At 61.7% G+C, this 110392-nt stretch carries 117 protein-coding genes and 2 pseudogenes (1 of these 119 running past the window's edge); 49 read left to right on the top strand and 70 right to left on the bottom strand.

Going from position 1 to position 110392, the window contains the following annotated elements; translation table 11 throughout:
• The 3 genes in view from DM450_RS23515 to DM450_RS23505 are tightly spaced (at most 40 nt apart) and all read left to right on the top strand, a layout consistent with a single transcriptional unit that may run on beyond the window.
• Window positions 1–374 carry the 3' portion of an alpha/beta fold hydrolase gene (locus DM450_RS23515; protein ID WP_011607989.1) on the top strand. It extends 466 nt beyond the left edge of the window, so the window shows 374 of its 840 coding nt (coding positions 467–840); its start codon lies beyond the left edge, outside the window; the stop codon is at window positions 372–374.
• A gap of 1 nt (window position 375) precedes the next feature.
• Entirely contained in the window at window positions 376–1173 is a 798-nt protein-coding gene (locus tag DM450_RS23510) for an SDR family oxidoreductase (RefSeq protein ID WP_176705070.1), read from the top strand.
• Window positions 1174–1213: 40 nt separating this feature from the next.
• Window positions 1214–1987: an SDR family oxidoreductase gene (locus DM450_RS23505; RefSeq protein WP_011607987.1), complete on the top strand. Its 774-nt coding sequence runs from the start codon at window positions 1214–1216 to the stop codon at window positions 1985–1987.
• A gap of 61 nt (window positions 1988–2048) precedes the next feature.
• Here DM450_RS23505 and dmpG read toward each other — a convergent pair whose 3' ends face one another.
• From dmpG to DM450_RS23490, 3 genes are read right to left on the bottom strand one after another with little or no spacing between them, the layout of a single operon-like run.
• Complete coding sequence (gene dmpG / locus DM450_RS23500) at window positions 2049–3077, bottom strand: 4-hydroxy-2-oxovalerate aldolase (protein ID WP_011607986.1); 1029 nt, start codon at window positions 3075–3077, stop codon at window positions 2049–2051.
• The gene (locus DM450_RS23495; protein ID WP_142639744.1) at window positions 3077–4012 is read right to left on the bottom strand and encodes an acetaldehyde dehydrogenase (acetylating); all 936 of its coding nucleotides are present in this window, start codon (window positions 4010–4012) and stop codon (window positions 3077–3079) included. Before DM450_RS23495 ends, dmpG begins: the two co-directional genes overlap by 1 nt.
• Window positions 4012–4806, bottom strand: a complete 795-nt coding sequence (locus DM450_RS23490; protein WP_011607984.1) for a 2-keto-4-pentenoate hydratase — start codon at window positions 4804–4806, stop codon at window positions 4012–4014. The genes DM450_RS23495 and DM450_RS23490 overlap by 1 nt, the downstream gene beginning before the upstream one ends.
• An 80-nt stretch (window positions 4807–4886) precedes the next feature.
• Between DM450_RS23490 and DM450_RS23485 the strand changes: the two genes are divergently transcribed.
• Window positions 4887–5663, top strand: a complete 777-nt coding sequence (locus DM450_RS23485) for an IclR family transcriptional regulator (RefSeq protein WP_011607983.1) — start codon at window positions 4887–4889, stop codon at window positions 5661–5663.
• A gap of 175 nt (window positions 5664–5838) precedes the next feature.
• On the opposite strand, the gene DM450_RS23480 is transcribed toward DM450_RS23485, so the two are convergent.
• The 5 genes from DM450_RS23480 to DM450_RS23460 form a co-directional block, all read right to left on the bottom strand.
• Window positions 5839–7062: an NAD(P)/FAD-dependent oxidoreductase gene (locus tag DM450_RS23480; RefSeq protein ID WP_011607982.1), complete on the bottom strand. Its 1224-nt coding sequence runs from the start codon at window positions 7060–7062 to the stop codon at window positions 5839–5841.
• Between the two features lie 76 nt (window positions 7063–7138).
• On the bottom strand, window positions 7139–7456 hold the full coding sequence (locus DM450_RS23475) for a 2Fe-2S iron-sulfur cluster-binding protein (protein ID WP_011607981.1): 318 nt from the start codon (window positions 7454–7456) through the stop codon (window positions 7139–7141).
• 194 nt (window positions 7457–7650) lie between these two features.
• Window positions 7651–8256, bottom strand: coding sequence for a TonB-dependent receptor domain-containing protein (locus DM450_RS23470; protein ID WP_185928858.1), 606 nt, complete (start codon window positions 8254–8256; stop codon window positions 7651–7653).
• Window positions 8257–8276: 20 nt separating this feature from the next.
• A protein-coding gene (locus DM450_RS23465) for an IS3 family transposase (RefSeq protein WP_142639738.1) occupies window positions 8277–9448 on the bottom strand; the annotation gives its coding sequence in 2 pieces (ribosomal slippage) (window positions 8277–9184 and window positions 9184–9448; 1173 coding nt in all).
• Between the two features lie 390 nt (window positions 9449–9838).
• Window positions 9839–10723, bottom strand: a complete 885-nt coding sequence (locus DM450_RS23460; RefSeq protein ID WP_142639736.1) for a LysR family transcriptional regulator — start codon at window positions 10721–10723, stop codon at window positions 9839–9841.
• 97 nt (window positions 10724–10820) lie between these two features.
• On the opposite strand from DM450_RS23460, the gene DM450_RS23455 reads away from it, so the two are divergent.
• The 3 genes from DM450_RS23455 to fghA are packed head-to-tail and all read left to right on the top strand — an operon-like array spanning window position 10821 to window position 13237.
• A complete protein-coding gene (locus DM450_RS23455) occupies window positions 10821–11933 on the top strand; it encodes an S-(hydroxymethyl)glutathione dehydrogenase/class III alcohol dehydrogenase (protein WP_142639734.1) in 1113 nt (370 codons plus the stop codon).
• A gap of 33 nt (window positions 11934–11966) precedes the next feature.
• Window positions 11967–12374 (top strand): VOC family protein, encoded by a 408-nt coding sequence (locus tag DM450_RS23450; RefSeq protein WP_185928872.1) that lies wholly within the window; start codon window positions 11967–11969, stop codon window positions 12372–12374.
• Window positions 12375–12382: 8 nt separating this feature from the next.
• Window positions 12383–13237 (top strand): S-formylglutathione hydrolase, encoded by an 855-nt coding sequence (gene fghA / locus DM450_RS23445; RefSeq protein ID WP_142639835.1) that lies wholly within the window; start codon window positions 12383–12385, stop codon window positions 13235–13237.
• A gap of 71 nt (window positions 13238–13308) precedes the next feature.
• On the opposite strand, the gene DM450_RS23440 is transcribed toward fghA, so the two are convergent.
• Complete coding sequence (locus tag DM450_RS23440; protein ID WP_142639730.1) at window positions 13309–13569, bottom strand: hypothetical protein; 261 nt, start codon at window positions 13567–13569, stop codon at window positions 13309–13311.
• Between the two features lie 360 nt (window positions 13570–13929).
• Between DM450_RS23440 and DM450_RS23435 the strand changes: the two genes are divergently transcribed.
• Together DM450_RS23435 and DM450_RS23430 are read left to right on the top strand one after the other, a co-directional pair.
• Complete coding sequence (locus DM450_RS23435) at window positions 13930–14157, top strand: hypothetical protein (protein WP_142639728.1); 228 nt, start codon at window positions 13930–13932, stop codon at window positions 14155–14157.
• A 99-nt stretch (window positions 14158–14256) separates the two neighbouring features.
• A complete protein-coding gene (locus tag DM450_RS23430) occupies window positions 14257–15159 on the top strand; it encodes a lytic transglycosylase domain-containing protein (RefSeq protein ID WP_260610673.1) in 903 nt (300 codons plus the stop codon).
• Between the two features lie 6 nt (window positions 15160–15165).
• On the opposite strand, the gene DM450_RS23425 is transcribed toward DM450_RS23430, so the two are convergent.
• Both DM450_RS23425 and DM450_RS23420 read right to left on the bottom strand, forming a co-directional pair.
• Window positions 15166–15681 carry a helix-turn-helix domain-containing protein gene (locus DM450_RS23425; RefSeq protein ID WP_142639726.1) on the bottom strand — a complete coding sequence of 172 codons (516 nt, stop codon included), beginning with the start codon at window positions 15679–15681 and terminating at the stop codon, window positions 15166–15168.
• A 136-nt stretch (window positions 15682–15817) separates the two neighbouring features.
• Window positions 15818–16240, bottom strand: coding sequence for a hypothetical protein (locus DM450_RS23420; RefSeq protein ID WP_142639724.1), 423 nt, complete (start codon window positions 16238–16240; stop codon window positions 15818–15820).
• A 326-nt stretch (window positions 16241–16566) separates the two neighbouring features.
• Between DM450_RS23420 and DM450_RS23415 the strand changes: the two genes are divergently transcribed.
• The 19 genes from DM450_RS23415 (at window position 16567) to DM450_RS23325 (ending at window position 35239) form a co-directional block, all read left to right on the top strand.
• Complete coding sequence (locus DM450_RS23415; RefSeq protein ID WP_142639722.1) at window positions 16567–16881, top strand: TrbC/VirB2 family protein; 315 nt, start codon at window positions 16567–16569, stop codon at window positions 16879–16881.
• Window positions 16882–16944: 63 nt separating this feature from the next.
• Window positions 16945–17235 (top strand): type IV conjugative transfer system protein TraL, encoded by a 291-nt coding sequence (traL, locus tag DM450_RS23410; protein WP_142639720.1) that lies wholly within the window; start codon window positions 16945–16947, stop codon window positions 17233–17235.
• 1 nt (window position 17236) lies between these two features.
• Window positions 17237–17803 (top strand): type IV conjugative transfer system protein TraE, encoded by a 567-nt coding sequence (locus tag DM450_RS23405; protein ID WP_142639718.1) that lies wholly within the window; start codon window positions 17237–17239, stop codon window positions 17801–17803.
• Window positions 17803–18606 carry a type-F conjugative transfer system secretin TraK gene (locus tag DM450_RS23400; RefSeq protein ID WP_142639716.1) on the top strand — a complete coding sequence of 268 codons (804 nt, stop codon included), beginning with the start codon at window positions 17803–17805 and terminating at the stop codon, window positions 18604–18606. The genes DM450_RS23405 and DM450_RS23400 overlap by 1 nt, the downstream gene beginning before the upstream one ends.
• Window positions 18603–19904: a TrbI/VirB10 family protein gene (locus tag DM450_RS23395; RefSeq protein ID WP_142639714.1), complete on the top strand. Its 1302-nt coding sequence runs from the start codon at window positions 18603–18605 to the stop codon at window positions 19902–19904. Before DM450_RS23400 ends, DM450_RS23395 begins: the two co-directional genes overlap by 4 nt.
• A complete protein-coding gene (locus DM450_RS23390) occupies window positions 19891–20760 on the top strand; it encodes a DsbC family protein (RefSeq protein WP_185928857.1) in 870 nt (289 codons plus the stop codon). Before DM450_RS23395 ends, DM450_RS23390 begins: the two co-directional genes overlap by 14 nt.
• Window positions 20761–20792: 32 nt before the next feature.
• Window positions 20793–21503, top strand: a complete 711-nt coding sequence (locus DM450_RS23385) for a TraV family lipoprotein (protein WP_185928856.1) — start codon at window positions 20793–20795, stop codon at window positions 21501–21503.
• Window positions 21503–24088 (top strand): type IV secretion system protein TraC, encoded by a 2586-nt coding sequence (gene traC, locus DM450_RS23380; RefSeq protein WP_185928855.1) that lies wholly within the window; start codon window positions 21503–21505, stop codon window positions 24086–24088. The genes DM450_RS23385 and traC overlap by 1 nt, the downstream gene beginning before the upstream one ends.
• Before the next feature lie 2 nt (window positions 24089–24090).
• On the top strand, window positions 24091–24450 hold the full coding sequence (locus tag DM450_RS23375) for a hypothetical protein (protein ID WP_142639710.1): 360 nt from the start codon (window positions 24091–24093) through the stop codon (window positions 24448–24450).
• Window positions 24447–25016, top strand: coding sequence for a TrbI F-type domain-containing protein (locus tag DM450_RS23370; RefSeq protein ID WP_142639708.1), 570 nt, complete (start codon window positions 24447–24449; stop codon window positions 25014–25016). The genes DM450_RS23375 and DM450_RS23370 overlap by 4 nt, the downstream gene beginning before the upstream one ends.
• Window positions 25000–25521: a S26 family signal peptidase gene (locus tag DM450_RS23365; protein ID WP_142639706.1), complete on the top strand. Its 522-nt coding sequence runs from the start codon at window positions 25000–25002 to the stop codon at window positions 25519–25521. Before DM450_RS23370 ends, DM450_RS23365 begins: the two co-directional genes overlap by 17 nt.
• 17 nt (window positions 25522–25538) lie before the next feature.
• A complete protein-coding gene (gene traW / locus DM450_RS23360) occupies window positions 25539–26165 on the top strand; it encodes a type-F conjugative transfer system protein TraW (RefSeq protein WP_142639704.1) in 627 nt (208 codons plus the stop codon).
• Window positions 26165–26440 (top strand): hypothetical protein, encoded by a 276-nt coding sequence (locus DM450_RS23355; RefSeq protein WP_142639702.1) that lies wholly within the window; start codon window positions 26165–26167, stop codon window positions 26438–26440. Before traW ends, DM450_RS23355 begins: the two co-directional genes overlap by 1 nt.
• On the top strand, window positions 26437–27450 hold the full coding sequence (traU, locus tag DM450_RS23350) for a conjugal transfer pilus assembly protein TraU (protein WP_142639700.1): 1014 nt from the start codon (window positions 26437–26439) through the stop codon (window positions 27448–27450). The genes DM450_RS23355 and traU overlap by 4 nt, the downstream gene beginning before the upstream one ends.
• Before the next feature lie 10 nt (window positions 27451–27460).
• Window positions 27461–28207: a type-F conjugative transfer system pilin assembly protein TrbC gene (gene trbC / locus DM450_RS23345; RefSeq protein WP_142639698.1), complete on the top strand. Its 747-nt coding sequence runs from the start codon at window positions 27461–27463 to the stop codon at window positions 28205–28207.
• A gap of 29 nt (window positions 28208–28236) precedes the next feature.
• Entirely contained in the window at window positions 28237–30078 is a 1842-nt protein-coding gene (locus DM450_RS23340; RefSeq protein WP_142639827.1) for a conjugal transfer protein TraN, read from the top strand.
• The gene (locus DM450_RS23335; protein WP_260610671.1) at window positions 30050–30967 is read left to right on the top strand and encodes a conjugal transfer protein TraF; all 918 of its coding nucleotides are present in this window, start codon (window positions 30050–30052) and stop codon (window positions 30965–30967) included. The genes DM450_RS23340 and DM450_RS23335 overlap by 29 nt, the downstream gene beginning before the upstream one ends.
• Entirely contained in the window at window positions 30967–32418 is a 1452-nt protein-coding gene (locus tag DM450_RS23330; RefSeq protein WP_185928854.1) for a conjugal transfer protein TraH, read from the top strand. The genes DM450_RS23335 and DM450_RS23330 overlap by 1 nt, the downstream gene beginning before the upstream one ends.
• A 19-nt stretch (window positions 32419–32437) precedes the next feature.
• Window positions 32438–35239 (top strand): conjugal transfer protein TraG N-terminal domain-containing protein, encoded by a 2802-nt coding sequence (locus DM450_RS23325; protein ID WP_142639696.1) that lies wholly within the window; start codon window positions 32438–32440, stop codon window positions 35237–35239.
• Window positions 35240–35248: 9 nt separating this feature from the next.
• On the opposite strand, the gene DM450_RS23320 is transcribed toward DM450_RS23325, so the two are convergent.
• Window positions 35249–35461, bottom strand: a complete 213-nt coding sequence (locus DM450_RS23320; RefSeq protein WP_142639694.1) for a hypothetical protein — start codon at window positions 35459–35461, stop codon at window positions 35249–35251.
• Between the two features lie 427 nt (window positions 35462–35888).
• Window positions 35889–36122: a helix-turn-helix domain-containing protein gene (locus DM450_RS23310; RefSeq protein ID WP_142639691.1), complete on the bottom strand. Its 234-nt coding sequence runs from the start codon at window positions 36120–36122 to the stop codon at window positions 35889–35891.
• Window positions 36123–36229: 107 nt separating this feature from the next.
• Here DM450_RS23310 and DM450_RS23305 point away from each other — a divergent pair, with 107 nt between their 5' ends.
• Both DM450_RS23305 and DM450_RS23300 read left to right on the top strand, forming a co-directional pair.
• Window positions 36230–37147, top strand: a complete 918-nt coding sequence (locus DM450_RS23305) for a GGDEF domain-containing protein (RefSeq protein ID WP_142639688.1) — start codon at window positions 36230–36232, stop codon at window positions 37145–37147.
• A gap of 163 nt (window positions 37148–37310) precedes the next feature.
• Complete coding sequence (locus DM450_RS23300; protein WP_142639686.1) at window positions 37311–37733, top strand: hypothetical protein; 423 nt, start codon at window positions 37311–37313, stop codon at window positions 37731–37733.
• An 87-nt stretch (window positions 37734–37820) separates the two neighbouring features.
• On the opposite strand, the gene DM450_RS23295 is transcribed toward DM450_RS23300, so the two are convergent.
• Entirely contained in the window at window positions 37821–39020 is a 1200-nt protein-coding gene (locus DM450_RS23295) for a tyrosine-type recombinase/integrase (protein WP_142639684.1), read from the bottom strand.
• 462 nt (window positions 39021–39482) lie between these two features.
• Here DM450_RS23295 and DM450_RS23290 point away from each other — a divergent pair, with 462 nt between their 5' ends.
• On the top strand, window positions 39483–39944 hold the full coding sequence (locus DM450_RS23290; protein ID WP_142639682.1) for a DUF1810 domain-containing protein: 462 nt from the start codon (window positions 39483–39485) through the stop codon (window positions 39942–39944).
• Window positions 39945–39999: 55 nt separating this feature from the next.
• Here DM450_RS23290 and DM450_RS23285 read toward each other — a convergent pair whose 3' ends face one another.
• The 3 genes from DM450_RS23285 to DM450_RS23275 form a co-directional block, all read right to left on the bottom strand.
• Entirely contained in the window at window positions 40000–40935 is a 936-nt protein-coding gene (locus DM450_RS23285; RefSeq protein ID WP_142639680.1) for a nucleotidyl transferase AbiEii/AbiGii toxin family protein, read from the bottom strand.
• 15 nt (window positions 40936–40950) lie between these two features.
• Window positions 40951–41529: a hypothetical protein gene (locus tag DM450_RS23280; RefSeq protein ID WP_142639678.1), complete on the bottom strand. Its 579-nt coding sequence runs from the start codon at window positions 41527–41529 to the stop codon at window positions 40951–40953.
• A gap of 89 nt (window positions 41530–41618) precedes the next feature.
• Window positions 41619–42221, bottom strand: a complete 603-nt coding sequence (locus tag DM450_RS23275) for a hypothetical protein (RefSeq protein ID WP_142639676.1) — start codon at window positions 42219–42221, stop codon at window positions 41619–41621.
• A gap of 271 nt (window positions 42222–42492) precedes the next feature.
• On the opposite strand from DM450_RS23275, the gene DM450_RS23270 reads away from it, so the two are divergent.
• Window positions 42493–43044 (top strand): MucR family transcriptional regulator, encoded by a 552-nt coding sequence (locus DM450_RS23270; protein ID WP_142639673.1) that lies wholly within the window; start codon window positions 42493–42495, stop codon window positions 43042–43044.
• A 32-nt stretch (window positions 43045–43076) separates the two neighbouring features.
• On the opposite strand, the gene DM450_RS23265 is transcribed toward DM450_RS23270, so the two are convergent.
• On the bottom strand, window positions 43077–43268 hold the full coding sequence (locus DM450_RS23265; RefSeq protein ID WP_006952594.1) for a hypothetical protein: 192 nt from the start codon (window positions 43266–43268) through the stop codon (window positions 43077–43079).
• A gap of 153 nt (window positions 43269–43421) precedes the next feature.
• Between DM450_RS23265 and DM450_RS23260 the strand changes: the two genes are divergently transcribed.
• Window positions 43422–43892, top strand: a complete 471-nt coding sequence (locus tag DM450_RS23260; RefSeq protein WP_142639671.1) for a hypothetical protein — start codon at window positions 43422–43424, stop codon at window positions 43890–43892.
• 570 nt (window positions 43893–44462) lie between these two features.
• On the opposite strand, the gene mobF is transcribed toward DM450_RS23260, so the two are convergent.
• The 3 genes from mobF to DM450_RS23240 are packed head-to-tail and all read right to left on the bottom strand — an operon-like array spanning window position 44463 to window position 50157.
• A complete protein-coding gene (mobF, locus tag DM450_RS23250) occupies window positions 44463–47561 on the bottom strand; it encodes a MobF family relaxase (RefSeq protein WP_142639669.1) in 3099 nt (1032 codons plus the stop codon).
• Window positions 47562–47564: 3 nt separating this feature from the next.
• Complete coding sequence (locus DM450_RS23245; RefSeq protein ID WP_142639668.1) at window positions 47565–49877, bottom strand: type IV secretion system DNA-binding domain-containing protein; 2313 nt, start codon at window positions 49875–49877, stop codon at window positions 47565–47567.
• A complete protein-coding gene (locus DM450_RS23240; protein ID WP_142639666.1) occupies window positions 49864–50157 on the bottom strand; it encodes a CopG family transcriptional regulator in 294 nt (97 codons plus the stop codon). Before DM450_RS23240 ends, DM450_RS23245 begins: the two co-directional genes overlap by 14 nt.
• A 450-nt stretch (window positions 50158–50607) precedes the next feature.
• Here DM450_RS23240 and DM450_RS23235 point away from each other — a divergent pair, with 450 nt between their 5' ends.
• The gene (locus DM450_RS23235) at window positions 50608–50895 is read left to right on the top strand and encodes a DUF6437 family protein (RefSeq protein WP_142639664.1); all 288 of its coding nucleotides are present in this window, start codon (window positions 50608–50610) and stop codon (window positions 50893–50895) included.
• Between the two features lie 255 nt (window positions 50896–51150).
• On the opposite strand, the gene DM450_RS23230 is transcribed toward DM450_RS23235, so the two are convergent.
• The 10 genes from DM450_RS23230 to DM450_RS23190 form a co-directional block, all read right to left on the bottom strand.
• On the bottom strand, window positions 51151–51564 hold the full coding sequence (locus DM450_RS23230; RefSeq protein ID WP_142639662.1) for a single-stranded DNA-binding protein: 414 nt from the start codon (window positions 51562–51564) through the stop codon (window positions 51151–51153).
• A 51-nt stretch (window positions 51565–51615) separates the two neighbouring features.
• Window positions 51616–51762 carry a hypothetical protein gene (locus DM450_RS25980; RefSeq protein WP_185928871.1) on the bottom strand — a complete coding sequence of 49 codons (147 nt, stop codon included), beginning with the start codon at window positions 51760–51762 and terminating at the stop codon, window positions 51616–51618.
• 111 nt (window positions 51763–51873) lie between these two features.
• Entirely contained in the window at window positions 51874–52908 is a 1035-nt protein-coding gene (locus DM450_RS23225) for a DUF2493 domain-containing protein (RefSeq protein WP_142639660.1), read from the bottom strand.
• Window positions 52909–52980: 72 nt separating this feature from the next.
• On the bottom strand, window positions 52981–53484 hold the full coding sequence (locus DM450_RS23220) for a DUF736 domain-containing protein (RefSeq protein ID WP_142639658.1): 504 nt from the start codon (window positions 53482–53484) through the stop codon (window positions 52981–52983).
• 971 nt (window positions 53485–54455) lie between these two features.
• Window positions 54456–55661, bottom strand: coding sequence for a hypothetical protein (locus DM450_RS23215; RefSeq protein WP_142639656.1), 1206 nt, complete (start codon window positions 55659–55661; stop codon window positions 54456–54458).
• Window positions 55662–55997: 336 nt separating this feature from the next.
• Complete coding sequence (locus DM450_RS23210) at window positions 55998–56327, bottom strand: hypothetical protein (protein ID WP_260610703.1); 330 nt, start codon at window positions 56325–56327, stop codon at window positions 55998–56000.
• A 154-nt stretch (window positions 56328–56481) separates the two neighbouring features.
• Complete coding sequence (locus tag DM450_RS23205; protein ID WP_142639654.1) at window positions 56482–57015, bottom strand: 5' nucleotidase, NT5C type; 534 nt, start codon at window positions 57013–57015, stop codon at window positions 56482–56484.
• Between the two features lie 72 nt (window positions 57016–57087).
• Entirely contained in the window at window positions 57088–57234 is a 147-nt protein-coding gene (locus DM450_RS25975) for a hypothetical protein (RefSeq protein ID WP_185928870.1), read from the bottom strand.
• Between the two features lie 473 nt (window positions 57235–57707).
• The gene (locus DM450_RS23195; RefSeq protein WP_142639651.1) at window positions 57708–58013 is read right to left on the bottom strand and encodes a hypothetical protein; all 306 of its coding nucleotides are present in this window, start codon (window positions 58011–58013) and stop codon (window positions 57708–57710) included.
• Window positions 58010–58486 carry a hypothetical protein gene (locus DM450_RS23190; protein ID WP_142639649.1) on the bottom strand — a complete coding sequence of 159 codons (477 nt, stop codon included), beginning with the start codon at window positions 58484–58486 and terminating at the stop codon, window positions 58010–58012. Before DM450_RS23190 ends, DM450_RS23195 begins: the two co-directional genes overlap by 4 nt.
• 296 nt (window positions 58487–58782) lie before the next feature.
• Between DM450_RS23190 and DM450_RS23185 the strand changes: the two genes are divergently transcribed.
• Window positions 58783–59355, top strand: coding sequence for a hypothetical protein (locus tag DM450_RS23185; protein ID WP_142639647.1), 573 nt, complete (start codon window positions 58783–58785; stop codon window positions 59353–59355).
• Between the two features lie 27 nt (window positions 59356–59382).
• Here the strand turns inward: DM450_RS23185 and DM450_RS23180 are convergent, their stop codons facing one another.
• The 14 genes from DM450_RS23180 to DM450_RS23115 form a co-directional block, all read right to left on the bottom strand.
• Window positions 59383–59874 (bottom strand): hypothetical protein, encoded by a 492-nt coding sequence (locus DM450_RS23180; protein ID WP_142639645.1) that lies wholly within the window; start codon window positions 59872–59874, stop codon window positions 59383–59385.
• A 3-nt stretch (window positions 59875–59877) separates the two neighbouring features.
• Window positions 59878–60987, bottom strand: coding sequence for a hypothetical protein (locus tag DM450_RS23175; protein WP_260610701.1), 1110 nt, complete (start codon window positions 60985–60987; stop codon window positions 59878–59880).
• Between the two features lie 83 nt (window positions 60988–61070).
• Window positions 61071–61421: a hypothetical protein gene (locus DM450_RS23170; RefSeq protein ID WP_142639643.1), complete on the bottom strand. Its 351-nt coding sequence runs from the start codon at window positions 61419–61421 to the stop codon at window positions 61071–61073.
• The gene (locus tag DM450_RS23165) at window positions 61345–62097 is read right to left on the bottom strand and encodes a hypothetical protein (RefSeq protein WP_260610700.1); all 753 of its coding nucleotides are present in this window, start codon (window positions 62095–62097) and stop codon (window positions 61345–61347) included. The genes DM450_RS23170 and DM450_RS23165 overlap by 77 nt, the downstream gene beginning before the upstream one ends.
• Window positions 62098–62422: 325 nt before the next feature.
• On the bottom strand, window positions 62423–63685 hold the full coding sequence (locus DM450_RS23160) for a hypothetical protein (protein ID WP_142639641.1): 1263 nt from the start codon (window positions 63683–63685) through the stop codon (window positions 62423–62425).
• The gene (locus DM450_RS23155) at window positions 63640–64299 is read right to left on the bottom strand and encodes a DUF6915 family protein (RefSeq protein ID WP_142639639.1); all 660 of its coding nucleotides are present in this window, start codon (window positions 64297–64299) and stop codon (window positions 63640–63642) included. The genes DM450_RS23160 and DM450_RS23155 overlap by 46 nt, the downstream gene beginning before the upstream one ends.
• Window positions 64286–66097 (bottom strand): PcfJ domain-containing protein, encoded by a 1812-nt coding sequence (locus DM450_RS23150; RefSeq protein WP_142639637.1) that lies wholly within the window; start codon window positions 66095–66097, stop codon window positions 64286–64288. The genes DM450_RS23155 and DM450_RS23150 overlap by 14 nt, the downstream gene beginning before the upstream one ends.
• Window positions 66094–66579 (bottom strand): hypothetical protein, encoded by a 486-nt coding sequence (locus DM450_RS23145; protein WP_142639635.1) that lies wholly within the window; start codon window positions 66577–66579, stop codon window positions 66094–66096. Before DM450_RS23145 ends, DM450_RS23150 begins: the two co-directional genes overlap by 4 nt.
• Window positions 66580–66757: 178 nt before the next feature.
• On the bottom strand, window positions 66758–67423 hold the full coding sequence (locus tag DM450_RS23140; protein WP_260610699.1) for a hypothetical protein: 666 nt from the start codon (window positions 67421–67423) through the stop codon (window positions 66758–66760).
• A gap of 96 nt (window positions 67424–67519) precedes the next feature.
• Window positions 67520–67846: a hypothetical protein gene (locus DM450_RS23135; RefSeq protein ID WP_142639632.1), complete on the bottom strand. Its 327-nt coding sequence runs from the start codon at window positions 67844–67846 to the stop codon at window positions 67520–67522.
• A gap of 43 nt (window positions 67847–67889) precedes the next feature.
• On the bottom strand, window positions 67890–68129 hold the full coding sequence (locus DM450_RS23130; protein ID WP_142639630.1) for a hypothetical protein: 240 nt from the start codon (window positions 68127–68129) through the stop codon (window positions 67890–67892).
• Window positions 68126–68596, bottom strand: a complete 471-nt coding sequence (locus tag DM450_RS23125; RefSeq protein WP_142639628.1) for a hypothetical protein — start codon at window positions 68594–68596, stop codon at window positions 68126–68128. The genes DM450_RS23130 and DM450_RS23125 overlap by 4 nt, the downstream gene beginning before the upstream one ends.
• A 119-nt stretch (window positions 68597–68715) precedes the next feature.
• Window positions 68716–69549: an N-6 DNA methylase gene (locus DM450_RS23120; protein WP_142639626.1), complete on the bottom strand. Its 834-nt coding sequence runs from the start codon at window positions 69547–69549 to the stop codon at window positions 68716–68718.
• Between the two features lie 106 nt (window positions 69550–69655).
• Window positions 69656–70021 (bottom strand): DUF3768 domain-containing protein, encoded by a 366-nt coding sequence (locus DM450_RS23115; RefSeq protein WP_142639624.1) that lies wholly within the window; start codon window positions 70019–70021, stop codon window positions 69656–69658.
• Between the two features lie 297 nt (window positions 70022–70318).
• Here DM450_RS23115 and DM450_RS23110 point away from each other — a divergent pair, with 297 nt between their 5' ends.
• Window positions 70319–70576: a hypothetical protein gene (locus tag DM450_RS23110; RefSeq protein ID WP_006954054.1), complete on the top strand. Its 258-nt coding sequence runs from the start codon at window positions 70319–70321 to the stop codon at window positions 70574–70576.
• A gap of 48 nt (window positions 70577–70624) precedes the next feature.
• Here the strand turns inward: DM450_RS23110 and DM450_RS23105 are convergent, their stop codons facing one another.
• From DM450_RS23105 to DM450_RS23090, 4 genes are all read right to left on the bottom strand, one after another.
• Entirely contained in the window at window positions 70625–75775 is a 5151-nt protein-coding gene (locus DM450_RS23105) for a helicase-related protein (RefSeq protein ID WP_142639622.1), read from the bottom strand.
• A 111-nt stretch (window positions 75776–75886) separates the two neighbouring features.
• Window positions 75887–76363 carry a hypothetical protein gene (locus DM450_RS23100; protein WP_142639620.1) on the bottom strand — a complete coding sequence of 159 codons (477 nt, stop codon included), beginning with the start codon at window positions 76361–76363 and terminating at the stop codon, window positions 75887–75889.
• Window positions 76364–76547: 184 nt separating this feature from the next.
• Window positions 76548–77141: a DUF1419 domain-containing protein gene (locus DM450_RS23095; protein ID WP_142639618.1), complete on the bottom strand. Its 594-nt coding sequence runs from the start codon at window positions 77139–77141 to the stop codon at window positions 76548–76550.
• Between the two features lie 221 nt (window positions 77142–77362).
• On the bottom strand, window positions 77363–77689 hold the full coding sequence (locus tag DM450_RS23090) for a hypothetical protein (RefSeq protein ID WP_260610697.1): 327 nt from the start codon (window positions 77687–77689) through the stop codon (window positions 77363–77365).
• Here DM450_RS23090 and DM450_RS23085 point away from each other — a divergent pair.
• Window positions 77658–78590 carry an IS5 family transposase gene (locus DM450_RS23085; protein ID WP_142637381.1) on the top strand — a complete coding sequence of 311 codons (933 nt, stop codon included), beginning with the start codon at window positions 77658–77660 and terminating at the stop codon, window positions 78588–78590. The genes DM450_RS23090 and DM450_RS23085 overlap by 32 nt on opposite strands.
• On the opposite strand, the gene DM450_RS23080 is transcribed toward DM450_RS23085, so the two are convergent.
• From DM450_RS23080 to DM450_RS23020, 12 genes are all read right to left on the bottom strand, one after another.
• Window positions 78506–79657 carry a hypothetical protein gene (locus tag DM450_RS23080; protein ID WP_185928869.1) on the bottom strand — a complete coding sequence of 384 codons (1152 nt, stop codon included), beginning with the start codon at window positions 79655–79657 and terminating at the stop codon, window positions 78506–78508. The genes DM450_RS23085 and DM450_RS23080 overlap by 85 nt on opposite strands.
• Before the next feature lie 24 nt (window positions 79658–79681).
• Complete coding sequence (locus DM450_RS23075) at window positions 79682–80554, bottom strand: hypothetical protein (RefSeq protein ID WP_142639616.1); 873 nt, start codon at window positions 80552–80554, stop codon at window positions 79682–79684.
• Window positions 80555–80695: 141 nt separating this feature from the next.
• A complete protein-coding gene (locus DM450_RS25970) occupies window positions 80696–81085 on the bottom strand; it encodes a hypothetical protein (RefSeq protein ID WP_185928868.1) in 390 nt (129 codons plus the stop codon).
• A complete protein-coding gene (locus tag DM450_RS23065) occupies window positions 81069–81392 on the bottom strand; it encodes a type II toxin-antitoxin system prevent-host-death family antitoxin (protein ID WP_142639614.1) in 324 nt (107 codons plus the stop codon). Before DM450_RS23065 ends, DM450_RS25970 begins: the two co-directional genes overlap by 17 nt.
• Before the next feature lie 92 nt (window positions 81393–81484).
• A complete protein-coding gene (locus tag DM450_RS23060) occupies window positions 81485–82243 on the bottom strand; it encodes a PRTRC system ThiF family protein (RefSeq protein ID WP_142639612.1) in 759 nt (252 codons plus the stop codon).
• Window positions 82233–82886, bottom strand: a complete 654-nt coding sequence (locus DM450_RS23055) for a PRTRC system protein A (RefSeq protein WP_142639610.1) — start codon at window positions 82884–82886, stop codon at window positions 82233–82235. Before DM450_RS23055 ends, DM450_RS23060 begins: the two co-directional genes overlap by 11 nt.
• 2 nt (window positions 82887–82888) lie before the next feature.
• Window positions 82889–83716 carry a PRTRC system protein B gene (locus DM450_RS23050; RefSeq protein ID WP_142639608.1) on the bottom strand — a complete coding sequence of 276 codons (828 nt, stop codon included), beginning with the start codon at window positions 83714–83716 and terminating at the stop codon, window positions 82889–82891.
• Window positions 83717–83723: 7 nt separating this feature from the next.
• A complete protein-coding gene (locus DM450_RS23045; protein WP_260610695.1) occupies window positions 83724–84587 on the bottom strand; it encodes a hypothetical protein in 864 nt (287 codons plus the stop codon).
• A 303-nt stretch (window positions 84588–84890) separates the two neighbouring features.
• Complete coding sequence (locus DM450_RS23035; protein WP_006954024.1) at window positions 84891–85097, bottom strand: PRTRC system protein C; 207 nt, start codon at window positions 85095–85097, stop codon at window positions 84891–84893.
• Between the two features lie 47 nt (window positions 85098–85144).
• Window positions 85145–85573 (bottom strand): PRTRC system protein E, encoded by a 429-nt coding sequence (locus DM450_RS23030; protein ID WP_142639604.1) that lies wholly within the window; start codon window positions 85571–85573, stop codon window positions 85145–85147.
• A gap of 37 nt (window positions 85574–85610) precedes the next feature.
• Window positions 85611–87251 (bottom strand): PRTRC system ParB family protein, encoded by a 1641-nt coding sequence (locus DM450_RS23025; RefSeq protein WP_142639602.1) that lies wholly within the window; start codon window positions 87249–87251, stop codon window positions 85611–85613.
• A 169-nt stretch (window positions 87252–87420) separates the two neighbouring features.
• Window positions 87421–88704, bottom strand: a complete 1284-nt coding sequence (locus DM450_RS23020; RefSeq protein WP_142639600.1) for a hypothetical protein — start codon at window positions 88702–88704, stop codon at window positions 87421–87423.
• A gap of 190 nt (window positions 88705–88894) precedes the next feature.
• On the opposite strand from DM450_RS23020, the gene DM450_RS23015 reads away from it, so the two are divergent.
• Window positions 88895–89368 carry a hypothetical protein gene (locus DM450_RS23015; protein ID WP_142639598.1) on the top strand — a complete coding sequence of 158 codons (474 nt, stop codon included), beginning with the start codon at window positions 88895–88897 and terminating at the stop codon, window positions 89366–89368.
• A gap of 32 nt (window positions 89369–89400) precedes the next feature.
• On the opposite strand, the gene DM450_RS23010 is transcribed toward DM450_RS23015, so the two are convergent.
• Window positions 89401–89595, bottom strand: coding sequence for a hypothetical protein (locus tag DM450_RS23010; protein WP_142639596.1), 195 nt, complete (start codon window positions 89593–89595; stop codon window positions 89401–89403).
• Between the two features lie 1078 nt (window positions 89596–90673).
• Between DM450_RS23010 and DM450_RS23005 the strand changes: the two genes are divergently transcribed.
• Window positions 90674–91792: a replication initiation protein gene (locus tag DM450_RS23005; RefSeq protein WP_142639594.1), complete on the top strand. Its 1119-nt coding sequence runs from the start codon at window positions 90674–90676 to the stop codon at window positions 91790–91792.
• Between the two features lie 43 nt (window positions 91793–91835).
• Here DM450_RS23005 and DM450_RS23000 read toward each other — a convergent pair whose 3' ends face one another.
• From DM450_RS23000 to DM450_RS22990, 3 genes are all read right to left on the bottom strand, one after another.
• A complete protein-coding gene (locus DM450_RS23000) occupies window positions 91836–92240 on the bottom strand; it encodes a hypothetical protein (protein ID WP_142639592.1) in 405 nt (134 codons plus the stop codon).
• On the bottom strand, window positions 92233–92919 hold the full coding sequence (locus tag DM450_RS22995; RefSeq protein WP_006954007.1) for a ParA family protein: 687 nt from the start codon (window positions 92917–92919) through the stop codon (window positions 92233–92235). Before DM450_RS22995 ends, DM450_RS23000 begins: the two co-directional genes overlap by 8 nt.
• 395 nt (window positions 92920–93314) lie before the next feature.
• Window positions 93315–94328 (bottom strand): hypothetical protein, encoded by a 1014-nt coding sequence (locus DM450_RS22990; protein WP_185928866.1) that lies wholly within the window; start codon window positions 94326–94328, stop codon window positions 93315–93317.
• 116 nt (window positions 94329–94444) lie between these two features.
• Between DM450_RS22990 and DM450_RS22985 the strand changes: the two genes are divergently transcribed.
• Window positions 94445–95575, top strand: coding sequence for an integrase (locus tag DM450_RS22985; RefSeq protein ID WP_043146076.1), 1131 nt, complete (start codon window positions 94445–94447; stop codon window positions 95573–95575).
• A 71-nt stretch (window positions 95576–95646) separates the two neighbouring features.
• On the opposite strand, the gene DM450_RS22980 is transcribed toward DM450_RS22985, so the two are convergent.
• Window positions 95647–96018: a hypothetical protein gene (locus DM450_RS22980; RefSeq protein WP_260610694.1), complete on the bottom strand. Its 372-nt coding sequence runs from the start codon at window positions 96016–96018 to the stop codon at window positions 95647–95649.
• A gap of 134 nt (window positions 96019–96152) precedes the next feature.
• Between DM450_RS22980 and DM450_RS22975 the strand changes: the two genes are divergently transcribed.
• On the top strand, window positions 96153–97184 hold the full coding sequence (locus tag DM450_RS22975; protein WP_008828482.1) for a site-specific integrase: 1032 nt from the start codon (window positions 96153–96155) through the stop codon (window positions 97182–97184).
• A gap of 347 nt (window positions 97185–97531) precedes the next feature.
• On the opposite strand, the gene DM450_RS22970 is transcribed toward DM450_RS22975, so the two are convergent.
• The 4 genes and pseudogenes from DM450_RS22970 to DM450_RS22955 all read right to left on the bottom strand — a co-directional run.
• Window positions 97532–98560 (bottom strand): IS110 family transposase, encoded by a 1029-nt coding sequence (locus DM450_RS22970; protein ID WP_142639590.1) that lies wholly within the window; start codon window positions 98558–98560, stop codon window positions 97532–97534.
• Window positions 98561–98595: 35 nt separating this feature from the next.
• A pseudogene (locus DM450_RS22965) lies at window positions 98596–99096 on the bottom strand (IS3 family transposase); the annotation flags it as partial.
• 67 nt (window positions 99097–99163) lie between these two features.
• Window positions 99164–100678: a group II intron reverse transcriptase/maturase gene (ltrA, locus tag DM450_RS22960; protein WP_037517834.1), complete on the bottom strand. Its 1515-nt coding sequence runs from the start codon at window positions 100676–100678 to the stop codon at window positions 99164–99166.
• Window positions 100679–101309: 631 nt separating this feature from the next.
• Window positions 101310–102004: pseudogene (locus DM450_RS22955) on the bottom strand (IS3 family transposase); the annotation flags it as partial.
• A gap of 330 nt (window positions 102005–102334) precedes the next feature.
• Here DM450_RS22955 and DM450_RS22950 point away from each other — a divergent pair.
• The 8 genes from DM450_RS22950 to DM450_RS22915 all read left to right on the top strand — a co-directional run bounded on the left by DM450_RS22950 (window position 102335) and on the right by DM450_RS22915 (window position 109873).
• The gene (locus DM450_RS22950; protein WP_142639588.1) at window positions 102335–104701 is read left to right on the top strand and encodes a TonB-dependent receptor; all 2367 of its coding nucleotides are present in this window, start codon (window positions 102335–102337) and stop codon (window positions 104699–104701) included.
• 23 nt (window positions 104702–104724) lie between these two features.
• Window positions 104725–105945 (top strand): aromatic ring-hydroxylating oxygenase subunit alpha, encoded by a 1221-nt coding sequence (locus tag DM450_RS22945; RefSeq protein WP_008827657.1) that lies wholly within the window; start codon window positions 104725–104727, stop codon window positions 105943–105945.
• Window positions 105938–106291 (top strand): hypothetical protein, encoded by a 354-nt coding sequence (locus tag DM450_RS22940; RefSeq protein WP_008827656.1) that lies wholly within the window; start codon window positions 105938–105940, stop codon window positions 106289–106291. Before DM450_RS22945 ends, DM450_RS22940 begins: the two co-directional genes overlap by 8 nt.
• 25 nt (window positions 106292–106316) lie before the next feature.
• Window positions 106317–106694: a hypothetical protein gene (locus tag DM450_RS22935; RefSeq protein WP_008827655.1), complete on the top strand. Its 378-nt coding sequence runs from the start codon at window positions 106317–106319 to the stop codon at window positions 106692–106694.
• A gap of 11 nt (window positions 106695–106705) precedes the next feature.
• Entirely contained in the window at window positions 106706–107227 is a 522-nt protein-coding gene (locus DM450_RS22930) for a nuclear transport factor 2 family protein (RefSeq protein WP_008827654.1), read from the top strand.
• 36 nt (window positions 107228–107263) lie between these two features.
• Window positions 107264–108484 carry an SRPBCC family protein gene (locus DM450_RS22925; protein WP_142639586.1) on the top strand — a complete coding sequence of 407 codons (1221 nt, stop codon included), beginning with the start codon at window positions 107264–107266 and terminating at the stop codon, window positions 108482–108484.
• A 163-nt stretch (window positions 108485–108647) separates the two neighbouring features.
• Entirely contained in the window at window positions 108648–109133 is a 486-nt protein-coding gene (gene cynS, locus DM450_RS22920; RefSeq protein ID WP_008827652.1) for a cyanase, read from the top strand.
• A 401-nt stretch (window positions 109134–109534) separates the two neighbouring features.
• Window positions 109535–109873, top strand: a complete 339-nt coding sequence (locus DM450_RS22915; protein ID WP_008827651.1) for a non-heme iron oxygenase ferredoxin subunit — start codon at window positions 109535–109537, stop codon at window positions 109871–109873.
• The last annotated feature ends 519 nt before the right edge of the window (window positions 109874–110392 follow it).

Raw genomic sequence — 110392 nt, 5'->3', positions numbered from 1 at the left:
GCTTCGGTCCGCTGGGACTCGCCGATCGGCGCGCGCATCGTCTCGTGACAGAGAACGCCGCTCCGGAGGCCCGCGCACTTATCCATCGCGTGATGTCCGAGGTAACGATCGAGGGTTATACGCAGGCCTCGCGCATGCTCGCCCATGCGGATCTTGGCGAAATGGTGTCGCGTCTCGCAGTGCCGACGCTGGTTCTGTGGGGGGAATCCGATGTGATCACGCCTCCGGCGGGATGCGCGGCTATCGCCGCAGCTGCGCCGCGCGCCGCATCTCGCGCTTTCCCCGATCTGGGGCATGGCTTTGCGACCGAAGCGCCCGCGCTCTTCAATCAAGCGCTCACCACCTTTCTGGCTCAGATCGAACGACAGGGGTAAACTGATGGATCTGCGACTTAGAGACAAGGTAGTACTGGTGACCGGGGGATCTTCAGGGATAGGCTTGGAGACGGTTCGTCAGTTCCTGCGCGAAGGGGCGAGGGTGGTGTCGTGCGCGCGGGGGCAGGAAGGGCTCGATCGTTCGGCTTCGGCGTTGGCGTCCGAAGGGGCTGGGCCTGATCGCTTCATCACACAGGTGGCAGACGTTCTCGATCAATCGGCGATCGACCGTCTCGCAGAAACGGTCAAGACACGGTTCGGTCGCCTCGACATACTGATCGCCAATGCTGGCCAGGCGCGCATCTCGACCTTCGCATCGACGCTCGACGCGGATTGGGAAGCCGAGCTGAACCTGAAATTCTTCAGCGTCATTCGCCCGATCCGCGCATTCGCGCCCATGCTGAAGGAAAGCAGCGAAGGGGCGATCGTCGTCGTGAACTCGCTGCTGGCGCGCCAGCCCGAGCCGCATATGGTCTGCACCTCCGCGGCGCGCGCCGGCGTCCAGAATCTCGTCAAGTCGCTGAGCGTTGAGCTGGCTCCCGCCGTCCGCGTCAATTCGATCCTGCTGGGAACGGTCAACAGCGGGCAATGGGAAAGACGGTTCAGTGAGCGAGCGCGGCCGGGGCAAACGATGGACGACTGGCTTGCCGAGCTTGCGGCCGAGAAACAGATTCCCCTCGGGCGCTTCGGTCGTCCCGAAGAGCCCGCGGCGGCGCTGGTCTTTCTTGCCTCGCCGGTGTCCGGCTTCACGACGGGAGCCGCGCTGGAAGTGGCAGGCGGCGTGTCCCGCTTCGCCTGACGCCGGCTTGAGGATAGTATGAACATATCAGGGGACAGCTATGACAATCAAAGGGGCGATTGACCTCGTTGGCCGGACAATCCTCGTCAGCGGTGGTGCTCGCGGCCTCGGTGCCGCCTTCGCCGAAGCTTGCGGGAAAGCAGGCGCGCGCGTGCTGATCGCCGATATCCGCGCCGACCTTGGCGCCGAAACGGCGACCCGCCTGCGCGCTGACGGCATCGACATTGACCATTATGAAGTCGATCTCGCCGACCCGTCGTCGATCGTGCGTCTCGCAGGGAGGATCGCCGAAGATGTCGGCGTGCTCGACGGCCTCCTGAACAACGCCGCGCTGGCGACCGGCATCGGCGGCAAGGGCTTTGACGAAATCGACATCGAGACGTGGGATCGGGTGATGGCGATCAACGTCCGGGGCACCTGGCTCATGACCAGGGCCTTCGCTCCCATGCTCAAGGCCTCCGCCCACGGCGGCCGGGTCGTCAACCTGGCCTCGGACACGGCGCTGTGGGGCGCGCCGAACTTGCTCCACTATGTTAGCAGCAAAGGCGCGGTGATCAGCATGACGCGGTCGCTCGCAAGGGAATTGGGCGCGGCGGGCGTTTCGGTCAACGCCATTGCGCCTGGTCTCGTCCGCGTCGAAGCGACCGACTATGTCCCTGAACAGCGAAAGCAACTCTATGTGCAGGGTGCCGCGATCCAGCGGCCGCAAGTCCCGGAGGATACGGTCGGCACGGCCGTCTTCCTGCTGAGCGATGCTGCGGCTTTCGTCTCGGGGCAGGTGATACCCGTCAACGGCGGCTTCGTCTCCGCCTGACCCCGTCCACCAAGGCGCCCGCCGATCGGGGCGACGGATCGTTTCCGCCGCCCCGATGCCTTCAATTGCGGCTTGCCGCCATGTCGAGCGCGACGTCCACGATCATATCCTCCTGGCCGCCGACCATGCGCCGGCGCCCCAGTTCCACCAGGATCTCACGCGTATCGACGCCATAGTCGCGGCTCGCCTTCTCTGCATGGCGAAGGAAGCTCGAATAGACGCCGGCGAAACCGAGGCTCAATGTCTCGCGATCGACGCGCACCGGGCGATCCTGAAGGGGACGCACCAGCTCCTCGGCCGCATCCATCAGCTTGTAGAGATCGCAGCCATGGTGCCAGCCTTTCCGCTCGGCCGCGGCGATGAACACCTCGAGCGGCGCGTTGCCGGCGCCGGCACCCATCCCGGCAAGACTCGCGTCGATCCGGATCGCGCCATGCTGCGCGCCGACGATCGAATTGGCGACGCCGAGCGACAGATTGTGATGGGCATGGATGCCGCGCTCGGTCTCGGGGTCGAGCACGCGATCATAGGCCAGCAGCCGCTCCCGGTAGCCGTCCATGTCGAGCGCGCCGCCCGAGTCCGTCACATAGACACAGGTCGCGCCATAGCTTTCCATCAGCTTCGCCTGTTGGGCCAATTGGTCGGGTTCGATCATATGGCTCATCATCAGGAAGCCGACCGTATCCATTCCGAGATCGCGCGCGGCCTGGATGTGTTGTTTGGAGATGTCTGCTTCGGTGCAGTGGGTCGCGATCCGAACCGAGCGCACGCCCAGGGCGTAAGCGTGCTTCAGTTCCTCGATCGTCCCGATGCCTGGCAGCAACAAAGTGGTGAGCTTCGCATGCTTGACGACGTCGGCAACCGCCTCGATCCATTCCCAGTCGGTGTGCGCCCCAAAACCATAGTTGAAGGACGAGCCGTTGAGGCCATCACCATGCGCGACTTCGATCGCGTCGACTTTTGCTTCGTCGAGCGCTTTCGCGATCTGCCGGACATGCTCGATGCCATATTGATGGCGGATCGCGTGCATTCCGTCGCGCAGTGTCACGTCCTGGATGTAGAGTTTCGTGGTCGTGGGATCGAACGTCATTATGCCGCCTCCAGCATGCGTCGCGACGCGATTTTCTCGGCGGTCTTCAGGCCCGCCGAAGTCATGATGTCGAGATTGCCGGCATAGGCCGGCAGATAGTGTGCGGCGCCCTCGACTTCGAGAAACACACTCGTCTTGATCCCCTCGAAAGTGCCAAGGCCAGGAATCCGGACGGGTTCGTTCGAGCCGAAGCGCTCGAATTGCACTTTCTGCTTCAGGCGATAGCCCGGGACATAGGCATTGACCTTGTCGACCATCGCGGCGATCGCAGCCTCGATCGTGGCTTCGTCCGCGCCGCTCGAGAGCGTGAAGACGGTGTCGCGCATGATCATCGGCGGTTCGGCCGGATTGAGGATGATGATCGCCTTGCCCTTCGCCGCGCCGCCGACCTGTTCGATGCCCTTGGACGTGGTCTCGGTGAATTCGTCGATGTTCGCGCGGGTGCCAGGGCCCGCGGACCTGGACGAGATCGAGGCCACGATCTCGGCATAATGCACGGTGGCAACCGAAGAAACCGCAGCCACGATCGGGATCGTCGCCTGGCCGCCGCACGTCACCATGTTGACGTTCGGGGCGTCGAGATGGGCATCGCCGTTCACGACCGGGATCACATAGGGGCCGATCGCCGCCGGTGTGAGATCGATCATCACCTTGCCGGCCGAGGTGACGACCTCGTTGTGCCGGGCATGCGCGCCCGCCGACGTCGCATCGAAGACAAGGCCGATATCCGGCCAGCACGGGAGGCGGACGAGGCCCTCTATCCCATCGGACGTGATCGCGACCCCAAGGCGCTCCGCGCGCTTCAGTCCTTCGGATTCAGGATCGATGCCGACGAAAGCGGCCATCTCGAGGATGTCCGACGTGCGCATGATCTTGATCATGAGATCGGTGCCGATATTGCCCGATCCGATAATTGCGACTTTGACCTTCGCCATCACGCGTCCCCGTCATAATGAAATTGAACCTCGCCCAGCCCGCCGATGATCGCGCGAACATGTTGCCCCGGTGCGAGCGCCACCATGGGCCCAAGCGCGCCGGTCAGGATGATATCGCCGGCCCGCAATGGCTCGCCGCGTTCGGCAAGCGTCCGGGCGAGCCAGGCGGCCGCCTTGAGGGGGTGGCCGAGGCACGCCGCGCCGGCACCGATCGAGACGGGCTGGCCATTGACCTCAAGCACCATTCCGCACGTGTAGAGATCGAGGCCCGGCAGCGCCTTGCGCTCGCTGCCCAGCACGAACCGCGCCGACGACCCATTGTCCGCGACAGTATCGGCGAACGTGATCTTCCAATCGGCAATACGGCTGTCGACGATCTCTATCGCCGCAACGGCATAATCCGTTGCCGCCGCGATCTCATCCTCGCTCGGTGCGTTCCCGGTGAGATCTCGGCCCAGGACGAGCGCGACCTCCGCTTCCGCCTTGGGTTGGAGAAGGCCGGCACCGACGCGGCCGCCATCGGCAACACGCATGTCCTCGAAGAGAACGCCAAAATCCGGTTGATCGACGCCGAGCTGCGCCTGCACGGCCTTGGCGGTGAGTCCGATCTTGCGTCCGACGATGCGGCGACCCTCGGCTTCCCAGGCACGCGTGTTCCGTTCCTGGATAGCATAAGCGTCATCGATGCCCACGGGATCGAGCAGATCACGCAGCGGGGCAACAGCGGGACCGGTATAAGCATTTTTGAGCCGGTCGGCCGCGATTCGAATATGGTCTTTCGTTGGAATGTCCATGCAACGTCCTCTCTTCGAGAAGCGAGATATCATCACCGCAGCCTTGCAGCCACGGCACTTAACCCTCTATATCTCACCTAGTGAGAAGAAGAGAAACTCCCCGTGGCTCGCTGGAGCGATCGCTGATGATCCTTTCCCGGATTGTCAGCGACCAGGCGGAGCACAATGTCACCGCGCTGGCCGGCGAGCTCGGGTTGCCCGTTCCCACCGTCCACCGCATCGTTGCGGGCCTCGCCCATAGCGGCTTTCTAAGCAGGGTCGCGCGAGGGCGCTATGGCGTCGGGTTTGCACTAAGGGCGCTGGCGACGGAGGCCTGTTCGACCTCATCCCTTGCCGTGCTCGTTCGCCCTGAACTGGACGATCTGGCGCGCCGAACACGGCGGATCGCGCATTTCGGCATCTTCGAAGGCGACATGGTCACTTACCTGGTGAAGGCGGGTTCGAACGGGGACAGGCTGTTCACACGCGAAGGAATGCAACTCGAAGCCTATTGCTCAGGTATAGGAAAGATTCTTCTTGCCGATCTCGATGCGGCCGATCTTGATCGCTACCTTTCCGCAGGTCCATTTATCGCGCTGACCGATACCACACAGACCGACCCAGGCGTCTTGCGCGACGAACTCGAACGCGTTCGCCAGGATGGCTTCGCAATGGACGACCGTAGTGTCGCGCCCGATCTCACCTGCTTTGCCGTTCCGGTCCGCTGGCCGGACGGCAGGGCGCGGGGCGCCATTTCCGTGTCGACCCTCGCGCCGGACACGATTCCGCATGTCGACGGCCTTATTGCGCGTATGCGAAAGAGTGCGCTCGCCATCGAGCATCGCGTGTTCGGTCAGGCTGGACCGAGGCGACCGTAAGAGGCAGTTCCTGTTCGAGGAGGTCGACGAAGCGGCGCACCCTGGGCGGGAACGCACGTCGTGGCGCCGCCAGCGCCCAGATCGGCTCGTCGCTGCCCTGCAGGTCTTCAGGACTGAGACCAGGCGACACGCGAAGTTGGGCAGAGGGACCCGAATACCAGGATAGCCGGACTGATTACACAAATGCTTTCAGTGGCAGCGCTGGGTCAGATAGCGCCTCAGGACTTGCTGCGACACGAGTTGCGACCAGCGCCTTGCCCTGGACATAGTCTTTGACGGCATTCACGCAATCGAGCGCGATAACCCGGCCCTGGTTGAGATAAACGATGGAAAAACTGCGGTCCACCGGGTTGCCACGCGTTATTGCCGCGTCATGTCCGGCCGACAGTCCTACCGTCTGAAGGCGCAGATCATATTGGTTGGACCAGAACCACGGCACCGAGACGTAAGGTTCTGGATCGCCGGTCAGTGTTCGGGCAACGGTCGTCGCGAGATCGTTGGCGTTTTGGACCGATTCAAGCCGGATAGGAAGATTGTCGGCAAAGGCATTGATATGCAGCGCGCAGTCGCCGATCGCGAAAATGTCAGGCAACGAGGTCCGGCCATGCTCGTCCACTTGGACCCCATTCATGCCAAGCGCTCCCGCAGCCAACAAGGGTTCGACCGCCGGAACGATACCGATGCCCACAATCACCATGTCCGCGGCAACCAGCGTTCCATCGGCGAGGCGAACGCCAACGGCCCGGCCGTCGCGTCCCTCGATGCAATCGACAGCTGCACCTAATCGCACGTCGACCCCGTGCGCCCGATGCTCCGCTTCGAAGAAGCGGGACAAGGCTTCCCCGGCGACACGCGCGAGGACACGGTCCTGCGCCTCCAATACGGTCACATGCTTCCCCATTTCGGCAAGGACCGCTGCCGCTTCCAGGCCGATATAGCCGCCACCGATCACTGCTACTCGAGCCGTTTCAGGAAGCTCCACGATCATCTGGTCTACATCGGCGCGGGTGCGCACCTGATGGACTCCAGCGAGATCATGGCCGGTGCATGTCAAGCGGCGGGGGCGTCCACCCGCTGCCCAGATCAGTCGGCCGTAACCAAAACTCTCTCCATCGTCGGTCGAGACGGTATGTGCGGCAGGATTGACCGCGGCGACGCGTCTGCCGGTCAACATCCTCACACCGCGTTCCTCCCAAAAGGTGGCCGGGCGGATGAGTATGCGCTCGAACGCTTTCTTCCCCGAGAGATAGTCCTTACTGAGAGGCGGCCGCTCATAGGGCAGATCAGGCTCCTCGCCGATCACCGCGATCGATCCCTCGAAGTGACGCTGGCGTAACGCTATCGCCGCCTGGGCGCCACCGTGGCCGGCGCCCACGATGACAACATCATATGTGATCATGATCCATTATTCCCTGGGCCGGCTTCGAGCGGGCACGCGATCGATGGAAGGGTGGCTCGTTCGCTGTCAAGACTGTTCAATCTTCCGGAGCAATCGTTATTCTGAGCCCGTCCAGATCGTCGCCGAAGGGCAACTGGCAGGAGAGCCGTGATCGGTCGATGCGATGGTCCGAACTGTCCAGAAGATCGTTCTCGTCCTCTTCCATAGGTGGAAGGCGGTCGATGAAATCGGCATCGACATAGACATGGCAAGTCGCGCATGAGCAGCAACCGCCGCACAAGGCGAGCAATTCGTCGACCCCCCCGTCGCGAAGTGCTTCCATGACGGAGAGGCCGGACTGGGCTTCAATGCGGCTTTCGGAGCCGTCGCGTTGGGTAACTAAAATACTTGGCATGGGAATCCTTAGCCCAGCGGGCGCATTTGATGCATCGACTTAGATGATCGGCCATAATTTCTATAATAATCCCGCGGTGGCTGAGGCCGCCGAGATCGACGTTCTGATATATAAATCATCTTTCCCGATCCAGCAGCTTTATGCCTCGGCGTCCAATCTCAACCTTGGGACACAATGCGACTATCGATCCACCCTCAGAACTTCTGGTTCAAAGTGATTGCCCAGTTGCGTGGCATCCCGTAGGCAACCTCGGTATTGGCGCTAATCGTGGTGAGATCGAAGCCCACCGATTCATACCGCTTGTTGAAGACGTTGTTCACTAGGAAATTGATTGAGAGTCCGGAGGTATTCCGCCATCCAATCCGCCCGTTAACCAAGACGTAGTCGCCAATGCGATTGGACGAGAAGTTCCGAATGTTGTGGTAGAAGTGTCCCGTATAGGTGAGATCGCCACCGAACTCGACTTCGCCGCCGGCAACCGACCAAGGCGTGATCCATTGAGCCTGTGCCGCTACCTGCTTTTCTGGTGCGAAGGCTGGCTTCACGTCGGCAATTATCGCCGTTGCCGTTGCCGTTGCGGGTGCGATCGTGACATCTCTCACCCTCGCGTTGAGGATCGAGCCGGAGAGCGAGGCCGTCAGCGATCTTGTAATGCGGGCAGAAAGTGCCAATTCTGCGCCGTAGGTCCGAGCCTTGCGATTGGACACGAAGCCTGAAGCATTGCTGAACAGATAAGCCTGGTAATCCTTATAGTCATAATAGTAAAATGACGTTGCAATTGATAATTGATCTGCCCCCACCGAGTGGACCGATTGGAGTGTTAGTGGATTAAGCTGATCGCCGCCATATCCGGACGGAGGTGGAGCGAAGCGGAACCGGAGGCCGGATATGGCGGTGTCGCCGTTTCCGGTGCCGGTGGTCGGTATCCCAGGCTGCTATGAGGGCGGACGGTGTTGTAATGCCGCCGCCAGGCTTCGATCAGCACCCTAGCCTCAGCGAGGCTGTAGAAGATCTCGCCATTGAGCAGTTCGTCGCGAAGCGACCCGTTGAAGCTTTCGTTATAGCCATTCTCCCATGGTGATCCCGGAGTGATGTAGAGCGTCTTCACGCCGATCTGACCCAGCCATTTCTGGACAGCGGTCGCGATAAATTCGCTGCCATTATCGGATCGTATATGGGCCGGGGGGCCGCGCGAGATGAACAGATCGGCCAAGGCCGCCAGAACATCCTCGTGCCTGAGCTGCCGTGCCACGATGAGCGCCAGGCACTCCCTGCTGGCCTCGTCGATGATGGTCAGGATTCGGAACTTGCGGCCGTCATGCGTGCGCCCTTCGACAAAGTCATAGGCCCATACATGCCCTGGATATTCGGGCCGCAGGCGGATGCATGAACCATCATTGAGCCATAAACGCCCACGCTTTGGCTGGCGCAACGGAACCTTCAGCCCCTCACGACGCCATATCCGCTCAACCCGCTTATGGTTCACTGTCCATCCCGCATGACACAGCAACGCCGTCACCCGGCGGTAGCCATAGCGACCATATTGCTTCGCCAATGCGATGATGTCCTCGGTCAGCGCCTGTTCGTCATCCGCCCCGCGCGGCATCTTGCGCTGCGTCGATCGATGCTGACCCAGCACCCGGCATATCCGTCGCTCGGATACCGGAAACTCTCGTCGCACATGATCAATGCAGCGTCGCCGCCGCGCGGGGCTTAGAAGTTTCCCCGTGCAGCCTCCTGCAGGATCAGCTTGTCCAGGGTCAGGTCCGAGATCGCCCGGCGAAGACGCTGGTTCTCCTTCTCCAGATCCTTCATCCGTCGCGCCTGATCCGTCTTCAGGCCGCCATATTCCTTGCGCCAGCGATAATAGGTCTGCTCGCTGACCGCGATCCGGCGGCAGGCTTCGGCCGTGCTCGCTCCCTGTGCCAGCACGATCTCAACTTCACGCAACTTGCCGATAATCTCTTCCGGCTTGTGCTTCTTGCTCGGCATTCATCGTCCCTTTCGTGGTCCAGACTATCATAGTCTCTGGGCCACTCAGCGGGGGGCAGATCAGTGCTAGGCTCGGACTTGAGTTCTAGGCTCAGGATCTGCAATTGCGAAGCTCGGTGGTGCTAATCCCTTGAGTGTTTGGGGTTCTTCCGCACTTGCCGAGCGGGAGCTTGGTCACGCCGTATCGGGTCGATGCATTGACTGGACGCGAGTTTTGGACCTATGCGGTGCCGCTCGCATGAGCGTCATCAGTCTCAATCTGAATGGCCAAGCCCTGATGCGGGCCTTTGGGCGCGGCGATGCACCGCGAATCGCCGCAATTGCAGAAACCGCGGGGTCCTTCACTGGCGGCGCTACTGTTCGGCTGTGCGGCGGCGCGCGCCGTCAAGTCTAATGCGAGGCGATTAGATGCGGCAATTCGCGTTCCAAGAGATGCGTGAAGCGCCGCACTCGCGGCATGAATGCGCGGCGTGGTGACGCCAGGGCCCAGATCGGCTCGTCGCTCCCCTGCAGGCTCTCCAAAACGGACACCAGACGCCCCGCACGTAGGTGGTCGGCAACGTAGAAGAGCGGTATCTGACAGAGACCCAGTCCATCGAGGGCGGCATCGGCCAGGGCAGTCCCACTATTGCAATTCCATCGTCCGCGCGGAGTGAAAATCCGGGTTGCGCCCTCGACCTCGAAGATCCAGCGATCACGAGCGCCAACCAGGCATTCATGCGTCGTGAGATCGTCAATGGACAAGGGAACACCCGTACGCTGCAAATAGTCGGGCGAAGCGCACATAATAAGCCGTCGAGAACCGATGCGCCGGGCAACAAGACGGGTGTCGGCGACACCGCCGGTGCGCACGGCTATATCGAAGCCTTCGCCAACGATGTCGACAATCCGGTTCGATAGCTCCAGACGCAACCGTATTTGCGGGTGATCGACCGCGAAGCGGCGAGCAAGGGGTGCGACGAACCGTTCGCCCAGCGCGGTCGAGCAAGTCACCCGAAGTTCGCCGGCAATTGCAGATCCAGCGCCCAACGACGCAAGTGCTTCATCGCGCTCTTGCAGAATACGACGAAGCTGATCGGCCAGCGCGCGTCCCTCCTCTGTTAACGCGACCTTGCGCGTTGTGCGCACGAACAACTGCGTCGAGAGGCGATGCTCCAGCCCGCTCACTGCACGGCTTACATGAGATGTCGACACGCCAAGAGCTCGCGCCGCCGCGACGAAACTCCCACTGTCGGCGATGGCGACGAATTCCTCCAGACCGGCCCAGGCAAACATCTATTATCCCTTTGGCGCAACAGTTATTTGCCGAATGGCCTATTTATCTCATTTCGACAACGATTATAACAAAGTGACTTTTTCGGGAGAGTTTGGAATGAAGACCCGTGCCGCCGTAGCGTTCGAGGCAAAAAAGCCGCTCGAAATCGTCGAACTCGATCTCGAGGGACCGAAGGCTGGCGAGGTACTCATCGAAATCATGGCGACGGGCATCTGCCATACCGACGCCTATACGCTCGACGGCTTGGACAGCGAGGGCATCTTCCCGAGCGTATTGGGCCACGAGGGCGCTGGTATCGTGCGCGAGGTGGGCGTTGGCGTCGCCAGCGTGAAGCCCGGCGACCATGTGATCCCGCTCTACACGCCAGAATGCCGCCAGTGCAAAAGCTGCCTGTCGGGCAAGACCAATCTCTGCACTGCGATCCGCGCGACCCAGGGCAAGGGGCTGATGCCTGACGGCACGACGCGCTTTTCGTACAATGGCAAGCCGATCTTTCATTATATGGGCTGCTCGACCTTCTCGAACTTCACCGTTCTGCCCGAGATCGCCGTCGCGAAGATCCGCGAGGACGCTCCGTTCGACAAGAGCTGCTACATCGGATGCGGGGTCACCACCGGCGTTGGTGCGGTGATCAACTCGGCAAAGGTCACGCCGGGCAGCAACGTGATCGTATTCGGTCTGGGCGGCATTGGCCTGAACGTCCTCCAGGCAGCACGGTTGGTGGGCTCGGACAAGATTGTCGGTGTCGATCTCAATGACGGCAAGGCTGAATGGGGTACTCGCTTCGGAATGACCCATTTCTACAATCCAAAGGGCAAAACCACGGCCGAGGTTGTGGCCGATCTCGTGGCTCTAACGGACGGCGGCGCCGACTATACCTTCGATTGCACCGGCAACACCGAGGTGATGCGTCAGGCGCTCGAGGCCTGTCATCGAGGCTGGGGCGTCTCCACCGTCATTGGCGTAGCCGAGGCAGGCAAGGAAATCAGCACGCGTCCCTTCCAGCTTGTGACGGGCCGGGTTTGGCAGGGTTCGGCGTTCGGCGGCGCCAAAGGCCGTACCGACGTACCCAGGATTGTCGACTGGTACATGAACGGCAAGATCGAGATCGATCCCATGATCACGCATGTCCTGACGCTGGAGGAGATTAACAAGGGGTTCGACCTGATGCACGCCGGCGAGAGCATCCGCTCCGTCGTCGTGTTCTGAAACTGATACCGAAGCATTTTATACCAAAGGAGAATACTCATGGCAGTGATTTCAGGTGACGGTGTGTTTTCGCATGTTTTCATTGGTGCGAACGATGTCGAGGCATCGGCCAAATTCTACGACGCGGCGCTCGGCGCGTTGGGCGTCAAGAATCTTGGGCCATTCGGTAATGGCTGGATTCTCTACGGCAAGGAGAAGCCGGCGTTCATCATCGCAAAGCCGGGCAATGGCGAAGCAGCTTCCGGAAACGGCGTTACCGTCGGTTTCGCCGCCACTTCGACTGCGGAAGTAGCTGCGTTCCACGCCGCCGGCCTCGCCAACGGCGGGACGGATGAAGGTGCCCCCGGTTCGCGCGATCACCTCCCCGGCGCCTATGCCGCCTATCTGCGCGATCCGGCAGGCAATAAAATCTGCTCCTACGCCTTTACGGACGGCAACTAGGCATGAGCGTGGAGCAGGTCAGCGCCAATCGGGCCTTCGGAGGCGTGGAAGGTGTGTACAAGCACGCCTCCACTGTGACCGGCACCGACATGACCTTTTCGGTCTATGTGCCTCCGCATGCGGAGGGCACGAAGCTGCCCGTCGTTTGGTATCTTTCCGGCCTGACCTGCACCCACGCCAACGTGACGGAAAAGGGAGAGTTCCGCGCTGTCTGCGCGGAACTTGGCCTTATCTTCGTCGCGCCCGACACATCTCCACGCGGCCCCGATCGAAACGGAAACCCCGTGCCGGACGATGCAGAGGGTGCTTATGATTTCGGGCTGGGCGCCGGCTTCTATGTCGACGCGACAGAGGCACCGTTCAACCAGCACTACCGCATGTGGTCCTACATCACGGAGGAGTTGCCCGTCCTAATCGCAGAGAATTTCCCTGCTGACATGGATCGCCAGTCGATCATGGGCCACAGCATGGGCGGCCATGGCGCCCTCACCATCGCGCTTAACCATCCCGACCGGTTCAAGGCCGTTTCCACGTTCGCTCCTATCGTCGCGCCTTCGCAGGTGCCGTGGGGACAGAAGGCGCTGAGCAAATATCTCGGCTCAGACAGGGCGGCCTGGCGCAAGCACGATACCGTCGCCCTGATCGAGGATGGCGCCCACATTGCCGCTATCCTGGTAGACCAAGGTACGGCCGACGTGTTTCTCGAAAAGGAATTGCGTCCCGAATTGCTGCGCGCTGCCTGCGACACCGCAGGTGTCGATCTCACGCTTTCCTTACGCGAGGGTTATGATCACAGCTATTATTTCATCTCGACCTTCATGGGGGACCATCTGCGTTGGCACGCCGCACGGCTTTTTGCCTGAGCAAAGAGGGAGACGCTACTTCCGATGCTTTACCGCCCCATGCCCGCGCCGCGCTTGGGAAAGGAATGACATTACAATGCATCGCCTGATTCCCACAGTTCTGCCAGTGACAATTGCAGCGGCGATGGAGTCACCTCGTTCACGTAAGTCCCAACGGCTTCCAATACAATGCCGAGATTGATCCCTCTGTTGGGATGCGTCACCTCTTCCAGAAATGCGAAATGCTCACGGGGGATATGCAGCGCGATTTGTCTAAGGTTGTCATGATCACGCGGCGGCGGCGAAGCAGCTAGCTCGTGGGAGGCATAGTTTGCCATAGCTTTGCGGATCATCGTTGAAACCACGCTGTCTAATCAGCGCATATTGTAAAGGAGTTTTAGTAATTTGAGCCGCTGAACGAAGGCGGCCGCGCACAATGCTTGCCGCTTACATTGCACACAGGCCAACGGTGTGATGGCGACAGGGTTTGGAGTTGTATGGCGACCGATGACGAGTGTTTCAGCTTCCCAACTATGATTAGGTGGCGTGGATAAATTTGCGCCAGTTCTGATGTGTGAGTTTGCTCGATCTATGAAGCGGATCGGATGACCACAATCTCTAATACTGGATGAACCCATGATTGGCGATGTAGCCAAGACAAGTGCGGCTTCCGAGACCTCGGATGACAACGTTCTTTATGGCATGGCTTGAAGATGAGTCACATCCTCTTGTTCATCTCGCGCCAGGAGCACGAGTATCTTTCGCTTCATGATAACGACGATGCTGCGCTGGAGGCGCTCGTTCGCTATGTCGACGACCATTGGGCGGAAGCGGATCTCCCTGAGGATGCCGCCGATCCTGACCCTCTCATCCGTGTCGAAGCCTGGGTTGGTTCTACCCAGGCGCTCTACTTCATCGCCGAAGCCTCGGTTGGCAGATAACCACCCGGTGCCCAGATTGCCCGCGATGCCCTCGGGTTGACAGCCTTACGGTGAGTACGACCATTGTCTTCGGCACGCTGACGAAACAGGGTTGTTTATATGATGCAACATAACTTCGCGGCGGTCATAGCCGCTCTTGCGCTTGCGCTTCCCGCTCCGGCGCTCGCCAGTGGCGCATCAACGCGTATCGTCGAGATCATTCGCATGGGTTCGAGCGCGCCAGCCGAAATGCAGGAACAGGAAGAAAATTCACAGAAGGCTGCGACTGCAGGTGGTTTTCACCTGCTCGATCTCACGAGGGCGCGGACCAGTGATGCAATGCTGACAAGCTTCGGCGCGTTGGCCGTGGACGGTGACGAGATGACCCAGCGCGATGCACTCGCCCCTTTCTCCGATATCGCAGTACCCGCATGGATGAGGGCGCCCTTGCTTTCCGTGTGGCCGGCAGAGGGGCGCTATATCCCGTCGGACTGCACAACCGTTCCATACCGCCCAGTGGGCTTCCTAGCACACGACATCGAGGATCGTCGTCGCGCCGCTTACACCGCGATGAGTGCGGCGGCATGTGATGCTGGGATTCCAGTTGGCCTATTCGATGCATTGGTCCTGACCGAAAGCGCCTACAATCCGAGAGCAATCTCGCCAAAGCAAGCTTATGGACTTACACAACTCATGCCAGGAACAGCAGGGGATCTTGGTGTCGACCGCTACGATCCGGTCCAGAACCTGCACGGCGGTGCGCGTTATCTTCGCGCGCAACTCGACAGTTTCGGCAAGGTGCACCTCGCACTTGCTGCCTATAATGCGGGACCAGGACGCGTAAAGGGCGGACAAATCCCACCGATCACCGAGACGAAAAACTATGTTCGCAACGTCCTGGGCAAGTGGGCTCGTCTGGCTGGCCACCATCAGGTTCTTCCGAATGGCGAGTTCGCTGGCTCCCCGGCGTTTTCAGCTATACCTACCAGGCCAGCGCGAGCGGCCTCGGTACAGATCTTCTAGTATTCGTCAGATTTCGCGATCCCACCCGATCGCCCGCTCGGCTGCAATCCGTGTGATTTCGCTTACCAATCTCCTCACCACAGCACGTTGCAGCCCGGCGGCCCATTCCGGACGAACATCAGAGCCGTCGATGTGGTCAAACTCTTCAAGCGCGGCAACGAGCTCGACCGGTAGATAGCGAAACACCACTCGCAACAAGGCGATGACCGCGCGATGGCGCGGCGCATCGAGCACGTCGATATCATTGAAGGCCTCGACAACGATGACAGCTTCAAACACGTCAATGTCGAGTGCGGCTAGTAGCGCTTTCAATTCGTCGAAGCTTATGGGCGGGCGGCGAGCCGGATCGCTGTGCAGAAGCAGCCCAAGCCTTGATTTCCCGATACCTGTTCGGTGCTCAAGCGTGCGCAAGCTGACCCGATGAATACGCATGATGCGAAGAATGAGCTCAATATACCCATTCCGGCCGTCGGCCGCTTGCGTGTCGATCGCTGTGTGATCCGGATTGTCCGTTGAGGACATGCGTGGTCCCCTCGCCGCGCCGTCAGAGCTTGCTAACAAAATCATAAATTGCCGATTCTAGCAAGGTGCAGTGACCTCCCGGCAACGACGCCCGCGATAGTCGACGGCGTTGCGATTCACTTTCGGCGAAGGGCAATCATTTTGTGGGCGTGACAGAGCTGCCCGAGTCGCCAAGGCCGACTTTTGGAAGAACGCGCGTTGCACTCTGCTTTACCAGGTAGTCGCAAATCAAAAGCGCGATCGCGTCACTGACAGTCAACGTATCACCGATTGCTCGGGAGAGACGCTTCTTGATTTCAACGAGCGAATCCGCGCTGGTTCGAGAGATATTGAGATGGATGCGAATGTTTCCCCGTGTTGGTAGGGCATCAAGATACTCGCGTAATTCTGCGGGATCGAGGCTCTCGGCCACCGTCAGTTTGTTGATGCGATGCATCAGGAGCTGCGCAAGCGTCTGATAGCGATGCGTCTCATTCGAGTGCAGCCGTATGCCCTCGGTGGTCAGCTTGAAAAGCTCCGCCGATATGTCCAGCGCATAGCTGCGAGAACGGCCCGGCATCGTCAGCTTCCCTCCGAAATGGACACTTCTATCGGGGTGTCGGCCCAATGATCGGCCTTCCCAACAAAGCGACTCGCTTCGAAGCAGATTATCCGATTCGCGCGTGTCCCTAAATCCCGGACATGTTGTCCTGAAACGCTCACCTGCTTGTCCCGCTTTCGCCCATCCACTGTCCGCCATATCGGGACAGTATTAACGGTTCATCGCACATACGGAAAAAAGTTCACGTCCCCGGCAGCCAATGCTGTCCCAGTCGCTCAATCCTCGCAACTCTCCATCGAGGGAGTGGCGAAGAGGCTTCTCCCACTGCCTCGAAAGGGACTGATATGACCGCAATCAAGAAAAAGGCCCGTGGGGAGCTCGTCGTATTGCTTCTCGCGCTGGCGCTCATGACGCTGCTCTGGGCCAGCGCCGCCTATGCAGGTGCCGACACGACCTTCAACACCGCGCTCACCAAGTTCACGGACTTCCTCGAAGGCTCGGGCGGCAAGATCATCACCGTGCTTTCGCTCGCTGGCGGTATCGTCGGCCTGGCTTCCGGGCGCTTCAGCCTCGGCCAGGTGGCTATCCCGGTCGGTGTGGGCGTCGGTGCCGGCACCGGTATTCCGATCGTCACCTCCACGGTCACCGCGACGATCTGATCAACCGACAGCCGTTGCCGGTCGCCGCCAGCCGCGGCGCGCCGGTCAACAGGGGGGTGGTGTATGGCGGCCGACACTTACGTCATTCCGGCGCATCTGGATGATCCCGAGTTGATTGGGCTCTGGACGCTGGATGAGTTCCTCGCGATGGTTCTCCCCTTCGCGTGGGGCGTCCTGACCCAGCATATCCTTATCGGTCTATTTCTGGCGTTTGCTGGCTGGTGGGGGTTGAGAAAGGCGAAGTCCGGGCGCGCGGCCTCCTGGCTGATCCATCTGGCCTACTGGTATTTGCCGGCAGGCTTCCTGGGTCTCCGGGCGACACCACCCTCCTACCTTCGGCTGATGGCAGGCTGACATGGAGCTCGGCTACAGCCACGCCCAAGGCCAGCGCGTGCTCAGACAGCGCAACCTCCTTGCGCTCGCCACGCTGCTTCTCGGCGCCCTCGTCATCATTCTCTTCCTCATCGCTTCGGCCCGCGACCGCGAGATCGTGCTCCAGCCCGTCCTGCGCTCGAACCTGACGGTAAGCAGCGCCGGGGTGTCGAAGGACTATCTCGAGATGATCACGCGCGACGTTGCCGTACTGACCTTGAACCGGTCCCCGCGCAACCTCGAATATTGGATGAACGAGGTACTCGAGATAACCCATGCCGGTTCGCAAGGGGCGGTGAAGGGCGAACTCCTGAAGATTCTCGACGAACAGCGCGGCTCAAGTATTTCGCAGACCTTCACGATCCAGTCGATGAAGGTCGATCCCAAAGCGCTGGTTTCCGAAGTGGCCGGCGAGTTGCAGACGATCGTCGGCAACCGAGTCATCTCGGTCGAGAATCGGCGGTTCCGTTACACCTGGGACTATACCGGACTCAGCCTCAAGCTGGTCGGCTTCGGCATGGTCACCGACAAGCCGGGGGAGAAGAGCTGATGGTCATGTGGGCAATCGGTACGCTTGCGGCAGGCACTGCGCTTTCTTCGCGGTCCTGGTGCCTGATGAGCCGCGGAGCGGGTGCCGTACTGCTGGCGATCGGCACGAGCCTGGCCTTTACCGGGCCAGCATGGGCGGATCAGACGGTGATGGCTGCCGACGGGTCCCGGGTCGATTGTGCGGCATCGTCGCGCGATCTCACCCGCATCAGCCTCGTGGAGGACCAGTTCGCCTCGGTCTCGAAGGTCTCGACTGGCAATCCCGCAGAAGATTTCACTGTGGTCAACGAGCCGGTGCGCGGCGATATCTACCTCTCGGTTCCCGAAGGCTATTCGCGGCCCTCGCTCTCCTTCTTTGCCACATCGAAGCGCGGCTATGTCTACAAGCTCGTTTGCCGCATCGCCGGCGAGGACGCCGTCCAGGTGTTCATCTCCAACCCGGCGATCGCGAGCCAGCGCGCTCCTGCCTCGACGCATGCCCGTGTGGAACCGCGCGAACAGGCTGCGGCTCTGGTGCAAGCGATGTATTCGCAATCGGTCATCGACGGCTACCAGATGCGCCAGTCGGTGCGCAGTCCGGTGCAGGTCGGCACGCTCCGGGTGCAGATGATCGCGGAGTATCGCGGCGCCGAACTCAACGGCCGGGTGCTGCGGATCGAAAATCGCGGGAAGGACGCGGTCGAACTCGATGGTGCAACGATAGCGCCTGCGAGCGCGGTTGCCGTTTCGGTCGCCGAGCCACGCCTGGCGCCCGGCCAGGTGACCACCGCCTATCTCGTCACGCGTACCGGAGAACGGCCATGAACCTGCGCACGCTTTTCTCGCGCGAGCGCAGGCCGCTCGACGCCGCGGACATTTCTCCGGTCGGTGACGATCTTGCGGGCAACGAGGTCGTGCGCCGCAGGCAACGCCTGCTGCTTGGCGGTGCTTCCGGTGTCCTCCTGATCGCATCGGCCTTCTGGATCTTCGACGATGGCGACACGCCCGACGGTGAAACCTCCGGGGCGCAGGACGTCAAGATTGCCACCGACGATATGGTCAACCGCAACATGTCCGAGCGCGAATGGATGGCCGCTTCGGAGAACCGCTTCCAGTCCACCGAGAACCAGCTGAAGTCGGTCAGTATGCAGCAGCAGCGGATCGATCAGCTCGCGCAGCAGGTGGCAGCCCTCCAGGGCCAGAACCAGTCGATGGCCGCCGACGGCCAACGGGTGCTCAGCGCATATCAGCAGGAAAACGAGCAGCTACGCGCGCAGGTGAACGCGGCAAGGGCCGCCCCCTCCTCAGTCACGCCCACACCTGGACCTGCAGCGATGTACGGTTCGGGTTCGCCGGGTACCTATCAGCAGCCTCCGGGAAGCGCAGCTGTTGCCGCCGCGCCCGTGTCTCAGGTGAAGGTAGTGGCCTTTGAGACAGGAGGGGCCGCGCGCGTCGAGCGGGGCAACACGGTCTATTCGGACAGTCCTGACTACCTGCCGCCCAACAGCTTCGCGTCGGCGCGTGTCATCGTCGGCGTCGATGCAGGGGCTGGCGTCAACAGCCAAACCGATCCGCTCCCCGTGGTCCTGCGCATTACAGGTCCGGCCCGTTCGGTCATCCAGAACGGACGTGTGCTGACGACACGGATTGAGGGCTGCTTGGTCAATGGCGCGGCGCGCGGCGACCTTTCGTCCGAGAAGGTCTACGTTAAACTCCAGAAAATGACCTGCGAGCAGCCTGGCGGCCGTGTTGCGGTGTCTGAAGTCAAGGGCTTCATCGCATTCGCTGGAAAGACCGGGGTACGCGGACGTGTCGTGAGCCGCGAAGGCTCCCTCGTCACCCAGGCGTTCCTCGCTGGGCTGGTCGGCGGGTTCGGCCGAGGGTTCAGCGCCAATACGAGTTCCATTCTCTCCGGGACCAACATCTCGACGGACGGCAAGCGGCAACGCCTTTCAACCGGAGAGATCCTTGAGGGCGGGTTCGGCGAGGGGGTCGCGCAAACCGGCGACATGGTCTCGCAATATCTGATCGAGCGCGCCGAACAATATCAGCCGGTGATCGAGATGCCGACTGGCATCGACGTCGAAATCGTTTTCCTGGAGGGCGCCTATGTCCGCAACTGAGCCTCGGCGTCCGCTGCGTCGCTATTTCATTCCCGCTGGGATGGCCGCCGGCGCATTGTTGCTTGCCGGCGTCGGCGTCGCATTTGCGAAGGATCTTGCCTGGCCCGATGGCGACAAGATCGCCGCCCTCCTCAAGGCGCGCCTGCCTAAGACCGAGATCACCAAGGTCGACTGCGCGCGGATCGGTGGCCTTTGTGAGGTCGTTGCTGGCAGCAATCTCTTCTATGTCGATACGTCCGCGCGCTATCTGGTGATCGGCCGTGTCTACGACATGGAATCGCGTCAGGATCTAACCGCTGCGCGCCTCCTCGAACTCAATCCTGCCATGCTGCTCGGCGGCGCGGCCAGCAGTGGGACTTCTGATGGCGAAGATCTCGCAGCTCCCGCGGTCGCTTCGCCAGCGGCGACCGCGCGCGAGCCTATGCGCGCGCGACCGGACCGCGCCCTGTCGCTCACCGGGCTCCCCAAGTCGGGAGCGATCATCTGGGGTAATCTGTCAGGCCCGACGGTCACCGTGTTCAGCGATTTCACATGCGGCTATTGTCGGGCACTCAGCGGCGTACTCACCGAGCTCAATGTGCGCGTCGTTGAGCGGCCGATCTCAATCCTTGGAAGCCGTGCGCTGAGTGAGCGTGTCTACTGCGCGAAGGATCCGGCCCGTGCGCTACGCAGGGCTTACGCCGGCGATACGCTTGAACCGGCAAACTGCGATACCTCAGGCCTTGATGCCAACGAGAAGTTCGCGGCCGCCAACGGCATCGCAGGCACACCGGTCATCGTGCGCAGCGACGGCGCGATGATCGAGGGCTACCGCCCTAAAGACGCGCTTGCCGCCTGGTTGAAGGGAGCGCGGTGATGCGGGTCCGATCGATCGCATTTCGGGCGCGCATGGCAGCGCCTATCCTGGTGCTTGGCCTGCTTGGCGGCTGCTCGATACTTAACGGCAATGTGAAGGGCAATTTCGCCTGCCGTGCGCCCGACGGAACCTGCGCGCCAACCTCGCGTATCGACGATGCAGCTGTCGCGCTGCTGGTGGGAGAGACCGCGGAGGACGTCAGGCCGGCGGCCGCCCGCTGCGTCGGTGGGCAGTGCAACAACGCCGTGGCTAGAGCTGTCAACGCACCGCAGCGCCGATCCGGGGAGAAGGTGCTGCGCATCATGTTCCCATCCTATATCGACGATCTCGGACGCCTCCATGAAGCGAGCGCGATTCATACCGTCGTCGAGAGTGGAGACTGGGTGCCGGCAGGCGAGGTGACGCACGTTCCGGGTGTCATAAGCGGTGCAACACCACGCGTCGCTGCGCCACTTGCCGGTACGGCCATGGCAGCTCCGCCTTTGCGGTACAGCAATACGCTATCAGCCGCAGATGCTGAGATACCGGGGCAGGTCGAGACGAAAACTGTGCGTCCACCTACTTCTGTCGAAGAGGTCCGCGCGAAAGTCGAAGCGGTGCTTGCAAGGCCAACACGCGATTCTGACGCTGAACCGAAGCTGCCGCCCTCCATTCCTTCGCAGGCCGTTTCGCCTGAGGCCAGCGCTACGGGCGCAGTCCCCATACGCGCACCGGGATTGCCGGGCGCCCCGGAGGAGGATTGATGACTGCGCCCGGTCTCTTCAGCGGGATCGTCGAGCGGGTTCTCGGCGTCGACGGCAAGCCCGATACGCGGCCGCCCAGTCACGGCGTTCCAATGCTCGCGCATTGGCTGCCCTATCGTAGTTTCGACCAGAAGACGTCGCTGTTCTTCAACAGCGGGTCGCGGGGTTTCGCAATCGAGGCGGCACCACTGGTCGGCGGAGATGAGCGGACGGCGGAGATCCTGACCCAGTTCTTCTCGGAGGCCATCCCAGCGCAATGCTGCGTCCAGATTCTCCATTGGATGTCTCCCCGGATCGGGGACCGGGTCTCACAATGGTTCGTGCCCCGCTACCGGGCGCGTGGCATCTACGAGCGCATGGCGCGACACCGCGCCGATTATCTGAGCGCTGGCGTCTGGCGATCGCTGTCGGCCGACGCCCCCTTCCATCTTCGCAATCATCGTATCGTGATTTCGGTGAGCGTCCCCGATACCGCATCGGTAACAACCGACGCATTGGTTTCGGTACGAGAGGGCCTCGTTTCGACGCTCCAGTCGATCGACGTACCAACCCGCGTGTTCGATCCCGTCGCGCTCATCGCGCTCATTGACGACATGACATCGCCGACAACGGCGGCGGGTGATGATCCGACCAGCTACAGTCCGTTCGACCCGATCGCGGACCAGGCCGTCCGGCGCGACATCGAACTCAGGATCGAGCCCGACCGGCTCCTGCTGCGTACCGAACGCTTCCGTCCGACGGGTGCGGATGTCGACGGCGCGCCCGAGATCGGCGAAATCTATCCCGACACGTTCGACCTGCGCTCCTTCTCCGTGCGCAACCTGCCGAACCGCTGGGCGCCGTGGGACGTAGCGAGACTGATCGGCGACCTGTTCACGGACAAGCTGCGCATGCCCTGTCCGGTCGCGACCGTGCTTTGTCTTCAATATCCCGACGAACAGGCGTCCGCGAGCAAGGCGGGCTACAAGTTCATGCGGACCACCAGCCTCGCCGATTCCAAGTCGGCACGCTTCCTGCCGCAGCTGCGCGAGCAGTCGCGCGAATGGCAGTATGTCCAGGATGAGCTCCGCCAGGGTCGCAAGCTCGTGCGTTGCTTCTACTCGCTGACCTCGTTCTCGCCCAAGGGACAAGGCGACGCTCATGAGCGTATTGTGAAGTCCGTTTATCGAGCCGCAGGCTGGGATCTCCACGACGATCGCTACCTGCAGATCATGGGCCTGCTCTGCGCCATGCCGATCACGCTTGCTGACGGTCTCGCCCGCGACCTCGAACGCATGAAGCGCATGCGCACCATGCTTACGACCACGGCCTGCAATCTTGCACCGCTGCAGGGGGAGTATCTGGGCGGTCCGATCCCGCATCTCCTGCTGGTCGGCCGGCGCGGACAGCCCTTCTTCTGGTCACCTTTCGAGAACGCCGCCGGCAATCATAATGTCGCAGTGTTCGGCAAGTCGGGCTCGGGCAAGTCGGTTGCGCTTCAGGAACTGTGCGCATCGCTATGCGGCGCCGGGGCGAAAGTGGTGGTGATCGACGACGGACGTTCGTTCGAACATTCTGCGAGACTCCAGGGCGGGGCATTCGTCGAGTTCACGCTTGGCTCGGGCTTCTGCCTCAATCCCTTTGCCATGATCGACGGCGCGCGGGCGGAAGAGGACGAGGACTATCTGCTCGATTGCATGGCGATGCTGAAGGCGATCGTCGCGCAGATGGCCCGCCACATGGACCGGCTGAACGATACCGAGCGGGGGCTGATCGATGGGGCGGTCAACCAGATCTGGAACGAGAAGGGCAGGGCGGGCAGCATCGACGATGTGATCGCCGCGCTCGATGCCACCGGCAACATGCTTGCCGGAGATCTCGCCATCGCCATGCGCCCGTTCTCAAGCGCAGGCACATATGGCCGCTTTTTCAGTGGCGATGTGAGCTTCCAACTCGAGGCCGATTTCACTGTATTTGAGCTTTCCGACCTCGCATCGCGCGAGGAGCTGCGTTCGGTCGTGCTGACCGCGATCATGTTCATGTCTTCCCAGGCGATGCGCCGGATCGACCGCGCGATCCCCAAGGCGCTGCTCCTCGACGAAGCCTGGCAAATGCTGCGTGGCGGCGCCATGGCCGATTTCATCGAGACCTACAGCCGGACATGCCGTAAATATGGCGCGTCGCTCATTACCGCGACCCAATCGCTCAACGACTATTACAAGTCGGACGGATCGAAGGCCGCGCTCGAAAACAGCGACTGGTTCGTCATCCTTCAGCAGAAGCCGGAAACCATCGCCGATTTCAAGAAGCACGACCGCTTCGACATGGATGGCCATACCGACGCGCTGCTCCGCTCGTTGAAACGCAACGGCACGGAATATTCCGACATCATGATCAAAGGCCCGGACACGCTGGCGCTGGGCCGGCTCGTGCTCGATCCCTTCTCTGCTGCGGTCTATTCGTCGAGCCCCCGCACTTTCGCGGCGATCGAGGCAGGCGTGCGTGATGGCCTCACGATCGAGGAAGCAATCGAACGGTTGCTAGAACCGGCGACAGAAGCAAACGGACAGGAGGCGAGCGGCGGGGTTCCGCTCGCAGCGGAATAGCCATGCCGGTCCCCGAACGCATCGTGCTGCACCGCCACCGTCCTCCCCGGCATCGCCGGGCATTGAATTGGCAAGCGCTGATTTATCATGGACTTCGCACGGCAGGATGGGCTGCGACCAACATGCTCGTCGTCCTCGGCCTGTTCGTCTGCTTCCTGGCTTTGCTCGGCAATCTCAGCTTCGATGGCTTCTTCCTCCAGCTGCACAATCTTTCGGCGCGCTATCTCGAGGCCGGTGCACGGCGGCAAGTCTCGTTCCAACTGCTGCTGGTCGGCCTGACTGCCGTTCTGCTCCTGATCGTCAGCGTGCTCCGCTGGCACAACCTGCGGCAATCCGAGTCCTCGGGGGGAGAGACAACATGACCGATCTTTCACGCGAACCTGAGCTCGATCTCCCACGCCCTGCCGGCACTGAGCAGCCGCGCAAGCGCCGAGCCGCGTTTGCAGGTCTTTCGGTGCTGCAGCTCGCAGCCCTGGCGATCCTCCTTGCCACTCTCGCCTGGGGCATGTGGGTAACGCGCTCCTTGCTCTCACCGCCAGCGCAACAGCGCATCGTGGCGGTAAAACTGTCCGGTCTTGTCGGCGAGTATATCCAGGCGCAGGCCCGTAGCGCGTCGCCGCCCGAGCAGGTCGAGCACGAGATGCGTGCCTTCATGGCATCGCTCGATGGCCAGATGGCAGCGCGCGCCGCCAAGGGCGAGACGGTTCTGGTCGCGGAAGCGGTCCTCACGCGCAATGTCCCGGATATCACCGATGAAGTGCGAAGGGCGGTTTATGCGAGCGGCATCGCAATTCCGCGTCCTGCCTCTCCCGCCGAACTCCAGGCCAGGATAGGTGGTGGCTCTCCCGCTCCCGGACCGGCTGCACCGCAAACCGGACCCACAACGGCCTCACCTTTCGGGAGCGCGTCCGATGGCCCCGCCAACTGAAACCCGCAGACCGGTCAGGCAGCGCTGGCTGCTGCTCGGCCTCATTGGGATTGGCGGCATCGCCGCGAGCGCGCTGTCGTCCTGGCGTGAGGACCACGCACTATTCATCAACGCTTCTGAATCCCTGCCCAACTGGGCCTTCACCATCGATCGGGGCAGGGCACCCAAGCGCGGCGATTATCTCTTCTTCGTCCCGCCCGCGAACGCGCTCGTGCGCGCGCATTTCGGCGAGAACCCAGGCGCGTTCGGCAAGATCGTCTATGGCATGGCCGGCGACACGATCGAGCATCGAGGCGCAGAAGTGCTGGTGAACGGGCACCTCGTTGGCACGATGAAGGAAGTGACGCGGCGGGGCGAGAAGCTGACACCCGGGCCGATCGGCACGGTGCCGGACGGCTGCTATTTCGTCGGAACTCCGCATCCCGACAGCTTCGACAGCCGTTACGGTGAAATCGGGTTCATCTGCCGCCCGCAAATCCTCGGCACCGGGGAGGCGGTACTGTGAGGGCTCCTGTCCTTCGCATGGTCGGGACAGGCCTTCTCGTCGCCGTCGGCGCCACCGCGTCCACCCAGGCGCGCGACTATGGAACGCAGGCGCAAGCCTTTCCAATCATCGAACCCGACCTGCTGGCGACGATCGAGGCTCGCTTGGCCCGGCTCCAGTCATCGGGCCAAATCGACGCGCTCAATCAACAGTTCGCGCGACGCGTCGAGCAATCCGTGCGTCGGCCGAAGCCAGTCGCCGGCATCACACGCGCGACGCGGGAGCGCAGCTGGCAATTCGATCCGGCGATGGTCGTCGAGCGGGACATCCGCGACCAGAAGGGCAATCTCATCGCAGCCGCGGGGCAGCGCGTGAACCCGCTCGATTTCGTGACGGTGCGCCAGGCACTCGTCTTCGTCGATGGCGACGATGCCAGACAGATGGCGTGGGCGACCGGGCGCTGGAATGCGACGGATGCCAAGATCATTCTCGTTGCCGGTTCCCCCATCGATGAGATGACCAACCGCAAGCGCCGCTTCTATTTCGATCAGAATGGTGTGCTCACCGAGCGGTTCGGCATTCGCCACACGCCGGCGGTCGTGAGCCAGCAAGGCAAGGTCATGCAAGTGCGCGAGCATGTCCTGGCGCGGCAGGGGGCGAAGTGATGCCGCTCTGGCTCGACATGCTGCGCACGCCGATGGCAGCGCCCGAGACAAGGATGCTCCGCCGCAGGCGCCACTTGTGGCAGCTGCTGTGCATCGCGCTTGCGGCCTCGATCCTCTGCTTGCGACCGCTTCGTTCGCTCGCAGGCAATACTGCGGGTCTCGTTTGTGCCGTGCTGCTGCTCGCCGTGCTTCTTTGCGGCATCCGCTACTTCCGGGCGAAGAGTGCCGCCGATGATGCCTGGCTTGCAGGTGGCCATGGGGAGGTCGAGCGGTGAAACCGTTCCGCCTCCTCGCCGCCATCCTGGCCCTGTTCGGGTCGGTCGCGCTCCTTCCGGCGCGCGCGGAAGCGGCCGGATGCTCGGGCAAGTTCGTCAATCCGGTGACCGACGTTTGCTGGTCCTGCCTTTTCCCGCTCTCCGTGGGTGGTCTCAAGATCTGGCCCAGTGGTCGGCCGGACACGAACAACCCGGCGTCGCCGATTTGCGCCTGCGCCGACCCGCTGCCGCGCATCGGGATCTCGGTCGGCTTCTGGGAGCCGGTCCGGCTCGCCGACGTGACGATGAAGCCGTGGTGCTTCGTCAATCTCGGCGGCAAGAAGATCGCGCCCGGTTTCGACATCGGCCAGGGCATGCTCGCGGGGCCGAGCCAGGTCGGCGGCAAGAGCCAGAACACCGCCAAATGGCACGTTCATTGGTACGTTTACCCCCTCTTGTACTGGATGGAGATTCTCACAGATTTCCTCTGCTTCGAGCAGGCAAGCTTCGACATCGCCTACATGACCGAGATCGATCCGCTCTGGCAGGACGATACGCTGACCGCGCTCATCAACCCCGAGGCTGTGGTCTTCGCCAACCCGCTTGCAGTCGCTGCCTGCGCCGGGGATTGCGTCGCAGGCACTGTGGGCCTGCCGCTCGATTCCCTGTTCTGGTGCGCAGGCTGTCAGGGCACGATGTACCCGCTCAACGGGAATATCCCCTCGCATATCGGCCATGTGCAGTCCTCAAGGCTCGCACTGTCGCGCTTCTCCTACAAGATGCACCGCATGGGTCTTGCCTGGGGCACGATGGGCTCGAAGGGCCTGTGCAAGAAATACCTCATGCCGATCATGAGGAAGCAGCAATACCGGTTCCAGATGACGAACCCGATCCCGACCGTCTCGGGACGTTACGCCTGCTCGCCAATAGGGGCGTCGACCATGCCGCCCGATGCGGGGCGGGCCTATCCCGCGGCGGGCGAGGACATGGGCTACCTCGTCTGGCGCAAGCGCAACTGCTGCGTGCTTTAGGGAGGGAGCGATGCGTACCATCCTTGTTGCATCGATCGCTCTGGCCGGTCTCGCCGGTGGCGCCGCGTTGTGGGCGCAGACCGCGGGCGACCTCGATGTCGAGGCGGTCAAGACACGCGCAGCCGCCATGGCGGCTGACGCTGAAGCCTTCGTCGCGCATGTAAAAGATCGCGGCGACGCCCTCCGGGAAGAGGCGACATCAACAGCCGATGCAGGCCGTGAGAATCTGAAGCGGCTCTCGCCTGCCGATCTGCCCGCAGGCCCCAAAGGCGCTGTCGATTTCGACGAGCTGGTCGCAGGCGCGGTCGGCAATCTCGACGCGCCGCGGGGGCAGGCGCCGCAGTTCATTGCCTTTGCAAGCCTGTCCATGCCTGAGAAATCGCTGAAGCGGATGATCGCCGACGTCTCGCGCGCGGGCGGCGTCGTGGTGTTCCGGGGCTTCCCCGATAATTCGATGAAGGCGTTCCAGTCAGCGATCGCGCGCATCGTAGAGGACAAGGCCGATCATGCGAGCATCGGCATCGACCCGCGCCTGTTCCGGGCATTCGATATCCAGGCGGTCCCGACTTATGTCGCCGTCGGCTCCGATTTCGACCTGTGCGAGGGCTTTCGCTGCAAGACCGTCGTCCCGCCCAGTGACCGCCTAACCGGCAATGTCACGGTCGAATATGCGCTCGCTTCCTTCGCCGAGGGCGGCGGCCCCGGTGCGAAGGTGGCGGCCGTCGCGCTCGGCAATCTTCGGAAGACGCATCCGTGAGGCGGGGCATCGCCACGCTGACGGCAGCCATGCTGGCAACGGCAGCTCCGGCGCTGGCCCAGGAGACGACGGCCGATGCACGCGCCGAGGGCAAGGCGATGGCCGAAGCCTTCCGGCAGGACGGGTCGCTCGTTCCCAACACCGAAGGTCAGGCATTGGAGATTCCGGGCTATCAGGGAACGACGCTGCCGCAGTCCACCTATTTCGACGATCCGGACAAGATGGTGTCCGAAGCGTCGGCGCAGACCTCGTCGCACGAAGGATATCAGACGATCATCGAGGGCGATCGCGTCCGCCCGAAATTCGATGCCGCCGAGATCAAGGCGGATATCGCACGCGGTCGCGCGATCGAGGATGACCCGCAAGCCTATCTCGACGGCGAGGACATCAGCGGCGGGCAGGGGAGCTGCATACCGCTGCCGCCGAGCCAGTTGCCGGAAGGGTGGTATGAGGCGAGCTGCAATATCGGCACCAAGCTCAACGAGCAGACCCGTTCGTGCACGATCCCGCTGAACGTGGTCGTCGAGAAACGCGAGACCTATACCTATTGGACCGGCCGCATGAGCACGATGCCCACGGACGGCGGCGTCTATCCCGCGCGAGCGGCATTCGACGACGAGGTCGCGAGCGGAATCTGCCAGGAAACGCGAGCGATCGACTATTGCAGTAATTTCGGGCCGTTCGGGTTCACGCCGGCATCGTCCTGCCCATCGCTCGGCCACACTGCCTACGAACTCAAATGCAGCGCGCCCGCGCAAGGGATTTCGCCCGGCTACTATCATCCGGGGATTGTGCTCGCGACCGGCGAATACTGGCTGTCCAGGGAAGAGGAAGCTTCGACCATCACCGCCACGCGCAACGAGGGGGCCTGCGCACCCTTCGCGGGTGACAGCATGTGCGTCCAGCAGGAGGAGGTCTGCAGCTCGAGCGACCCCGTGACACGCATCGTCGACGGCGTGCCGGTTACGCAGCCCTGCTGGGCATGGAACCGGAGCTATCTGTGCCACACCGCTTCCGCGGGCAACGACTGTTCGTCGCTTGAGGCCAACGCTCAGTGCACGTTCGTGAGGGAGGAATGCCTGGACGACGACGAGAGCTCTCCGGGCTGCGAGGTGCGCGAGCGCGTCTACCGCTGTCCTGTGCCGGGCTCGGGCGGCGACGCCGACGAAAAGCAGTATATCTGCGGCGACGACGTCTACTGCCTGAACGGCGAGTGCGAAACCATCGAGCGCGAGGCCTCGACCGAGCTCAAGGACGCGCTGGTCGCTCTGCACGCGATCGGCCAGGCAGGCAAGGAGTTCAATCCCGATGAATTGACGGTATTCAGCGGCGAGCGCGAAACCTGCCACAAGCCGGTGTTCGGCCTCATCAACTGCTGCGCCGGCAAAGTATCGGGCGTACTCACTGTCGGCGCCGGAGCGGCCGCGCTCGCCGGCGGACCGGCTGCGATAGCGGCGCTTGCGACGCCATTCCTCACGCTGTTCGCCTGCTCCACCCAGGAGAAGATGCTCGATATCAAGGATCGCATGGGATTTTGCTACCGGGTCGGCAGCTATTGCTCGAGCAGCTTTCTCGGCATCTGCAAGACCAGGCGCACGGCCTATTGCTGCTTTGAAAGCAAGCTGTCGCGCATCCTTCAGGAGCAGGGCCGTCTCCAGCTCGGCAAGCCCTGGGGCAAGCCTAAGACCGAGCAATGCCGCGGATTTTCGATCCACGAATTCGCCAGTCTCGACCTGTCGAAGATGGATTTCACCGAAGTCTACGCCGAGTTCATCGACGCGGCGAAGCTACCCGATGAAGTCCAGACCATGTCCGACATCCAGAAGAAGATAGAGGAATATTATGCCCGATCCGCTCCTGGCGGCGGCTGATCCGCGCCGCACTTCGCCGCTTCGCACCTCCGGCGTCTTCCGGCGCCGGCACTCCGCTTCCCGCAGGGTCGGGGTATCGCGCGCGCCTGTTCCAGCCCTGCTGGCTGCATTGGCGATTGCCGTTACGGCGTTCACTTCCGGCCAAGAGGCTATTGCTGGCGAGGAAGGCGGGCCACAATCTGTCGGCGATCCCTTCTATTGCGGCGAACGGCGGCTCGGCACATGGTTCTATTGTGATCCCGCGCGGCGGGCACCGAAAGACAATCCGGTGTCCCCGCCGGTGCCGGCGGCCGAACGGCTCGCGGCTGTTAGGGCCACGCTTGATGAGCTGAAGGCACGCGCGATCCTCGATCCGAGCGAAGAGAATGTCGTCGCCTATGTCCGCTTCCAGCGCGAGCAGCTGGACCGCGCTTCGACCTTCTCCGACGTCTGGCAGCGGGCGATCTGGCAGCATCCGGATATGGATTACACGTTGCAACGCCCGGTCTCGACATTGGGCAAGCGGACATGGATCGATAACCGCAAGGCGGACCGCGACGCGGTGCTGACCCGTCTCGGCGAGCGTTATGGCCTCTTCTATTTCTACGCGCAGAGCTGCGCCGCCTGCGATGTCGCCGGACCAATTCTGCGTTCGGTCGCGGACAGCCACCGTCTGACGGTTATGGCCGTGTCGATGGACGGCGGACCATCGAAGGATTTTCCCCACTATCTCGTCGACAGCGGTCAACGAGAGCGCATGGGCATCCCCGGCAAGGAAACGCCGGCGCTCGTCCTGTTCGACACGGTGACGAAGCGGACGATCCCCGTGGGCTATGGCATCCTCTCGGCCGACGAGATCATGGACCGCATCTTCACGCTCACCAACACGACTGTGGGGAGTGATTTCTGATGAGCCGTTCTCTTCGCTCCCGAATCCGGTCCGCGGCATCTGCGGCCGCCCTTCTTGCCTCGCTTCATCTCGCTGTGCCGGCGGCGCATGCCGGTGTGGCGAGCGAGATGAACGCTTTCTTCAACGACGCTGGTGGCGCGGCCAACGTCACCGGGCCCAGCGCCTTCGAAGGCCAGTCGGCGGGCTACTATTCGCTTGGCAATCTGTGGACGCGCTTTCCCCAGAAGTCGGTTTCGCCGTTCAACCTGCAGCTGCCATCGGCCCGGGCGGGCTGCGGCGGCATCGATCTCTTCTCGGGCAGCTTCTCCTTCATCAACACGTCCGAGATCGTCGCCATGCTGAAGGCGACCGCGAACAATGCGCTCGGCTTCGCCTTCAAGCTCGCGATCGATTCCATTAGTCCAGAGATCGGCAAGGTGATGGACGAGTTCGCGCAGAAAGCTCAACTCCTGAACCAGATGAACATTTCGAGTTGCGAGACGGCGCAGGCTCTGGTCGGCGGCATTTGGCCGCAAATGGATACGACCCGCGCAACGATTTGTGAGGCGGTTGGGAACAGCCAGGGCATATTCTCTGATTGGGCGGCCGCCCGGCAGAACTGCAACAACGGCAACCGGCGGGATTCGACGATCGCGGCCAACAGCGATCCGGCGATGAAGGACCAGCTCGTCGGCGAGCCGCACAACTATACCTGGGAGGCGCTCCGCAAGTCGCAAAAGTTCGGCGCGTTCGACAAGGAATTCAGCGAATACATCATGACGCTTGTAGGAACCGTCGTGACGCGACCTTCGACCGATCCAAGTGTCGGGGGCCAGGTGACGATGGTCGGACCAGCGGAAGAAGCGGTCGTGACCGCGTTGCTGGACGGCACATCAGGCGGCGCAACGGTCAATATCCTGCGCTGCGATGAAGAGACGCTATGTCTCAACATCTCGACCCAGACCCTCTCGATCCCTGAGAGCGCTGCGCTGCGCCCGCGCATCGCCGCAATGATCAAGGACATCGCGACGAAGATCCGCACCGATGTGGCGATCGACGCAGCCGAGAAGCAATTGCTCAATATGTCGAGCATCCCGCTCTTCAAGATCCTCGCGGTGCAGTCTGCCGCGCGCTACACACTGACCGATGGTGAGATCCAGACGCTCGCCGAGATCGTCTCGGTCGATATCCTCAATGCCATGATCGACAATATGCTCGATCGCGTCGAGCAGGCGAAGATCCATTATCAGACCTTCGACCAGGAAACCGCGGCGCAGTGGCGCCAGCAGATCGCGGCCACGCGCCAGAAGTTTCAGCAGCGCGGCGTACGGCTCGATCAAAAACTGCAAGTGACGATGCAGATCATCGATCGCTCGATCATGCTGGAATCGACGCTTCAGAACACGATGACGCCGGGGATGTCGGCCGCGCTCAACTTCTCCCGCGGGCTCAGCGCGCAGGGCCTCCAATAGCGGGAAAGGAAGGCCGGCCATGCTCGAAGTCTTCACGATCGGCGGCGGCGAATACATCGTCAACACGTTCAACGCGGTTGCGGCCTGGGCTGGAGGAGGCGGCTACCGGTCGATGCTGCGCGTCGTCATGGTGATGGGCCTCATCTACTCCCTGCTCGTAGTGGCGTTCAACCTTGACTGGCGGGCATGGCTGAACTGGTTCCTGCAAGCGACCGCGATCTACATGTGCCTGATGGTGCCCACCGTCGGCATCAAGGTGACGGACCGCCTCAATCCCTCGTTGGCACCGGCGACGATCGATAATGTTCCGATCGGGCTCGGCGTAATCGCCAGCTTCACAAGCCAGGTAGGTGACTATCTGACCCGCACCGCCGAGACGGTGTTCGTCATGCCGACATCGCTCAATTATACCACCAACGGCATGGTCTATGGCGCGCGGCTGTTCGATGCGACGCGCAATTTGCGTATCCGCGATGCCGAGTTCTCGACCAACCTTGAGGAGCATTTCAAAGCCTGCGTTTTCTATGACGTGATGCTCGGCTTCAAGTCGATGACCGATCTCGCCGATGCCTCCGATCTGTGGACGGCAATCGGGCCTGGTTCGCCCGCCCGGTCGCAGATCTGGATTACACGTATTTCCGGCGGCGGCGTCGAGAGCCACATCCGCACCTGCAGCGACGCCTATGCGGCACTTGACGCGCAGTGGACGCCGATGATCGAGGCCAACCTACCGATCTGGGGCAAGGAACTCTACCCGAAGCTGAGCAATGCGCTTGCCGCCCAGAAGCTGCGCGACGACGTGCCCGTGATCAACCAGGCCTTCACCGGAACCGCGGGCGGCCATGTCAGCATCCTGCGCCAAAACACTGCGATCAACGCGTTCATGCAGGCACGCAATTCGATGTCGGGAAGCACCGGCGCGGCGGCGATCGACACGTTCGCCATGACACGGGCCGATATTCAGGCGCGCAACACCTATGGCTCGATCGCCCAGCAAGCAATGAGTTGGGTTCCGATCCTCAACGTCGTGCTGACGGTCGTCTTCTTCGCGATGTTCCCAGTCATCTTTCCGCTGTTCCTGATGCCGCGGACCGGCGTGCCAACCCTCAAAGGATACACGGCGGGATTCTTCTATCTCGCCGCCTGGGGTCCGCTCTATGTCGTGCTGCACATGATCATCATGAGCCGGGCAACCGGTTCGGCCACTGCGATGGCGCCCAGCGGCGTGACGCTCTCGACTTATGCCGGCATCGGGGCGGTCAATGAGGAAACCGCAACCATCGCGGGCTTCCTCCTGATGAGCGTGCCGTTCCTTGCAGCGGGGATGGCGCGCGGCGCCATGGGGATCGCAAGCCATTCGATGGCGATGCTGGCCCCCGCTCAAAACGCGGCCGAAGCGGCGGCGCTTGAGCAGACGACGGGGAACTACTCTTATGGAAATGTCAGCTACGCCAACAGCTCGGCCAATATGCGTCAGTCCGATCAGTGGTCGACGGCGCCGAGCTACATGGCTGGCATCCCGAGATTGGATTATCGGGCCGACAACGGCGCGATCATCTCGAGCTACGGCAACGGCCAGGAGGTCATCGACACGACAGGGGCCATCTCGCGGCTTGCGTTCACGCCGACCATGTCGACGAACAGCGTCGCCGAGATGCGCGAAGTCGCCTCCGAAGCAAGGAGGCAGGCCGAGGCCTATCGTAACACGGCAAGCACGCTCCTTACCGCCACTGATCGCGACGCATCGGTTCACACGCGCTCCAGCGAAACAACGTCAGGCGTCGAAAGTGCCAGCGGGTCGCAGTCGGCCACATCCGTCGATCGTTTCGATCGTCGGACCGCGAATACATCGGAAGGCATTGAGCAGTCTAATGCGGATAGTGATCGCTTCTCTGTGGCGAACAACAGGGGGCGGCAAGCCATAGTTCAACAATCGGTCGAAGGTCAGGCCGGTGCTGGACTAGGGGGTCGCGGGCGGGCTGGTGGCGGCAGCGGTGGTCCGTTTTCTGGCTCGTTGGGAGCGAGCACCTCCGCGCGCGGAACGCAGCAATCGGATTTGAGCCACTCGACCAACCGTAATATCTCCAGCGAGGATCGTAGTTCCTCATCCAGCAGCTTTCGTGATGATCATGCGAGTGGGACGAGCGCCAGCGAGTCCGCTGGTACCTACGATCGCTCGGGCAGTTTCAGCCGGTCTTCGGTCACGGACTCAAGCGCGAGGATTTCCGAAGAGAGCCTTGCGCTGGCCCAGTCCTACCAACGGTCGGCCGAAAAGCTCGATGAGATCGCCCAGTCCCTATCGCGTGACGCCAGCTATGCCGAATCGCATGGGCTCAATCTCAGCGAGAACCTGAGCCAGGACCTGGCCCAATGGTATCGGGCGGAGCAGGCGCGCAACCCCGCGATCAATGTTCCCGACCTCTGGGCCACTGATTTGTCGGCGCATGATCGCGCCACGCGCAGCGCGATGATCGAAAGGTGGATGGACGATCGCCTCGAGACCATTCGCGAAGAGATCCGGTCGGAAATTCATGAGCCGAACCTTGTGTCCGTTCAACGTCCCGATGTCGCGTCAGAAAGCGACGTCCGCGGTCACTACGCGCCTTCAGGAGGTGGACGGCGACCCTCGGGTCCGGGGGGCGGAAACGATCCCGGTGCGGCTGCGGCGATCATCGATCAAGGTCGCAAGGAGATCGACGAAGGTCGCGCCGCCGCACAGACAGGAAGGGCGGTCAACAGGCAAGGAGGTTCGCGTGCAAGGTCGGAAGTATCGGACAGTCAGAATGTCGGCTTCTTCAACGATCCCAAACTACGCGACTAACGAATGCACTCAAATGATAGCCGAGACGAACGCAAAAAAGGCAAGAATGCCAATGGCAAAAGCGAGTCCGAGGACAACCTGCCACGTCGTCGGCACGGCACTAGGCGCATCCACGGAATCATCCGCCGGCAGGTACTCAGCCCAGTCAACTTTCGTAGCATGCACTGCACCCGCAGGTGAGTCCTTAGTTGCGTTGTAGGTGTCCCAATCGAACCGGCTCATCGAACTGCCTCCTGGCCTGAACATAGCACGAACAAGGATGCTTTCAAAGCAATTGGGACACACGCGAAGCACTTTATCTGGACCGGAGGAAATGTGACAAACCGAAAGAGATCAGAACTCGAGAAGTTGCTGTCCGATCCGGCGACAAGTTTCTGGCTCAAGGCCGCGCTGCGTTCCGCGCTGACGCGAGACCCTCTGGATGCCGAGCGGGATGCCGGAACGCTTTACCTCGTATTGCGCTGTCGGGCCGAACAGGCGCTGACGGGCGAGGTCACGCCGCTTCAGACTTGCCCTTATGTGCGGGGCAATGTGAGAGCCGATCGCAATGGGTGAAGCACTCCTGTTCGCTCACGCGGGAAAACCGCCGACAAAACGTTGTCGACATTCACATCGATCGCGTCAGTTGGAATATCCTGGGCGTCCTCAATCAGCTCTCGGGCTCTTGAAGCAACAAATGCGGGCTAATATTCAGTCCCTTCGCTATTCTTTCAATGTTATCAATGGAAACGTTGCGCTCGCCCCGTTCGATGCCGCCGAAATACGTCCTGTCCATCTCGATATCATATGCGAAATCCTGCTGGCTAAGCCCGCGCTCCTTCCGGCAGCGGCGAATATTGGCGGCCACGATCAGTCGCAGTTCTCCAGGATGGGTGCGTTTCACCCTTCATGTGTCGCCCGTAAGATGCTTATAAGGCGACGGGTTTTAAGCATCAATTCACCGCCTATGCTTTACGGTGGGTTGCAAGAAGACCAAGGAGTGATGCTTGCGTGAACAGTCATTTACCTGTGGGTCGACTGGCCGAGCGCCTTGAAGCCCTGTCAAGAGAACAAGTCTGGTTGGCGATCGTCATCGTAACCGCGGGAATCGCTTTCGTCGATCGCGCGGTGCCAGGGGTTGGCGTTGCCCCGGTTTACATGACCGTCATCTGTGCCGCTTGCTGGAGGCTGGGGCCGCGCTCAGGCTATTTTGTCGCCGTCGTCGCGGCGTTCCTGGCAGTTGCGCCCTCGCTGGAAGCAGCTCCGGCCGCTCCTCCTGCATTGCTGGCAATACGCATCGCGGTCAGGATCGTGATGTTCCTGTTCATCGCAGCGACCATCACCAGTTTTCGCTATTCCTATGACCGCGAATTATTTCATGCCCACCAGGATCGAATGACCGGGACGCTGAACAAGGAGGTCTTTCACCGACGGTCAGCCAAGGTGATCGAGGACGCGAAACATACGGACCAGGCGCTGCTTCTCATCATCCTCGACCTGGACGACTTCAAGGCTGTGAACAGCCGCGAAGGCCATCGCGCTGGAGACGAGGTTCTGCGCGCCTTCGCAAAAGGTGTGTCGTCGATCATGCGACGGGAAGACCTGGTAGGCCGGATCGGCGGTGACGAATTCGCCTTGCTCGTTCGCGTGCCGTCGATGACAGAAGGGCAAGTTTTCGCCTTGGACCTTCATGCTCGCCTCTCGGCGCTGCTTGCGTCCGGTCTTCATCCGGTAACATGCAGTATGGGGGCGCTGCTAGTTCCACCCGACAACGCCCGAAATGCCAGTGAATTGATGCATGCGGCCGATCTCGCGATGTATCGCGCCAAGCAGACCGGCAAAAATGCTATCGAGATCGCCAAGAGCGGTGAGCCGCAGCCTAGCCCGCGGGCAAGCCGCCGCAGTCGGCACAGACAAAGCCTTGCCTGAATCATCATGCGCCTGGCGCGGTGAATCGGAGGGGATTTCCTCGATTGCGCCGAGAAATGCCAAGCCCCGACGATGACGTCATCGGAGGGCCGACGATTCCGATCCGCGCGCTATCGATTTCGATGCGGAGCAACGCGCAAAGCCATTTCGGAGGAATTCAAGCATGCCGCCCTCATTGCCGCCTTCCGCGACGGATGAATCAGACGCTGGTGCTGCGATGCGTATACGCGCCGCCGGAAAGGCGCGCCGTATCTTCCACCGTCATATGCTGCGGTTTGATGAGCGCGTTTGCCGGTATCTACGTTTCCCGCCGTCCTATGATCTGCCGGACAACGAGACAGGCTCGAAGATGAGAGATTTTCTCGAGCGTCTCGCATCAGGGCGCGTCAGAGCCTATTATGAGAATGGACTGCAGGTTCCGCGTTCTCTGTTCCATTCGAGGATTGCCGTGCTTCTCCTTTCGCAGCAGGCCCATACGCGCGCGATCGTTTCCACACCCTATTTCTTCTCGAGCCGTCTCGAAATTGTGGTGAAAGGCCGCGATCTCAAAGGCCCTTGGGGCGGCCTGTTTCGCGTTGGCTTGTGATCGGTAGCGCCGCCGGACCAGGTAAAAGGGATGCTGTGTCGGTCCTGCTAAGGTACGATACCGCATGCGGGAACGAGCAGAGGCTTTTCAACAGCGGACTCGCGAAAGAACGCGGGCGGCGACATTGCTACGCACCACCAGTTTTCTGCCGTACCGTAGAGCCGTAGTCGGCGAGCTCCAGCGCAGGGCTTGGGCAATGCCGGTGCCATCCTCACCCGCCGCGAAAAGATCCTGGGTCAAGCCGACGCGCAGCGAATGGGTGGACAGGGCCTTCACCGCGTCGGTTAGCTTGCCTGCGGGTAATGTCACCAGTCCCTGCTCATAAGCTGCATAAGCAACGCGGCGATAGATGCCGTTGACTCCCTGCCGCGTCAGGGGCGCCGTCCCAATGGAATAGGTCGTTCGCGCCAGGGCGGTTTCCGGTTCGGCCTCGCGCGCGCGCCGCCGGTCGACCCCGACCCTGCGGAACAGAGGGCCTTCTTTGATGCCGCTTGCTTCGAGCCACGCGCCGACCCGCCGCATCGTCTCAGCGGACAGCCACGCCCAGGCGCCTTCCTGCTCCTGGTCGGTCTTGGAGAAAGGGATGAACAGCGTCGACGAACCATCCTCCTGCGGATCGATGTGCGTTTCCTCTACCACGGTGAGTTCGCTGACCCGCAGGCCGGCATCATAGCCCATGGAGAGCAGAGCGGCGTCCCGCAAGCCCTGAAGGTCGCCACCGCAGGCGTCGAGCATGGCGGCCAGGGTGAAGCCCTTTGCGGCATGGGGATCGAGCGCCTTGCCCAATCGCAAGGGGGCTGCCTGTCGCTGGAGCGCACCTCTACGCCGGCGGACGGCCTTGAGTGCATCGCGGACCATCGGGGCGTCGGTCGGCGCGGCAGGCGAGGCCAAACCCATCAGCCGGTGGACCGATCCGAGGCTCGCGATGCGCCGCGCCAGCGTTGCGGGCTTTTTGCCCCTGGCGTCGAGCGCGTTCACATAGCGCACCATATCTTCAGGATCGGCCGGCAGCGGTGTCCGGCCTTCCTCACCGCACCAGTCGCGCCAGCAGTCGAGATCGGAGGCTATCGCCGCTTTCGATGCGTCAGCCATGGCCGCCAGCGCGGTTTCGAGCCCGAGCTGGCTGATCGGGGGCAGGTCGGCCGGCACAATGGCGCCGATTGTGCGCAAGAGCCGTAAGTCGACAGTTTCGGCGTCCGCGTTCCGCGAGCGCGTTGGTAGCGCCGCATCGTCGGTCCTGACGACGATGATTTCCGCGTCGGGAAAGCTGGCGGGTTTTTCGGCCATCGCTTGTTACCGACCCACGCGCCGGGCTTTGCGATCATGCGGCACAACGCGCGGCACATCTGTGCCGCGTGGTTGCACCGACATCCTCGCGATCGTCATTTTGCCCCTTCCCTGCCGTTCCACGGTCCTATACTTACCATAATCTCCCATTATGGTAAGTGATAAATCGCGCGGGGAGGGCGGATTTCTAAGCATTCTACCTCGCTTGCAGGATGACAATATAAATGACTGAAGACTCCTGTTTGTGTCTGGCTTCCGCCCGTCTATGGCTCGCGGGAAGCGATCCGTTCGCGGCAAAGCGCGGAGCGTTGATCGATCAAGGGGGAATATGCAGAACTTTTTTCGACTGGCGATTCTCGATACCCCCGATGAGAGTCCCCGCGATCTATGGACCAGGCCCAGCGCGGTGCTTGTTCCCAGCCCGAAGTTCACGCTCCCGGTCCGGGTGCCGCTGGAATTTCTATGACCAGCGATCACTCGCTCGACCGCTTCGCCGAAATGCAGATGCTCACTTATGCGCCGGCACTTGTCGAAATCCGCCGTGGCAAGAAGGTCACCCATTGGATGTGGTGGATTTTCCCACAGTTCACAGGCCTGGGGCAAAGCTCGACGTCGAGGCAGTTCGCGATTCAATCGTTGGATGAGGCACAAGCTTATTTCAATCATCCAGTCCTAGGGCCACGTTATATCGAATGCGTCACGGCCTTACAGGACCTGGCAACCAATGATTCGATTGCCGTCTTCGGCACGGTCGACGCGATGAAACTTCAGTCGTCGCTGACATTATTTGAAGCCGCCAGCGCGCATCCCCTGATCGCGGCAGCACTCGACCGCTGGTTCGGCGGAGCACGCGATCAGAAAACGGTGGACCTTCTCAAGGCGAAGATCTCACGGCGCGTTCGTCCCAGAGAGACCAAAGGCTAACGGCAACCCCGGCGACACAGACGCGTGGAGGGAGCCGACGGTCGAGCCTGAGGCTCTAAAGCCGGGCAGCATGTTCGCCGATCCTCGCGAGGATATCGCTGAGCGGCGGTTGCCCGCGATAATAGAGCGCGCGGGTGGTTTCATAGGCCCGCTGGAACAGCCTGCGGATTTCCGGGTCTTCGAGATGGAAGGCCGGATTTTCGACGATGTTCTTGTTGTCGGCCGCCGGGAAACGCGCGGCCTTGTGAACGATATACTCCGGCGACCCAATGAACGCCTGGACGCTAGCGTCCGCCAGCAAGCAGTAGACATCATAGTAATGGCGCAGGAAATTTTGCGGCATGCGACCATCTTCGAGATATTTGCGATACTTCGTCGAAATCGTCTGCAGCTTCTCGACGAGCGTGTATCCGGGTTCGTAGCACGGCACGTCGACCGCCCGGTTATCGATCAATCCCTTCAAGTCGGATGCAACAGCCCTGTCATAGGCCCATGAACTGATCAGGCAGGGCCGGTTTGGCGCCACTTGATCGAAACCGGTTTCCAGCAGGATACCAGTCTTGATGCCCTCCGGCAGCGCATTGGCACTGGGGTAATGAAGGCGAATCCCGGCACTGCGCATCCGGCTGTCGTCGAACGCATTATCGCGTTCCGCGCCTTCGAAGCCGGCAATGGCAAGCTTCGGCACCAGGCCGTCGTAGAAGGCCCGTCGCGCGTCCACATGGATCGGTTTGTTGTGGTTCTTGCCCGTCGGCAAGTCACCCTCCGGGTGGATCAGGAGGTCGAGATCTTCGGAGAACCGATCAATCAGGCCGTACCCTTTGGATAGGGACGTGCCGCCCTTGAGTTCAAAGACAAAGCCCAGCTGCTGCAATCCCCATAGGCCGTGCATGATCCAATAGTCTTTTTCCACCAGACCGGGATCGATCGCCTGGTCGCGCGCTACCACCGCGAGCAGGTCGGAAAAGTCTTTGCTCTCATGCAGAAACATGGATGGCGCAGCCGCTCAGACCGGCTGCAGCACGGGCGCGAGGAGCCGTTCGGCGCGAGCCGAGCCATATTCCTTCACCGCGCGCGCGAGCCGTCCACGATCCATTTCCCCTGCCCTCGCCAGCGCACGGGGAAGGATTGCCGCCTTGTCTTCGGGCAGCCGGTCGATGTTATGCAGGAGGTCGACAAGCAGGACTTCCTTGGAGAGCCGCCTGGGCACCGCCGGCCGCATGCGGAAGTCATACATCCGGCCATCCAGTTTGAACCGGCCGTGACGCTTGCGATTATAGACAACGGGCTCATTGTGGAGCTGGGTCGTGCCCACGCCAAGCCCGTTGAATGCGTTTGGAGAGACCAGCAGGAACCGATCGTCGCCGAGAAATGTCTCGACAAGCTTTTCGGGCTTCGCGGGCGCGACACCGAACCGGGTCTTGCGCGGCGCCATATAGACGCCCGCCGACACCTTCTCGAGCCGCCCTTCATCGACAAGCTGGCGAACATGACGATCGACCGCGTTCGACCAGCGCGCCAAGTCCTTGCGGCGGTAAACCTGACCTGGGCGCAGGCGGCGCTTGAGTTGCGCAAGGGCGGACATGCTTCCTGTTTCCATGCGTCGCAGATATGCTTCCAGCCTGGAATTTGCAACTAATCTTATTAAAAATTCATGCACAAACCTCCAAAGCCTTACCGCGCTGCAGCCGCTCGAGGTTGATTGTGCGCACCGCGCACATAGGGTTTCCGCTGGTTTTCGCTGGTAGCGATGTTCGGGTGAAGCGCGGCTAGGACAGGGTCCGTTACCGTATAGACCGCATGGCGCTGAGCGCCGCGGTTCTCGTGGTCGACCCAACAGCCCTGGTAATGGCGCATGATGAGTCCTGCCCGCACCAGCTCCGATACAGCCCGGCTGATCGCCGTCATGCCGGTTTCCCGGATGCGCTCCCTAACCTGTGTGTCAACAAGACGCTCAGCCTCATCCCGGTCATCCGGCAATTCCCCTTTGGCGTAGAGCGCCGCGCGGACTTTGTCGGCGGTCACCCGGCGGTGATGATAGCGCGCTCCGCTCGGCGCGATTGCCGCAGCCAGCCACTCGCGGATCGGCACCAATGCCTCGCCGTCACGAACGAGAGGGCCGGCCTGCCCGTTCGGTCGGGCGACACGGGCAATAAGGTCCAGCACCATGAAGGTATAGCGCGGCCGCGCGGAATGCTCCGCAATCGTGCGGACTATGTCCGGCATGCTTGTCGTTGGCTGGGAGGCCGGCGATGCGAAGAGGTCCTGCTGGAACATGGAACGAATCAAGCACAAAGAGGGACTCTTGTGAATCCCCCAATTGCTCATGAAGACTGGCGAACCGCTTTTGCCACCTATGTCACTTTAGCCAAGCCATCGACGGTAAAGTGACATAGATGTCATTTGTTACTGCCTCAAAAAAGGAGAAGCTTCAGGCACAATTCTCCATGATGCGGGACGATGCAACGCTTGTTGCGAAGGAAGCCACTTCCCGCTAGCCACACTGCTTCACCGATCCTCTCTGCCTAGCCTGGAAAGCCAGCAAAGCATGACCGAAGCAACCGAACGCGACAGCACACTCATCACATTGACCGCCGACATCGTGGCCGCGCACGTCACAAACAATAGTGTTGCCGTGAGCGATCTGCCGTCGCTGATCCAGAATGTACACGATGCGCTAAACCGTCTCGGCAAGGCCGATACAGTGCCGGAAGCGAAACAGGAGCCTGCGGTGTCGATCCGGGCTTCGGTGAAGCCCGACTACATCGTCTGCCTCGAGGATGGCAAAAAGCTCAAGATGCTGAAGCGGCATCTCATGACGCACTATCAGCTGACGCCAGCCGAATATCGCACCAAGTGGAACCTGCCCTCCGACTACCCGATGGTGGCACCCGACTATGCCGAGAAGCGCCGCGCGCTCGCCAAAAAGATCGGTCTCGGTCGCAAGCCGAAGGTAGCGGCTGCTCCGGCGGCCAAAACCAAAAAGGGGCCAGCGGCCGGCAGTCCCACGCCGGAACGCGGCTCAGGCCGGACACCTCGCGCAAAGCGCTCTGTTCTCACACCCGCCTTTGCGCCGCCGAACGACGCCGACGCGGGTTAAACGCGGAGATCAGCCCGAAAGGCGGGTCGGCGTCATGTCATGCGACGGCGGCGCGGTCCGACATGTTCGGCAGACACCTCGAGATCGACAGCAAGCTGGGTAAGCGTACGGTGCGCTCCGAGGCGCTGGAGGCCATCCAGCCGCGTATCACGCTTGAGATTGTCGATGCGCGAGCGCACGAGCGAGGCGGCGACGCGAAGCGTGTGAGGATCGAGTTCGGTCATGGACCGAACTATAGCGCAATTGAACATGTGATGCGATCATCTACGGAAGGATCTTCCGGAAAGAAAACCGCTGAAACTCGGCATGATAGATTTGAATATGGGATATGACAGCCTCGTCATCGGCGATATGGTCAATCACCAAGAGGGGGCGCTATGACCTTTGAACTTATCGACAAACTGGTAACGGAAGAAGGCTATGCCTTCCAGAGTTGGCAGGATCACTATGGGAAGGGTGTTTGGGCCGCGCTCGGATTTTGGCAGGACCATGTTGATATTGTGCGCGACCTTTCGTGGAACAGCGAGGATCAAATCGTCTTTCCAGCGATGGATTACGTCTTTTCTGCAAATTGGTTGCCTGTCGTGACGGGGCGAACCTTTACCGAAGCGGCGCAGAATCTGGAGGAGCGCCTAAGGCTCCTGCCTCAAGGCCAGCTTACTCGCTACAGTGAATGGACGAAGCTGGTGTGCAAGGCGCTGCTGGACTTGCGTGAAGCACATAGCGGGCTTTACCGTAATGGCGAACGTATAAAGTGGCCCGAACCGCTTGACGATCTTCCCGAAACTTTTGAGGCGGCCGTCGAATGGCTTGCGGCATCCGAACGCGCGTGGGTGGGAGAGCTTTAAGCAAAGCGAGACATACCCTGCGACATGCGATCTGGCATCGCTGCTACTCCGGCGAGCGTGATTGATAGCTGGGCGGGCACTCCAAACGACCATAACGCGGGACAGCTTGCCTCGCCGCCACCTGTTGGCAGGAAAGATCGCCGTCCTCGTTCCAGCACTGCAGGACCGGCCGGCCGTAGCGGTCGGTGTCACGTTGGCGGCACCTGATGTTCCCCTTGGCAACCAGCGCGCGCAGATTGTCGCGGCTATGGTAGGGATCGCCCGGCACGCAGTTCCGGCCGGGCCGGCAGGCCCCCGGCATTTCGGGCGCGTCTATGCCGTAGAGCCGTGACCGCCCGAACCCGTCGCACCGAATATAGTCGCCATCGTAGACATACGGCCGCACACATATGACGGCGTCGGCTTCTTGAGACTCTGCCTTTTCAGCGCAACCGTTCAGGGCGATCGCCGCGATGAACAGGATCGCGGCGAACTGAGGTCGAAGGTCGCAAGAGCAAGCGATTGGGCGGGGCCGAACCATATGATCCCCGAGGCGACATGCCAGATTCAGGCGCGGGACATCCCGACCGCTCACAGGTCGAGCCCCAATGTCCGCTCGGGCAGCGGCGGCAGGCTGTCGAGATCGATGGGGTCAGGATCGGGCGCCCGAAGATCGTTGCCCGGCTTCGCCTTCTTCCCCTGCCCTTCGCCCCCCTGCCTGTCACCCTTGGGATCGTCTGGCGACCAGCCCTCAATCGGCGCCGCGAGATCGTCGAGCGGGATTTCGCCCGGATCAAAATCCACCGTCTCGCCTAGCATGCCCGCCAGCATTTCGGCCGATTGCTCGCTTCGCCCATCGACGTCGATCTTCCCGGTCGTTTCCAGCGCGGACGTCTTGTTCCCCGGCGTGCGCTCGATCTGAGCTATGAGGCGATCCTTGTCATCCACGACAAGCGTCAGCGCATCGCGCACGCGGGTGACAGTGACGTTGAACAGCCGCTGGTTCGAAAGGAACCGCTCGAAAGACGACATGACCGCGATCGCCTTGTCGACGGTGATGCCCTGGGCCATGTGCATGTTCAGCGCGTAGGCCAGATCGAGGCGAGAGAGCATCGGATCGCCGTGCGGCAGCATCAGCTGCTCGCGCGACGCCGACTCGACGGTCACGCCCGCCGCGTCGATCCCGATAATCTTCGCGAGTGCGCTATTGTCGAGCCCGCGTGCCTTGTCATTCGCGGTCCAGCGGATTGCCTCCCCTTCGTGGATCGCTATCGATTTTGGCTCCGAGAGTCCGAGCCGGTCCTCGCTGACATGCGGCGAGAGCTTTTGCGGGTCGATCCGGAACCGACGTTTTCCGTCAGATAGCTCGATCTTCCCGTTCTTTTGAACCTTCACGACATCATAAAGGCCCTTGCCGAGCCCGAGTTCGTCGGTCTGGAACATAACGTCGAGCTTGAGGCCAGCCCGCCAGTTCTGACTGTAGCGCAGCTCTTCGCGGGTGAGGTTCACGCGCTCGAATATGGTGAGCGCAAGACTGTCCTTGCCGAGCGTCCCCTCCGCGGTCAGCCCTTCCTGGATTCGCATGTTGATATGCTCTCGTGCCTCGCGGCCGGATGCAAAGAGCGCCGTTCTTTCCCGTTCTTCGGGAACCAACTCCAGCCACATATCGGCTGCACGGTCGATATGGTCCTTATCCTCGATCACATTCTCGCCAAGGACCCTGATGGCCTCACCCGATTGACCGCGATCGGCGAGCGCTGCCACGACAGGCAGAATATCGCCCTGCTGGCGAAGATTCTCGTCCATTCGGGCGATGGTCACGCCCGCCGCCTGTACCAGTGCGAAGGCCTTACCCGCGTCTATCGAGGATATCTGCTGCCGGTCACCGATCAGGGCGAGCTTCTCCACGCCCAGCAGGTTGGCGATCCGCTCCAGCTTCAGCGTCTGCTCGCTGGACACCATGGAACTCTCATCGACAAGCAGAACGGTATTCCTGAGCGCTTCGCGCGCGGCCTCATATCGTGGCCCCTCCTGCCTGTGCAAAACATGCTGGTGGCGCAGGAGGAAGGAGGCGATCGTCTGGCTGGGAGCGCCGATCCCGTCCTGAAGATCGCGCACCATCTTGGTCTGAAAGGCCAGCCCCAGGACATTGTACCCCTCGGCTCTCGCGATATTAGCCGCCGCGTGGGCCACCTCGACCACCGCTTGCAGCATCGTCGACTTGCCGGCTCCAGCGATACCCTGGACAGCGACAATGCGGTCGCGCGACGACACGATCATGGCGCCGGCCGCGAGCTGGCCGGCATTGAGCGTCACCTTCGAGGCTGCCTGCAAGCGCGCGGGCGCGTCGGCCGCGGCAATGATCGGTTCGACTTTCCCTTTGCCCTTCTCCATTTCGGAGATGATCGCTTCCTCAGTGCGGATTGCTTCGGGCGTCGTTGCCATGGTGACGATCCCGTCATGACGATGCGACTTACCCGGGATCAGGGCGCCCTTCTCCAGCAAATTCCCGATCCGGCTCTCGACATGGGTGATCGTCACGCCCTTGAGGCGCAAGTCGAGCGCGGTCTTCGCCAGCACGTTGAGTTCCCAGGCCGCCTCACGCTGCGAGAGAATCCGGACCGCCGAGGCAACCGCAAGCTGCGCACGCGCCTCGACGGGTGATTGTGTCAGGCGCGCAAGGCCGCGGTCGACCAGGGGATCGTTCGGACGTAGGAAGTTCGCGGCTATGCCGCGCGCGGAACTGATCGCCTCAACGACTGCTTCATAGCCACGCGCCATGAAGCCACGGTCGGGATTTCGGGTCACGCGCTCGATCGCCGCCGCTACCAGATCCTTGCCATCGAATCCGACCGTCGCGGCCTTGTCGATCCACTCCCGGCCGAGCGCTTCGCGATCGCCCACGCTAAGCTTGGGATCGCGCGTGTTCTTGGTGATTTCTCGCAGACCCTCGGCGGTCCTGATGCCGAGCTCGAGCGCCTTGCCGAGAATGACCGCGCGGCGCTGGCTGAACAGCTCGAGCACCTCCTTGGCGACGCCGGCAATCTCGAAGGTGCCATGCTTTCCGGTCGAAGTGACTTCATAGCCCAGCTTCTCGATCCGATCGCGAAAGAAGGCGTGGTAGATCGAACCGATCACGCTGTTGTTCTTCCAGAGCGCGCTGTTGTGGAGCGCCTGCCATTTGCCATCGGGCATCTTCGTCAGGTTCGCGATCACGGCATGGATATGGCCCTGCGGATCAAGCGCACGGCTCGTGTCGTGCTGGAATAGAGCATAGACGAGATTACCCGTGCGGATCGGCACCTTGCGCCCGTCTATATCTTTGCGGCCCTCGGCGAGGTTCTTTTCGACCCAGCTCATGGTCGCCTTGACCGCCTCCATATGGGCCCCAAGAATACGCTTGTCGCCAGCGATATAGGCCATGACCGAGGCTGACTTCGGCATCGAAAAGGTCATGTCGAGACCCGGCCTGCGGTTGTCGACCTGGCCGACCTTCTCACCATCTGGCAGTTCTCCGTTGAGTATCTTTTCGAACCCTTCCTTGCCGACGTCGCCTGAAAGACCGAGGTCGGCACTGCCCTCGCCCGCCCAGGTGCTCGCATCGGAGGATTCCTCCAGCGTGTAGTAGTTGTCCTTGGCGAAATAGCCGGCGGCTCCGCCAGCCGAGCGCACCGCCGCGATCGACAGCATCGCCTAAATCCCCATGTCCATATCGTCACGATCGGCGGATCTGTCTGGACCATAATCCTCACGCAATTCGCGCAGCGTCTGGTCCTCGATCTCCGGTCCCCGCGTCCTGCCCGGCTCGGCGCGATCGCGCGACCGCTGGTCATTTTCCTCGCGCCCCTCCGGCTCTCCAGGCACCTGCCCTCGCCCGCGCGTGCCGTTCGGCCCGGCAGCGCCCTGCCCTCCCGGCCGCGCGCGATCGAGGTCCTGATCGCCTCGTTCGCGCCCATCGTCCCGTCCCATCTCCTCTGGGGGAACGGACAGGATTGCCGCGGCGAGGTCACGTGCGACATTGGGCCGATCGATCTCTTCTATGACCTGGGCGGCGCCATCTCGGCCGCCCCCTTCCCCACCTTCTTCCTCGACCAGTTCACCCCCCCGCCGTCGGCGCGTCGGGGCAATATTCTCGCGGATGAGAAAGCCCGGAGCGACTGTTGGGTAATCCCTCCATTCAAGCTTGATCCGTGCCGCCGGGAAGCCGTCCGGAAATTTGATGAAGCCATGCATGGACGGAAGGTTCGTGATGTCGTCGGCGATCACCAGCGGCTCGACCTGCTTGCGCGGTGTCAGCGTCGAAGCATCACGCGTCTGGTTGTATCCATAGCTGTACGCCTCATCCATCTGGCGCACTTCGCGGTTGCCGATGTAGCGCGCGCATTGCTCAGCCGTGTCGAGATCAGCGGTCGCCAGAATGAGCTTGGTGCGCGCGAGCGAAGCGAGATTATTGGCGCCCTGCTCGCCGTAGACATCGATCAGCTTCTCGAAACTGTGCAGTCCAAGGACCATCGCGCCGCCGAAAGCGCGCGCCGTCTGCAAGCCGTTTTCGATCGCCGGTAACCGGTGCAAGGCTCCCAGCTCATCGAACATGAACCAGGTTCTCAGCCCCCGCGTCCGCGGCAGCGTCATGATGCGGGTAATGGCGATATCCATCCACAATGTGAGCAACGCACGGTTCATCGCAAGGTCGACATAGTGCGAAGTCACGAACAGGATCGAACCGGGCTTCTCAGGCCGGCAGATCCACTCGCGGATGGAAAATTGCTCGCCCTCGTCGGGCAGGAAACGCAGCGCCTGCGCGTTGGTGTTGAACACGGCGCGGATCGATTCCGCCATGCGCGCTGCCTCGGGCGCGGTAAGCGGATCGGCGATCGTGTTCGCCAAAAAACGGTGCACGCGCTTCAGGTCCGCGGTCATCAGATTGTCGGCGAGATCCGCGTTGGTCGTCTGCCCACGCCCCTGGAGCTTGATACACATTTCGATGAACAGCGTGCGCGCCGCCATCGCCCAGAAGGGTTCGGTGGATCCCCCATCCGAAGGGATCAACGCGGCGGCCGCGGCTGTGAATTCCGAGTGAGTCGAGCAGTCATTGAAGATCGACCAGGCCGGGCAACGCTGGTCCATCGGGTTGAGGATGATGTCGGTTTCAGCGTTATAGAAATTCTCGACATAGGTGCCGGTGAGATCGAAGATAACAGCACTGTCCCGGCGTGCGCGCATCTGTGCGACCAGGCTCCGGAGTTCAGTCGTCTTGCCCGCGCCGGTGGTGCCGATAAGCATCGTATGCGACTGCTCAAGGCGGTGCGGATAGGGAATGCCGGCGAGGATATAGGGGTGATGAATGCCCGCCCGCTTACGTTCGACAAACGGCATTGCGCGCACCTGGGCGGGGGTCGATCCTGGCAATAGCGAGGCGGATTCCGCTTCAAACTCGCGCAGATTGTGGGCAACCACCTCGGCATGCAGAACCTCGCGCTCGACCAGCATTGCGCCGCGCTCATGACGTTCCTGAAGGATCGACTTGCCGCGCTTGCGCGAGATGTCGACGAACCATAGCGCAAGCGGAATAGTGGCGAGAAGCGACAGGAGGATCGCGCCCACCAGCCCGCGCATGGCCTTCGCCCAGGCGGCGATGACGGCCGGGACATCGGCGACCTGCGCCATCACGATCGCGCGGATCGAACCGTCGGGCAAGGTGACGTTGACCCGCTTCATCGGATCGAATTCCATGAAGTTCCAGAACAGCGAATAGAGCTTCATGCCGATGAGCTCGATCTCGTGTTCGCGTAGGGTGACAACGAGGATGAAGGAGTATGCGGCGGCGAAGCAGAACAGCCAGACTATGAACGGGATTTTCGCGCCCGATGTCCACATCAACACCTCGTGTGTGAGGAGCTGGCTACCGCGCGTGAAGTTGCCGCTGTTGCGCTGGACGGTTCCGCGCGCGGAATGATGGCGCAGGTGAACGGGCTTGCCGCTGAAGCGGATATCAGCGCGCCGCATGATACTGCTCCACGCGCTTGTCGGTTTCGGCCAGGAGCTTGTCGCGCACATCGGGATACTGGTCGCGGATGATGACGTCGAGCGCCAACTGGGCATATTCGATGGTGCGCGCTACGCGCCTTTGGCTGGCACCGGTCGACTCCGCTTCGGTCGCGAACAAGCGCAGCGCATGTCGGATCATGGCGGAACGGGTCAGCCCGTTGCGTGCAGCCAGGCGGTCGATCCGATCACACAAGCTTTGATCGAGCCGCAGGGTTATCTGGGGGTCGTTGTTGTTCATGCCAGCCTCTTCGCGCAGAGGCCGGTCGGGGCTGAGAAAGTGTCTTATACTATGCGACATTTCGGGCCGGGGCAATGGTTTTGCATCCCGGTGGACGCATTGCGTTGCATTACATCGACGTTACTTCAAAATCGCAGAAATCCGCGCGTTTCTTGAGCTACATCCCATTGTCGTGCATTTGTGTTTCAATGGGATACGGAAGCCCATTCAGCTAAGGCTTTGATATTGCTTGATCCCCATGCACCTTCAGGTGCGTTCGGTGTGCTTGATTGCTCCATGTTGTCGCTCGCGTCGTGGGGGTGTCGGCTTGATCTATCCGCTGGAGCGTCTCCCGGCTTCGAGGTGAGCCATTCCGGGCTGTCAGGCCATGATGCCCCAGCCGGAAAGCGCGGCGCTCCTGCGCCCGCGTCGGGCTTCTGACGGGGTAGCCGTCCGGCAGCAGTTCCGGTCTTGGTCGAAGTCGGCTATAGGGGAAATCAGCAAACGCCATTTTGCACTATGGAGATATGCGACATGGCGAGAAAAAGCCTCAAGCCTTCGGAACAACTGCGCGCGCTGGCCGACGAAAGGGCGGCGCTGGAAGCGCGCGAAAAGGAAATGGTGACGCGCATTGCAAGCGAGTTCGGCGGCGCGCTGGTGTCGTCGGGTCTGGCCGATCTGAGCAAGGTGGAGTTTGCGAAGCTGGCGCAAAGAGTCGGAACGCTCGGCATTGCGGAAACCATGAAGCGGCTTGCCTGACGGGCGGCGCGCTGCATGAAAAAGGGGCGCATGGCAGCTATGCCATGCGCCCCTTTCCCGTATCGGGCCTGTGCCTATCGAGCGGGATTTACCCCGCCGCTCAACAGCGCGGGCCAAGCGGAGCGACGGCCCCGCGCGCGCAAACGCGGCCCGCGCAGCGGGCCGCAATAAGAGCCGCAACCCCTGCACCTGGGCGCGACGTTTCCGGCGTGGCATCAGAATCCAGCGCCGCCCCTGGGCGGCGCTGGCGGCGGGTCAATATGCCTCCCTGCCTGCCGCGACGTATTGCGCCTGAAACTCCCTCGATGCGCGCGGCTGGCCGTCGCGATCGCGCCATTCGCGCTGTTTCCAGTATCCCTTGAGGACGACGGTTGCGCCTTCGCGAAAATGGCGCGCCAGAAACTCGCGCGAATTGGGACTGTGTGGCGGAAGCCAATAAGAGGCGGTGAAAGCGCGGCTACCGGCTTCGATGCAACGGAAGGTCGCCACATGGTCGCCGCTTCGCGTCGAGCGCAATTCAACATCGTCCGTCAGTTGCGCCATGACGGTCTTTTTGGACCATTCGTCGCGGCGTTTCCTATCGGCGTCCATTTCGGCCTGCTGCCGCTGTGCGTCGCGCGCGGCGCGTTCTTCTGGGGTCATCCGGCCAAGGCGGCTAAAGTCGATCATGGCGGTTTCCTTCGGTGGAGAATAGCGCGCGCGGGAAGCGCGCGCTAGCGTTCAGATTTCAAATCCCTGATCGCGATAGAGGGCGAGCCAATCGCTATCGGACCAGCCTTCGCCCGCGCGCTGCTCGATCAGTAGCGGGCATTCGTCGCCTAGAAGTTCTTTCAGGGTTTCGGCGCATTCGGGGGTGAGTTCATACATGGTTCGGGTTCCTTCGCGGCGCGCGCGGCGGCGCATGGCGCTGGTCGGCTGCGCGCTTCATGTGAGTGATTGGGGGGAAGGCCCGGCGCTGGTGCGCGCGGGCGTTCCGGGTCAGGCGAGCGCGCGGCGCTGTTCCTCTGCTCGCAGCGCGGCAAGGTCGGTCGGGCCGGTGCCGTTGTTCTGTTCGGCAAGGCGGAAGATGTGGAGCGGAACGTCTCTGGCGCGTAACAGGCGGGCAAGATCTTCCTGCACTTTGGATTGCTGGAAAATCATGGCCTCGACAATCTCGTCCAGCCGGTTCCATACCTCATTGCGCCGATAGGCTGCGCGAAAGTCGTTGCTGCCGCGCTTGTTGAGCGAGAAACCGACAATCGGAACGCCCCTTTCATTGGCCCAGCAAGTGCTGATCTGCTCGGCCCCCTTGAATCGTTTGCCGGTGAACAAGATCATGTGCGGGATGCGCGCGCGCACCATGTCCAGCCGCCGAAAGATCATGTCTGCATCTTCCCAGTCGCCGCCACCTGATACCAGAACGGCGGGACGCGCGGGGTAGTGCTTGGCATTGTGTTCGGCTTCGCGGGCCTTGAGATAGTCGAAACCTTCGATCTGCGAAGCTGTCAGGCCGGTGCCGGTGCGGCTTCCCCTGATGGTATTGAACGGCTTGCCGGTTTCGACGAAATAGACGTTGGCGGCATGGTTGCACATGGTTTCCAAAGCGGCGCGGGCTTCGGCAAGCGACTGGCAACGCTGTTGCAGTTCCTCCATGCGGGATTGATAGACTTCGGACGGGTCGAACACGCGGACCATTTCGCCAAGTTCGGCGGCGGCGTCGTCTTCCTGCCGCTTGGTGCGCTTGGCGACATAGTGCAGGCTGTTGACGATACCCCATGCAACCGGCTGGCCGAAAGATTCCATCCGGGTTCCGGCAAGCAAGCGGAAGATTTGCGCGGTCAAATCCTCGACGCAACCGCGCGCCAGTTCCGGGTCGGGCATAGGGTCGCGGGTCGGGTCGTCGATGATGGAAAGGCGGGATTCGTCGATGGTTTCGGTGAAGCTGGCGGGAAACTCCCCCGCGCTGGTCATGGCGGCATAGGCTTCCGCAAAGTCTGCGAACCTGCTAACCCGCCCCTTGTTCGTGTGGGCCATGTTTCAAACTCCATTTGGGATGGCGTGCGCGGATCGGGCCGGAGCGTTCCAGCGCCCCGGCCCAACCTTCTCTTATGCGCTGGCGGCTTCCTCCTGCTGCTGCTCCTGCGCCTGTTCGGCGCGGCGGCCGCGACGGCTCGACGGCTCGACCGGGGGCAAGCCGAGGTCGCCAGCCGGGGCGGTGCTTTCGCCAAGGCCATCGCCTTCATCGGCGGGGCCGTCGGCTGCGTCACCGATCGGGGCCAGATCATTGCGCGCGCGGCGCGGGCGGCTCCATGCCACATTGTAGCTGCCGTCATCTTCGCGGAAGCAAGCGATATAGAGCGGCTTGCTCATCGACGGGTCGTCAATCGAACCCTGCAAGAAAGCCTCGCCGGTGTCCTTCATGGACTGCTCGAACAGGAACCCGACGCGAACCCAAGTGCGGGCGGGGGTGAGGCCGAGGATTTCAAAGCGGGGGCTGTTCTCCTTGCGCGCTTCCCAAGGGCGCAGACAGATGGTCATGGCGACCGAGACGGTGGCGATCTTGCCGACGAAAAAGCCGTTGGCGTTCAGCTTGAGATTACCGAGGTTCATAGTCTTCACTCCATTTGGACCGGCGTTCCAGCGCCGGGGGGTTGAGCCTTCCGGGGTCCGTCCCCTTCCGGTGAACCCCTTATATCAAAGACCCATAACCACGCCTAATACATTGTTTTCTTGACATATTTCATCGTGCCTGGTGAACCTGAGCCTGCAACGGCCGCGCAGCGGCCCACGAAAAAACTGTTGCCCGCCAGGGCAACTCCATCCTGATCTGTCGAGCACAAGCGGGGGCTTCGTCGTTCATCGCACCCGGAGCCACCTTCGCCTGTGGCCCAAGGCGCAGGCACCGCCAGCGGGGGCAACAGAAATGACGGAGGCTCCGCCGCGCAGCGGTGGAAACCGTAGGGCCGCTTGCGGCCCGGTATTTCTGTTGAGGCGGCTTCCAAACAAACAAAAATATCGGCCGCTTGCGGCCGATTCCCCTTTGCCGCCGACCCCGCTGGGGGGGTCTGCAACGCCGGGACACTGGCGGGGGTGGCGCAGGGTGCGATGAACGACCTGGTGCGAGGCAGATACCGGGCGGTTCGCCCTCGAACCGTCCGGTCTGGCAAATGACGCTGGCCCGCCAGGGCCGTCTGGTCAGGCGGCGAAGCCGGCCACGTCAGGGATCGTGACCCCGAAGGGGCGGAAACTCGGCCGAAGGACGAGGTTCCGTGGAGCTTGGTGAGCGCGGCCGCGCAGCGGCCGTGGGAGCCTAGCGCAATAGAGCCCGGCCCGATCGCAGATCGGGTGACGCCCCCCCCTCCTTTCCTATCTTTTCTATCTCCGCTCGCCCCAAAAGCAGTCCCGGACGATTCCGCACCTTCGCCCTCATCAACCCTCAGTTCGCCATCAGCGAGGATGAGGTCAATATGAGCTGGTCCGGCAATGAAGGGGAATGGCGTCGATTGCGTCGATCTGCTCGGCATAGGGATCGAAGCCATGGCAATGCCCGGATGCTACACGGCATCAGGCGAGAATGATTTTTATGAGGTGATCAACGGTTGGAGATGGTGGCGCACGAAAGCGCCGGTAATACCGACTTCGCCCGCGGCGACCCTCGCAAGCTGTTCGTCGAAGCTGAATGACCTGTAGGTATTTTGGGCGCGCTCGGCCCTTCGGGCCTCGCGTCGTATCTCCCGCCAATGGTCCTTGGCCTCTGTAAAGCCCATTGTCTGGAGTAGACGGCGGAAGGCGAATATCTCTTTGGGGTTTGCCGGGGGCCAGAACGGATTGGGCGTGGCGTGCGATCGGCCGCGTCCGGGAAGCATGGGTGTGGGAAGCGTGCGCCCTGCACGGGAGAGCTCGGCGGCAAGTTCGTCGCGGATGCGATAGGCAGTGGAGCCCCCGATCGCGAGATCGCGGGCGGCACGCCGGACAGGTATGCGGTCGAGCAACATCTCCCGCAGCAATAGCCGCTGTTCGTCGGTGACGAACCGTGCGCTTTCGACATGAATATGCCGAACGCCGGCCGCGTCACATCCGGGCAGGGACTGGCCCTTGCGGTGCAGGCGCCGCACGAGGCGGGCACGGATCCGGATACAGCTGGTTTTGGAAACGCCGCTCCGCTCGGAGACCTTGGCGGTTCCGAACCCTTCCATGAACAGCGCTTCGACCGCTTTGCGCTGCGCTGAGGTCAATTTGACGCCCGAATAGGCCTCACCGCCGCCGGGCGGCGGGAGTGGAGCTTTGCCGCGGGCCAGCAACTCGCGGTTGTAGCGCCGCCGCTGCTCGGAGACGCATGCGGCCGAAACGCCAAGGCGCAGTTGGATTTCGATGCCCTTCATGCCTTTCTTGAGCGCGTAACGCAGCCGATCAATGCCGGCGGGCGCAAGGCAGCCGCGCCCGTCTCGCTCGGCGGGACGATAACCGCGCCGCTCGCAAAGGGCGATCGTTACGGCGTTGCAGGCGCTCGCTTCGCATACCCCGAAGTGTCTCCCGATTGCGGCGAACGAAAGTTTGTCGATTTCGCGCAGCCGGATTGCCTCGTCGAGCGAAGCGCCCTGAAGCCGGGTGGCGGGTGCGGGACCGCGGTGGGTGGTCTCCAGCCCTAGCTTGTGCGCCTTGACCTGGATCGCGTGGCGACTGCGCCCCGGCAGCCGGGCGGCGACACCGCTCCCTTCGGTCGGATAGTGGGCGCGCAACAGGGCGAGTTCGCGCGCTGACCAGCGCGCGGCTTTGCGAAGGGCCATGGATGAGTCTCCGGGATGAGCGCGATTTCCGGTAAAATGAGAGGCGAGAAACCCGGATTTCGTGCGCGTGTTTTCGTTTGCGCAGGTCCGCAATTTGCGGCCGTCGGTCCCTTCGGGACCGGCGGGTTGGCATGGGGTGCCCGGATGGGACCATCACGGGTGGGATTACGAAGTGGCGCGGTCGATCAGCGCAAGGTTGCGCGTTCGATCGTCACGCGACCGTCACGACGATTCGGGTGTCTATCAATCACCGAAATGACCCGATGGGTCGAAGGCGTTCAGTATGCCGTGCGGAGCGCGGGCAGGCGCGGTGCGCCGTTTGGAGCTGCGGTGCGATCAGGCGTTGCCGGCGTGCTCTTCTGTGATCATGTCAGGTCGCCAGAGCGCGATAAGGCCTTTCATCGCGTCTTCGAGATCGAAGGCGTCCGCATAGATCCCGCCGGGGTGGCTGCCGAGGAAGGCGAAGACGGTGGCCATGTCGGCGGCGACGGCACGGTCGAGTGAAAAGAGGTCGGCGAGGTCGAAGCCGCCAAGATCCGTCGCATTCCACCACGCCATGAGAAAATCCGCGACCCGGCGTGCCTGGCCGGTGTCGCTTTGTGCGAGGTCAAACAATCGCGCCACCGCTTGCCGAACTTCAGGATGGATCATGGGTGCGACGTTCATGGAACGGGATCGTCAGCGATGTCGCTGGGCGAGTCAACCGATGCGCGTCGTAGCACGATCGAATTGTAACCGGATGCGGCCGCCAGCCTTTCGAACCGATTCGCTTTGGCGGACATGGAGAGCAACAGCTCGTGAAGGAGCATCTTTTCAAAGGTCATGGACGTAGCGCCGGACAATGAGCCCATAATGCCGCCAGCGACGATTCCGCGTCATAATGGCTGATGAAAACGCCGCCCATTTCGATCCAGCGGTGACGATATTGCGGCCAGTCGTCGATCAGCACATCGCCTGGGCTGGCGTGATCCCGCTTGTCGGCACTGCGGCAGGTGATGATGGGAACATCGGGGAAATGGGCCTGTGCCCATGCGATCTTCTGGGCTTCTGCCCAGTTGCCGCGGGGACACCCGGTCAGGATCGTGGGCTTGAGATGGGAAACGGCGTCGAACAGGGTTCGCGCGTCGTGCATCAGTGGGAGATCGCGATAGAAGTTGCCCTTGGCTTCGAGCATCTTCCAGAAGCGTTTGGAGCCGAGTTCGGCCTCCGCGTCGCGCGGATGCATGCCGAAATAGAAGTGGGCATACGTGTCGAAATCGGCGAGGACGCCGTCGCAATCGAGGAAAATATGCGGGACGCCGACGTCTGCGGGTGCCGATGAAGTAGCGGTCTGGGCGGTGATGGGTTCGGGCATGATGTCTCCGTTCATGTGGCGGTGATGATGTGATCGCTGTGGCCGACAAGCGGGCCCGGGGCGCGCAGGTGATCATTTCCTCGATGTGGCGAGGGATTGGCGGATGCGCTGGAGGACAAGCAATCTGTGGTCGTAGAAGTCGTCGCTCGGCGTGCGGATCCGGCCAAGCTTGTGGTCGTAACCGGGCGGATCATCCCATTCCGGTGGACGTGGGGTCACTGTCGCGCGGGCGCCTGGTTCGCACGACATGCTATACGGCCTTCCCGAACAAATCTGGTTGGTGCCGGCCATCCGATTTTCCGTTTCGACGAAGCAGGCGGGCTATATGACCGGAATAGACGCCCACCGCGGCCCAGTAGGCGGCCATGGGCGGCTTGTGCGCGTCCCAGCTGGCCATTGCCCGCAAGCGGGCATCGCACTGAAGATCGAGCAACAGGTCGCGCAAGCAGGCTTGCACGTCGGGATCAAGGGCTCGGAGCCGGTGCATCGCGGGGAGCTGAAGGATCGGGTTGGCCCGCTCAGCATGCGTCAGTAGGCGCGAGCGTCCGGGGCCCAGCGGGATTGTCGGGGCAGGCTCTGTCAGAGCGGTTGTGGTCATCGCGGTTTCCTTTGCAGCCGCATCATCGCAGCCCGCAGCCTCGTCTCCCCCTCACCTGCCGGCGGGCGCGAACGCGCCCTGTGGTCATGAAGTTTCAGCGGATCCACGGCGAGCGCGGACGGTGGCCTTCCCGGAGCCGATCGGCGTGAAGGGTTGCGGCCAGGTCGGCGTCGACATCCGCGAAGGGATCGATGGCGTCGATGACAGTCTTCGGGTCCGCAATCTCGCCGTAAGACGTCCCGACCCAGAGAATCTCGCGATGCTCGTCGTCGACATTGTCGTTGTCTCTATGGACGGCCGCGAAAAAGGTGTTGAGGGGGGCGTCCCAGCCAATGCCAATAGTCAGCGGCCCATGCCTGCGGACGGCATCTGCATGCGCTTTGGGTTCGTATCGGCTCATGTCAGGCTACTCCTATCGTTGGAAGGTGAAGAGCAATCGCGCTGCATGAGAGCGCGAAACTGGCGCGAGAGGTCGGCCTGCTCCGGGTATCGGGTTTCCCATTCGGCGCGAGGGATCAGGAATCCGATGTCGATGAGGCGTCGCCGCAGTTCCTCGGTTGCGACCTGCTTGGCCTGTTCGGGGATTGCGAGGGGAAATCCCTGGAACTGGCACAGCCACGAGCAGTCGTCGGGCTCCTGATGGTGGCGAAAATAATCGGCCTCGAACAAGAGGTCGGATCGGACGACTGAGTCCCCATAGACGGCAATTACGAACTGTCCGCCCGGCGGCGTTTTGGTTTGTCGTTCTTCGAGCATGCGAGCATGCCAGGTGCGCGCAGCGGCAAGCGCCACGCCATAGGCAGTCCCATAGACCCCATAGAGGGTCCAGCTGACGGGGTGGCCGGCTGCGCCGAAGTGAAAGCTAATCACCATGGTGGTGTCTCCTGCACCAATGTTTCGTCGGGAAGGGATTAGAGGGGCCGGTAGCCTGTCGTGCGGGGCGACGTGGCTAATGCGGCAACGAGCCGGACGAGCGCTCTCAACGATGCACCTCCCCCTCAGCTCTTTTCCCCGTCTCGCCGCCGCAGGCGATCGGAGGGTGCAATGTTCGATTGTATTTCCAGCGACTTTGCCATAGTTTGAAACAGCTCGCGGAGACGCGGGTGAAGGCGTGGAAACCTTCCTAAAGAAGCAAGCCGGCAGCTTCGGTTACCGGGCAGCGGACACGTATGTCCAAGGCCCAGGCCCAAAGGTGTTCGCGCCTGATTGCTTCTTTTCAGGTTTCCAATGTCCGGTTTCGGGCTGGCGACGTCCATAGTTGGGCGGTCGCTACCGGCTGTTTGCGAGATGGTGCTGAGATAGAGGAAGTAGAACGCTGTGCATGTTTGGGTATCCCAAAGGATCCGGTGGTGACCATGGGACAGGATCGCGAGGCTGCGCGGGAGTTGGTGCGCGAAGCGCTAGGGATCCCCGACATCGCGAGCGATGCAGCTGCGACCTATCATTTGAGATCGGTGCTGGCGCTACTGGATGCGGAACCGTGCAGCGGCGACAAAAGCGGGGGTAATGCGTTGCCGGGCGATGCCATCGCTCATGCGATTGGGGTGATGGCGGCGATCAGTGAACGTGCGGTCCGCGAGGAAAGCGCGCGCTGCGTCAAGGCGATTGCACTAGAAATGGAAACCCGTGGCCTGGATATCGCGCGCCATGACATGGGAGCGGCGCTGCTGCTCGACCGCTGGGCTGCGATTATCCGGGACTGCGGGAGCGTGGCCGAGCCGGGGCCGCGACGCGACAATTGAGAAGCGACCCCGGTCGGCGTTCGAACCTCAGTCAGTGGTGTTGGCAGGCGATGCGGCGATAGCCGCCGCATCGGGCCATGTTTGGGCGAGCCGTTCGCGCGCTTCGCCTTTTTCCGGGCCGGCGGCATCGAACTTGGCGATGACGGCGGCAACGAGCTGCGTGGTGCTCTCGAAATGGCGTTCGACGATGCTGGAGCGATCACCATAGGTGAACGGGGCGGGAAAATCCGCCTCTTCCCAGCGGGCGAGGCCCAGTTCAACGATCAGGGCATAGTCGAGTGCGGCGCTGATCTCAGCGTCGTAGACGACATAGACTTCGTAATATGTCCCGAAGTCGTGAGGCGAACCGATGATGCTCAGTTCAGCCCCTTCGGGCGGGCATCCGTAATGGGCGATAAGCGCCGCGCGATAGGCACGGCACTCTGCGCGGGCAACTTCGGCGAAGTCGGGTGTCGAGCCGAGCTGGGCGCAGGCTTCGTCGTAGGGCACGGGGCCGATGTTCATCTTCTGTGTCGCCATTGGTCAGTCTCCATGTGTCGGGGTCGCTTTTTCGCGGCCCGACACTCCCCTCCCCCTTCGCTCCTCGCCGGGTCGGCGGGCGGAGGAATCAAGACTTGTCTTCCGTGCCCGGGGTGGTGGGATCGGGAGTAGCCGACACGGCTCAGCCTGACATTTTCCTTCACCCTCCTGTTGTTCGCGTTGCGGGTCGTATGCGCGAACCTCGTGGGCGATGAACCTGTCGATCCAGCTGCGCATGGTGGGGCGCTGTTCGAGAGGAAGCGCGGCGGCGCGTCTGAGAAATACGGCGAGGTGCGCGTTTGCCTCGCCGGCGATCCAGTCGATTTCGTGAGCGTGGAGCAGCTTTTCGTCGCGAATGAACTGGGTCATCGATCCAGGCCGTGCCTCACGGCCGCGCAAGCCCTTGGTGGTCGAGCGCCACAGTCCCTCGCAGGATCGCAGACGCGGTTTCGCGCGGGCTTCCATCAGGACGATGAGTCTCAGGCAGGCGGCGGGGAGCGCACGGACCTCGTTGCACTGCATGCCCGTGCAAAAGAAGCACGAGCTGGCCGGCACCTCGAACCCGGCTTGTCGGATACGTTCGTTGCAGGCGTCGCGGCCCCAGCCCCATTCACGCAATGGGTAGCGATAGGTGTAAAGGGTGCTGGAATATCCTTCGGCGTGGGCATAGCGCCTGCTGTCACGCGAGCTGCTGTCGAAGCCGATGAGGCGGGTCACTTTCTGATTGGTCGCCCAGGCCTGCTGTGCCGGGGGCCAGGATTTGGTCCAGCTATCCTGTGGGCTGACTTTCCAGCGGAGGCTGCAGGTTCCCCGCCCGAAAGCTATCGATGGAAGAGCGCCGTTCACGAGACACGCCTCGAGGAGGTCGTAATAGGCCGGGGAGGCGCCGAAGCGGCGCGGCCGGTTGGCGACGATTTCATTGGGTACGTCGTGATCGTCCATCCATTGCCGGAATGCCGGAATGAACGCCTGTGTTTCGGGCTTTTCGGGCATTTGCGCGATCAGCACCATGTCGATGCGCTCGCGCCGGCTGGCCATTTCGAGGATCATGGCGGTGGAATCGACCCCTGCTCCCCAGGCGACGATCACTGGCGGCCCGGAAGCGGCGGTCATTGCGATGCCTGCGATGGTGGTTCAGCGGAGCGGGCGGCAAGTGGTTGCCAGCGGCAAAGGTCGTCGCTTTCGGCTTCGCAGGTTTAGCAGGCTGTGGACTCGTAGATCGCGCTCAATACCCATTGCTGGGCATCGGCATCCCAGGCCGCAAGGGCGTCGCGTGTCAGATCGGTGCTTCCACAGTCACGGCAGACGGGTTCATGCGGCTTGTCCTTCTGCCCGGCAGTCTGTTGCAGTTTCGCAAAGGCAGCCTGAAAACGCGCAGCGTCGGTCGCTATGCCGACCGCCTTGAGCGCGACGGCGAAGCGGCCGCGCGCCGCATCGCTTTCGAACACCGGCTCGGCGCCGGTGATGGTTTCATAGTAGGCGAGTGCGAGCGCTTCGGGGTCGCCAAGGACGATATCGGCGAGTGCCTGGAGATGGCTGATACGCATGTCGGTTCTCCTGAAATGATCGGGGTGCCGAGTAACGCGGCGCGTCAGGCGGCGAGATCGGCGCTGCCGTCGAGCTGGAGTTCGCGGCGGATGCGCGCGGCGAGGCGTTCGGGTCGAGTAGTTCGTCGATCGAAGCCCAGTGGTTGGGGCCGCCCGTATAGTCGCTTCGTCCCTCGACGCGGCGGAACATCACGTCATGCGCTCGTCCGATCAGGCCGATGGAGAGCTGGACGTAAATGTGATCGGAATGAAGGATGATTTCACCTGACACGGCGATGCCGCCCTGGCAGGATCGCACTTCATGGTCTCCGCGGACGAGGCCGAGGGCGGCTGCAAGGCGTTTGACAGCCTTGCGTCCTTCGGCGTGGAAAGTGGTTTTGGCGCCAGCGTCATATGAGATGCCGCGTCTGGCCAGAGTAATCAGTATCGGCGTTTTGCCGATAGCGGAAACGGCTTCCATGCAGCCGGTGCGCAAGGCGGCATGGTCTGGATGGTCCTCGAGGGCGAGGCAGCCGAGATGACGGGCAAGCAGGAGGACGGCGGGATCCCGATCGATCGGGTGCCGTGTTCTCTCGCAATCCGCGACTGCGGCGTTGAGAGCGGTGAGCGCATCCGCGATCGTGGTGATGGAGCGGGCGTCGAGAGCCTTGTGGTGACGGGCGGCGGGATCGAACATCAGGTGTCTCCTTCGAATGGGAACACCCCTTTCCTTCCCCCTGATCTCCCGTCGGCCTTCTGGCCGTCAGTCGGAACGCTCGACTCCTGCGCCTGAAAGTTCGGATCGCCGGCGGGCGGCATGTTTGCGCGCAATAGCGCAGGCCTGGCCTTGAGATTCGGTGTTTCCGATATAATCTCCGCAAAAGCGCACGACATGACGTCTGCGCGGGTAACCGCAGAACTCCAGCTGAATACTGTAACGGCGATCTCGGCAGCCGTCGTCATGGCGGGGAAGTCCAGTATCGGCGGGGCGCATGATGAGGCTCCTTGAATTGAACCGCCGGTTACCAGTCATAAGAGGTCAGTCCGTCCGCGGCCGGTCCGTCGCAGTCGAGCAGTAGATGCTGACATCCGCGGGTGCGGGCGAAACGCATGACCGCGAGAAGATCAGGGGGAAAGCCCCCGAGTGTGTCGGGATTGGCGCAAGACACCGGGATGAACCAGCCATAGGGCGTTTTGCCGATGGTTAGGGGAACGTCCAGCCGCCCGCGCGAACCCCAGTCGTCGAGCTTGTGTGCGGTTTGCTGGGTGATATGTCCGGTCGAGAGCACGAGGCAGGTTTCGATATCGAGAGTGCCGGGATCGTCCTGTGCGGTAGCGATGATCCTGACTACGTTGACACCAGGGATTTCGCTGCGAGGATCGACGGCATGGCGCAGACAGGCGGCGGGGTCGGCATGCTCGCGTGGGCCGCATTCCGCAGTGAACTTGTCGAGAAGATCCTCAGCCAACCTTTCGGGCTGGGAGGAATCGAGCACCTTGAATGGCAGATGGGCATCGATGAAGAGCTTGAAGGCGTGATCCCAGAGCGCCTGGGGATCGGTTATGATGGTTTTCAGCGTCGCGGTGTTTGTGTGAGTGATGGGGGGCGCTGTCAGCGCCTCGATCTGCCCTTGCATAAGCCAGCTGGTGCTGCCGCCGATGATGTCGTCGGCAGTGACGATGTAATAGCCGCCGCCGAACTCGCCGGGCCGCAGGCGGTCGCAGTCCTGCGACCACTCGAAACCGAAGGGAAGGACGCTGGGCGCGCATTTCTGGATCAGGCTGGCGATGGCATGGGGATCTGCCTGGGTTCCGGCGATCAGATAGCCATCGCTTTCAGGACTGCCGAAATACTCGCAATCGAAGGTTGGAAAATTGTGATCGCTGAACAGGTTTAGAAAGGATACGAACGGATGGGGCGGAGGCTGATCCAGATTGTCTGATTGATCCGGCGGCGGCGGGAAGGCAGCCTTGAACGCATCCGACATCGCATCGTAGCGTGCTGCCAGGTCGATTTCGTCGACATCGTAGAGCTCTTGCGAGAGCGTGTGGCATTCGTCGAGCAGTGCTTCTTCCTCGCTCGTCGGCGTCAGGACAAACGAGAGTTTGAGATAGTTATTTGCCATGGTGCAGACCTCCAGGGGAATTGAAATGCCGTTGGAATGACGGGCATTCCGGACCCGCCGCCTGTTCCCTTTCCCCCTTCTCTCTCGCCCGTTATTGCTTGTGCAGCGGAGTATCAGGTCAGGCCGACCAATGCCGGTGAGGTGGCCTGAAGCATCCAACGCTGGCCCTTGAGCCGCCGCAGAAAATCCGGCGCCGCAGGCAGGCGGCCGAGCATCGTGCGGACATGTTGCTCGGCCACGACGCGCGTCGGTATAGCGGATGCGCCATTGTCGATCGCGGGTCCGAACCGGTGTTCGGCCTCGTAGATTCCGAAGGCGTGGTGCCGGAATATCAGGTGTGCGGCGCTATTGGCCCATGATGCGGTTGCCAGAAACCAGCGGTGGAGCGGAAGATAGTCGGCGTGCGAACCGCCGAAGCGCCGGGCGCTGGTGCAGGCCATGTGCTCGGCGCCGGGCATCGGTGCGTGGAGCCAATCAGGCGTGTCGAAATCCTTGAGCCAATCGACGGCAGCGGGAAGATAGCGGCAGTCTTCCTCGATATGTTGGACGCCGACCGCGTGGACGGAGACCGCAGCGCCGTCCACATTGGTGATCGTATCGCCGAAAACGGCGAGAGCTTCGGCGATCCCTTCGTGGTGATGGCGCAGGGCGCGGTGGGTAAAATGACAATGGGCGGCCTTGGTGGCGTCGAACCAGGCGTGAATCTGGTGGTAATCCTGCCAGCGGCCGCCATGGATGCGTGCGGAAGAGCGGGCGTGATCAAAAGGGTTCATAGCGGAACTCTATTTTAACGGGGGTGGAGAGGGAGCGTTCAAGCGCGATCAGAAGGTCGTCGAGGGCCGAGGGAAGACCGGATCGCTCGCACCATTCGTCGTAAGTCTCCGGCGCGTCGCGCGGGAGCAACACGCGGTATAGCGGCCAGGCACGGCGGGCGTGGTCGAGGGTGAGCCGGTCGCGGCGAAGATAATATGCGTCGGCATCGGCTACGGCATCGCGATGCGCGGCGAGTTCCTTCGTAGCCACCGGGTGAAGCCCGTCGCGTAGGTCGGCGAGGAAGTCGCGCAGCACTGCGAAGGCTTCGGGGTCGGGCCTTGCGTTGCCGCGGGCCTTGAACTGGCCGACGTTGATATTGAGCAAATTGCCCGGCAGGTCGGTGATCAGCAGTTCGAGGGTCGCCACATGGTCGGTGCCGGACCGCAGCGACAGGATCTGGGTGTCGCCCCGCCGGCATTGGGAATAATATCCGCCCACGCAGTGGTAGAGCGCATTGCCCTCCTCGACCAGTGCCTGCGCGCTGGTGATCGGTATGAAGCTATGTGGCCCGCATGGGGACTGCCAAGGCGGACATAGTGCGGGCCAGCCGGGTCGATCGGCGGTGTTCTCGTGCCGCAGCGCCGCGGCGCTGGCTGCGCGGCGGTGCCATTTCGCGAGGGCTCTCTGGAACGATTGCGGTCCGCGCGGTCCGATGATCGCACTGTGCAGGCTACGCAGGAACTGGCGATGGGCGGTGGTGTCGCAGAGCTTCAGTGGAACGCCCAGGGTTATCACGAAATTGTCGAGGGCGTGGATCCGGCGTGACAGGCCCAGTGCTTCGAGACGTGCGCCGGCGAGTGGATAGAGGAGATCCTCCCGCAGCGCCTGGAGGGTATCGCGGGTTTCGATCGAGCTATCGAGGTAGTCTGGCCTAATAAGGGGATCGCAGTTCTTCTGCTCCCAGACACGGCGGCCCCATTCGCTGCCGGCCGGCCACTGTTCAAGTTGGACTTCATGGCGGACCAGTGTGCGGACGGCGGACATATGGTCGTAGAGAGCGTCTAATGCCGCGATCTTGGGAGTCGCGCAGTGAAGGCGGCGCAATTGCGCTTCGCTGATGCCGACAGCGGCGGCGAGCACCGGCTTGAGGGGGCGACCGGCATCGATCGCGGCGGTGATTTCAGGCTTGAGCATGCTCGTGGCGATGGCACCATAGACGGTGAGCGCCTGGCCGCGGTTGCGCAGCACGGTTTTGCGGCCTGGGTCACCCTCGAGGTCGGTCGCGAGCGCCCAGTGGATGATCCGCCCGAGCGAAAGAATCTTGTTACCAGTGCGATAGCCAAGGTCACGAAACAGGATGGCGCGCAGATGGGTCTGCATAAGTTCGACGAGGCGCTCGCGCAGTTGCAGGATCGCCGTTCCGATCGCCTGCGTCATGTCCGTGATCCGGCGGTGGTAGGCACCCGACAGAAGGAGATCGGTGACGAGATCGAGATATCCGCTGTCGTTGACGGTCTGTTCGAGGCAGATCGAGAAATGGGTATTGGGATTGTAGATCGTCTCGAGGATGGCGGTGCTGAACTGGTCGATAAGCATCATCGCTTTGGGAGAGTGGGCTGGATCAGGATGGATTGAAATCGTGGGTGCGAGCGCGCCATCATGGCGGGTGAAGCGGATTTCGCAGCGGGATAGCGCGATCAGGGTCGCCGCGAGGTCGAGTGGGTCCGATCGCAGCTGCGCGGTTTGAGGAACGATGCGATGCAGGGTGGTTGCGGCGCGCGCGAGATAGCGCTCGAAGGATGGGTTGTTAAGCCTCATGCCTGTGTCTCCCCGATGATGATTGCGGTCGGGCCTGAATCCGCATTTGCGGTATCGGGTTCGAGGACCAAGTCCTCGAAATCGTCATCCAGTTCGTCGTCGCCCCAGTCCCCATCCTGGCGATAGGTCATGTCGCAGTCGCAGGGGTATTCGGCGAAGGGCTCGATGGTGACGGTGCCGTAGCCGCCTTCGTTGTTGCACCAATCGCCTTCGGGAAGATCGGCGGCATATTCGCTGAGTGCGTAACAGAGCATGGCGGGTCGCCCGACCGCGTCAATCCCTACGGGAACTTCGGGAATCTCGGTCGCTTCGGTTCCATCGCGGTACCGCACGTGATCGAGGCTGGTTTCGCCCTGATCGCCGCCCCCGCTGAGCGAGTAGGATACTTCGCTGATCTGGAGGGCGCGGAGCAATGCCAGGATCTTGCTGAAGTGATTGGTGTCGGCGTTTGGATCCGCCGGCTGATCGAGTAGCCCAGGCATATGGCCCTCCCAAATGCAAAAAGCCCGCGAAGGCGCGGGCTGTGGTCACGGTTGTGGATGATGTGATCGTGCGGATCAGAGGCTGGAGTTGTCGGGTTCGTCGAAGATCTGCATGATCAAAGCGCACCATCCCTCTTCGCTTTGTGCGCCGCAGGCGCGCGGGAGAGATAGCGATCGGTCAGGCGGCGTCCTGAATCCACTCGTAAAGCAGGTGGTCATCGGGATCCTCGTCACGTCCGTTCGCGATGCGGATGAGCTTGCCGTCGCAGGCGAATGCGGATGCACGGGGGAAGGAGAGATAGGACCGGTCTTCGAGAATGAGGTCACCTGAGCGGACTGTTGTGACGGTGCGGATAGTCCCAAGGGCCCGGTGGCCGGCGCGAGCGGCAATCAGTTTCAGTTTGTGGCCCGGCCTGAGCTGGCGCTTGAACCGCGCGAGTGGGATGCGAGCCTCGACGGGATTGGCATGGCCGCGTCTGGCGGATAGCGCTGACCAATAGGTTGTGCCGATGCTCACGCGCAGGAAGAATGAGCAGATCATATAGTCCTGCAGAAGATTGCCGTTCGCGACATTGAAACGTTCCGCCTGGTCGGTGATCAGGGTTTCGAAGGCGCGGCGCGCGACCTCATCGGAAAGATCGCCGGGGGCATCGAGAAGTTCAACGCGGACACTGCGCCCGCCTGAGAAGCGCTCGCCGGTAACGGAGAACTGTGTGTCCGTGATCGTCCGGGTCAGATGGAGATCGATCCTGCGGCAGAGGTCGGACAGGTTCTCGGCCGCGATGTAAAGGTCGCCGCTGTAGGCGAAATTGCCGCGGTCGTCGCAGTCGGTCTGGCTCCACAAGCGGGCTTCGGCGCGGGAGGATTATTCGGTCATCAGCGGTCCTTTCGGAAGACGGCTCGGGGTGAAAGGGCGCCGGTCCCGGTGGACATCCCACGATCAGCCGACGCTCCGCCCTTCTCCCTCCCCCTCTCCTTGCGCCGGCGACGAGCCGGGTTGAGCGACGTCGCAAGGTTTGTGGTCGCATCCGTAGAAACGGGATCGCTCGAACTGCGGGTCACCAGTCTCATCAACCAGGTAGCCGCTGATTTCATCGGCGGGTTCGGCGTCGAGAACCTGTGGTCCGCCGGGGACGAGGCGCAAGGGATAGCTGGACTCCGTCATGATGCTGTCAGCGCGTTTCATCGCGTCGAAATGATCGGCCGCGGTCACGGCAAGCTTGATGCGCACGACTGCATAGACATGAACGTGGTGTGTGATGGTCACAGGCGGTTTCCTCATCGAAGGGAACGGTCGTGCCGGCGTGGCCTCAAACCCGGTTGCCCGGATGTGAGGGGTTCGCCGCGTTCTGGCTGGTAACCTGCGTCAGATGCTGCGCGCGCAGGTTCGCCACATCGGTGCGCAGAGCGTCGATGTCGGCATCGAAATCCTCCCAGCTCTGCTCTTCCGGGCAATGGTCGAGCAGGTATGCGGAGAGGAGGTCGTGGATCTGAACGAGAAGCCATATGCGCGCTTCGTCAGGAGGCTTGTTGCCCCCCGCCATCATCATGCAGCCTGGCCGAGGGTCTCGGCGCTGGCTTCATGCTCTCCGACAACTTCGAGCCGCGCGCCGGTGTAGTGATTGCGGGAAAGCCAGTCTTCGGCGGCTACCATGTCCGGTGCGAGGTGGCGCAGTTCGTCTTCGCCCTGGAAGCTGGTGAGGATGCGGACCGAACCGGGCGCGGGTTCCTCGACAATCTCAAAGGTGAGCGTGCTGGTGACGGAAAAGCTCTTGTGAACGACCAGGACGATAACGCCATCGCTCCCGAAATTGCCTTCGTGCAGCGTGAAGCCGGCGGGGTGGGTGTAGGTGGGGCGTACTGCGGCATGCGTCTTACGAACGAGGCGGCCGGATCCGTTGCTGCTTTTCCATGCGGCGAGCTTCTTGCGGTGGCGTTCGGGCGGCATCGGCTGGCCATCGCTGTAACGGACAAGCGCTCCGAGCGGGGCGCGGGCATAGATCGACGGTGCGGACATGGCGTGTCTCCTTGATTGGCTTGGGTCCACTCCGCCTTCTCCCCCTCCGCTCTTCGAATTTGCGGGTCCGGGAACCGGATGGAGCGGCGTGGGATGGAGGCGGCTGGAGAGATGTGGTCTCAGGGCTGCGAGGACTCGCTCGGGCTCGGGAAGAGCGACAGCTGGATGGGGACGTGCGGTATGACGGAGCTGTCAGGCGGTGGCTGGAAAGGTGGTTGGTCCTCGGCAGGGGTCGGCGCTTCAGCATCCGCCGGAGCATCTGCTGCCTGCCACCTGGCACGCGCCGCGAGTTTTGCGTTCCAGCCGCCGAGGATATGGGCGGGCGTGTACCAGAGCTCGCGTGTGGTTCCGGCGAGAGAGTCGCCGATGATGACTATGGCCGGGACATGGAGCAGCGCGAACTGGATATAGGCCATATGGACCGCGCGTGGATCGATATCGATGGCGGTCACATGGAGGTGCCGCTGATAGTTGACTCCAGCCTCCCGCAGCGTTTCGCAGGTGGCGATTACCATGGCACCTGCTCCGCAGGCAGGCTCGCAAAGGGTCAGAAATCCCTCCTTTGCTATTATATCTTCCGGGCACGAGTCCGCAGTCATCGCTGCCATCATCCGGCAGACGCTGTAGGGGGTGAAGAACTGGCCGCGCGCGGCGTTGGCGAGGCCGAGTTCGCCGAACACGCGGCCCAACACGTCACAGGTCCGGGCTTCCATCGCTAGGGTGACTTCGGCGAAGATGCGCGGGAAAGTGTCGATGACGTTGCGATCGTAGCGCCCGACAATCTCCATGTAACGCGCCTCGCGCGCTTTGCTCTGGGCGAGATCGACATTGTTAGACAGGCTGATTGCTGCGGCTTCGACGAAGTCCGAGAATAGCGTGTAGCGATCGTGACGGTATTGGCAGGCCTCGAACAGCTTGCAGATCGCCTTGATGTGGCGGTCGACGGAGCCCATAACGAAGCTCCTTTCTATGAGTGATTGGGGGCGCTCTGGGCGCCACAGCCCGATGGACTGAAGCTGCGAGAAACCTGCCTCAGGCGTCGGCCCGAGCTATTGGGACTCAGTAGTCTTCGGGCAGCATGATGGTGAGGACGCGGGTAGTTTTTGCCGCGTCGGCGGGATTTTCGGAGCCGAATTCGAGATTCTCGTCATAGTAATCGATCTTGAAAAGTATCCTGACCTCGCCGACGGTGACCGCGCCCATGTCGCGTTCCGGACTATCGCGATCGAAGCTCGCTCCGCGAACGGCCGCCATGATCGCCGCCTGTGCGAGCAGTTCGGCGACGAGGCCGCCGTCTCCGGTCAGACGGGCGAGGCAGTTTCGGGTGATGACGGTGCGTGAACCGCGGTCGAGGCCCTGCCGGCAGCGGTCGTTGAGGATGGCGATGCGCTCGGTGCGGGAACCTGCCTGAGGGGTTTTGTGCATATCTGTCTCCGGGATGGACGGGCAGACGGCCGGACTGCAATGCACGATCCGCCTTGCCGCCCCTTCCCCTCCCCCTCCTCTCTCGACGCCCACCGGGCGAAAGGATCTCGGCGACAAAAAGCGAGATTCTATGTTTGGCAGCGGCGATGATCGGTTGGCAGGACCCCGGATGCTGCGCGAACGAGATCAACGCCGGCTTGTTGAGATGGCTCGCCTCCCATCCTATCTAGGAGAAATAGGCAGCTTCGCGATTTAACCCATGGTCTTTGGAATTGAGATGCGAAAGGCGAAGTAGAGATGTCGCAGGCCGAAATCATGAACTGGACGGCGCTATATGCGGCGACCGCTCTTGTTTGTATGCTGGCGCTCTTTCTGTCGGGCACGATGGTGGCGGTGCAGCTGTGGCGCGAACGGTTCTGGCGCGACTTGGGATCGGTGCGCGCGGTTGTGATGTTCGTGCCGGGCACATGGTGGCGTTGGCAGAAGCTTTATCTGACCGGGACGCCTGTGATCCTTGCGATTGTCGGGGCATTTGCGTTGACTCTCGACTGGTAGTCACGACTCTGAGATCGCGTCGGGCCGGACCATCCAACGCGGCCAGGCTCACTCGCCGGCGACCATGTCCAGCACCGGCTCCTCGCATGTGCTTTCGTCGCCGTCATCCCCTTCGGGAAGCACCTCGTCATCATTATCAGCATCGAACTGGCCCCTGGTCGCGGCAAGCTCGGCTTCGAGTTCGGCCAGTTCACGCTGTTTTTCATCAAGCAGGGCGGTTTCGGGGAAATCCTGCCCAAGGCGGGCCTGGAAGGAAGGCAAGCGCCGCTCGTTGGCTTCGAGAGATGCCCTCACCTCGGCTAGGTCGGTATCGAGATTGGCAAGCGAGGATTCCAGCCGGCCAAGCGCCGTGCTCGGGCGGGTTTTCTCGCTGATCTCGAACGCGCGGTCCTGCCCGTGGTGCACCGGAGCGATCATAATGCGCAGATAGCGCCTGCCGTCGTCGCTCAGTGCAGGATGGCTGGTGACCTTGAGGTCGATCCCGCTCAGTGAACCGATGATTACACGGTCCGCACCGCTCTTGCGCAGGTCGAGGGCTTTGCGGATGATCCGTTCGCCGGCGGCCTTGCGATCGGAAACGATCTGGCCATCGCAGGCGAGGATGACCTCTTCCTCGCGGGTCGGGATACGCTGGGCGATGTCCTGCTCGAGTTTGACGATCCGCGCCCTGCCCTCGTCGATCGCGTCGATCGTGCGCCTGATCATCCTGCGGATATTGAACTGGTCATCGACATGGGCATCGCGCAGCCGCTCCAGCCGGGCGACTTCGGCATCGAGACCGGCCTTGCGCATCAGGCGATCGTCACCGGACGCGAGGGCTTTGGCCAGCGCGAACTGACTGACATTCGAGCCGACGTCCTCGATGCGGCGGATGGAGCGGTCGCCAGACATGGCCATGGCGATGAACCGCGCTTTGCGTTCGAGCATCTGCCAGTTGGTCGCGTCCATCGAACCGCTGGTGGCATAGCCATAGAGTTCGATTTCGTCATTCTGGTTGCCCTGGCGCTCGATCCGGCCTTCGCGCTGCTCGATATCCGATGGAATCCACGGCACATCGAGGTGATGCAGGGCTTTCAACCGCTGCTGCGCGTTGACGCCGGTACCCATGGTCGCTGTCGAACCCAGAACGATGCGCTTGCGACCCTGGTTGAGGTCGTTGAACAGGCGCTGCTTGGCGCTGTTCTTCTTGTAATGCTGCATGAAGGCGATCTGATCGGCGGGGATGCCCATCGCGATCAGCCGGTCGCGGATCCAGACATAGGCGGAGAAGCCCCGCGTCTCGATCGCCGCCTCGGTGCCGAGATCGGAGAAGATCATCTGCACCGCGCCGGGCAACTCATAGGGCTTATCGGTTTCCGGGTCAGTATAGCGGTGCTCGCTGGTTTCCCGCCAGATGCGGTAGACGTTCTCGATCAGGAGATTGAGTTTGTTGCCCTCTTCATTGCCGATGCCGACGTCGACGAAGCGCAGGTCGATCGCCGAATGCCTGCCGTCGGTGATGACCGACAATATGATGTCATCGCCTTTCTGCGGGCGGCCGCTGCGGCATTCGATGGCCTTGATGCGTTTGGCGAGCACCCGCTGATAGGCCTTGAAGGGCTCGCCGGACTGGGCAACGACGATCTGCCGTTTGCCGCCCCGAATGGTGGGGAGCTGGACATATTGGCGCAGGTCGTCCTTCAGAACGACATCGGCGACGGTGCGATACATCGCCATGAGGTCGGCGACGTTCACGAATTCGCAGAAGCGGGTGACCGGCTTGTAGCTGCCGCTGGGCTGGAGTTCGAGTTCGGTGCGCGTGTCGCCGAAATTGGCCGCCCAGGCATCAAATTCGTGCAGGCCTTTGGCGTAGAGCTCATCATGCTGCATGAACCGTTGCAGCGTGTACATTTCGCCGAGCGTGTTGGTGATCGGCGTGCCGGACGAGAGAATCAGTTCCCGTCCCGGGTTGATGCCGGAAAGGTAGCGGGATTTGACATAGAGATCCCAGGCGCGCTGCGATCCGGTGGGATCGACGCCCTTGAGGTCGCCGAGGTTGGTCGCGAAGGTCAGCTTGCGGAACTGCTGGGCTTCATCGACGATGATCTGGTCGATGCCGATTTCGCCGATATGGACAAGATCGTCCTTGCGCGACCGCAGGTTTTCGAGGCGACGCTGGAGCCCCTCCTTGAGGCGCTCGACGCGCTTGCGGGAGACGCGGTCGTTGTTGTCGATATTATCGACCAGCGCCTCATAGCTGGCGAGTTGCTCTTCGATGAACTCCTTCTCGAACGTCGCCGGCGTCGGGATGAACTTGAAGGCGTCATGGGTGATGATGATCGCGTCCCAGTTGCCGGTGGCGGCGCGCGCCAGGAAGCGTTGACGCTTTTCCTTCACGAAGTTGGTGTCGTCGGCGACCAGGATCCGCGCAGTCGGGTAGAGCATCAGGAATTCGCGGGCGATCTGGGCGAGACAATGGTTGGGGACCGCCACCATCGGCTTGTTCACGAGGCCCAGCCGCCGCTGCTCCATCACCGCAGCGCAGAGGCTGAAGGTTTTCCCGGCGCCGACCGAATGCGCGACATAGGTCGAGCCGGCCGCGACGATCCGCCAGACGACGCGCTTCTGGTGATCGCGCATCCAGATCGCGCTCGATGCGCCCGGCAGCTTCAGATGCTTGCCGTTGAAGGCGCGGGGTACGAGGTTGTTGTAGGCGTCGTTGTAGAGGCGAACGAGGCGGTCGGCGCGATCGCTCTCCTGCCAGACCCATGTCTCGAAGGTCGATTTGATGGCTGCCAGCTTTTCCTTGGCGGCCTCGGTATCGATTGTGTTGAGTTCTCGCCGTTCGGACCCGTCGACCTCGCGGATGATGTCGTAGATCTTCGGGATATGGGAGTTGAGCGCGTCTTCGATCAGGTCGGCGGCGCTGCGGCGCGGGGTGCCCCAGGTCGATGTCGAGCTGACGTGGCCTTCGAAGGGGGTCTTGTCGACGGTCCAGCTGGCGATGTTGACGGTGTGGAAGATGCGGGTTTCGATCTCCATCGTTTCAGCGATGAAGGCCTCGATGACGTCGGTCGGAATCCAGGGTGCGCCGAGGCGCGCGGTGATCTCGCTGGGCTTGAGATCGACCGGCTGGACGTCCTCCAGCGCCGCGGCGGTGACCAGGAAGCGGGGGTCGAGATCGGCTTTTTCGCGCGCGAGGGCGAGCTTGGTGCGGACCGGGCCGGAAAGCGCCTCGTCCGCGGGAACCCAGTTGTTGAAATGCGGGGTGCTGCGGATGGGGTCGAGATAGACGTCGTCGGCAAGGTCGCTGAGCGCTTGGGCCTCGCTGGTGCCGAGGAGCTGCGCGATCAGCGTGATATCGACACGGCCGCGTTCATGGAGGGAAAGTGCGAGGGCGTCCTGGGCGGAGTGGATTTCATGAGTAATGGGGGGCTTGACCACCCGTTCGGTGAAAATGGGACCGGGGGCGCCGACGTCATTGGCCTCGTCATAGGTTTCGATCGAGGCGACAAGCCAGACGTCGGGGTCGTCGAGGAAGGGCTGAAGATTGGGGCGCCGCTGATATTCTTTCTCCGCTCCCGTGTCCGGGTCGGTGCGGACCGTGGTGACGGTGCGGTTGATCGGGCCGTTCTTCTTCGTGAATGCCCGATAGTGCGTAAGCAGCCTCTCCTGCAGGATGGCATAGGGCTCGTCATTGAGTTGGGCGCGCAGGATCGCCCGGACGGTGTCGCGGATCGGTACGAGCGCACGGATGATGTTGGCGTGCTTGGCGAAGATGCCAGGCTCCCCCCGCCCCGATTTGACCGCGACGGTCACCGGGATGCCATCGACGATCTGGTGCAGCGCCCCACCAGAGACGAGATAGCTGCCCTCCTTGAAGTCGGCTTCGTCGGCCGCGGTCCCGACCGAGAGGTCGAGCGAGACATCGATGCGGTCGCGAAGCGAAGTCGTGCGCTCTATCGGACGGAAGGAGTCGGCTTCAGCGGTCGCGATCCCGGTCAGCGTCGCTGTGAGCATGGTAGGTATGTCGGCGCCCGGCGCGGTCGCGCAGCCATATTCCATGCCATATTGGCCGCTACGCCATTCGTGTACGCCGAGCACATGGTCGGGATGATCGAGGAAATACTGGTTGATCCGAAGCGGACCGCTTCCTTCATCACTGTCGGGAATTTCGGCAAGGTCGAGCCAGTCGCGCCGGGGGCGTGAGGCATCAGGCTGATGCTTCTGGAAGAGTAGGATATCAACGACGACGTCTGTGCCTGCCTCCTCGCGCATGGCTTTCCCCGGCAGGCGCACCGCTCCGAGGAAATCGGCCATCGTATCGATATGCTGGCGTGCTGCGGGATCGCTCTTGTCGAGCGAGTATCGCGAGGTGACGAACATGGCGATGCCGCCGGGGCGCAGTTGCTCGATCGAGCGGGCGATGAAGTAATCGTGGAGCGAGAACCCCATCCGGCCGAGGGGAGTGCGGTTCTGGACGGTAACGTTCGAAAAGGGCGGATTGCCGATCGCGAGATCGAAATCGCCCGGCAGTGATGCCTTGTCGAAATCGATGCAGCGGATGAGCTGGAAGGGATAGAGGGCGCTGGCGACGCGCGCGCTGATGGGATCGTTCTCGATGCCGACGAACAGCGTGTCGCTGGAGAGGAAGTCCGGTCGCAGACCCATGAACAGGCCGCTGCCGCAACCAGGTTCGAGGATTTGGCCGCCGGTGAAGCCGAGAATGCGGGCAGCCTCCCACATGGCCCGGATGATATATTCAGGCGTATAGTGTGCGTATTGCGTGGCGCGCTTGAGCGAGGAAAGCTCGGCATCGCTGGTCTCGGCGACAAGGCTCTGCCCCAGTTCCTCCCAACCCTGTCGGTATTCATCGCCGCGGCGGGCGAAGATGTTGTTGGCAAGTTCGGACGCGCCGAAGCCGATGAATTTGGCGATTGCTTCCTGCTCCGCAGGTATAGCACCGCGCCCTTCACGGTCGAGTAGGTTCAGAAGGCGGATGGCTTCGATATTGTCGTGCGCACGGCCTTTCCACGATGGGGCGAGCGTCCGACCGCCGGCGTAGGAGAAATCGACAGGCGGCGCGGCGGGCGGCTTTGCCGTGACGTCGAACAGGTCGGTGAGAACAAGGCTGGCTTTCGGCGGCTCAGGAGCGGGTTTGATGGGCTGGTCGAAGTCCAGGCACAGCTGGAGCGTCAGCGCGGATGCACTGTTTCGCATGGAGGCGTCCTTTCAGGCGATGGTGAGAAGGCGATGGTCGCCAGCGGGCGGTCCGGACCGCATGATTGGCATCGCAAGGTTGTCGTCAGGCCGGATGCCAGACCTGGTCGATCAATGGCTGGAGATCAGGAGATCGAGGGCGCGTTCGAAGACATCGTCGGCCGCACCGTTGACGATGACGGCATCGGGATTGGTGGCGAGCACGGCGCCTGCGATGGTTGCGAGCGGCCGCTTGCGGAGGGGATACTGGAAGATCTGGTCGTTCTCGATCGTGACCAGATTGGTGCGCAGCAGGCGTTTGAGCCGTCGCCCTTCGAGGGCATGGGTAAGCAGATCGCTGACTTCCCATTCGAGATCATGATCGATCGTGGTGTCGCCCAGTGCACGCGGCGGCCGATTGACCTTGAGCCATGCTTGGACTTCGGACTCGTCCCAGCGACCGACCTTGTCGAAGAAGTCGGCGGAACCATGTCCCTGATTGTGGGCGTGGAAAGCCAGTTCGCCGTCGATCCAGATTTCTGCGCGATAGGCGGTTGTTTCCTGGGACAGGGCGGCACTGTGGGAGATACGTCGCAATTCGATTTTCATGAGGAACTCCTGTGATGCTCCAATGGCAAGCACCCGTTCCTCGCCCCCTCCCCTTCCCGGTCAGCGCGGAGCTTGCTCCGCGTTGTCAGGGTGCAAGCTGGTGTGAATGGAGGAGGAGTTCCCGAATATGGGGTTGGCGGCGTCGCCAACCGGTTGGATCGGATGTCGTCGGCTCGGGGCGTCGCTAGATCGTCCGATCGCGCGGAAGCCGTTCGGCGATTTCGTTATCGCTCAGGTCGTTGAGGAGTTTGAGGACCGTCCCGCTTCCGGGCTCGTAGACCAATATGGTACGCTGGCCGCGTTGCTCGGCGGGCCAGGCTTCGGGATCGAACTGGCCTGCCAGCCCGCGGAAATCGGCATGGGTGCGCGACCAGATCAGTTCGAGCTTTTCGTCACGGGTCAGAGCCCGGAGGTTGGCTTGCTCATGCCCGATGATCGCCGCACGCATAGCGTCGGGGCTCGCAGGGTCACCAAGGTTGCAATAGCCATGGAACCAGCGGTCGCGGCCATCGATCCTGATGTCGAAGAAGACCGAGCCGACGAAGCCGGCCTTGAGTTCGGACATGGCGAACATCCCGGCACGCATGAACAGAGGCGGTAGCACTTCGAGCATTATCTCGTAGGAACTGCGTTCTATCTCGAACCACTGGTTGACATAGGCGCGTCCCGACATCCGCTCCTCCGGATGGCAGTCGGGAATGCGATTGAACAATGCGAACATCTCTGCGTGCGTCGCGACGGCATCGAGGACTTTGGTGAACGGTGGGGTGGTGGCCATGTCGGTCTCCTGGGGATCGGCCAGCGCGGTGGCGGCCAGTAATGGGGGATTGAGGCCGGAGAAGCTGGCTCGATACTGGGCCTCACCCCATCACATCCCTCTGCCCGTTCCCGCGTGGGCGAAGCCTGTGGTTGGATTGATCGGGATCGCGCAACTTCCGCACGCGGTATGGATTTGCTTGCGTCACAAAGCGCGGGTGCCGTGAACGTCACTTTGCCTGGTCAACCCAGCCGCAGGGCAGCGGCATATTGGCGCAACAACCCCGCCATTGCCGCTCGCAGGTGACTTTTGTTGCCGATCACCAGTTCGGGATGGAGTGCCCGGCCGTGGGCTGTCCGATAGCCTGAAGCGGGCATGCCGTCGGCGTCCTCGACAATGATGCGGTGACCGCGTGGTCGCGCCGGCCCGGCGTAGCGAACGGTGAAATCGCCAAGGCGTCCTGACAGCCCTGCGGGGCTTTGTTGCATAACAAGGTGATGGATTCCCTTGAGGAATCGGATGTCATAGATGGGCCGGATGCCCAGACCGACCCCGCCGAAGTATCGCACGACCAATTGGCCCGAATATAATGCAGCGCTCCGGCGGCGAGGCTCGCTGGATGTGTGGTTCGACCCAGGGATGGACTGGTTTGCGGCGCCCGATGGTCGGCCTGGTCGGCCGCTGCGGTTTTCGGACCGGGCGATCGAGTTCTGCCTGACGCTGAAAGGGTTGTTCCAACTCCCGCTGCGGCAGGTGACGGGTCTGGTCGAGAGCCTGCTAAGGATGGCGGGTCTGGACTGGCCGGCACCGGATTATACGACGCTGTGCCGGCGCCAGAAGAGTTTGTCGGTTGATCTGGGCGCGCGCGCCAGCGCGGGAGGCCTGCACCTGCTGGTCGACAGCACCGGGATCAAGATGATCGGTGAGGGGGAATGGAAAGCGAGGAAACACGGCGTTTCTTACCGCCGCCAGTGGCGCAAGGTGCACATCGGCATCGACGCGGAAACCTTCGATATCCGAGCGATCGAGGTCACAAGCAATGCCGTCGGCGATGGCCAGACGCTGCCCGATCTGTTGGCGCAGATCCCCGAGGATGAGACCATTGTCACCGTCGGCGGCGACGGTGCCTATGACACCAGAGGTTGCCACGCGGCCATCGATGCGCGCGGTGCCGACCCGGTCATCCCGGTTCGCCGCAACGGCAAGGCATGGACCGAGGACGGCCCCGGCGTCGAGGCCCGCAACGAGACGTTGCGCGCGATGAAACGCCTGGGCAGGGCAATTTGGAAGAAATGGAGCGGCTACCATCGACGCAGCCTGGTCGAGACCAAGATGCACTGCTTCAAGTTGCTCGGTCCGCGCGTCGCCGCGCGCACCTTTGAGCGTCAGATAACCGAGCTCAAAGTCCGTGCTGCAATCCTCAATCGCTTCTCGCAAATCGGAACGCCCAACACCGTACGGGTCGCATAATAATTACAAGTAATCATAATTTTACGCCTGTCACGCGTTATGCAACAAAGCCGCCCTGCGGCCATCTTGCTCCAGCGAATATGGCCAGCGGCGAACTGCTCACCGGGAGCGCGGCCACGGGCAATCCAGAGACGAAACTGGGCACGCTGCTGGAGCAAGGAGTTGCGCGTGCGCTCCATTGTCCGGACAAGCGGCAGGATGGGTGCGGCGGCATCGAGCCGGGCAAACTCGGCTTCGCTGGCGATCGCGACTATGTCGGTATAGTCGCGCTGCCACAGATAGTCGCGCAAGGCTTTGTCATCACCAGAGGCTATCCCATTTGCCTCGGAGAGGAGATAGAGGCCTCTCTCGGCGGCGATCAGGCAGATTGTGGTTTCCTCATGGCCCGGCCGCTCATGGAGCATAGCGAGGATGCCGAGCGTACCGGCGCTGTATTCGCTCGCGCCGAGGATGAGCAGGCGCCGATGCCAGGATGCGGGAGCGGGCAGATCGGCCGGGGACGGCCATTGGCTGGGAAGCGGACGTGAGGACGACGGGCTGGCGACCTTGGCAGGTGCGGGGGTGACCGCGGTGAGGGACCGTCGGGCCACGTCGAAAATGTCATCGGGTTGCCCGCCCCCGTCGAGAAAGCCCTGATTGTAGGCGCCGCGCCGCCGGTCGGGTTCGCCCAGGCGCGTACGCGACGGTGGCCGGGCCTCCCAGCCTGCCCTGGCCGCATAATTGCCGTATGCCCAGGCTACCGCGTCGTCCCAGTCATAGCCGTGGACATTGCGGGCGTAGAGAATTCCGGCATCGCGGCTGTCGGTGCTGCCCTCAGCAACTTTACGCTCAACAAAGGCGAAATTTGTCGCCTGACGGCGCTGTTCGCCTTCCTGGGCTATCTGCTCATGGAGAGGCTTTAGCATTGCGGTGCGTTCGCGGGTGCGCACCATGCGCGCTTCGAGCGGAGTCCCGATCGGAAGGTCGGGAAAGGTGCGCCAGGCGTCTGCTATGGCATGGGCGTGATGGGGAGGACGGCCACGCGCTATCCAGCAGGCCGCATCGGCGGGATCGAAGGTCTCGGTCATGTCGAATGGTCCTTGCGCGCGCGCTCAGACCGCATGCTGCAGCAGCGGCAAGGCGGTCACATCGCCCTGCGTCGCACTGCGATCGAGCACGGGATATGGGAGACTGGGAACCTTGCGCGCGGCGATCCGTGCGGCCTTCGTGAGGGGAAAGAGATAGGTGTGGCATCCGGGATGACGCCGTCTGCGCAGGAAGCCGGTGCGCTCGAGATCGGCGAGCCAGTCCGCACGATCCTCGCCAAAATTGGGCGGGCGTGCGCCGGCGCTGAGGAGAGCGTCGATCGCATAGCGCTGTCCGCATTCGGCGTTGCGAATCTTGGACAGGGCGCGTGAGGAGATCGGCTGACCATCGGGCAGGATGAGGTCGGTGCGGGGGCTCGATCTGCCGGAATATTGGCTGTTTGCGGCGCGATAAATGAGGCCGCAATGTCCAGGCAGTATTACCTGCCCATCGGGATCGACGCGCCGGACCGGATCGGCATAGGAGATCACGGAGAGGATTTCGGGCTTCTCGCGGCGCAGGAGCCGAAACGCGCGGGCGATCAGGAATGTCTCGGCATTTCCGCCCTGGGAATCGTCTATGACCAGGCGTCCCAGGTCGCATGCGGTGCGAGGATCGGTTAGGCCCGCGCTCTTGGGAACGCTGGCATTGTTGACCGGGTGCGAGAAGACGCAGACGCCGACCAGTGTCGCGCGGCCGCCTGCGCCATTAGCGAAAAGGCCGACCGATAGACGCGCGACCGGCATCGAGGCGGTGTAGTGATGCGCCCGCACGAACGGGGCCGCCTGATTCCTGGTGCTTATGATATCGACGGCGAGCTGCTTCGGATCAATTTCCGTCGCATCCGGTATCCAGTGGCAGCGCCGGTCGCGCCAGCGCTGGCTGCGTGTGGTGAGCATGATGGTGATCTCCCTTGGATCACCATTGCCCCTCCCCCTACCCTCTCGCGGCCCGCTGGGCCTGAGGACGGTTCGAGTCGGCTGATGTGCATGTGTCGATCACCGCGAGTGCGGACGCCTACGCGTGAACACTGTAAGGATTCAGTCTCGGTCGATACCTGTCGCGTTGGCTTTGAGAGCAGAAATAACCGTATTGGTGAAGCCCGGAGGCATGCGACCGGCAATATAGGAAGGTTCCGGTGACACTGGCCGGATATCGAAGCCTATCCAGGTGAAGTGATTATACTGGTCGACGACGACTGATGTGCCGCGGGAGATCCCCGCAGCGTCCGCTACCTGATCGGGTATTGCCAGGGTTGAGGTTTGCCGGTCGGCCTTCGTGGTGATCGCGACTGTAAATACCCGTTGCCCCTGGGTAGCGATAACCATGACAGGGCGCGTTTTGACGCCTTCATCGCGACCAGCTTGCTGTTCGTGGGTGAAGAGGTAGACGTAGTGGAGTATGTCACCGACTTTAGGAAGCGGGGTCATCGTTCCAACGATCTGCCGCGATTTCCTCACTCGTCGGACGGGCCGCTTCGAAGATGGCGGCGTGCTCACTGGTCATATCGGCGGCGGCGACGGCAACCAGATCCAGGACCGAGAGAATTTGACCTGCTGCAATTCGCTCTAGCCGCTCGAAGTAGGACGCTTCGGCCAAGGTGATGTCTGGCCTTCCATGCTTGGTGATCGTGACAGGTGTCCGGCGCCCGAGATCAAGATACTGTCCCGTGTGGTTGTGGAAGGTAGTCAGCGGAACCTTCTTTTTCGGCGGTGTGGCGATAGCGGGATCGGCCATGGGACTCTCTTCAACCAGATGATGCCCCCAAAATAGTAAATATGGCAATTTTTGCAAGTTTTGGCTGATCGGATTCGAACCGGCAGGTCGTGTCATCGCGGATCTGGTAATGGGATCTGTACGGACTGCCCGGTGCTGAGATTGATGAACCCGCCGGCGTGACCAATGGACCCGCGGCCGAGGAGGTCGAACAGAAGCGCGAGCGCGTGGCTTGCAACGACGCGGTTTACGAAAAGCGACTGCCGTTCGAGCGCTTCGGCGACCGAGCAGGACGGGGAATCGTCGTCGGGCAGGCTTTCGTCCCTGAGTTCCGGAAAAGCCTCGAGAACAGTCGGCAGGCGCGAGCCATCGTCGCCCCCCACCGACGCTGGGCAGCCGATGATAAATTGCCCGTCATTCGCGCGGTTGCCGAGATCCATCCAGTAGGTAGGTCTGTTGCGCTCATCCTCGATCGCGGCACCGATCGCGCGTCGAGCGGATGCCGTGTCGACACAGGTAATGAGCATCTCGGCGGCTTCCGGCCTGATGGTGCCAGGCGCGCGACCATGGACGGCCTTCCAGTCCAGCCCATGTGCCAGATTGATTCGCTCGGTAAGGGTGCGGGCCTTCGAATGTCCGATATCGCCGTGGTAGAAGGGCTGGCGGCCGAGATTGGCTTCGCTGACAATGTCATCGTCAACGGTCGTAACGTCGAGCGAGCGAGAGCTGATGGCGCGCAAGGCTATATCGAGGCCTGCCAGCCCCATGAGCATCTGCGAGCCTGACGCGCCGCAGCCGACAAGCAGGATCCTGATCGGTTGGTTGTTGAAGGCGGCGGGCATGTAGTGCCGACGCGGCAGGTCAGTTTGCATGGTGATCTCCTGTGAACGGACTGCGTGGCAGGGGGAGAAACATTCCGCCGGCGCACAGACGTGAGACCATTTCCGGTCCGGTCGGATCGTCGATCCTGCCAAAGACGAGCGCGAGCTTGGTTGCATCGGCGTCGTCGGCATCGTCGGTGGCGCTGAAGAACGCGCGGGCGCGCGCGTGGCTATGTGCGTCGCAGATCATGTGGCAACCCGGCGGAAGAACCGGGGTGCGGTAGATGAGGCGCGAGGGCGTCGCTTCGTCGATTGTCGGAAAGATCAGTGAGAACTCCCGGGTTGCTTCGTCCCAGACGATGAACGCAGCGGCCTCATTGGGTAAGGCGGCCCGGAAGTGATCGAGCATCGCCGCGCGATGCTCATGTGGGATGAGCCCGCAGAGCAGGTCGGCCCTTGACGGTCCTGCAGCGCCATAGGGCAGATAGGCGGCGATCGACGCGGTGATCGGCACATCGAGCGCGAGCCAGGGGCGGCGCAGGATGAGCATGACATTGTCGCATCCGATGGCGATACCGTGACCGCCGCGCGCGGTGCGAAGGGCATCGATCGCGGGCGAGCGCCCGGACGGTGGAACCGGGTAGCAGGGCACGGCGGCGAGCACTGCCGCATCTGTCGGATCGTCGGTGAGCATATTCATCTCCGGGTGAGCGCGGCAATCAGCCGCCCGAGGGTCATTGCATCGCCAGCCGCCGGGCGCTGTTTCTGCGCAGCAGTCTTGCGGGCGCCTGCGATAAAAGGCTTGAGGCGGCTCACCGGGAACCGGCGTGCGCGCCGCGCCGCAAGGTCATCCCAGAGAGCGATCAGTCCGCCCTTCCCTTTTATCGTGAACTCCTGGCCGGGGTTAGGATGCGTCGACCAGCTATCGAACACTGCGCTTTCGAATTGCGGGATGGAGGCAATGGTAAGCTCCTTGGGTCGTGCGATGCTGCCCCAGCAAAGATGCCCTTCGACAAAGACGTTGAGAATCGGGGAATGGAGCAGCCTGGTGTCCACGCCGGGTCGCTGATTTGCCGGAAGCGCGAAAATGCCGAGGCCGGAGCGGGTCGCGACGAACAGATGCGCCGGATAGGGGACGGGCACGATGATCCGCTCGCCGAGCAGGCGCAGGTCGTCCGGCGGGGATGACAAGGCGAAATAGGCGGGTCGCACCTGCTCGGGTATCCACCAGACGAGAAGATCGGGATGTGCGACCAGCATGTTATCGGGCAGGAGCTGGGGGGTAGTCGTGCGGCCGAGTGCTTCGGACCACTGGCGCAGATGCGCGCGGGTCAGCGGCGTGCCTGCTTCGATGGTCGGGCGCTCCTCATCATCGAGCTTGACCGCGTGCATGCTGGCAAAGGCAAAGCTGTCATGGCCGGAGGAACGGGACATGCCGCGCGCATCGCTGCGGTAGAGCAGGATCGCGTTCGCGAGGACGAGACTGCCGTCGACGGCTTCGAAATGGGTCGAATAATCGGGCATGACGGGCTCACTTTCTTGCCGGGTCGAACTGGAGCAGGGCCTGGGCGCAGGCGAGGAAGCGGGCGCCGGCGCGCAATGTGGCAAACCAGTTGTCGATGCGGTCGGCGTCGGGCAGCGGGCACAGGCCGCAAAAGTCCATGAAGCCCATTTCCATGCCGTGGCGGCCGACATCGTCGAGTTCACGCGCGAACTGGTCGAAGGGAACGAGGGTCAGCGGCGGCAGGGTCGCGCATTCCTCGATGCCGGGAACATATTCGAAGACCGTCTCGATATCGTAGTCCCAGGCATTCAATTCCCGCGGGCTCTGTGCGAGTGCGTCGTGGGCATCGTGCAGTTCGCTCAGCAGTTGGCGCAATCGGGCCGGGAGCCGCGAGGGACGCGCGGCATTGGCTGAGATCATCCATTCGGGACGCCGTGCGTTCATGGTCGACGGCAGGGTCATTTCGCTATTTTCGATCTCGTCCGGACCGTACATGTCGATCATGGACTGACGGGCGGATTCGTCGTCGGTCTCGCCTTCCCAGTAGTACATCGACACTTCTTCGAAGAGGTCGTCGTATCCGAAGATCGGCAGGGCGCGGCGCAATGTCTCTCCCAGTGCCTTGTAGATCGCGGCGCGCCAGCGGATGGGTGCATCCCCGGTTTCGATCCAGCCAAGGTCGAGCTGGCCGAGACTATCGCAGATGATTGCGATTGCCGGCGGTCCGTGATCGTGCCCGTGGAGAACGACCGTGCGCAGGTCCACCATGTCGATTGCGCCGAGGACATCGTGAACCGCCTCGCTGAAGACCCGTTCGATATGGCGCCGCGCTTCTGGGCGGGTGAGGCTTTGTGAGCCCGGAGTGCGCGCCGCGACCCATTGACCGATCAACTTGTGGTGGGGCGCCAGCGGACAATCGAAGAGGACCGGAATGTCCCTCGAAACCGCGGGTGACCGCCCGGCAAGGTCAGCCGAGCGGCGGGAGTGCAAGGCCTCTCGGCGCGCGCATTGGTTCGGAGATACCAGGCCCCGCCAGGGTTGGATTTGTGCCGATCCGCGCGTGGAGCGCTTGGGCCTTGAGGCTGCAGGCGGGGAGCTGGGTTCCGGGAGTGTCGCCATCATCGCATTCGATCCATTCGAGCAGGGTTTTTCGGGGTGCGGGCGGTATGGGCGCGGACTTGCGGCGGCCCATGGTCAGCCCTTGGTGCCGACCGCGCGGCGATATTCGGTCACGTGCGCGCCGCCGATCACGCCGGCGTCGGCCATCTCGGCATTGAGGATCGCCGGGTAGAGGGTCGCATGGTAGGCGCGGAGCGCACGAGGATCGCCCGCGAGATGGGGCGGGACCGGCAAGTCGATGCCATCGTAGCGGTAGGTGCGTTCGAGCTGGTTGATCTGCATTGAAGGTCTCCTGTTGGCTGATCGTTGAGATGGGAGAATGACCGGGGTCAGAAGAGGCTGGCGGGCTCGTCCGCTTTGGCGTCCGCGGGGGGTGTGGCCGGCGCCGGGGTCTTTGCCGCGGTTGTCGATGCCGAGGGCTTGGGCGCTGAAGCCGACTTCGCTTTGGCGGCATCGATCGCGGCCGTCCTGGCGGCTTCGGCGACCTCGCGCTGTCCGGCCAGTTGGTCGGCGAGCGTCTTGCGTGCGGCGATGAGTTGACCGAGCGCGCCTTCGGCTCCCCTGGCGAGTTCGGCATCGATCTCGGCGGCGCTTGCGGTGATGGCGATCGGGCGCGTCTCGCTTGTGTCGAGCGTAGCGGTAGCGCCCTCGGCCTTGCGCGGGATGATGGTCAGCGTGACGGTCTCGTCAGGTCCGGCGACGACGTCGAGCGTGAGTGAATAACGGGCGAGCAGCGGCAGCAGGCTTGTGACAAGCATGGTGTTCAGTCCTTTCGTGTGGGGAACGGGTGGGTAATCAGGCAACGAGTTCGGCGACGCGCGCGGGTGCTTCATCGGGAACTGGTGTCGGGTCCGGCGGCGGGCCATAGGTGCTGTCGAGGGTCATTGCGCCGGGCAGTCGTCCGGCCCAGTCGAACCCGATACGGTTGAGCATGCCGGTGATGAGTTCCGTCTTCTTGGAGGCGAGGAGGCGCGCGAAGGACTTGGCGCCGATATGAGCAACGAGGCCGCATTCCTGAGCGATGAAGCTGAGTTCGTCCTTGGTGTATCGCTCGAGGAACGCCTGATCGACCTGCCAGCTGTCGCGCAGATCGACCCCGAACACCCGCGCGAGATCCGCGACGTGGCTGAAGTTGAGGACGTCCTTGGCGTAAGCCGCGCCAATGACGGACAGTATGTTCGCCGAGCGCGCATCGGGCAGCGCCTGGATTTCGGCGATCCTGTTCGCATAATCGAGATCCCGGAAATTATCGCCGACAAGCAGACTGGCGCGCGACGTCAGCGTCTCGGCCTTGATCTGGGACAGCGAGCCGGACATCGCGGCAACGAGGATGGTCGTCCGGGCGTGATCTGCGTTGCCTGCGAGCGCTCGGGCAAGCGCGGTCCGCCAGGTCGCTTCGCGAAGCTCCTTCGTGCGCGCGGCGAGCGACTTGGCCGTCACACCGGGTTTCGGGGCGCTTTGCGAGGCTTTTGCCGGGCTGACCGGAGCTGGCGCCGACGATGGATTTGCTTCGGATTGGACCGAAGGTGGCTCGCCCTCCCCTTCCCCATCCTGCGAGGCTGCGGGCGGCGTGGTATCGAGTTCCGTATCGGCGGTGTCTGCCCTCTCATCGTCTGCAGACGTCGCGAGAGCGGCTCTTGCCGCGGCTTCGGCCTGGGCCTCCTTTTCGAAACGGATGACGTCGGCAGCTTCGGTCTTGATCTGGAAGCATCCGGCGTTGGTGCAGTATCCGTCGTCGACATGGGTCTCAAAGAGCGCGCGCTGGGTGGCTGAATTATAGGGGCACTTGGTACATTCGCTCTTGTCGAAACAGGCAGACGCAAGGTCCTGTGTCACCCGCTTGAGAAGCTCCTGTGTCTTGGCGACGTCGAGCTGCGCGGTGAGAATGGTTTCGAGCGCCTTGTCCTGCTTGTCTTTCGGCACCGCGGCGAGCAGTTCGGCATGACCGACTTTGATACGGCGTTCGTCCAGTGCCGTTTTGACCGGTTCGGATAGTTCAGCGAGGGCGAGCCGGCGATCGAACATGGTGCGGGACCATCCGAGACGCTTTGCGGCTTCCGCGCGGTCACCCTGGCATGCCGCGAGCACCCGCACTGCTGCATCGGCCTGTTCGGTCTCCGATGCGTTGTCGCGATCGTGGTTCTCTGCGATTGCGGCTTCGAGGGCTTCCCGATCGGTCATCTCGCGAATGACGACCGGGATTTCGCCTTCCGGGCCATAGACCTCGAGCGAGGCGCGATAACGACGTTCGCCCGCGACGATTGCGAAGAATCCGTCCTTTGGTCTGAGCAGGATCGGTTGCAAGACGCCGCGCCGACGGATGGACGCTACGAGTTCTTCATGCTTCGCGCGGTCGAAATAGCGGCGCGGATTATCTCCTTTGATGATTTTGGAAAGCGGCAGAGTGATTTCGGGAACGGGTTCTGGTGCGTCCAAGGCACGTCTCCTTGCGGAATGTCGCGGACCCGTCCTTCGCGGCCATGCGGCTCCAATCCGGCGAGTCCAATCCGCTCCCCTCCCCCTTCCCTCTCGTGGCCCATCGGGCCTCAGAGCGGGTTGGTCGATTTCCGGCGTTTGGCAAAAAAGGGAGCCCGCATCCGCGGCTTCAGGCGCTGGTGATCAGGTCCAACAGACGCGCTTGCAGTGCGCCGTCGCGTAGGTCGGTATCATTGATGTCGATGACCGGAGCGATCTTTTCCATGCGCGGATGGGTGATCGCCTTGGCGTCGTGATAGGCGTCCGTGTCGAAGCCCATCGCCTCGACTATGGCGATGCGGTTCTCGCCTGTTTCACGAGAATATGTTTCGATGATGAAGTCGGGCCGGCAGTTCCCGGCGGGCGTCTGGATGTCGAACAGGGGCTTGGTGATCGCGCTGTCGTAACGATGTTCGTCAAGCCGGTGTTGAATCCGCAACAGATCGCGCAGGACGGTGCGTTCGAAATCGGAATCGACGGGTATGAAGCGCTGCCCCGAATAGATGGGCTGAGCATAGGCCCGCAACGGCGCATAGCCCTTCACCTGCGGCAGCTCGCCGATGACGATCAGCGCCAGATAGGGGCCGGCGACGGGCGTGCCATGAATCGATGGGTGCTGGATGCGGGTCGCGACTTCGATGGGATCGCAGCCGGCGGCATGGATAACATTGCCCTCAATGCCGTTGGCAAACAGCAGGAGAAATCCTTGCGGGGCGTGTCCGCGGGGCCAGCGGGAAGCAAGCGCGCGAATACCGGCATAGACGCTCCGATGCCGGAAGGCTGAACCGTGCGTCCATAACACCCTCGCCAGCTCGACGCCTGGCGCAACCTCGATATGACCGGCGGCTTGCTGGATTGCTGCGAATTCGCTGGCGATGCCGCGTTCGCCACTGGGCGACAGCATGGCCTGGTTGCGACCGGCGAGATCGATCAGCCGCCACATCAATCGGGCAAGCCGCGGGATATGCGGTTGGCGCACACGACCGCTTGCGCTGTCTTCGGGCGCGCGAGCAAGGCGAACCGGAGCGCTCTTGAGTACCGAAAAATAGCCCTCGGGGCGGTCGACTGGTCGAACCGGATCGGCGGCCGCCATGTGTCCGGGCGCGGCCTGGGCATGGAAGAATGGACAATCGAGGTGATGCTCGGGTCGTCCCGGACCCGTCAGGCGTCTGAGGTAGAAGGTTTCCGCTTCGCTGAGATAGGCCGGCGTCATCAACGGCGGAGCGACTTGGGCGCCCAGGCAGTCACAAGCGATCCACATTTCGCCGAGCCTGGCCTGTTCCACCAAGACGACGCCCGCTTCCTCGTCGTGGTGGTTTCCCTTCCCGATGTACCATCGCACGAGCGCGTCGCGAACGAGCGGATCGATCGGGATTCGTTGGTGGCCCCTGCCCCCGCGATCAACCAGCCACATGGAACGATCCAGGGCGACATCGGGGGCATGCCGCTGATGCTCTCAGCATGCGCATTCTCCTGTCCACTGGCGTTCGGTGGGGAGCATAGCACATGGTGTTTCGCCTGATAAACAGTCTGGAGGAAGTTGCTCTGGTCGATTGGCCTTGTTCGTGCTATGTTCCGATTATTGCTTGTCTAGGAGATGTCACATGAGCAGCCCGAAGAAACTGCCTGGCCGGATCGATATCGACATCACGCTTGTCGATGCGTCGCTGGATCATGTGCAGCGTCCGGAACGCCGGGCAATCGCGGCGCTGTCGATCGGTGTCGAAGCGAACGACGCTTATTATTCGGTGGTAGAGCTGCTCGAGGCTGTGCATCTTGTCGGCACCCGCCATCCAGACGGTCGGCGAAAGCTGGGCCGGATTCTGGGAGAGAGCGGCGATGATTATCAGCGCTCGATCTACTACGCGCTCGCTGGACGCGGTGCGTCCCATATGCTCGACGATCTCGAATGGCTTGCCGCGATCCTGAAGGCACGGGGCAGCGTAGCGCGCCACCATGCCGTGAACGATCCGATCTCGCCCTATATTTCGCCGGAACCGGACGGCCCGGTCGGCGCGTTCGCGCCGTCGTTTCCGCTTGGTCGATCATGGCGGACGTTCCGGGCTCCAGCCGGTTAAGAGAATGGCAGGTTGCCGGGTGGGGTATTCCGTCACGGCATAACCTGCGCAGCAATCTCAGCGTCGTCGTCTGGCGTTGTGGTGACCAGAAAGGGCTGTTCGATAAGCCTGGTTCGTACGATGGTCTGGGGATAGCCGGCCCGCTCGCTCCGACGGCAGGCATATTCCCAGGCGCGCTGGAAGCTGTTGAGTTTGCGCTCGGCGGTCGATCCCGCAGTAGTCGGCATAGCAGGGGCCTTTCATCAGAATGAGGGTAAGGGACAATTGCAAACCCTGCATTGGGCAGTGAGCCGCCCTCCCCCCTCCTCTTATTCGGACCTTGAAGTCGCTCGAAGCGCGTCATGAGAGGAATGCCGTGGCGGACAGCGCCAGTCGATAGCCCTGATAGCCGCGTTGCGTCGCAAACCGAGGTGGAGGCGATGTACGCTGCGATGGTCGACAGTTTGCTGCCTCTGACGTAATCAGAGTGCTAGCGCCGTTGCTTGATGCGCTGTGGGCTACGGCGTCCGATTGGGCAGGCCGGTGGTGTCGGGAGCCAACCTCGCGGTTGCATCCCCCTTAAAGAATCATCTTATAAAAAACGCCCAAGCGGAGCGCGGGAGCTTCTATAGATTCATGATTCTAAGATTCGGGACCATTTAGTCGTTGAAACTCAATGCGTTGATATCCCTCTATATGAGCTGGCGGGGGCTTTAGCGTGAGCGCAAGGGGGCATTAATGCGAGCGCAAGGGGGCAACTGGATGAGCGTGCGGGGGTTTATGTGAGCGATTGGGGGTGCCCGGGATTCGATATGAAGTGGCCTCTGGAAGGGTTTGATTCAGCCCAATGAATCGTTTCGTTGGCCGACTGTGCTGGATTTTGGGTCGATTTTGAGGGCGATGGTGGCGGTCGGGATTGGCTGACGCCGGTCGTGCGGTTCTTTATATGAGTGATCGGGGGCGTCTGGGCTTGCAGTGGTAAGCGGTCAGCCCTTTCGATCGGCGTTTATATGAGTGGACGGGGGTGCCCCTGAAAATCGATTCGGATCAGCAGCTTGGCGGGGCGTTATTGTGAGGCGCCGGGGGCACGCACTGTCTGGTCTCTCGGCAGCTGAATGATCTAAGCTAACTTATGGTGTTTATGTGAGGAATTGGGGGGCGCTCCTAAGCCCGTGTATTTCTGCCGGTTTCGCGGCGCGTTTATGTGAGGACCAGGGGGTTGATGACAGAGCGCCCTGCCCTCTTTTCATGAGTCGGCGGGGGTTCGTTTATGTGAGTAAACGGGGGCGGGTTCTCTTTATGACACGCTGATGGTATGCAACTCATATGAAGCTCGATTCGGACATATCGGAAATCGAGGTAACATCAGGGCTGGAGAGTCTGAGCCGGACGCTGCGCGTTGCGGATGTGATTCGCCGCCGTGATCTCGATTTTGTAAGCAAGCCCGGCGAATTGGTCGAGTCCGAGTTCGAGACCGGCTCGCTTGGCGCTGCTGCGCGCAAAGCTTTCGCGTTGATGCTGCGCAAGGCTGGTCCGGAAGCCTCTGAAGACAAGACGTTCGTTATTACGAAGAAGGAGCTTCGAGGCTCCCACAAGGGTAACGAGCGTATTCAGACCGTGATGGATGAATTGCTTCGGGTCATTGTTCGTATCCGGACGACGACGTCGAAGGGTAAACCTGCGGTGATGTCGCAGGCGTTGCTAGCGAGCTGCGTCGAGGAAATTTCCGAAGACGGGATGAGCGTCGTCGAATTTCAGTTCTCGGATAATTTCAAGCGCGTGTTGCAGCGTTCCGACTATTATGCGCGCGTCAATCTTGGTGTGATGCTTGCGCTGCAGTCTCGCTATGCTCTCTCTCTTTACGATCTGGGGTGTCTGATCATCAATCGGCAGAACCGGGTGTACAAAATGAAGGTCGATGAACTGCGGCGGAAGCTTGGAGTTCCTGACGGCAGCTTCAAGAACTTTGCCGAGTTCCGGCGCGATGTGCTGGCGAAGTCGAAGGCGGAGATCGATCAGCTGGCGGATTTCACGGTTGAATGGGAGGAAATCCGGGGATCGGGCCGCGGTCGGCCGGTCGAGGCCGTGAAACTGATGTTTCACCCCAAGGATCTTGAGGATCAGGAGGAAACCGCGCGCGAGTTGGATCGTCCCAGGGTTGGTCGGCGCGCGCGGCGTGAGGGCACGGTGGAGACGATGGCGATCGCGGATCGGCCGAAGATTATCGAGCGTAAGCCGTTTCCCCGCGATTCTCTGCACTTCTGCCCCGACACGCGTTTGTTGACGATCGTTGCGGATTATGGCGGCGGTTGGGACAAGGATCTCATTGCGAGCGGGTATCGCAAGACGATGGGTTCTCGACTGGATAACCTGGTTGGGGATGCACTTTACAAGTCGTGGGAGGGGTTTTGTAAATCCTTCGTGCAGCAACGTGGGCGTGCATAGGGGGCCCCTGCCCCCGATCACTCATATAAACGGACGCCGAGCCTCAGACCGGCCCCGGTCCAGGAGCGCCCTCCCCTTCGGCGAGATCGAGCAAGGCGATGATCCCATCGGGGAGGCTGAGATTTCTGGCTTCGCACCAGATGACGAGCCTGTCCCGTTCAGGTTGCGAGAGACGCATGGTGATGTGCTTGGTCCGCGCCGGACCGCGCATTGGTTTGCGCTTGGGAATTGCGGAGGTGTCTGCGTGTACTTGCGGGAAGTAATTTGCGGGGGGAGTTGGTCGGACTGGTTCCCGGATCGGCGTTTGATCGACTGCTGTGCCCGCTGGCGGTGTGGACGCGATCAGGCTCTTCAGGCGTTCGGTTGGATCGTCGTGCGTTTCGAGCCGTTGCCGGGTTTTGCCGATGATGTCACCCATGGCCGGGGCTGCGGGTTTGGGTTCAGCCATTGGATGCCTCCTTGTTCTGAATTTCGCCGAGGACGTCGGCGAGGATGCTCTGGGCTATTCGCCGGGCTTTTTCGGTTTTGGCGAGACCGGCTTGCTCCACCTCCGCGAGGGTCATGCGGAAATTCGACATGGCGCGGAACGCATCGAGCGTATGCATTTGTTCCTTGAATATCGGCAATGCACTGCTGATTTGGGCATCGATTTCCCACTCGGCGCGCGAGCGGGCGACCTGCCCGGTTTGGGTAATGAGCACTCGGTATGGCACTCCGCCACCCATCTTCTGCAGCATTTCGCTAGTTTCGACGGTCCTTTCGAGATCGAGGCGCGAGGAGCGAGTCGGTATCACCACAAAGTCAGAGTCCATCGCGGCATATGCGGTCTTGAAGTTGGACGTGCCTTCAGAATCCACGATCACCAGTTGCGCGTTTTCCCTTGCTCTTTTGATTGCGGCGCCGATCTCGCCGTCACGGATCTGGGAGGCATCCTCGACGGTTATGAGGGAGTCCCCTCCCCTCCCCTCTTCGCGGCGATCGCGGTGCCAGTTTAACAGGCTATTCTGGCGGTCGGCATCGAGCATGAATACGGAGCCGCCAAGCGCCTCAAATTCGGATGCGAGCGCGAGAGCGAGTGTGGTTTTGCCCGCACCTCCTTTGCTCTGTGCGATGGTGATGACCGGCATTCGTTAAACTCCTCCAATACAAGGCCGCGCGTTCGCCCGCGCGGCAGTAGCCGACCGCGCATAAGGATGCGCGGCACCATCCGTATGCGACGGTGATAGCGCGTGTATATGCGCGGTGCAAGTATGCCGCGCGCCCACATACGAGTGCGCGTGCTGCTGCGCGTGTACATATACATCACCGTCACATGGTAGCGGCGCGGTCGGCAGCACGGCGGAACGCGCAGACGCTAGCGCGGGCGAGTGCGCATACGCAGACAACGGCGCAGCACACAGCGCATTACATCGTGCCCTACAATACGCGGCGGTGTATGCAGCACATAACGCGGCACAAGCCTAAATGGTTGATAAACTTCTAGTTTCTTCGAATGCCGAAGTGCGCCGTAAAACAAATTCGGCTAGCGCACCCCGGTGAGGAGATTGTCTATTGCTGCCATTTCCCTGTCGAATGCATCGAAGACAGAAGCAAGATCGCGATCGACGGGAAGGGGAGGGGGCTCTTTGGTAGGCCGCCCCCGCTTCGCCGGTAGATAGCCAAAATCCGCAGCGAGGTCGGGAGTCAGATATTGACGCCAGCTCCGCCGCTGGGTGATCTCTACGAGAAGGCCTGCCATAGAAGCGCGCTCGATCAGTTTGCTCGCTCCAGCGATGCTCATGGAGAGCAGTTCTGCAACTGATTGAGGGGAGAGGAGCGGCCGATACTGGATAAGTGCCAGTAACGCAGGGAGTGCGCCAGGTCGATACTCGGCGGCAATCGCGCGCTGGGCATTGCGAAAATGACGCTCAAGACCGTGCAGCCTTTCAAGGCCGATCCGGGCCGCTCTTTCGAGCGCGCGCAGCGTCGCCAACCATTCGTCTTCGTTCGGCCGAGATTTCAGCCTGAACGCCTTGGCGCAGCCGGCGAGGCAGGGAAGGGGAGTAGCGGTCAGGCCAAGATCTCGAAGCGCGAAGGGGAGGCCAAGCCAGGCCATGATGCTGTGATCGATCCGGGCGAGTTGGCGCACAGTGTCAAAGGCACGCACTAGGAGAGGGTGGTCCTTCGCCTCTATCGCTTCGCTGATCGCGGTGGGTAGCGCATCGCGCCAGGCGAGCGGGTCTGGATTATCGAGCGCCGAGCGCCAATCGTCCAACCGGTCGAACAGGTCGACATGGCTGGGCAGGGGAGGGCGACCGGGAATTTTCAGGCCACAGCCCCACGAAAATACGTCGATTTCCTCTACCTCGCCCGACTGCAATTGCAGTGCCTTCGCATAGCCGCTCCAGGCTGCGCGCATCGCCCACGGTTTAGCCACAGGACTGGCGGTAATCCGGGCATCGAGCCGCCCTATCGCTGTCGAACACGCTGCTATCGCCGCGACCATTTTCGGGGTATAATCGGGGCCGAAACGGGGCAGGGCGGGGCGGTTGTCCATAGCCAATAATGAACTGAAACGGAATCTGGGTAAAGTATGCTCTGACGCTCAGTGTTGATAATGGATCGTTATCACGCCTCTATACATTATAGAAACGCCCGGCTATCCTCACGCCCATGGCGAAAAAGCGTCCTTCCACCTCAATTGTTCCGTTGAGCTGCGAGCCTGTCGATCTCATCGCTGACGTGCGTGCGCTGGTCGGCGGTGGTGAGGCCATCGACGCCGCGCTGCTCGACGCCGCCATGCGGGGTTGGTCGCGCAACACAAGGCGGGCGTTTCGCTCTGACCTGACCTTGTGGGATGGGTGGTGCCGCAAGCACGGCGTGTCCGCGTGTGAAGCCTCGCCGGCGGATGTGGCGGCCTGGATCCGCGCGCTCGCCGGGATCGACACCCCTGACATGACGCCGCGCGCAGCGGCGACGATCGAGCGCTACCTCGTTCATGTCGGATGGGCTTACCGGATGGCGGGTCTTCCCGACCCGACTGCCGATCCCTTGGTGAAGTTCGAGCGCAAGGCGGCGCGCAAGCACCTGGGCGTGCGCCAGCGTCAGGCGCGGGCCATCCGGTTCAAGGGCGACATCGCCGATCTCGACAGCCCTGCGTGCGGTGTCTGCCTTGCCCACCTCATCAAGGCCTGTCGGCGTGACGCACTGGGCCTGCGTGACGCAGCGCTGCTGCGCATTGCCTACGATACCGGCGCACGCCGATCAGAGCTGGTGGCGATCGACGTGGCGCATGTCGAGGGGCCCGATGCCGAAGGTGCGGGGATTCTGAACATCCCCTCGAGCAAGACCGACCAGGCAGGGGAGGGCGGTGAGGCCTATCTTGCACCCGCGACCATGGTGGCCATCGCCCGCTGGCGCGAGGTGGGCGGCATCGACAAGGGCCCACTGCTGCGCCGGGTGGTGACGCACTTCGATGGCTCGATCGACAGGATCGGCGCGGCGCGGCTGCACCCCAATAGCATTGGCCTGATCTACAAGCGTCTCGTTCGCCGCGCTTGGGAAAAGCGCCTGCTTGGCGAGATGAGTGAGGCTGAGCTTGATCGTTGGCTGAAAGCGGTGTCCTCGCACTCGATTCGGGTCGGGGTGGCGCAGGATAACTTTGCGGCAGGAGAAGGGCTACCCGCGATCATGCAGGCCTACCGCTGGCGCGACGCCCGCACGGTCATGCGCTACGGGGCGAAACTGGCCATGAAGAGCGGTGCCTCCGCGCGATTGGCCAAGCGGTTCAGCGAGCAGGGGTAAGCAGCGGCACGTTTCCGGGGCGCATCTTCACCGCAGTCTATTTTGGCACGTCGGCTGCGAAGGATTGCTCTCTACTGCGCTCTTCTTTGGCGTCCGACAGCGCGGTCAGCGGCCGCATAGGCGCTCGAGAAGCTCTCGCGCGCGTCCTTGGCCGCCAAGGCGAGCCGCGCGGCGCGGGCGAGGGGAGGGGGGCCGCGCCGGCCGATCCACGACAGGAAATCCTGCCGTTCGGCCGCGTACCACGAGCGGGTCAGTTCGGCCGCTTCAAGCCCCGGATTGTGCTCGGGGCCTTGGTTTTCCTGAGGAAAGTCGCGGACATGGACGCGCCACAGCCGCCTGAGCGAGGCCCGCGCCAGACCGTCCGCGACCTCGGCGGACAGGAACGGCAGCGCGCCCTCGAGGCGCGCGAGGGCCAGTTGCCACGGGGGAGGGGCGTGTTCCATCGGTCCCAGAATATACCATAACGGCAAAAAGTATACTCGGCTTGTACGGTCCGTTCACTGTCCGATAATGGCTCTTCACGGACAGTGGAAATAGAGGTAGGACAGGGCCGGTTTGCTGCGGGGAAGGGCGGAAAATGGCCGATGGAAGCGAGGATCCCGCCGAACAGTACCCGCCGACCCCGCTCATTCCGAACATGGCGGCGTCCGCTGCCGAAATCTCTCATCCAGGGCGGATTCTTGGAGAGGAGATCGCGGCGGCCCGCTCCTATCGCGCCCAGGCCAAGGCCGCCAACACGATCCGCGCCTACACCAGCGACTGGAGCCAATTCGAGGGCTGGTGCTGGCAGCGGGACCTAAATCCGCTGCCCGCGCGGCCCGAAGCCGTGGCAACGTATCTTGCCGCGCTCGCCCTGGCGGGCAAGGCCGACAGCACCATCGGCCGCCATCTGGCTGCGATCGGGTGGAAGCACCGGCAGGACGGACTGGTCGCGCCGACGCTCCGTGACGAACGCACGGTCATCGCCGATACGCTGGCCGGGATCCGCCGCGAGCAACGCGCGCGGCCCCGCGCGAGGAAGGCGGCGATTACGGCCAGCGAGCTGACGGCGATGATCGCGGCCGCCGACGGGCAAGGCACCCGTTCGATCCGTGACCGGGCGATCATGGCCTTGGGTCTGGCGGCTGCTTTGCGTCGGTCGGAACTGGTCGGGCTCGAAAGGCGCGATGTGGAACTGGTCGACAAGGGCCTGAAACTGACGCTGCGCCACTCCAAGACCGACCAGGAGGGTGAGGGACAGGTGATCGCGGTCCCCTCCGGCAAGACCCTCAAACCGGTGGAGCGGCTCAAAGCCTGGTTGGCGGTCCGTGGCAGCAGTGCGGGGCCGTTGTTCTACCAGATCGACCCGCAGGGCAGGCTGACAAACAAGCCGATGTCGGACCGCTCGGTCGCGCGGCTGATCCAGAAATATGCGGGGCGGGCGGGATTGGATCCGGAGACGGTTGGGGGGCACTCGTTACGCGCGGGGTTTTTGACCGAAGCGTCCCGCTCAGGCGCGACCATCGCCAAGATGCAGGAAGTGTCGCGGCACAAGAGGGTCGAGGTGCTGCTCGGCTATGTGCGCGCGGCCGAGCTGTTCGAGGACCACGCCGGCAAGGCGTTTTTGTGACTGTTCACGCGCCTGGATCAATGGCCAGACAGGCTGCGCACCGCTAGCCGTTCTGCATTGGCTTGCCCGGCGCGATGTAGTGCCCTGTGTGGACGACCTCCGCGGCGCAAGAGCTTTTCGGCAGTGATGATTGCGGTCGGGTGCATCCATGTGTTCGGCCTGTTCGCGCAGCACCGGATGGCTGCTGGCCCTGATGAAGTCCGCAGGCTGGCTCCCTAATCACGTCATCGCGCTCGAAGCGCTGTGACCCCCTGGGTTTCACCAACCCCCGGTCTGACCGGTTCGTCATCACTACTAAGCTGCTCCTACGCATCCCATCACGCGACTATCGAGCGATCGGGATCTCTTTAAGCGGCAACGGCGTAGACCTCCTTCCGCGTCATTACGGCCCAGGCAATCCGGGCTGTTTTGTTGGCGAGCGCCACTGTCGCAATCTTCGTGGGCTTGCGCTCGAGCAGGCCCGCCATCCAGGGTTGGCGGGCCGGATTCTTGCGCGTCATCCGCATGACAGCAGTCGAGCCGACAACCAAGAGCCGGCGAAGATAGCCATCGCCCTGCTTGGTTATTCCGCCCAGCCGCTCCTTGCCGCCGGAGCTGTTCGCTCGAGGTGTGAGGCCAAGCCAGGCGGCGAACTGACGGCCTGATCGGAACAGCGATGCGTCGGGCACCGCGGCGGCGATAGCCGAGGCTGTAATCGGGCCGATCCCTGGGATCGTGGCCAGCCTCCGGCTTGTCTCGTCGTTACGATGCCAATCGAGGATCTGCGCCTCTAGCCGATCAATCTCGCTCGCTAACGCCCTCAACTGAGCGGCAATGCCATGGAGGGCCGAACGCGCGTGAACGGGAAACCTGTCCTGTTCTTCATGCAGCGCCTTCAGGGAAGCCGCTAAGCCGCCCGCACCCAATCCCGTCACGATCCCATACTCAGCCAGGTGGCCGCGAAGCGCGTTGATCAGCATGGTGCGCTGCCGGACCATCAGGTCGCGACTTTTGTGAAGCATCAGAACTGCTTGCTGCTCGACCGACTTCACAGCGACGAAGCGCATCGTCGGCCGGGTGACCGCTTCGCAGATCGCTTCGGCATCCGCCGCATCGGTCTTCCCGCGCTTCACGTAGGGCTTAACATAGGCAGGCGGCATCAGGCGCACCTCGTGGCCGATTGCCATGAGCTCGCGCGCCCAGTGATGCGCCGACGCGCAGGCTTCCATGCCGACCAGGCAAGGCGACAACTCCGCAAAGAACCGCATAAGCTCGGACCGGCGCAGCTTGCGCCGGATCAGTACTGCGCCATCGGCAGCGATGGCGTGAACCTGAAACACATTCTTCGCCAGATCCAATCCGACGGTAACGTGAGGTGGTCCCGCCTTCTTGGACAGTTTGGCGGCTAAGTTAAGCTAATCCCGGTTGTCGTTCATGCCGCCATTCTGGTCATCAGAACATGGGGGGCATGCCCCCCATGTTCTGATTGCCCGATCCGCCGATAGGCCTCGACCGGGGTTTTCCCGGCCAGGCCCGAGTGCGGGCGCTGGGTGTTGTAATAGGTGATCCACCGGCCCAGGCCAGCCTTCAACTCCGATCCGGTCTCAAAGGCATGGAGATAGACGCATTCGTACTTCAGGGATCGCCAGAGGCGTTCGATAAAGACGTTGTCCATCCACCGGCCCCGGCCATCCATGCTGATGCGGACCTCGGCGTCGCGCAGCACGCTGGTGAAGGCGAAGCTGGTAAACTGGCTGCCCTGATCCGTGTTGAAGATCTCGGGCTTGCCGAACCGGGCCAGGGCTTCTTCCAACGCCGCGACGCAGAACCCGGCATCCATCGTGTTCGACAGCCGCCAGGCCAGCACCTTGCGGGTAGCCCAGTCCATGATCGCCACCAGATAGAGGAAGCCCCGGCGCATCGGGAGTGGAGTAGGAAGCGCATAAGCGCTTCCCCTCCCCGAACCGTACGTGCACCTTTCAGCGCATACGGCTCTCTATTCAACCTTGGTCCAAGGCCATGGCGACATCACGATAGCGGGAGGTGACGGTGTTTCGGAGCTCGTCCCGATAGATGTAGGGATTTCGCTCCGGATTCCGCCACCGGAACTGCATCTTCTGGCTTGTGACCAGTCGTCGCAGCGCCTTGCCGACGGCATTGCCCTGATTGCTTCGACCGTAGACCAGCCACGTCTTCGATTGGCCGGTTTCCGGCATGCGGTACCATTTACGCATCAAAGGCTTGATACGGGACCGGTACTTCTGCGCCAACCAGTGCGCCATTTTCCAGAACACGACGGTGTCGATGCGCCGGAATGTGCGCGCCGTGAAGTCGGTGAACCTGTAGAACGCAGCCCATCCCGCCAGCTGGCGGTTCAGACCGTCGATCATGTCCACCGCGGCAACCTCATGATTGCCGGAGAGAGCCTCGACCAATCGGCGAGCGAAGGTCTTGGCCTTCTCCTTGGGTATCGTTGAGACCACGGACATGCGTCCGCTCGATCCCCGCCTGCGGATAATCCGGTGCCCGAGGAACACGAACCCGTCGTCGACGTGGGTGATATGGCTCTTGTCCATATTCAACGTCAGCTTCAGGTCGTCTTCCAGAAAGGCCCGGCATTCCTCGCGGATGGCCTCGGCATGTGCCTTGGTGCCCTTGACGATGACAACGAAGTCATCGGCGTAACGGCAGTAGGCGACAGCAGGTTTCCATTGCCGGTTCTCGCGAACCGTGATGGGGCGCCCCTGCTGGATGCCGAAGTTCCATGCCCAGCGATCCTTTCGCGCCTTGTCGCTCAGGTATTTCGCCTCCAGCCACGCATCAAACTCATGGAGCATGATGTTGGACAGGAGCGGCGACAGCACGCCGCCTTGCGGTACACCTTCGCTTGAGGCGACGAACAGGCCACGGTCGACGTGGCCCGCCTTCAGGAATCGCCAGAGCAGATCAACAAACCGATCATCCCGGATTCGCCGCCGAACGCAGCGAAGCAGAAGCCGGTGGTGGACCGTATCGAAGTAGCTCGCCAGATCACCTTCGATGATCCAGCGGCCCCGCGCTCCGGCACCACTATCCTGCAACTGTATCTTCACGGTCCGGACAGCGTGATGCACGCTGCGTTCCGGCCTGAAGCCGTAGGAGAGGCGATGGAAGTCGCTTTCCCAGATCGGCTCCATGGCCATCAGCATCGCGCGCTGGACGATGCGGTCTTTCAGGGTCGGGATACCAAGTGGTCGTTTCTTGCCATTGGCTTTCGGGATATAGATTCGCCTGACCGGCTGCGGGTGATAACTCCCCGTCAGCAAGTCCGTTCGCAGACTGGCCAGCTGTTCTGCCAGTACGGCCTGCATCCGTCGCTTGTCCATTCCGTCGATGCCCGGCGTATTGGCGCCACTCGACGCCAGCACGATCCGAGCCGCCTCGGCAAGCCACGCCCGATCGGCAATGAGCCGGAGAAGGCGATCGAACTTGCGGTTCTGGTCGCTCTCGGCCCACGTCGCGAGCTTGTGCTGCATTTCGCTGATTATCAAAGGTCTTCACCTCGTTTGGTCAGGTAGTTTGCACTTCAAGCTGATTGAACTGTCCCCCTTCGCCATGTGACAGGCTTTCCCTGTCGCGGACTACTACGGGGACTCCGCCAGCACGGTGGACATCGGGGCCAACTCCCTTGGCATTCCATCATGCCTTCCCTCGTTCATATGCTGGACTTTCGCGCGCTGGGGAGGCTGCCGGTCGCAGTCCTTGTCCTTGCGTCCCGCAAGTCGATGCCGATGCCATGGCCTGGCTGCATTCTCTCCATGGCTCCATGCGGACGGGCTACATTTCCGGCCACATTCGGATGTCGCCGACATACGTCTCCGGCGCCATCATCAGCATTCCGCCTGTTAAGCCGTGTAGGCGAAGGCGACATTTCAGCCCTCGGATGCGGATTAACCGGTTCGTGTTCCTCAACCTTCCAGCGCTACAGCCTCGGGGACCATCTCGGCGTAACGGCTTCGCCTCAATCCCCTTTACCTGCGGGCTACGTCACCCTGCCAGTTGACGGCAGGTCACCGCCGCTTGGGCTCATGCCCCCTCACAGCAGAGGGCAAGGCATTCGTTCAGTTCCTCCTTTCTCCTTTGCATTCCAGTCATATGCACCCCGGACCATCCGGGACGAGGCGCACTGTATGTCACATCGGCGCACCAGACATGGTTGGGTCGCTCGATCGCCAGCTTGCGCAGCAGGTACGGATAAACCCGGTGCTGCGGGTGCGGATCGCTCGTGCGCGGCCGCTGGTAGATCGGTGTCAGCCCCATCTTCGCCATCAACCGCCGTGCACGGCGACGACCTACCTCGTGGCCGTTGCGACGCAGGTGCCGCGCCATCTGGCGGCTGCCATACCACGGGCATTCCATGAACGTCTCGTCGATCACCGTCATCAGCGCCAGCGTCTCGTCGGTTTCCGGCACTGGTGCGTAGTAATAGGACGAGCGGCTGATCTGGAGCAGGCGGCACTGGGTCGCTATCGACAGGCGGTGAGCAGGTTCGACCATCGCTCGCCTCCGGTCCACGCTCATCGACCGAAGGCTTTCGCTAAAAAATCCCGCTCGACGACCAGTTGCCCAATCTTGGCGTGCAGCTTCTCCACCTCGCTTTCGCTGACCGCCCTGGCCGCATCACCGGCCCCGGAGAAGGTGCTCGCCATCCCGTCGATGGCCTGCCGTTTCCAGGCCGCGATCATCGTATGGTGAACGCCATGCTTGGCGGCCAGCTCCGCCAAGGTCAGGTCACCCCGGATCGCCTCCAGTGCTACCTTGGCCTTGAAATCCGCGCTGTAGCGCTTCCTCGTCGTCTTCATTCCCGTACCAATCCATCAGGTCGGGAGTAGCTTAACACCCTGTCCAGAAAACCGGCACCACCTCAAACGATCTCCTGCTCCATGGAACGACTCCTAGACGTGAACCTACAACGACCACATCATCGCACAGCTACGTTGGTGCGGAGGTCGTCCACGACATCACGTCAACACCTGCACCCATTTCACTGCCGGAAACGGATAGTATGTTTCCTAGTTCGGATAGACGGACACCATGTCTTGATTGCATAGTGACTTGAGAAATCCTTCAGGCGACGAGAAGGCGGTAACTTCTCCGGAAACATTGAAGAGGGTGGGCAGGGAGTAAACTGCATGAATGTTCTATCCGGTATTGGCGCGCTAAACGCTGGAGTCTGGTTGTGCACGACAGCCTTGGTCATGGGGGCTTGCCCTGCTTTCGCGCAAAGCGTCGCCGAGCCTCCTAGCGACCAGTCGGCTACCGAAGCTGATTCCGGCGCAGAAATCCTTGTAACAGCCAACCGCCGTGAGCAGTCGGTCCGTGACGTTGCCATGGCGGTGTCGGCCTACGGAGGCGCTGAGTTGGCCCGGCTCAACGTCGAATCCGGCGTGGACATCGTCCGGCTCACTCCCGGGGTTTTTCTGTCCAACGCTGCTGCTGGCCAGAGCCAGCAATATTCGATCCGTGGAGTGACCCAGAACGACTTCAATGATATATTCGAGGGGCCGATCGCGGTCTACTATGACGACACCTACGTGCCGTCGCTACAGGGGCAAGTGTTCGGGACCTTCGATCTTGAGCGGGTCGAAGTTCTCAAGGGACCGCAAGGCACACTGTTCGGGAAGAATGCGACCGGCGGCCTGATCCATTTCATTCCCCGTCAGCCAACGAATCAATTCGAAGGCTTCGCTGAAATTAGCTACGGCAGCTTCGACACTGTTCGGGGCGAAGGCGCGATCAGCGGCCCGCTTTCGGATGACGTGAGGGCTCGTGCCTCGGTGCTGTATTCGCGCCAGGGCAGCTACCTCCAAAACGTCTATCCAGCAGGACTCGCTTTTCCCAGCGCGCCGCCGACCCCACGTTTTGGCGAGGATCTAGGCAAGGAGGACATGCTGGCTGGACGATTGCAGATCGAAGCCGACGTCACCGATCGCCTCAATCTGAGATTGGCCGGAACGGCCGCCCGCCTGAAGCTCGGGACCGCGCCCTACACGTCGCGCGCCCTGGTTCCGGTGTTCAATGCGGCGGGGCAACATGTCGGTACGGTTGCCCCGCCGGCGGGGACGCCGGACGGCCTTGGCTTTGTCGCGCCTCTTGACCATCAGCAAACAGCATCCGATTTCGCGCGCGGCGACGGCTACTATCTGCGGTCCTATGATGTTTCACTCCACACGAATCTGGCGTTCGACGGGTTCGACCTGATTGCCGTGTCGAGCTACAAGCGCTTCGAAAAGTCGATTGCGGTCGATGTCGATGGCGGCGCGGTCAACTTCCTAGCGCTTGGCACCGCCAACAGTTCGGACAGCTTTACGCAGGAAATCCGGCTTGCAGGCGAAACCGACGGCAAGCTCAGTTGGGCGACCGGTGCGTTCTTCTCCTCAGTCAGCGCCGACTCCAATATTGGCTTCTTGGCGCCGAGAAACTCTTTGTTCGCGGAGTCCTTGGGAGCCGGTCCGGTCGGTGTGGACCTGATCAATCAGGTGACATTCAAGAATACCAACTATTCGGTGTTTGCCCAGGTGGATTATCCATTGTCCGACCACTTTAAGGTGGTGCTTGGTGGTCGCCTGATTCATGAGCGGCTTCGGTACAGTTTTGCGTCGAGCATCTTTGCCAACACGGACGATTATGCCATCGATACGGATGTGCTGCTGGTACCGGGCATTCAGCCTTCGACGAGCAATCGCGTGAACGATACCTTGTGGGCGGGGAAGTTTGCGCTCGAATATCGTAGCGGGGATGGATCGCTAATCTACGCCAGTATCAATCGCGGCGTTAAGGGCGGCGCTTTCAATGGTAAGCTGCCCGACAACAGCCCGCCGCTGCAACCTTCGGAAATCCCTTACGGCCCGGAAACCCTTTATTCTTACGAGCTAGGCGCGAAGACGGCGCTATTCGATAATCTCCTTCGCCTGAGCGCCGCCGTATTCTACTATGATTACAAGGACTATCAGACGTTCGCGCTCCAGAATGCCTCTGGCATCATCAGAAACAATGATGCCCATGTATGGGGCGCCGAGGTGGATGCCCAATTCACCATCGGCGAGCGACTGCGTGGCGGATTGGCGATGGCCTATACCAAGGCGACGGTCGAGAATGTGGCGATCGCCGCAGCGACACCGACCGCACCGGCGGTGCTGGCGGATGTCCGCCCCACCTTTTCTCCGCGTTTCCAGCTGTCAGGCAACTTGGCCTATGAACTGCCTTTTGCACCACTTGGCGGAAAGCTGTCGTTGCTTACCGATGGCTCCTACATTTCCAGCTTTTACGACAATATCCGCAACTTCGCGGGCCAGCGGCACGACGGCTACGCGCTGGTCAATGCCGGCTTAGCCTGGACCAGCGCCGACGCGGCATGGACCCTAAAGTTCTACGTGAAAAACGTCTTCGAAGCACAGTACGTCGAGACTGCGTTCGACGTTTCCACTTTGTGCGGTTGCAGCGAAATCCAGTATTCGAAGCCGCGCCGGTGGACCGTGTCGCTACGCAAGGAATTCTAGGGCTTTATGTAAGGACACTCATGATGAACGAACCGCTCAACCAGCAGCTTCATAGCCGCTATCCAAATCTCAGTCTGGAGCCGATCCCGAGCTCACGGATCTGTTCGCAAGCGTACTTCGAGAAGGAACGGGACGCCATATTTCGCAATACCTGGCTCCAGATTGCGCGGACCAGCGATTTGCCGAAACCAGGTTCCTATTTCGTCAGAGACATTCCGACTCTCTCGACTTCGGTCATTGTCACACGAACGCGCGACGGGGCACTGCACGCCTTCAAGAACGTGTGCCCTCATCGCGGCATGAAATTGTGCGTTCCCGGAACCCATACGCATAACCGGATCAACTGCCCCTTTCATGGCTGGGCATTCGATCTGAGCGGCCAGGTAGCTGGAATCCCCGGCGAAGAATATTTCTTCGACTTTGACAAGGCGGATCATGGGCTGAAGCCAGTCAATGTCGGGGAATGGTCAGACCTGGTCTTCGTGAACTTCTCGCCCGAACCCGAGCAGAGCCTGCAAGTGTTCCTTGGCGAGCTTTACGATGATTTTCATGGTTTTTTCGCAACGGATCACTGGCAGGCGGTGCGAAACTATAACTGGACTCTGGATTTCAACTGGAAGCTTTATCTGGATAGTTCGGTTGAGGGCTATCATGCAGCCTATGTCCACTTGTTCAACAATACTGGACAGGTTGCGGCAACCAATCCCGATCCGCTCTGGCTGCCCAACGACTGGGTCCGCCTGTTTAAGGATCACCGGGTGGTCGGAGTTCCGCAAAATGTAGGCGAGCGTGAGCTTGCACCGATGGAGGCGCTCGCCTTCCAGTATGGTGCCGTGGCAGCCTATAATGAAGGCGGGGTTGCGCTCCCGCCGGGAATCAACAACACAAAGTCGAAGGACTGGGCTTTCGATATTCTCGAGGTCTTTCCAAATTCGGTCTTGTTCCTGAGCGCCAATCTGTTTGGAATCATTCGCCTGTGGCCGGTCGCCGCGAACCGCACTCATTGCGAGCTCGAAGTTTACCTACCGACGGCTACCACGGCTGCGGGGCGCGTCAGCCAGGAATATGGTGTTGTCTCGCTGCGTGATGTGGTGCGCGAAGACATGAATACCGCCGTTGCGATCCAGAGCGTCGCCGAGCCTGACGGTGAGTTTGTCCTGTGTGATCAGGAAATCGCGGTCCGTCACCAGTACGAGACCATCCATAGACACGTTGAGAATTGCAGGAGTCACGCCGATGTCTGACGTCGCAAATCGGGGGGTGACCTCGAACAACCTGCCCCAAAACTTCAGAGATCTTGATCCGTGGGTGAGCGAATGGGCGCTTGGCTCGGAGCGGCAGCGGTTCGCCAAACGAACCGGCAGCACAATCGAAGAAATCAGGCCGTTTTACGATGCGGTGTCGCCGCGGATGCCGGCTGTGATGGCTTACCTAGAAAAGCTTCCGATTGAGGGGTTGACGCCTGAGGATGATGCGCTTTTGCAAATAGCGATGTCCTACGTTGAGATCTCGCGCTGCTTCGAAGCGTGGAATCAGGTCGATGTGCGCGCCGACTTCTTCAAGCCCGCAGACCTCCAAACTGATCGTTGAAAATACTGAAGGGAGTGCAGTTCCGATGAACGCTCATATGTTGCCTGAGAAATACAGGGTTCTGGAACTCTTTGCGCGCGATTGGATCCTTCCGACGCAGACCGCACGCCAAGAGAAGCGGCTTACTACGAGCATTGCGAAATTGCGAGAATTCTACGATGCCATGACACCGCTGATGACGGATATCCTTGAGGATTTCGATGCCAAGGTGCTTGAGGATCTTACCGACGAGGAAAACAACCTGCTTCAACTTAGCTATGGGCTGGCGATGGTCGCGCCGGCAATCGAGTTCTTCCATCAGCCGGCTGTCGTTTGTGGCTTCGACGCGCGCAAGTTCCTGCCCACCCACGAGGCCGTAGCGAACCGTCCGGCCATGTCGGTCGCGCGCGAGGCGTTCGTTTAAGGATTGCTGCGATGACCAGACCTATCGATGAACGCATTGCCGAACTGGAGCGGAAGATCGAGCGCCTCGACGACATTGAGGCGATCAAGCGGCTCCGCTGGCGATATTCCCGGGCCTGCGATGACGATAATAACGTCGACTTGCTGCTTCCAATGTTCACCGAGGACGCAGAGGTTGTGCTCAATCCGCCGTTTTCTGGTGCGCACAAGGGGCACGCAGCGCTGGAAGCTATGTATCGCGACAATGCCCGTGTGAACGGTGTGCGCTGGACCACGCATTATTATCTGCAACCGCTCATCAATGTCAGCGGCGACGGTCAAACAGCAGAAGCCTCGTGGTACCTTTGGGAGCCCGCAACGATGGATTTCCCCGACGCTTCCAACGAGGGGGTCTGGCTCGCCGGTGAATATTTCGACCGCTACTGCAAGATTGATGGCGAATGGAAATTTACCCGTATCGAAATCAACATCCGACTGATGGCGTCGTACGATAAAGGATGGGCCGACGGCCCGATCCGGGGTGCGCAGCGCTGAGGTCAGTATGCTCTAAAGCATTGATGGGAATTGAATATGAATATCCAAACAGCCGAATCGTGGACAAAGAAGCTGAATCTAGGCACTGGCCCAGTCAGCCCTGAGGTCTACACCGATCAGGCGCAATTCGAGCTAGAGCGTGACAAGATTTTTCGTCGCTACTGGCTGAACTTGGGTCGCGAATCCGATATCCCGAAGGCGGGTGACTACATTGTCCATGACATCCCATTCCTAAAGGTCAGTGTCCTGCTGACACGCGGGCGGGATGGAAGTATTCGCGCCTTCCACAACGCGTGCCCTCACCGCGGCAACAAGATTTGCCAAAAATTGGCCGACAAGACGTCCTTTGTGAAAACCGGCAACAAGAAGTTTTTCGTGTGCGAATTTCACGGCTGGGTGTTCAGCGACAAGGGCGATGTCGTCGACATTCCAGACGAAGAGCAGTTCTTTGACATCGATCGGCGTACTCTTGGCCTTTTGCCGATAGCCATCGATTTCTGGGAAGGCTTCATTTTCGTCAATCTCGACGAGACGCCTCACCTCACGCTCGACGAGCAACTGGGTGGCCTGAAGGAGGAACTGGCTGGCTATCCTTTCAGTACCTACAGCCCCATTTTTGGCTATGAAGGAGAGGTGGGATGTAACTGGAAGCTCAGCGTCGATTCCCAGGTCGAAGGCTATCATGCGGTTACGCTGCATCGGCGTACTCTCGGCAACTCGCTCGGCGGCCAGAAAAACCCCATGATTCACATGCTGGACTTCTCGGCATTCGGCGAAAATCATCGCCTTTCGATGCCGGCGGGAGCGAACCCGACGCGCGGCCCGATCGATGAGCTGGCGGCGAAGTATGGCCCTTCGATTCGCTCCTATAATAGTGGGCAGATCGTGGACATGCCGCGTGGGGTGAACCCCACGCGCGACAAGGAATGGGCAGCTGATATTTACTTCGTTTTCCCAAATTTCTGGATCGCGCTGTTCGACGGTCAATATCAGACCCACAATTTTTGGCCTGTCTCGGTCAGCCGCATGTATCAGCGCATCAACATGTATTCGACGGAGCCTGAAACCGCCGCCCAGGCGTTCGCCGTCGAATATGCGCGTGTCATGTCGAGCAATGTCTGGCTGGAAGATTTCAGCACGCTTGAGGACTGCCAGGCCGTAGCTGAATCCGGCGTCATTAAACAGTTTTACTTTCAGGATCAGGAAGTGCTCTGCCGCCGCTTGCACGAAACAGTTGAGCGGATCATTCGGCGATGAATGGGCGCCTTCAAACACTAACCGAAAAAGCTCGGACGGATTTAATTCACCTGTCCTGAGGGGAACGGGATAATGAGATGGGTGATGGGTAATCCTCACATTACTAGTTGTTGTTGGAGCGTATTTCTGGTTCTTGCCGAACTTTGCAATAAGGAGTAAAGCCATGAAACGCCAGGACCTCACTGAGAAGCTGCTCGACATCAAGCGTGAGAAGGGCTGGAACTGGGCACATATCTGCGAGACGATCGGCGGCGCCTCGCCCGTCCTGGTCACTGCCGGTATTCTCGGCCAAATGCGCTTCACCAGAGCGCAGGCTTCGGCTGCCGCCGAGTTGTTCGGCCTGACCGAGGCGGAGACCCGGCTGATCCAGGAGGTGCCCTATCGCGGCACCTTCACGACGCCGCCGACCGACCCGCTGGTCTATCGCTTCTATGAGCTTGTCAACATCTTCGGCACGAGTTGGAAGGAACTGATCCAAGAGGAGTTCGGCGACGGCATCATGTCGGCGATCGACTTCGACTTCGCCATGGAGCGCCTGCCCGATCCGGCGGGCGATCGTGTAAAGATCGTCATGTCGGGCAAGTTCCTCCCCTATCGCTACTATGGTGCAACCGGAAACCATCCAGTCAACGGGCTTAAAGAAGCCTAATCGAAGATAGATTTCGCCGTTGGTTTCCAAGATGTCTAGCACAATAGAGCGCGGCCTGTAATATGGAGATAGTGATTGAAACTCTAAGTCGCCAGCATCTTCAAGGGTCATGCGTCTTTTGTATATACTGGTGACATCCGCCCCTGATTGTTCATCAGTCAGAGGTAGAGTCTCGCTCTTCATGATGGTTGATTGAGGTGATGGCAACATGCCTGGGAGCATGCCCCCAAGCATGTTGGCCGGCGCTCTCGGCAGGGGTGTGCCCCGCTTCCAATATCGGACGCTGCCCTTGGACGGTCAAATTCAGAGAGGGGTGCGTCAACCGGGGGACCCTCAAACAATGGAAGGACTCTACCTCTGACTGATGAACAATCAGGGGAGCACGTCAGAGGAAAACTAATATGAAAACAATGATTCGGCTGTGCAAGGCCGCTGATGTCACAGAAGGTGAGCCTGTGGCCGTTAACCGGGACGGACTCCCCGCACTAGCTGTTTACTGTTTCGAGAATCGATACTTTGCGACAGACAACACCTGCACCCATGGCAACGCATTTCTGACCGATGGGTACCAAGATGGAATGATTATCGAATGCCCCTTCCACGGTGGAGCGTTCGATATTGGAAGCGGGGCACCGACCGCCTTCCCCTGCCAGATCGCCTTAAAGACTTATAAGGTGGTTCTGGATGACGGCTGGATAGCTATCGAAGTGCCCGACCAGGGCGGCATGGTGGAGCAATGAGTTAGGGGCTGACATAGATAGCAGATAAAGGTTATGTATGTCATATGGTTAGAGAGAGGCAGCAGGAGCTGCCTTCGGCGAGGTGTCCAGGAAGAACTGATCAAGTATTTCTGCGCTGGGGTGGCGGCGCGTGCGGCGGCGGAGATTTCGGTTGACGTGAACCTACAACGACCACATCATCGCACAGCTATGTTGGTGCGGAGGTCGTCCACGACACATACGCTGCTCTCTTTCAGAGAGACATCGATTCCGGCATAGTACTCCATGGCTGTTCCTCTCATGATGCTTGGGGCCGATCACTCGGACCCCGTTTTCAACACCATCATTCTGAGGGACAGCCACCAACCTGGCTACTCTTGAGACGCCGGCCCATTACGGCATCTAGTGGATTGATTCCAACGCTTGGTGCCCGCGCCTCGATTTGGAGGCGGAAATCGGACAGGAATTGCCGCTATTCGGATTGACGGCAATGTCGATTGTTCCGATGCTTTGCTGCATGGCGGGCCTAGATTTGAGAGG

The sequence above is a fragment of the Sphingomonas sp. IC081 genome (genome assembly GCF_006874585.1).
GTDB lineage: Bacteria > Pseudomonadota > Alphaproteobacteria > Sphingomonadales > Sphingomonadaceae > Novosphingobium.
The sequence above is the reverse complement of the archived record's forward strand: the minus strand, read 5'-3'. Positions and strand labels throughout refer to the sequence as shown.

Excerpts from the sequence above, each read along its gene's own strand:
- DM450_RS23355 (WP_142639702.1), top strand. The coding sequence starts at position 26,165 with ATGCCGCTCTGGCTCGACATGCTGCGCACGCCGATGGCAGCGCCCGAG.
- DM450_RS22975 (WP_008828482.1), top strand. The coding sequence starts at position 96,153 with ATGGCCGATGGAAGCGAGGATCCCGCCGAACAGTACCCGCCGACCCCG.
- DM450_RS23170 (WP_142639643.1), bottom strand. The coding sequence starts at position 61,421 with ATGCGTATCAGCCATCTCCAGGCACTCGCCGATATCGTCCTTGGCGAC.
- DM450_RS22945 (WP_008827657.1), top strand. The coding sequence starts at position 104,725 with ATGAACGAACCGCTCAACCAGCAGCTTCATAGCCGCTATCCAAATCTC.
- DM450_RS23330 (WP_185928854.1), top strand. The coding sequence starts at position 30,967 with ATGAGCCGTTCTCTTCGCTCCCGAATCCGGTCCGCGGCATCTGCGGCC.
- DM450_RS23145 (WP_142639635.1), bottom strand. The coding sequence starts at position 66,579 with ATGCCTGGGCTACTCGATCAGCCGGCGGATCCAAACGCCGACACCAAT.
- DM450_RS23020 (WP_142639600.1), bottom strand. The coding sequence starts at position 88,704 with ATGTGGCTGGTTGATCGCGGGGGCAGGGGCCACCAACGAATCCCGATC.
- DM450_RS22935 (WP_008827655.1), top strand. The coding sequence starts at position 106,317 with ATGAACGCTCATATGTTGCCTGAGAAATACAGGGTTCTGGAACTCTTT.
- DM450_RS23185 (WP_142639647.1), top strand. The coding sequence starts at position 58,783 with ATGTCCAAGGCCCAGGCCCAAAGGTGTTCGCGCCTGATTGCTTCTTTT.
- DM450_RS23415 (WP_142639722.1), top strand. The coding sequence starts at position 16,567 with ATGACCGCAATCAAGAAAAAGGCCCGTGGGGAGCTCGTCGTATTGCTT.
- DM450_RS22950 (WP_142639588.1), top strand. The coding sequence starts at position 102,335 with ATGAATGTTCTATCCGGTATTGGCGCGCTAAACGCTGGAGTCTGGTTG.
- traW (WP_142639704.1), top strand. The coding sequence starts at position 25,539 with ATGGTCGGGACAGGCCTTCTCGTCGCCGTCGGCGCCACCGCGTCCACC.
- DM450_RS23440 (WP_142639730.1), bottom strand. The coding sequence starts at position 13,569 with ATGATCCGCAAAGCTATGGCAAACTATGCCTCCCACGAGCTAGCTGCT.
- DM450_RS23205 (WP_142639654.1), bottom strand. The coding sequence starts at position 57,015 with ATGCCCGAACCCATCACCGCCCAGACCGCTACTTCATCGGCACCCGCA.
- DM450_RS22990 (WP_185928866.1), bottom strand. The coding sequence starts at position 94,328 with ATGGACAACCGCCCCGCCCTGCCCCGTTTCGGCCCCGATTATACCCCG.
- DM450_RS22915 (WP_008827651.1), top strand. The coding sequence starts at position 109,535 with ATGAAAACAATGATTCGGCTGTGCAAGGCCGCTGATGTCACAGAAGGT.
- DM450_RS23400 (WP_142639716.1), top strand. The coding sequence starts at position 17,803 with ATGGTCATGTGGGCAATCGGTACGCTTGCGGCAGGCACTGCGCTTTCT.
- DM450_RS23505 (WP_011607987.1), top strand. The coding sequence starts at position 1,214 with ATGACAATCAAAGGGGCGATTGACCTCGTTGGCCGGACAATCCTCGTC.
- DM450_RS22940 (WP_008827656.1), top strand. The coding sequence starts at position 105,938 with ATGTCTGACGTCGCAAATCGGGGGGTGACCTCGAACAACCTGCCCCAA.
- DM450_RS23155 (WP_142639639.1), bottom strand. The coding sequence starts at position 64,299 with ATGAACCCTTTTGATCACGCCCGCTCTTCCGCACGCATCCATGGCGGC.
- DM450_RS23495 (WP_142639744.1), bottom strand. The coding sequence starts at position 4,012 with ATGGCGAAGGTCAAAGTCGCAATTATCGGATCGGGCAATATCGGCACC.
- DM450_RS23165 (WP_260610700.1), bottom strand. The coding sequence starts at position 62,097 with ATGTTCGATCCCGCCGCCCGTCACCACAAGGCTCTCGACGCCCGCTCC.
- DM450_RS23075 (WP_142639616.1), bottom strand. The coding sequence starts at position 80,554 with ATGCTCACCACACGCAGCCAGCGCTGGCGCGACCGGCGCTGCCACTGG.
- cynS (WP_008827652.1), top strand. The coding sequence starts at position 108,648 with ATGAAACGCCAGGACCTCACTGAGAAGCTGCTCGACATCAAGCGTGAG.
- DM450_RS23015 (WP_142639598.1), top strand. The coding sequence starts at position 88,895 with ATGAGCAGCCCGAAGAAACTGCCTGGCCGGATCGATATCGACATCACG.
- DM450_RS23115 (WP_142639624.1), bottom strand. The coding sequence starts at position 70,021 with ATGCACAAAACCCCTCAGGCAGGTTCCCGCACCGAGCGCATCGCCATC.
- DM450_RS22980 (WP_260610694.1), bottom strand. The coding sequence starts at position 96,018 with ATGGAACACGCCCCTCCCCCGTGGCAACTGGCCCTCGCGCGCCTCGAG.
- DM450_RS23265 (WP_006952594.1), bottom strand. The coding sequence starts at position 43,268 with ATGACCGAACTCGATCCTCACACGCTTCGCGTCGCCGCCTCGCTCGTG.
- DM450_RS23480 (WP_011607982.1), bottom strand. The coding sequence starts at position 7,062 with ATGATCACATATGATGTTGTCATCGTGGGCGCCGGCCACGGTGGCGCC.
- DM450_RS23055 (WP_142639610.1), bottom strand. The coding sequence starts at position 82,886 with ATGCTCACCGACGATCCGACAGATGCGGCAGTGCTCGCCGCCGTGCCC.
- DM450_RS23130 (WP_142639630.1), bottom strand. The coding sequence starts at position 68,129 with ATGATGATGGCGGGGGGCAACAAGCCTCCTGACGAAGCGCGCATATGG.
- DM450_RS23385 (WP_185928856.1), top strand. The coding sequence starts at position 20,793 with ATGGCAGCGCCTATCCTGGTGCTTGGCCTGCTTGGCGGCTGCTCGATA.
- DM450_RS23490 (WP_011607984.1), bottom strand. The coding sequence starts at position 4,806 with ATGGACATTCCAACGAAAGACCATATTCGAATCGCGGCCGACCGGCTC.
- DM450_RS23420 (WP_142639724.1), bottom strand. The coding sequence starts at position 16,240 with ATGCCGGGCCGTTCTCGCAGCTATGCGCTGGACATATCGGCGGAGCTT.
- DM450_RS23475 (WP_011607981.1), bottom strand. The coding sequence starts at position 7,456 with ATGCCAAGTATTTTAGTTACCCAACGCGACGGCTCCGAAAGCCGCATT.
- mobF (WP_142639669.1), bottom strand. The coding sequence starts at position 47,561 with ATGCTGTCGATCGCGGCGGTGCGCTCGGCTGGCGGAGCCGCCGGCTAT.
- DM450_RS23065 (WP_142639614.1), bottom strand. The coding sequence starts at position 81,392 with ATGGCCGATCCCGCTATCGCCACACCGCCGAAAAAGAAGGTTCCGCTG.
- DM450_RS23405 (WP_142639718.1), top strand. The coding sequence starts at position 17,237 with ATGGAGCTCGGCTACAGCCACGCCCAAGGCCAGCGCGTGCTCAGACAG.
- DM450_RS23000 (WP_142639592.1), bottom strand. The coding sequence starts at position 92,240 with ATGGCTGAACCCAAACCCGCAGCCCCGGCCATGGGTGACATCATCGGC.
- DM450_RS23365 (WP_142639706.1), top strand. The coding sequence starts at position 25,000 with ATGGCCCCGCCAACTGAAACCCGCAGACCGGTCAGGCAGCGCTGGCTG.
- traL (WP_142639720.1), top strand. The coding sequence starts at position 16,945 with ATGGCGGCCGACACTTACGTCATTCCGGCGCATCTGGATGATCCCGAG.
- DM450_RS23085 (WP_142637381.1), top strand. The coding sequence starts at position 77,658 with ATGCCCAGACCGACCCCGCCGAAGTATCGCACGACCAATTGGCCCGAA.
- DM450_RS23295 (WP_142639684.1), bottom strand. The coding sequence starts at position 39,020 with ATGGCCGAAAAACCCGCCAGCTTTCCCGACGCGGAAATCATCGTCGTC.
- DM450_RS23100 (WP_142639620.1), bottom strand. The coding sequence starts at position 76,363 with ATGAAAATCGAATTGCGACGTATCTCCCACAGTGCCGCCCTGTCCCAG.
- DM450_RS23430 (WP_260610673.1), top strand. The coding sequence starts at position 14,257 with ATGATGCAACATAACTTCGCGGCGGTCATAGCCGCTCTTGCGCTTGCG.
- DM450_RS23300 (WP_142639686.1), top strand. The coding sequence starts at position 37,311 with ATGCCGCCCTCATTGCCGCCTTCCGCGACGGATGAATCAGACGCTGGT.
- DM450_RS23030 (WP_142639604.1), bottom strand. The coding sequence starts at position 85,573 with ATGCTTGTCACAAGCCTGCTGCCGCTGCTCGCCCGTTATTCACTCACG.
- DM450_RS23175 (WP_260610701.1), bottom strand. The coding sequence starts at position 60,987 with ATGACCGCCGCTTCCGGGCCGCCAGTGATCGTCGCCTGGGGAGCAGGG.
- DM450_RS23150 (WP_142639637.1), bottom strand. The coding sequence starts at position 66,097 with ATGAGGCTTAACAACCCATCCTTCGAGCGCTATCTCGCGCGCGCCGCA.
- DM450_RS23455 (WP_142639734.1), top strand. The coding sequence starts at position 10,821 with ATGAAGACCCGTGCCGCCGTAGCGTTCGAGGCAAAAAAGCCGCTCGAA.
- DM450_RS23230 (WP_142639662.1), bottom strand. The coding sequence starts at position 51,564 with ATGATCGACTTTAGCCGCCTTGGCCGGATGACCCCAGAAGAACGCGCC.
- DM450_RS23425 (WP_142639726.1), bottom strand. The coding sequence starts at position 15,681 with ATGTCCTCAACGGACAATCCGGATCACACAGCGATCGACACGCAAGCG.
- DM450_RS23285 (WP_142639680.1), bottom strand. The coding sequence starts at position 40,935 with ATGTTTCTGCATGAGAGCAAAGACTTTTCCGACCTGCTCGCGGTGGTA.
- DM450_RS23460 (WP_142639736.1), bottom strand. The coding sequence starts at position 10,723 with ATGTTTGCCTGGGCCGGTCTGGAGGAATTCGTCGCCATCGCCGACAGT.
- DM450_RS23390 (WP_185928857.1), top strand. The coding sequence starts at position 19,891 with ATGTCCGCAACTGAGCCTCGGCGTCCGCTGCGTCGCTATTTCATTCCC.
- DM450_RS23195 (WP_142639651.1), bottom strand. The coding sequence starts at position 58,013 with ATGAGCCGATACGAACCCAAAGCGCATGCAGATGCCGTCCGCAGGCAT.
- DM450_RS23080 (WP_185928869.1), bottom strand. The coding sequence starts at position 79,657 with ATGACCGAGACCTTCGATCCCGCCGATGCGGCCTGCTGGATAGCGCGT.
- DM450_RS25970 (WP_185928868.1), bottom strand. The coding sequence starts at position 81,085 with ATGACCCCGCTTCCTAAAGTCGGTGACATACTCCACTACGTCTACCTC.
- DM450_RS23010 (WP_142639596.1), bottom strand. The coding sequence starts at position 89,595 with ATGCCGACTACTGCGGGATCGACCGCCGAGCGCAAACTCAACAGCTTC.
- DM450_RS23180 (WP_142639645.1), bottom strand. The coding sequence starts at position 59,874 with ATGGCGACACAGAAGATGAACATCGGCCCCGTGCCCTACGACGAAGCC.
- DM450_RS23060 (WP_142639612.1), bottom strand. The coding sequence starts at position 82,243 with ATGCAAACTGACCTGCCGCGTCGGCACTACATGCCCGCCGCCTTCAAC.
- DM450_RS23220 (WP_142639658.1), bottom strand. The coding sequence starts at position 53,484 with ATGAACCTCGGTAATCTCAAGCTGAACGCCAACGGCTTTTTCGTCGGC.
- DM450_RS22925 (WP_142639586.1), top strand. The coding sequence starts at position 107,264 with ATGAATATCCAAACAGCCGAATCGTGGACAAAGAAGCTGAATCTAGGC.
- DM450_RS22995 (WP_006954007.1), bottom strand. The coding sequence starts at position 92,919 with ATGCCGGTCATCACCATCGCACAGAGCAAAGGAGGTGCGGGCAAAACC.
- DM450_RS23190 (WP_142639649.1), bottom strand. The coding sequence starts at position 58,486 with ATGGTGATTAGCTTTCACTTCGGCGCAGCCGGCCACCCCGTCAGCTGG.
- DM450_RS23215 (WP_142639656.1), bottom strand. The coding sequence starts at position 55,661 with ATGGCCCTTCGCAAAGCCGCGCGCTGGTCAGCGCGCGAACTCGCCCTG.
- DM450_RS22930 (WP_008827654.1), top strand. The coding sequence starts at position 106,706 with ATGACCAGACCTATCGATGAACGCATTGCCGAACTGGAGCGGAAGATC.
- DM450_RS23120 (WP_142639626.1), bottom strand. The coding sequence starts at position 69,549 with ATGGGCTCCGTCGACCGCCACATCAAGGCGATCTGCAAGCTGTTCGAG.
- DM450_RS23225 (WP_142639660.1), bottom strand. The coding sequence starts at position 52,908 with ATGGCCCACACGAACAAGGGGCGGGTTAGCAGGTTCGCAGACTTTGCG.
- DM450_RS23105 (WP_142639622.1), bottom strand. The coding sequence starts at position 75,775 with ATGCGAAACAGTGCATCCGCGCTGACGCTCCAGCTGTGCCTGGACTTC.
- trbC (WP_142639698.1), top strand. The coding sequence starts at position 27,461 with ATGCGTACCATCCTTGTTGCATCGATCGCTCTGGCCGGTCTCGCCGGT.
- DM450_RS23240 (WP_142639666.1), bottom strand. The coding sequence starts at position 50,157 with ATGAACAACAACGACCCCCAGATAACCCTGCGGCTCGATCAAAGCTTG.
- DM450_RS22985 (WP_043146076.1), top strand. The coding sequence starts at position 94,445 with ATGGCGAAAAAGCGTCCTTCCACCTCAATTGTTCCGTTGAGCTGCGAG.
- DM450_RS23375 (WP_142639710.1), top strand. The coding sequence starts at position 24,091 with ATGCCGGTCCCCGAACGCATCGTGCTGCACCGCCACCGTCCTCCCCGG.
- DM450_RS23370 (WP_142639708.1), top strand. The coding sequence starts at position 24,447 with ATGACCGATCTTTCACGCGAACCTGAGCTCGATCTCCCACGCCCTGCC.
- DM450_RS23110 (WP_006954054.1), top strand. The coding sequence starts at position 70,319 with ATGTCGCAGGCCGAAATCATGAACTGGACGGCGCTATATGCGGCGACC.
- DM450_RS23275 (WP_142639676.1), bottom strand. The coding sequence starts at position 42,221 with ATGTTCCAGCAGGACCTCTTCGCATCGCCGGCCTCCCAGCCAACGACA.
- DM450_RS23260 (WP_142639671.1), top strand. The coding sequence starts at position 43,422 with ATGACCTTTGAACTTATCGACAAACTGGTAACGGAAGAAGGCTATGCC.
- traC (WP_185928855.1), top strand. The coding sequence starts at position 21,503 with ATGACTGCGCCCGGTCTCTTCAGCGGGATCGTCGAGCGGGTTCTCGGC.
- DM450_RS23125 (WP_142639628.1), bottom strand. The coding sequence starts at position 68,596 with ATGTCCGCACCGTCGATCTATGCCCGCGCCCCGCTCGGAGCGCTTGTC.
- DM450_RS23210 (WP_260610703.1), bottom strand. The coding sequence starts at position 56,327 with ATGAACGTCGCACCCATGATCCATCCTGAAGTTCGGCAAGCGGTGGCG.
- ltrA (WP_037517834.1), bottom strand. The coding sequence starts at position 100,678 with ATGCAGCACAAGCTCGCGACGTGGGCCGAGAGCGACCAGAACCGCAAG.
- DM450_RS23005 (WP_142639594.1), top strand. The coding sequence starts at position 90,674 with ATGAAGCTCGATTCGGACATATCGGAAATCGAGGTAACATCAGGGCTG.
- DM450_RS23280 (WP_142639678.1), bottom strand. The coding sequence starts at position 41,529 with ATGTCCGCCCTTGCGCAACTCAAGCGCCGCCTGCGCCCAGGTCAGGTT.
- DM450_RS23335 (WP_260610671.1), top strand. The coding sequence starts at position 30,050 with ATGCCCGATCCGCTCCTGGCGGCGGCTGATCCGCGCCGCACTTCGCCG.
- dmpG (WP_011607986.1), bottom strand. The coding sequence starts at position 3,077 with ATGACGTTCGATCCCACGACCACGAAACTCTACATCCAGGACGTGACA.
- DM450_RS23270 (WP_142639673.1), top strand. The coding sequence starts at position 42,493 with ATGACCGAAGCAACCGAACGCGACAGCACACTCATCACATTGACCGCC.
- DM450_RS23340 (WP_142639827.1), top strand. The coding sequence starts at position 28,237 with ATGCTGGCAACGGCAGCTCCGGCGCTGGCCCAGGAGACGACGGCCGAT.
- DM450_RS23290 (WP_142639682.1), top strand. The coding sequence starts at position 39,483 with ATGACCAGCGATCACTCGCTCGACCGCTTCGCCGAAATGCAGATGCTC.
- DM450_RS23095 (WP_142639618.1), bottom strand. The coding sequence starts at position 77,141 with ATGGCCACCACCCCACCGTTCACCAAAGTCCTCGATGCCGTCGCGACG.
- DM450_RS23050 (WP_142639608.1), bottom strand. The coding sequence starts at position 83,716 with ATGCCCGATTATTCGACCCATTTCGAAGCCGTCGACGGCAGTCTCGTC.
- DM450_RS23035 (WP_006954024.1), bottom strand. The coding sequence starts at position 85,097 with ATGCAGATCAACCAGCTCGAACGCACCTACCGCTACGATGGCATCGAC.
- DM450_RS23245 (WP_142639668.1), bottom strand. The coding sequence starts at position 49,877 with ATGCGGCGCGCTGATATCCGCTTCAGCGGCAAGCCCGTTCACCTGCGC.
- DM450_RS23435 (WP_142639728.1), top strand. The coding sequence starts at position 13,930 with ATGAGTCACATCCTCTTGTTCATCTCGCGCCAGGAGCACGAGTATCTT.
- DM450_RS25980 (WP_185928871.1), bottom strand. The coding sequence starts at position 51,762 with ATGTATGAACTCACCCCCGAATGCGCCGAAACCCTGAAAGAACTTCTA.
- DM450_RS23320 (WP_142639694.1), bottom strand. The coding sequence starts at position 35,461 with ATGAGCCGGTTCGATTGGGACACCTACAACGCAACTAAGGACTCACCT.
- DM450_RS23395 (WP_142639714.1), top strand. The coding sequence starts at position 18,603 with ATGAACCTGCGCACGCTTTTCTCGCGCGAGCGCAGGCCGCTCGACGCC.
- DM450_RS23325 (WP_142639696.1), top strand. The coding sequence starts at position 32,438 with ATGCTCGAAGTCTTCACGATCGGCGGCGGCGAATACATCGTCAACACG.